This window comes from Bradyrhizobium sp. T-12 (assembly GCF_058314695.1).
In genome coordinates this window covers 56,162-171,504 of the sequence record NZ_JBZFQJ010000002.1, presented here as the reverse complement: position 1 = coordinate 171,504, position 115,343 = coordinate 56,162, and the positions used below count along the sequence as shown (strand labels likewise).

93 protein-coding genes and 14 pseudogenes (1 of these 107 cut by a window edge) are annotated in these 115,343 nt (G+C 58.1%); 40 read left to right on the top strand and 67 right to left on the bottom strand.

The genetic code is table 11. The features are described 5' to 3' along the window. Positions 1 to 840 precede the first annotated feature (840 nt). From AC0WRY_RS35065 to AC0WRY_RS35040, 6 genes and pseudogenes are all read right to left on the bottom strand, one after another. Positions 841 to 1,281 carry a VirK family protein gene (locus AC0WRY_RS35065; RefSeq protein WP_128929705.1) on the bottom strand — a complete coding sequence of 147 codons (441 nt, stop codon included), beginning with the start codon at positions 1,279 to 1,281 and terminating at the stop codon, positions 841 to 843. Positions 1,282 to 1,478: 197 nt separating this feature from the next. Next, complete coding sequence (locus AC0WRY_RS35060) at positions 1,479 to 2,453, bottom strand: IS4 family transposase (protein ID WP_232995590.1); 975 nt, start codon at positions 2,451 to 2,453, stop codon at positions 1,479 to 1,481. Beyond that, on the bottom strand, positions 2,450 to 2,965 hold the full coding sequence (locus AC0WRY_RS35055) for an IS4/Tn5 family transposase DNA-binding protein (RefSeq protein ID WP_232995591.1): 516 nt from the start codon (positions 2,963 to 2,965) through the stop codon (positions 2,450 to 2,452). Before AC0WRY_RS35055 ends, AC0WRY_RS35060 begins: the two co-directional genes overlap by 4 nt. Positions 2,966 to 3,155: 190 nt before the next feature. Beyond that, positions 3,156 to 3,582 (bottom strand): annotated as a pseudogene (locus tag AC0WRY_RS35050) (IS66 family transposase); the annotation flags it as partial. Between the two features lie 428 nt (positions 3,583 to 4,010). Continuing rightward, positions 4,011 to 4,175: pseudogene (tnpB, locus tag AC0WRY_RS35045) on the bottom strand (IS66 family insertion sequence element accessory protein TnpB); the annotation flags it as partial. 110 nt (positions 4,176 to 4,285) lie between these two features. Continuing rightward, entirely contained in the window at positions 4,286 to 4,600 is a 315-nt protein-coding gene (locus AC0WRY_RS35040) for a transposase (RefSeq protein WP_128929707.1), read from the bottom strand. Positions 4,601 to 6,643: 2,043 nt separating this feature from the next. On the opposite strand from AC0WRY_RS35040, the gene AC0WRY_RS35035 reads away from it, so the two are divergent. The 4 genes and pseudogenes from AC0WRY_RS35035 to AC0WRY_RS35020 all read left to right on the top strand — a co-directional run bounded on the left by AC0WRY_RS35035 (position 6,644) and on the right by AC0WRY_RS35020 (position 13,362). After that, positions 6,644 to 9,289: a PAS domain-containing protein gene (locus AC0WRY_RS35035; protein ID WP_128929708.1), complete on the top strand. Its 2,646-nt coding sequence runs from the start codon at positions 6,644 to 6,646 to the stop codon at positions 9,287 to 9,289. A gap of 1,271 nt (positions 9,290 to 10,560) precedes the next feature. Beyond that, on the top strand, positions 10,561 to 11,259 hold the full coding sequence (locus AC0WRY_RS35030; RefSeq protein WP_128929709.1) for a response regulator: 699 nt from the start codon (positions 10,561 to 10,563) through the stop codon (positions 11,257 to 11,259). Positions 11,260 to 11,329: 70 nt separating this feature from the next. Continuing rightward, a pseudogene (locus AC0WRY_RS35025) lies at positions 11,330 to 12,720 on the top strand (type II and III secretion system protein family protein). A gap of 9 nt (positions 12,721 to 12,729) precedes the next feature. Beyond that, positions 12,730 to 13,362, top strand: coding sequence for a CpaD family pilus assembly lipoprotein (locus tag AC0WRY_RS35020; RefSeq protein ID WP_128929710.1), 633 nt, complete (start codon positions 12,730 to 12,732; stop codon positions 13,360 to 13,362). A 166-nt stretch (positions 13,363 to 13,528) separates the two neighbouring features. Here the strand turns inward: AC0WRY_RS35020 and AC0WRY_RS35015 are convergent, their stop codons facing one another. The 11 genes from AC0WRY_RS35015 to AC0WRY_RS34965 all read right to left on the bottom strand — a co-directional run bounded on the left by AC0WRY_RS35015 (position 13,529) and on the right by AC0WRY_RS34965 (position 22,214). Beyond that, positions 13,529 to 14,566: an EscU/YscU/HrcU family type III secretion system export apparatus switch protein gene (locus tag AC0WRY_RS35015; protein WP_128929711.1), complete on the bottom strand. Its 1,038-nt coding sequence runs from the start codon at positions 14,564 to 14,566 to the stop codon at positions 13,529 to 13,531. After that, complete coding sequence (sctT, locus tag AC0WRY_RS35010) at positions 14,563 to 15,378, bottom strand: type III secretion system export apparatus subunit SctT (protein ID WP_128929712.1); 816 nt, start codon at positions 15,376 to 15,378, stop codon at positions 14,563 to 14,565. The genes AC0WRY_RS35015 and sctT overlap by 4 nt, the downstream gene beginning before the upstream one ends. A 263-nt stretch (positions 15,379 to 15,641) precedes the next feature. Continuing rightward, the gene (locus AC0WRY_RS35005) at positions 15,642 to 15,917 is read right to left on the bottom strand and encodes an EscS/YscS/HrcS family type III secretion system export apparatus protein (RefSeq protein ID WP_128929713.1); all 276 of its coding nucleotides are present in this window, start codon (positions 15,915 to 15,917) and stop codon (positions 15,642 to 15,644) included. Position 15,918: 1 nt separating this feature from the next. Then, positions 15,919 to 16,584: a type III secretion system export apparatus subunit SctR gene (sctR, locus tag AC0WRY_RS35000; RefSeq protein ID WP_128929714.1), complete on the bottom strand. Its 666-nt coding sequence runs from the start codon at positions 16,582 to 16,584 to the stop codon at positions 15,919 to 15,921. Beyond that, positions 16,577 to 17,650, bottom strand: a complete 1,074-nt coding sequence (gene sctQ / locus AC0WRY_RS34995) for a type III secretion system cytoplasmic ring protein SctQ (protein ID WP_128929715.1) — start codon at positions 17,648 to 17,650, stop codon at positions 16,577 to 16,579. The genes sctR and sctQ overlap by 8 nt, the downstream gene beginning before the upstream one ends. 44 nt (positions 17,651 to 17,694) lie before the next feature. Beyond that, positions 17,695 to 18,231 (bottom strand): hypothetical protein, encoded by a 537-nt coding sequence (locus AC0WRY_RS34990; RefSeq protein ID WP_128955093.1) that lies wholly within the window; start codon positions 18,229 to 18,231, stop codon positions 17,695 to 17,697. Further along, positions 18,207 to 19,562 (bottom strand): type III secretion system ATPase SctN, encoded by a 1,356-nt coding sequence (gene sctN, locus AC0WRY_RS34985; protein WP_128929717.1) that lies wholly within the window; start codon positions 19,560 to 19,562, stop codon positions 18,207 to 18,209. The genes AC0WRY_RS34990 and sctN overlap by 25 nt, the downstream gene beginning before the upstream one ends. Then, on the bottom strand, positions 19,559 to 20,182 hold the full coding sequence (gene sctL / locus AC0WRY_RS34980; RefSeq protein WP_128929718.1) for a type III secretion system stator protein SctL: 624 nt from the start codon (positions 20,180 to 20,182) through the stop codon (positions 19,559 to 19,561). The genes sctN and sctL overlap by 4 nt, the downstream gene beginning before the upstream one ends. Further along, positions 20,179 to 20,811, bottom strand: a complete 633-nt coding sequence (locus AC0WRY_RS34975; RefSeq protein WP_232995592.1) for a nodulation protein NolU — start codon at positions 20,809 to 20,811, stop codon at positions 20,179 to 20,181. The genes sctL and AC0WRY_RS34975 overlap by 4 nt, the downstream gene beginning before the upstream one ends. A gap of 10 nt (positions 20,812 to 20,821) precedes the next feature. Then, positions 20,822 to 21,688 (bottom strand): type III secretion system inner membrane ring lipoprotein SctJ, encoded by an 867-nt coding sequence (gene sctJ, locus AC0WRY_RS34970; protein ID WP_128929719.1) that lies wholly within the window; start codon positions 21,686 to 21,688, stop codon positions 20,822 to 20,824. 10 nt (positions 21,689 to 21,698) lie between these two features. Then, positions 21,699 to 22,214 carry a nodulation protein NolB gene (locus AC0WRY_RS34965; protein ID WP_232995593.1) on the bottom strand — a complete coding sequence of 172 codons (516 nt, stop codon included), beginning with the start codon at positions 22,212 to 22,214 and terminating at the stop codon, positions 21,699 to 21,701. Between the two features lie 207 nt (positions 22,215 to 22,421). Between AC0WRY_RS34965 and AC0WRY_RS34960 the strand changes: the two genes are divergently transcribed. The 8 genes from AC0WRY_RS34960 to AC0WRY_RS34925 all read left to right on the top strand — a co-directional run bounded on the left by AC0WRY_RS34960 (position 22,422) and on the right by AC0WRY_RS34925 (position 31,605). Continuing rightward, positions 22,422 to 23,093 carry a nodulation protein NolW gene (locus AC0WRY_RS34960; RefSeq protein ID WP_128929720.1) on the top strand — a complete coding sequence of 224 codons (672 nt, stop codon included), beginning with the start codon at positions 22,422 to 22,424 and terminating at the stop codon, positions 23,091 to 23,093. Positions 23,094 to 23,808: 715 nt separating this feature from the next. Beyond that, a complete protein-coding gene (locus AC0WRY_RS34955) occupies positions 23,809 to 25,602 on the top strand; it encodes an HrpF/NolX family T3SS translocon protein (RefSeq protein ID WP_128929721.1) in 1,794 nt (597 codons plus the stop codon). Between the two features lie 1,209 nt (positions 25,603 to 26,811). Next, positions 26,812 to 27,045: a hypothetical protein gene (locus AC0WRY_RS34950; RefSeq protein ID WP_128929722.1), complete on the top strand. Its 234-nt coding sequence runs from the start codon at positions 26,812 to 26,814 to the stop codon at positions 27,043 to 27,045. Between the two features lie 106 nt (positions 27,046 to 27,151). Continuing rightward, positions 27,152 to 28,045, top strand: a complete 894-nt coding sequence (locus AC0WRY_RS34945) for a SctD/MshK family protein (RefSeq protein WP_128955094.1) — start codon at positions 27,152 to 27,154, stop codon at positions 28,043 to 28,045. 32 nt (positions 28,046 to 28,077) lie between these two features. Continuing rightward, the gene (locus tag AC0WRY_RS34940) at positions 28,078 to 28,614 is read left to right on the top strand and encodes a hypothetical protein (protein ID WP_128929724.1); all 537 of its coding nucleotides are present in this window, start codon (positions 28,078 to 28,080) and stop codon (positions 28,612 to 28,614) included. Positions 28,615 to 28,616: 2 nt separating this feature from the next. Then, complete coding sequence (locus AC0WRY_RS34935; protein WP_128929725.1) at positions 28,617 to 29,039, top strand: histidine kinase; 423 nt, start codon at positions 28,617 to 28,619, stop codon at positions 29,037 to 29,039. Between the two features lie 10 nt (positions 29,040 to 29,049). Further along, positions 29,050 to 31,167, top strand: a complete 2,118-nt coding sequence (gene sctV, locus AC0WRY_RS34930) for a type III secretion system export apparatus subunit SctV (RefSeq protein ID WP_128929726.1) — start codon at positions 29,050 to 29,052, stop codon at positions 31,165 to 31,167. Positions 31,168 to 31,383: 216 nt separating this feature from the next. Further along, the gene (locus AC0WRY_RS34925) at positions 31,384 to 31,605 is read left to right on the top strand and encodes a tetratricopeptide repeat protein (RefSeq protein ID WP_232995594.1); all 222 of its coding nucleotides are present in this window, start codon (positions 31,384 to 31,386) and stop codon (positions 31,603 to 31,605) included. A gap of 910 nt (positions 31,606 to 32,515) precedes the next feature. On the opposite strand, the gene AC0WRY_RS34920 is transcribed toward AC0WRY_RS34925, so the two are convergent. The 3 genes from AC0WRY_RS34920 to AC0WRY_RS34910 all read right to left on the bottom strand — a co-directional run bounded on the left by AC0WRY_RS34920 (position 32,516) and on the right by AC0WRY_RS34910 (position 34,549). Next, on the bottom strand, positions 32,516 to 33,313 hold the full coding sequence (locus AC0WRY_RS34920; protein WP_276575808.1) for an effector protein NopP: 798 nt from the start codon (positions 33,311 to 33,313) through the stop codon (positions 32,516 to 32,518). A gap of 446 nt (positions 33,314 to 33,759) precedes the next feature. After that, complete coding sequence (locus tag AC0WRY_RS34915; protein ID WP_232995595.1) at positions 33,760 to 34,329, bottom strand: RNA-dependent RNA polymerase family protein; 570 nt, start codon at positions 34,327 to 34,329, stop codon at positions 33,760 to 33,762. Further along, a complete protein-coding gene (locus AC0WRY_RS34910) occupies positions 34,295 to 34,549 on the bottom strand; it encodes a hypothetical protein (RefSeq protein WP_232995652.1) in 255 nt (84 codons plus the stop codon). Before AC0WRY_RS34910 ends, AC0WRY_RS34915 begins: the two co-directional genes overlap by 35 nt. A 77-nt stretch (positions 34,550 to 34,626) precedes the next feature. Between AC0WRY_RS34910 and AC0WRY_RS34905 the strand changes: the two are divergent. From AC0WRY_RS34905 to AC0WRY_RS34885, 5 genes and pseudogenes are all read left to right on the top strand, one after another. Further along, positions 34,627 to 34,860, top strand: a pseudogene (locus AC0WRY_RS34905) (hypothetical protein); the annotation flags it as partial. A gap of 55 nt (positions 34,861 to 34,915) precedes the next feature. Continuing rightward, a complete protein-coding gene (locus AC0WRY_RS34900; RefSeq protein WP_164933827.1) occupies positions 34,916 to 35,083 on the top strand; it encodes a DUF2309 domain-containing protein in 168 nt (55 codons plus the stop codon). After that, the gene (locus AC0WRY_RS34895) at positions 35,076 to 35,819 is read left to right on the top strand and encodes a recombinase family protein (protein WP_232995596.1); all 744 of its coding nucleotides are present in this window, start codon (positions 35,076 to 35,078) and stop codon (positions 35,817 to 35,819) included. The genes AC0WRY_RS34900 and AC0WRY_RS34895 overlap by 8 nt, the downstream gene beginning before the upstream one ends. Then, positions 35,720 to 35,950, top strand: a pseudogene (locus AC0WRY_RS34890) (recombinase family protein); the annotation flags it as partial. The gene AC0WRY_RS34895 and the pseudogene AC0WRY_RS34890, both read left to right, overlap by 100 nt. Before the next feature lie 96 nt (positions 35,951 to 36,046). After that, positions 36,047 to 36,316 carry a recombinase zinc ribbon domain-containing protein gene (locus AC0WRY_RS34885; protein WP_232995653.1) on the top strand — a complete coding sequence of 90 codons (270 nt, stop codon included), beginning with the start codon at positions 36,047 to 36,049 and terminating at the stop codon, positions 36,314 to 36,316. Positions 36,317 to 36,402: 86 nt separating this feature from the next. Here the strand turns inward: AC0WRY_RS34885 and AC0WRY_RS34880 are convergent, their stop codons facing one another. The 4 genes and pseudogenes from AC0WRY_RS34880 to AC0WRY_RS34865 all read right to left on the bottom strand — a co-directional run bounded on the left by AC0WRY_RS34880 (position 36,403) and on the right by AC0WRY_RS34865 (position 39,344). Next, positions 36,403 to 37,035 (bottom strand): hypothetical protein, encoded by a 633-nt coding sequence (locus tag AC0WRY_RS34880; RefSeq protein ID WP_128929727.1) that lies wholly within the window; start codon positions 37,033 to 37,035, stop codon positions 36,403 to 36,405. Positions 37,036 to 37,474: 439 nt separating this feature from the next. After that, a complete protein-coding gene (locus tag AC0WRY_RS34875) occupies positions 37,475 to 37,624 on the bottom strand; it encodes a DUF2274 domain-containing protein (protein WP_232995654.1) in 150 nt (49 codons plus the stop codon). A 122-nt stretch (positions 37,625 to 37,746) separates the two neighbouring features. Further along, positions 37,747 to 38,865 (bottom strand): annotated as a pseudogene (locus AC0WRY_RS34870) (IS630 family transposase). 194 nt (positions 38,866 to 39,059) lie between these two features. Next, positions 39,060 to 39,344 carry a hypothetical protein gene (locus tag AC0WRY_RS34865; RefSeq protein ID WP_128929728.1) on the bottom strand — a complete coding sequence of 95 codons (285 nt, stop codon included), beginning with the start codon at positions 39,342 to 39,344 and terminating at the stop codon, positions 39,060 to 39,062. Between the two features lie 330 nt (positions 39,345 to 39,674). On the opposite strand from AC0WRY_RS34865, the gene AC0WRY_RS34860 reads away from it, so the two are divergent. From AC0WRY_RS34860 to istB, 3 genes are all read left to right on the top strand, one after another. Then, positions 39,675 to 40,700 (top strand): IS110 family RNA-guided transposase, encoded by a 1,026-nt coding sequence (locus AC0WRY_RS34860; RefSeq protein WP_164934317.1) that lies wholly within the window; start codon positions 39,675 to 39,677, stop codon positions 40,698 to 40,700. Positions 40,701 to 40,981: 281 nt separating this feature from the next. Next, positions 40,982 to 42,472, top strand: coding sequence for an IS21 family transposase (gene istA, locus AC0WRY_RS34855; protein WP_128929730.1), 1,491 nt, complete (start codon positions 40,982 to 40,984; stop codon positions 42,470 to 42,472). Beyond that, entirely contained in the window at positions 42,469 to 43,311 is an 843-nt protein-coding gene (istB, locus tag AC0WRY_RS34850; protein WP_128955095.1) for an IS21-like element helper ATPase IstB, read from the top strand. The genes istA and istB overlap by 4 nt, the downstream gene beginning before the upstream one ends. Positions 43,312 to 44,017: 706 nt before the next feature. Here istB and AC0WRY_RS34845 read toward each other — a convergent pair. From AC0WRY_RS34845 to AC0WRY_RS34735, 23 genes and pseudogenes are all read right to left on the bottom strand, one after another. Beyond that, a complete protein-coding gene (locus AC0WRY_RS34845) occupies positions 44,018 to 44,740 on the bottom strand; it encodes an LrgB family protein (protein WP_128929732.1) in 723 nt (240 codons plus the stop codon). Then, on the bottom strand, positions 44,737 to 45,114 hold the full coding sequence (locus AC0WRY_RS34840) for a CidA/LrgA family protein (RefSeq protein WP_128929733.1): 378 nt from the start codon (positions 45,112 to 45,114) through the stop codon (positions 44,737 to 44,739). The genes AC0WRY_RS34845 and AC0WRY_RS34840 overlap by 4 nt, the downstream gene beginning before the upstream one ends. Positions 45,115 to 45,387: 273 nt before the next feature. Beyond that, positions 45,388 to 45,753, bottom strand: a complete 366-nt coding sequence (locus AC0WRY_RS34835; protein ID WP_276575823.1) for an aldehyde dehydrogenase family protein — start codon at positions 45,751 to 45,753, stop codon at positions 45,388 to 45,390. Positions 45,754 to 45,937: 184 nt separating this feature from the next. After that, complete coding sequence (locus AC0WRY_RS34830; RefSeq protein ID WP_128929735.1) at positions 45,938 to 46,945, bottom strand: PAS domain-containing protein; 1,008 nt, start codon at positions 46,943 to 46,945, stop codon at positions 45,938 to 45,940. A gap of 132 nt (positions 46,946 to 47,077) precedes the next feature. Then, a complete protein-coding gene (gene pyk / locus AC0WRY_RS34825; RefSeq protein ID WP_128929736.1) occupies positions 47,078 to 48,490 on the bottom strand; it encodes a pyruvate kinase in 1,413 nt (470 codons plus the stop codon). 105 nt (positions 48,491 to 48,595) lie between these two features. Beyond that, positions 48,596 to 50,374 carry an FAD-dependent oxidoreductase gene (locus AC0WRY_RS34820; protein ID WP_128929737.1) on the bottom strand — a complete coding sequence of 593 codons (1,779 nt, stop codon included), beginning with the start codon at positions 50,372 to 50,374 and terminating at the stop codon, positions 48,596 to 48,598. A 36-nt stretch (positions 50,375 to 50,410) separates the two neighbouring features. After that, positions 50,411 to 51,298 carry a phosphoenolpyruvate hydrolase family protein gene (locus AC0WRY_RS34815; protein WP_232995597.1) on the bottom strand — a complete coding sequence of 296 codons (888 nt, stop codon included), beginning with the start codon at positions 51,296 to 51,298 and terminating at the stop codon, positions 50,411 to 50,413. After that, complete coding sequence (locus AC0WRY_RS34810) at positions 51,228 to 52,481, bottom strand: Tm-1-like ATP-binding domain-containing protein (protein WP_232995598.1); 1,254 nt, start codon at positions 52,479 to 52,481, stop codon at positions 51,228 to 51,230. Before AC0WRY_RS34810 ends, AC0WRY_RS34815 begins: the two co-directional genes overlap by 71 nt. A 218-nt stretch (positions 52,482 to 52,699) precedes the next feature. Continuing rightward, positions 52,700 to 53,557: pseudogene (gene tnpC / locus AC0WRY_RS34805) on the bottom strand (IS66 family transposase); the annotation flags it as partial. 79 nt (positions 53,558 to 53,636) lie between these two features. Further along, positions 53,637 to 54,890 carry a group II intron reverse transcriptase/maturase gene (gene ltrA / locus AC0WRY_RS34800; RefSeq protein ID WP_128955096.1) on the bottom strand — a complete coding sequence of 418 codons (1,254 nt, stop codon included), beginning with the start codon at positions 54,888 to 54,890 and terminating at the stop codon, positions 53,637 to 53,639. 551 nt (positions 54,891 to 55,441) lie between these two features. After that, positions 55,442 to 56,251, bottom strand: a pseudogene (locus tag AC0WRY_RS34795) (IS66 family transposase); the annotation flags it as partial. A 45-nt stretch (positions 56,252 to 56,296) separates the two neighbouring features. Next, positions 56,297 to 56,491 carry an IS66 family insertion sequence element accessory protein TnpB gene (tnpB, locus tag AC0WRY_RS34790; RefSeq protein WP_128929738.1) on the bottom strand — a complete coding sequence of 65 codons (195 nt, stop codon included), beginning with the start codon at positions 56,489 to 56,491 and terminating at the stop codon, positions 56,297 to 56,299. 33 nt (positions 56,492 to 56,524) lie between these two features. After that, entirely contained in the window at positions 56,525 to 57,751 is a 1,227-nt protein-coding gene (gene ltrA, locus AC0WRY_RS34785) for a group II intron reverse transcriptase/maturase (RefSeq protein WP_128929739.1), read from the bottom strand. Between the two features lie 606 nt (positions 57,752 to 58,357). Then, positions 58,358 to 58,531: pseudogene (tnpB, locus tag AC0WRY_RS34780) on the bottom strand (IS66 family insertion sequence element accessory protein TnpB); the annotation flags it as partial. Further along, entirely contained in the window at positions 58,528 to 58,929 is a 402-nt protein-coding gene (gene tnpA, locus AC0WRY_RS34775; protein WP_128929741.1) for an IS66-like element accessory protein TnpA, read from the bottom strand. The gene tnpA and the pseudogene tnpB (AC0WRY_RS34780), both read right to left, overlap by 4 nt. 296 nt (positions 58,930 to 59,225) lie before the next feature. After that, positions 59,226 to 59,927: a branched-chain amino acid ABC transporter ATP-binding protein gene (locus AC0WRY_RS34770; RefSeq protein WP_128929742.1), complete on the bottom strand. Its 702-nt coding sequence runs from the start codon at positions 59,925 to 59,927 to the stop codon at positions 59,226 to 59,228. Continuing rightward, complete coding sequence (locus AC0WRY_RS34765) at positions 59,920 to 60,654, bottom strand: ABC transporter ATP-binding protein (protein ID WP_128929743.1); 735 nt, start codon at positions 60,652 to 60,654, stop codon at positions 59,920 to 59,922. Before AC0WRY_RS34765 ends, AC0WRY_RS34770 begins: the two co-directional genes overlap by 8 nt. Then, on the bottom strand, positions 60,641 to 61,678 hold the full coding sequence (locus tag AC0WRY_RS34760; RefSeq protein WP_128929744.1) for a branched-chain amino acid ABC transporter permease: 1,038 nt from the start codon (positions 61,676 to 61,678) through the stop codon (positions 60,641 to 60,643). The genes AC0WRY_RS34765 and AC0WRY_RS34760 overlap by 14 nt, the downstream gene beginning before the upstream one ends. A 78-nt stretch (positions 61,679 to 61,756) precedes the next feature. Next, positions 61,757 to 62,977: a substrate-binding protein gene (locus tag AC0WRY_RS34755; protein ID WP_128929745.1), complete on the bottom strand. Its 1,221-nt coding sequence runs from the start codon at positions 62,975 to 62,977 to the stop codon at positions 61,757 to 61,759. A gap of 4 nt (positions 62,978 to 62,981) precedes the next feature. After that, on the bottom strand, positions 62,982 to 63,839 hold the full coding sequence (locus AC0WRY_RS34750; protein WP_128929746.1) for a branched-chain amino acid ABC transporter permease: 858 nt from the start codon (positions 63,837 to 63,839) through the stop codon (positions 62,982 to 62,984). Positions 63,840 to 63,872: 33 nt separating this feature from the next. Next, complete coding sequence (locus tag AC0WRY_RS34745; RefSeq protein ID WP_128929747.1) at positions 63,873 to 65,387, bottom strand: amidase; 1,515 nt, start codon at positions 65,385 to 65,387, stop codon at positions 63,873 to 63,875. A gap of 442 nt (positions 65,388 to 65,829) precedes the next feature. Then, positions 65,830 to 66,207, bottom strand: a complete 378-nt coding sequence (locus AC0WRY_RS34740) for a nuclear transport factor 2 family protein (protein ID WP_128929748.1) — start codon at positions 66,205 to 66,207, stop codon at positions 65,830 to 65,832. A gap of 428 nt (positions 66,208 to 66,635) precedes the next feature. Further along, a complete protein-coding gene (locus AC0WRY_RS34735) occupies positions 66,636 to 67,523 on the bottom strand; it encodes an AraC family transcriptional regulator (RefSeq protein ID WP_237891805.1) in 888 nt (295 codons plus the stop codon). Positions 67,524 to 67,759: 236 nt separating this feature from the next. Between AC0WRY_RS34735 and AC0WRY_RS34730 the strand changes: the two genes are divergently transcribed. From AC0WRY_RS34730 to AC0WRY_RS34700, 7 genes are all read left to right on the top strand, one after another. After that, positions 67,760 to 68,701, top strand: a complete 942-nt coding sequence (locus AC0WRY_RS34730) for a ribokinase (RefSeq protein ID WP_128929749.1) — start codon at positions 67,760 to 67,762, stop codon at positions 68,699 to 68,701. A 25-nt stretch (positions 68,702 to 68,726) separates the two neighbouring features. Then, on the top strand, positions 68,727 to 69,593 hold the full coding sequence (locus tag AC0WRY_RS34725; RefSeq protein ID WP_232995600.1) for a 3-methyl-2-oxobutanoate hydroxymethyltransferase: 867 nt from the start codon (positions 68,727 to 68,729) through the stop codon (positions 69,591 to 69,593). Between the two features lie 98 nt (positions 69,594 to 69,691). Continuing rightward, positions 69,692 to 70,687, top strand: coding sequence for a sterol desaturase family protein (locus AC0WRY_RS34720; protein WP_128929750.1), 996 nt, complete (start codon positions 69,692 to 69,694; stop codon positions 70,685 to 70,687). Positions 70,688 to 70,816: 129 nt separating this feature from the next. Then, on the top strand, positions 70,817 to 71,137 hold the full coding sequence (locus AC0WRY_RS34715) for a Rieske 2Fe-2S domain-containing protein (protein WP_128929751.1): 321 nt from the start codon (positions 70,817 to 70,819) through the stop codon (positions 71,135 to 71,137). A 17-nt stretch (positions 71,138 to 71,154) separates the two neighbouring features. After that, complete coding sequence (locus AC0WRY_RS34710) at positions 71,155 to 72,030, top strand: sugar phosphate isomerase/epimerase family protein (RefSeq protein WP_128955097.1); 876 nt, start codon at positions 71,155 to 71,157, stop codon at positions 72,028 to 72,030. Further along, entirely contained in the window at positions 72,027 to 73,259 is a 1,233-nt protein-coding gene (locus AC0WRY_RS34705; RefSeq protein ID WP_128929753.1) for an NAD(P)/FAD-dependent oxidoreductase, read from the top strand. Before AC0WRY_RS34710 ends, AC0WRY_RS34705 begins: the two co-directional genes overlap by 4 nt. A 454-nt stretch (positions 73,260 to 73,713) precedes the next feature. After that, entirely contained in the window at positions 73,714 to 74,865 is a 1,152-nt protein-coding gene (locus AC0WRY_RS34700) for a glycoside hydrolase family 88 protein (RefSeq protein ID WP_128929754.1), read from the top strand. A gap of 228 nt (positions 74,866 to 75,093) precedes the next feature. Here the strand turns inward: AC0WRY_RS34700 and AC0WRY_RS34695 are convergent, their stop codons facing one another. Then, positions 75,094 to 76,416, bottom strand: coding sequence for an MFS transporter (locus AC0WRY_RS34695; protein ID WP_164934143.1), 1,323 nt, complete (start codon positions 76,414 to 76,416; stop codon positions 75,094 to 75,096). An 873-nt stretch (positions 76,417 to 77,289) separates the two neighbouring features. On the opposite strand from AC0WRY_RS34695, the gene araD1 reads away from it, so the two are divergent. Together araD1 and AC0WRY_RS34685 are read left to right on the top strand one after the other, a co-directional pair. Continuing rightward, the gene (araD1, locus tag AC0WRY_RS34690; RefSeq protein WP_128930170.1) at positions 77,290 to 78,282 is read left to right on the top strand and encodes an AraD1 family protein; all 993 of its coding nucleotides are present in this window, start codon (positions 77,290 to 77,292) and stop codon (positions 78,280 to 78,282) included. Positions 78,283 to 78,346: 64 nt separating this feature from the next. Continuing rightward, entirely contained in the window at positions 78,347 to 79,702 is a 1,356-nt protein-coding gene (locus tag AC0WRY_RS34685; protein ID WP_128929756.1) for an aminotransferase-like domain-containing protein, read from the top strand. Positions 79,703 to 79,751: 49 nt separating this feature from the next. On the opposite strand, the pseudogene AC0WRY_RS34680 reads toward AC0WRY_RS34685, so the two are convergent. Further along, positions 79,752 to 81,188, bottom strand: a pseudogene (locus tag AC0WRY_RS34680) (aldehyde dehydrogenase family protein). 202 nt (positions 81,189 to 81,390) lie between these two features. Here AC0WRY_RS34680 and AC0WRY_RS34675 point away from each other — a divergent pair. The 4 genes from AC0WRY_RS34675 to nodU all read left to right on the top strand — a co-directional run bounded on the left by AC0WRY_RS34675 (position 81,391) and on the right by nodU (position 87,914). Next, the gene (locus AC0WRY_RS34675; protein ID WP_128929757.1) at positions 81,391 to 82,653 is read left to right on the top strand and encodes a CaiB/BaiF CoA transferase family protein; all 1,263 of its coding nucleotides are present in this window, start codon (positions 81,391 to 81,393) and stop codon (positions 82,651 to 82,653) included. A gap of 227 nt (positions 82,654 to 82,880) precedes the next feature. Beyond that, positions 82,881 to 83,663: an enoyl-CoA hydratase-related protein gene (locus AC0WRY_RS34670; protein WP_232995601.1), complete on the top strand. Its 783-nt coding sequence runs from the start codon at positions 82,881 to 82,883 to the stop codon at positions 83,661 to 83,663. A gap of 893 nt (positions 83,664 to 84,556) precedes the next feature. After that, positions 84,557 to 85,255: a hypothetical protein gene (locus tag AC0WRY_RS34665; protein ID WP_128929758.1), complete on the top strand. Its 699-nt coding sequence runs from the start codon at positions 84,557 to 84,559 to the stop codon at positions 85,253 to 85,255. A gap of 946 nt (positions 85,256 to 86,201) precedes the next feature. Next, positions 86,202 to 87,914 carry a nodulation protein NodU gene (nodU, locus tag AC0WRY_RS34660; protein ID WP_128955098.1) on the top strand — a complete coding sequence of 571 codons (1,713 nt, stop codon included), beginning with the start codon at positions 86,202 to 86,204 and terminating at the stop codon, positions 87,912 to 87,914. 1,228 nt (positions 87,915 to 89,142) lie between these two features. On the opposite strand, the gene AC0WRY_RS34655 is transcribed toward nodU, so the two are convergent. Beyond that, positions 89,143 to 90,348, bottom strand: a complete 1,206-nt coding sequence (locus AC0WRY_RS34655) for a pyridoxal phosphate-dependent aminotransferase (RefSeq protein ID WP_237866559.1) — start codon at positions 90,346 to 90,348, stop codon at positions 89,143 to 89,145. 1,002 nt (positions 90,349 to 91,350) lie between these two features. Between AC0WRY_RS34655 and AC0WRY_RS34650 the strand changes: the two genes are divergently transcribed. From AC0WRY_RS34650 to AC0WRY_RS34635, 4 genes are all read left to right on the top strand, one after another. Further along, positions 91,351 to 92,940 carry an amidophosphoribosyltransferase gene (locus AC0WRY_RS34650; RefSeq protein ID WP_232995602.1) on the top strand — a complete coding sequence of 530 codons (1,590 nt, stop codon included), beginning with the start codon at positions 91,351 to 91,353 and terminating at the stop codon, positions 92,938 to 92,940. 8 nt (positions 92,941 to 92,948) lie between these two features. After that, the gene (locus AC0WRY_RS34645) at positions 92,949 to 93,620 is read left to right on the top strand and encodes an HAD family hydrolase (protein ID WP_128929761.1); all 672 of its coding nucleotides are present in this window, start codon (positions 92,949 to 92,951) and stop codon (positions 93,618 to 93,620) included. Positions 93,621 to 93,632: 12 nt separating this feature from the next. Further along, positions 93,633 to 94,538: an NAD(P)-dependent oxidoreductase gene (locus tag AC0WRY_RS34640; protein WP_128929762.1), complete on the top strand. Its 906-nt coding sequence runs from the start codon at positions 93,633 to 93,635 to the stop codon at positions 94,536 to 94,538. Between the two features lie 839 nt (positions 94,539 to 95,377). Continuing rightward, on the top strand, positions 95,378 to 95,929 hold the full coding sequence (locus AC0WRY_RS34635; protein ID WP_232995603.1) for a hypothetical protein: 552 nt from the start codon (positions 95,378 to 95,380) through the stop codon (positions 95,927 to 95,929). Positions 95,930 to 95,936: 7 nt separating this feature from the next. Here AC0WRY_RS34635 and AC0WRY_RS34630 read toward each other — a convergent pair whose 3' ends face one another. The 16 genes and pseudogenes from AC0WRY_RS34630 to AC0WRY_RS34555 all read right to left on the bottom strand — a co-directional run. Continuing rightward, positions 95,937 to 97,712 (bottom strand): phosphoenolpyruvate hydrolase family protein, encoded by a 1,776-nt coding sequence (locus tag AC0WRY_RS34630; RefSeq protein WP_188637435.1) that lies wholly within the window; start codon positions 97,710 to 97,712, stop codon positions 95,937 to 95,939. Between the two features lie 34 nt (positions 97,713 to 97,746). Continuing rightward, on the bottom strand, positions 97,747 to 98,859 hold the full coding sequence (locus tag AC0WRY_RS34625) for an ABC transporter ATP-binding protein (protein WP_128929765.1): 1,113 nt from the start codon (positions 98,857 to 98,859) through the stop codon (positions 97,747 to 97,749). Then, positions 98,859 to 99,101, bottom strand: coding sequence for an HAD hydrolase-like protein (locus tag AC0WRY_RS34620; RefSeq protein WP_232995604.1), 243 nt, complete (start codon positions 99,099 to 99,101; stop codon positions 98,859 to 98,861). Before AC0WRY_RS34620 ends, AC0WRY_RS34625 begins: the two co-directional genes overlap by 1 nt. A 260-nt stretch (positions 99,102 to 99,361) precedes the next feature. After that, complete coding sequence (locus tag AC0WRY_RS34615) at positions 99,362 to 99,685, bottom strand: HAD family hydrolase (protein WP_430648592.1); 324 nt, start codon at positions 99,683 to 99,685, stop codon at positions 99,362 to 99,364. Beyond that, a pseudogene (locus AC0WRY_RS34610) lies at positions 99,678 to 100,310 on the bottom strand (SDR family NAD(P)-dependent oxidoreductase); the annotation flags it as partial. The gene AC0WRY_RS34615 and the pseudogene AC0WRY_RS34610, both read right to left, overlap by 8 nt. Before the next feature lie 136 nt (positions 100,311 to 100,446). Next, the gene (locus AC0WRY_RS34605) at positions 100,447 to 101,388 is read right to left on the bottom strand and encodes a ribokinase (RefSeq protein ID WP_128929766.1); all 942 of its coding nucleotides are present in this window, start codon (positions 101,386 to 101,388) and stop codon (positions 100,447 to 100,449) included. Next, on the bottom strand, positions 101,385 to 102,149 hold the full coding sequence (locus tag AC0WRY_RS34600) for a carbohydrate ABC transporter permease (protein ID WP_245470880.1): 765 nt from the start codon (positions 102,147 to 102,149) through the stop codon (positions 101,385 to 101,387). The genes AC0WRY_RS34605 and AC0WRY_RS34600 overlap by 4 nt, the downstream gene beginning before the upstream one ends. Positions 102,150 to 102,256: 107 nt before the next feature. After that, complete coding sequence (locus AC0WRY_RS34595) at positions 102,257 to 103,192, bottom strand: carbohydrate ABC transporter permease (RefSeq protein WP_232995606.1); 936 nt, start codon at positions 103,190 to 103,192, stop codon at positions 102,257 to 102,259. Positions 103,193 to 103,277: 85 nt separating this feature from the next. After that, a pseudogene (locus AC0WRY_RS34590) lies at positions 103,278 to 104,573 on the bottom strand (extracellular solute-binding protein). Positions 104,574 to 105,136: 563 nt separating this feature from the next. Continuing rightward, positions 105,137 to 105,378 (bottom strand): annotated as a pseudogene (locus AC0WRY_RS34585) (hypothetical protein); the annotation flags it as partial. A 13-nt stretch (positions 105,379 to 105,391) separates the two neighbouring features. Then, positions 105,392 to 106,426, bottom strand: a complete 1,035-nt coding sequence (locus AC0WRY_RS34580) for an ABC transporter permease (protein ID WP_128929769.1) — start codon at positions 106,424 to 106,426, stop codon at positions 105,392 to 105,394. After that, entirely contained in the window at positions 106,423 to 107,961 is a 1,539-nt protein-coding gene (locus AC0WRY_RS34575) for a sugar ABC transporter ATP-binding protein (protein WP_164934141.1), read from the bottom strand. The genes AC0WRY_RS34580 and AC0WRY_RS34575 overlap by 4 nt, the downstream gene beginning before the upstream one ends. A 38-nt stretch (positions 107,962 to 107,999) precedes the next feature. After that, on the bottom strand, positions 108,000 to 109,091 hold the full coding sequence (locus AC0WRY_RS34570; RefSeq protein ID WP_128929771.1) for a substrate-binding domain-containing protein: 1,092 nt from the start codon (positions 109,089 to 109,091) through the stop codon (positions 108,000 to 108,002). 94 nt (positions 109,092 to 109,185) lie between these two features. Next, complete coding sequence (locus AC0WRY_RS34565) at positions 109,186 to 110,199, bottom strand: sterol desaturase family protein (RefSeq protein WP_128955099.1); 1,014 nt, start codon at positions 110,197 to 110,199, stop codon at positions 109,186 to 109,188. Positions 110,200 to 110,375: 176 nt separating this feature from the next. Next, positions 110,376 to 110,741, bottom strand: coding sequence for a hypothetical protein (locus tag AC0WRY_RS34560; protein WP_128929773.1), 366 nt, complete (start codon positions 110,739 to 110,741; stop codon positions 110,376 to 110,378). A gap of 104 nt (positions 110,742 to 110,845) precedes the next feature. After that, positions 110,846 to 111,961: pseudogene (locus AC0WRY_RS34555) on the bottom strand (DDE-type integrase/transposase/recombinase); the annotation flags it as partial. Between the two features lie 247 nt (positions 111,962 to 112,208). On the opposite strand from AC0WRY_RS34555, the gene AC0WRY_RS34550 reads away from it, so the two are divergent. From AC0WRY_RS34550 to AC0WRY_RS34540, 3 genes are all read left to right on the top strand, one after another. Next, the gene (locus AC0WRY_RS34550) at positions 112,209 to 113,495 is read left to right on the top strand and encodes an NAD(P)/FAD-dependent oxidoreductase (RefSeq protein WP_128929774.1); all 1,287 of its coding nucleotides are present in this window, start codon (positions 112,209 to 112,211) and stop codon (positions 113,493 to 113,495) included. Between the two features lie 7 nt (positions 113,496 to 113,502). Further along, positions 113,503 to 114,354, top strand: coding sequence for a sugar phosphate isomerase/epimerase family protein (locus tag AC0WRY_RS34545; RefSeq protein ID WP_128955100.1), 852 nt, complete (start codon positions 113,503 to 113,505; stop codon positions 114,352 to 114,354). Positions 114,355 to 114,797: 443 nt separating this feature from the next. Continuing rightward, a complete protein-coding gene (locus AC0WRY_RS34540; protein WP_128930174.1) occupies positions 114,798 to 115,136 on the top strand; it encodes a MocE family 2Fe-2S type ferredoxin in 339 nt (112 codons plus the stop codon). On the opposite strand, the gene AC0WRY_RS34535 is transcribed toward AC0WRY_RS34540, so the two are convergent. After that, positions 115,133 to 115,343, bottom strand: partial view of an NAD(P)/FAD-dependent oxidoreductase gene (locus tag AC0WRY_RS34535; protein ID WP_232995607.1) — the 3' end only. 1,025 nt of this gene lie beyond the right edge of the window; only the last 211 of its 1,236 coding nucleotides appear in the window; its start codon lies beyond the right edge, outside the window; the stop codon is at positions 115,133 to 115,135. The two genes, AC0WRY_RS34540 and AC0WRY_RS34535, sit on opposite strands and share 4 nt — an antisense overlap.

Here is a 115,343-nt window from a genome sequence, read left to right as displayed (position 1 = left end):
ACGCAGTGTAGGGCGAACGACCCCACCGGCAGAGACGGACATGCGGTCTTACAATCAATTCCTGCCATGACGATGAGATCAATCTATTCCTTTACCGCTTGGAGCGATGAGGCCGGCTTCGACCAGCAGTTTTCCCCGAGAGAGTTCCATCACCCATGTCGTGAGCCTGACTACCATCTCGGGATATATACTCCTGCGAACGTTTAGCATGGCGCCTTGCGCCGCCTAGTGCAAGGCGCACTGGCCCGGCACTCGCGACGTTCTGACCACAACGTTCTGCGTAAGCGGCCCCCCTAGTGTCGGCACGCCCCCGGGTAACTGTTGCAAACATACTGGCCAAATGGATATGGAGCAAGATCTTCACATCCATTAGGGTCGCCGACGCAAGGACTTGATGGTCCGGCTCCGAGTGCATCGGCGTTGAGATGCTGTCTTGCGACGTAGACGAAAGACGTCGCCGCCAGCGCGAGGGCGAGGACGATCGCCGATATAATCCAAACGTTCTTCATTCCAGCCGTAACTTCCTTAGGTTGACTCGGTGACGCTTAGCCAAATGGTAACAACGCGGAGCTCAACTCGAGCGCAATTGAGCTTTCATTTCTTGGCTGCTCCACACCTCGGCCTTTGTGATGGCGAGGCTCTTCGCGTCTCCGGCTTGCGACCAGTCAGCGGCAGTCGACTCCGAACGGGTAAGTCGAGCTGCAAACCACGTTCTCATCTGCTCCGGTCAGCAAATCTCTTGAGATCGCGCCGATCACGATCTCTGTTGCGCTTCTTTGCTGACGCCCCGGGTGGCCGATGCCGAACGGCAGCTCGGCCCCTCGACGGCGGCTATTGCCCTTACCAAAGGAACTTCGCGCCGTCTGGCAGCTCGCAGACAAATTCACCCTGGATCACGGCTTCGGCCGCGCCAGCAACCAACTTTGAGGCCTTTACCTTGAGCTTGCCTTCGCGGTTAAGGCTGTGGCGGATGTATTCGGTAACAGGGTGTCCTGAGTCGTCCAAGGTTTGATGCACATTGGCGAAGCTGATTCCGTTCTGCGCGCTAACCCTGAAGGCGCTGATAATCAGACCACCTTGCATGGCTGGTCCGGGCTGACCGCCATCAACGGTTGTGCAACGATCGAGATCTAGTATTAGCGTTACTACCTTGCCGGCCCGCAGGGCACTTAGCACGTCTACATATTTTGCAGAAGGCTCGCCGGCCTTCGCTGTCGTGCTTACGCTTGCCACTAAAAGCAAGGAAGACAGTCTCGTTAGACATGTGATATTGAGCCGCATATGCTCTTCTCCAATACAAGACTCACATACGTAGCAGTACCCGTCTCGTCTCGTGCTCGGAGACTTTGGCGGGCACCGAACGTCAGGCGAACGTCGCCGTTGCGATAAACAGCATGCGCTACTACCGTACGCAAGTGGTTGCGAACGCAAACCTAACGTCACAATCTCGTATGTAAGGTACGCATACGACGAAGCTTTCAATTACCCACATTTCCAGCCGCTGCAATTTCGGCACCGAGTTTGATATCTGTGAGTCTCGAGAGACAGCGCCAGATGACAACATTTCCCGGTGGCGGATCGGCTGCCCGGGCCAAGTAGCCCCCTAATCGTGCAAGTTTGGTAAGATAAAATGCAAGGGTTCCAGGCCGACATCGTCGATGGCTGGCGCCGCTGATGAGTTGATCGAGCAATGCGATCTCGGTGTCTGTCAGTGCGAGCTTCGGTGACGCGTTTGGGGCGAGGCGATTGAGCATGGTGAGCCAGAGGACGCGCCAGCTGAGAATGCAGAAGACTGCCATTAGATTGGCAAGTCGCTCCGCGGTCCGGAGTTTTGAGTCTTCCGCCTTACAACCCGATTTCAGGATCTTGTGGAACGCCTCGATTTTCCACCGCATGGCGTACCAGTTGATCTTCTCGATTGCCTCCGAGCGCCTGCGGACGGCTAGGTCCGTGATGAGCTTCCACTCAATCGGTTTACGGCCCTTTGGCGTACCGCGCTCAGTGGCATGGATTATAGTAAGGTCGAGGGCTGGATAATGTTTCTGCTTCCCGATGGGAGGCAAGACCGCGATCCGCTTGAACTTGATTTCCAGCGCGGCCTTCGTCGTCTCGCCCTTGTCGTTGCGCACGTCGATGTAATGCAAGCCTTTGACGCTGGTCTCTTCCATCTCGGTTGCAATCGTATGACCGCCATCGCCTGCCAGCCGATCGACGCAGGCGCGGACAAGGAAGTGAGCGCCAAGCTCTTGCGTCAGGCAATACAATTCGTCGATGTCGCTTTCACGGTCACCGATATGAATGCAACGCTCCGGCTGTCGGAGCCGCTCGATCGATTGCCTGAGATTGTCGAGCCAGCGAACGCTCTCCTTCTTCTCGATCGGAACGCGGGTCGGGTTGATCTTCTTCTTGAGCTGCGCCCTGCCTTTGAACTTTTTTCGTGTCCAGAACTTCACCGCCGCCAATCCCAGCGGCAAGCCTCGACAGTCACAGCGAGACTGGAATGCATCAGCATTCCGCAGACCGTGTGATGGCGCCAACGACCGTCCTTGTTCCGACCGCTGTTGACGCTCTTGGTTAGGCCAATGGCGCTCGTGTTCGCGCGTTGATAGGAGAATTCCGTCGTGTCCTGAATGAGGAGAATTGGGCCTGTACAATCATCGTAACGTGCGCGTGTGGCGGCGAAGTGGCCGCTGAGGATGTCGGCTTCCTCCACGCGCTCGTTGGCGAAGAAGCGGTAGGCCGCCTTCGTGTTCGCCCAGTCCTGACGCGCGAACGGTATGCTCCCGCCCATACCGTCACCAATTTGCTTCAACAGCTCGCCAAATCGTTGACCAAGACGAGCATCCTTGAAAGCTGTCTTGTCGATCTCGCGCTCCGTCCAGTGTTCGACGGCGCTTTCATCACCATCATCCTGGCGACCATCCGGGCCGGCCGACCAACGAGATGTCGTTCCACTTGAACACATCAAGGCACCTCGCCGTCGCGATTCAGGTGCTCGACAATGAATCACAAGCGATTCATCCGATTCAAGATTTTTCGATCAGGGCTACCGCAATCGAATAAAGCATTCGTGGGTAATTGAAAGACGACGAAGGTCGCCTGATTGACGCATGCGCGCGGGGGCCGGGTAGCGCTATGATAGCGCTGCGTGAAGGTTAGGCAGCTTGCTGATCGGTAGGTTCGTCGGCTTGGCGCGGGAGCTTCCATTCCCAGGGCAGCAGTTCGTGCAGACGCGAAGCGGGAAGATCGACGATCCGGGCGAGGACGTCGGCAAGCCCGGCTTTGGGATCGACATCGTTAAGACGACAGGTAGTGATCATCGTCAGCATGATGGCGGCGCGTTCGGCGCCGCGCAGGCTGCCGGCGAAGGTTCAATTGCGCCTTCCCAAGGCGATGCCGCAGCGCTCTTTCGGCGGCATTGTTGCTGAGGCAGATCCTGCCATCGTCGAGGAAGCGCGCAAAGTCGGCCCAGCGCCTGAGCATGTAATTCATAGGCTTCAGGACCTCGGAAGAGCGCGAGAGGGTTTCTCGCTCGCGCAGCAGCCAGGCGTGCATGTCGTCGAGCAGCAGCTTGCTTCGCGGTGTGCGCCGCTTGAACTTCTCCCTTGGCATCACAACGACTGGTTCCTGCAGTTCTCTACAAGAGCCTGTATCCAGATCGCGTCCCCTAAACGCCGGTCGCCATCCGCGCAGTAATCCAGGCGTCTCACGGATTGATCTCAGGGATGGCACGCGCCCCTGATTTTGGCGACGCCTTAGTAATTTTCGACGCGTCATCGGAAGATTTGCTTTCGCTCGCCTTCTGGATACGTACCTGCCCCGTAAACCCGGGACTTTTGCAACACTTGCTGATGACCGCGCCTTTTAAACGAAGCCACAGTGTCGTGGTTTTGCACCTGCGCCTGGAACACCGATGCAGGAGGGCCGTCCTCCATCTCTCATAAAGCTGTACGCATCAAATTCGGATATTCACCTCCTTCATGCTCTGCAGCACACCGTGCCAGATCACCTTTCACAAGATCGCTTCGGCGACCACGGAAGACGAACAGGTGACCGCTGAGCGGGTCCTTGCGCAGCACCTCCTGCACTTGGCGCGCCAAGGACGGAAAGCCTCGGCGCATATCCGTGTGGCCGGTCGCCAGCCACACTCGCGCACCCGCCGGAACCGGAATCATCGGCGCACCAAAGCATCGAGAACACGACGCAGCGCGTCTCCATCACCATCCCTGGAATGCGCACTCCATCAACCTCGCCATCGATCCGGATGCGGGGTCCGGTACCAAGATCAATCTCGATGATGCCTTGGCTCTTCCGTCGACGCCCCGATGTCGTCGCCAAAGGGGCTTCGGCAACCTCCCGCGGCGGCACAGACGGCCGACTCTCGACCGGCACGAACGGCCGCTATACTCGCTTCACCGTGCTTACAAAGCTCTTTGCGCCACCGGAACAGCTGGCTCACATGAAGGCCGGCCGTGCGAGCCACCTCGGAAACATTGGCTCCGGGCTCGAGCGATGCTGCAACTAGCCGTTCCTTCTCATCCCGCGACCACCGGCGCCGCCGCTCGACCGATGTGATCACCTCCGCCCTCGAAATCGTCATAGCGCTTCTCCTAGGATTACCCCTAGGACCTGCAGCGTTCGCCTCCGTCAAACAAGGCGGCCCTCAACGGAGGAATACTATGTAAGTGTTACGAGCGGCACACACTTTGCAATATCGTTCGGCACTATCAATCCGGCGAAAGGCGAAGGGCAGCACGCGCACTAAACGACGAGGTCGATGATCTTCTATGTCAGCGCCAGGGGACTTACCTAATTCCGCATTGAAGATTAGCCTCTGCATCCGCGCTCGTGCTTGACGCGAGACGATTCATGATCCCGTAAGTCGAGTAACGATACGGAGGTCAGCCGTCGTGCTCTCTTGATCCCTAAATTGCATCCTCTCGACACGACGCCCCACTAGACGCGGCAAGCTCAGAAGCGTGACATTGAGGACACTTGGCGCCACATCGCTCACCTCGTCCACGACATCCAGCCTCGCGAATGCACCTGAATGCATTTCGACAACGCTTGCGAACACCCAAGTGGTCCGGACATAAAGCGCTATGTGACAAACAGAAAGCCGGCCTTAGCGGCTGGTTTCTTGAAGGCGACTAACCAATTTGCATCCAGATTGCTTGTTCTTAGGGTCGCCAGCCCCGATGCTATCCGTTTCCGTTCGGAAGTCTAAAGCCTGGCGCATCTTGACATGGGCACAGCGGACCTTGACGGCTTGATTAGACGAACGGCCACGGCGCTGGCCCCAAGCGCACTTGCGCGGGCCCACAAAAATGTTGGCCAAACCGTCTTCTCCCGCCTATTGCAAGGAGAATACAGCATATCAGTCCACTCGCCTGCTGCGCGCATTCAGCGTCATTAAAATCGGCCTTTGTGAACTTCAGCGCTTGGGCTCCGCCCCTTGCACGACGAACCCGCCCGGCTGCGACATGGCGACGAGGCGCGCCGCCGGCGGAGGAGCTGGCTAGTGACCTATTGTGGGTACCTTGGCTGATAGGCCTCGATCCGATCGAGGCAAGTTGAGAAAGCAGTGCCGCATCTGCGACTTCGCGACATCGCCAAGCCGCCAGCTTTCGCGGATAATGTCGAGGAGGTCTCCATCTTGACAGCGTCGGTCCATTTGCTGGCGCCCCCTTGCGCGAGGCCGTCGGCCGACCATTCTATGGCTCCCTTGGCGCCGACCGTTGGACGGACAATAGCGGCACGTGCCAAGTCAAGCGGCTGGCGTCCAACGCTCGGCTACCCCTCCTGTGCAACTCGAGCTGTCTGCACGCGTACACATCTTAGAAACGTTGCCAGCTACCTTCCCAAAGGCAGCTACCAATCCCGAGAAGCTCCGGGGTATCGCCGATATAGGAAACGTGAATCAAATTCTGGCCCGAATGAGCGAGCCAATTCAACAAAGGAATTGGACTTCAGTTGGTCGGAGGCATCTAGGCGGTTTGCCTTGAGCAGATCGACAAGACCGAATTAATCTCCATGGCGCTGCCTAAAATTACGGCGAGCGTCAAGGCTTGCAGGTAGACAGCGAGCTATACGGAGAGCAGAAGGGGCGCTGTGGACGAGAACGTTAGGACAGCCACCAGCCTTACAATCGGATGGCTCGAGCACATGACAAACCTGAGGAGAGCGATCCGGATCGAACCGCCGGCACGCTCTCGCGATTGGCTCACACTAGCCCGTCCACCCTCTTCCTCTCCATCAGAAGGAGCCGCTCAAAAGGCTTTCGCCCGGCCCTTTCCGGAACGACACACGGCCTCCTCAAAATCCCTGAGACTCAGCAATGCCCCGCGGCCATCCGTCCACCGTTTGGTTTTGCACTCCTCTGCCACTCGCCGCGGCAATCCAGATTGTAGCATTGCCGCCAACGAGGAGGACCGCTAAAAGCACGATACGCCATTGATTTACTATGTGAGCGTACGATTTCTACCATGTAAGAGAACTATACGAAGGTTTGTAATGCGCCTTTTTTTTTGGCTATGCTGATTTCGGCGGCCGACGTAGAAAGCGCTCAGGAGCGCTTGTCCGGCGGCTCGAACAAATTCCTGCATTTTAATCATCCCGCCAGAAGGGCCGGACGGATACAAGCATGTTTAATTGGCTCATCGCGTTTGGACGTTCATCGGCGCAATTTATTTTGGCTAGCATTACGCTCGCGGCATTGACGCTAGCTTCCTTGTATCTTCATAGCCCTTTCGCAGCCACAGCGCTTGTCTATTTGGTCGTGATTTTGGTGTTTTCGCTGATTGGCACTTTCGTCGCATCGTTGGCGCTTTCCATAGTCGCCGTCAGCGCTTTAATTTACGTCCTCACGTTCAATCCCCAGATCGACGCCCCTCACGAGCTTTTGGTGATTATCGCTTTCCTTACTGCGTCCATCATCGGAACGCGCCTGATCGCAAAACTCCGCTACGAAAAGGAAGCAGCGCGTGAGGTCGCCGCCGAGCTAAGGCACAGCGCGGACGATCTGCGCAACCGAGAGAAACTCTGGCGCGAGATCTTTGAGCATAACCCGGCCATGTACTTCATGGTCAATGAAACCGGAACCGTCCTGAACGTCAATAGTTTCGGCGCGATCCACCTCGGCTATACGCCCGCGGAACTGATCGGCCAATCGGTGTTCAGAGTCTTTCTGAAAGACGATCGCGAGGTCGTTCGCAAATCCATCGAGCGATGCCTTACATATATCGGCCAATCGCGTACATGGGAAATCCAGAAAGTCCGTAGGAACGGCTCGGTGCTGTGGGTGCGCGAGACTGCCAAGGCGATCTTGTGGGCCGACGATAAGCCCATCGTCCTCATTGCCTGCGAAGATATCACCGAACAGAAGCGGACGGTTCTTGCTCTTCAGCGGAGCGAAGCGCATTTGGCTCAGGCGCAAGAATTGAGCCACACAGGCAGCTTTGGCTGGAACGTGGCCACCGGCGAGGTCTTTTGGTCGAAGGAAAGCTTTCGGATATTCCAGTATGATCCAGAGACCAAAGTAACGGCGCAACACGTCATTGACCGCACTCACCCAGAAGACAAGACTTCTGTCCAAGACACTTTGAATCGGGCCCTTCGAGGCGAGCATTTCGAGCACGAATACCGATTGCTGATGCCCGACGGCTCGATAAAGTACATTCACGCGGTGGCACGTGCTACGAGAACCGCGTCCGGGAATATCGAGTTTGTCGGGGCGGCCACGGACGTCACGACAGCAAAGCAGACGGAACAACAACTGCGCCGTAGCGAGGCCTATCTGGTCGACGCGCAGCAGCTCAGTCGCACGAGCACCTGGTCGTGGGACTGCAACCGTCGCTGTTTTGCTTATCGCTCCGCCGAAGTCAGTCGTCTATTTGGCTTTGACCCGGATGAGCCGGTGACCATTGAGGCCATCCGATCGCGGATTCATCCAGACGACTTGCCGCGGCAACAGGAAATCCAACGTCAGGCCATTGAACAAAAAACAGGGAATTTTGAATACGATTTCCGAATCTGTCTTCCCGACGGCGCGATACGACACATACATGCTGTTGCGCACGCCGTGCTGGCAAGCGATGGCTCAACTGTCGAACTCGTCGGAACGCACATGGATGTCACTGAGCAGCACGCAGCCAAACAACAATTGGAAGACACTCTTGCTGCGCTACGCGAGAGCGAGCAGCGCTTTCGTGACTACGCCGCAACTGCTTCTGACTGGTTATGGGAGACCGGGCCGGATCACCGGTACACCTTGTCGGAGCACACCAACGCTACGGACCTCTTGGCAAGAGCGGTCATCGGCCTGCGTTGCTGGGAGATTGCGAGCGACGTTGAAGAAGAGCCCGAGAAGTGGCGGCAGCATGAAATAACGCTAAATGCCCATCTTCCATTTCGCGATCTGGTCTATCGTACCGTGGGGAGGACCAGGTCACCAATCTACTTCCAGAGCAGCGGCAGGCCCTTATTTGATGTAAGCGGCCATTTTCTCGGCTACCGAGGCGTGGCCACTGATATCACGGCGAAAGTTCGCGCCGATCAGGCTGAACAAGGACTGCGAAAGGCACAGGCGGATCTTGCGCATGTGACGCGCCTGACGGCGCTGGGGGAACTAACAGCCTCTATCGCCCACGAAGTGAACCAACCGCTCACGGCCATAATCAGCAACGCCGATGCGTGCCTTGGCTGGCTACGTCGCGAAGCTCCCGACATTTCCGCCGTGCACAGATCCGTAGAGTGGATCATTGATGACGCTATGCGCGCAAGCGAAGTGATTCGCAGGGTCCGCACACTCGCGAGGAACGGTGATATCGAGATGGTAGCGCTAGACATTAATGAGGTTGTGAACGACTCTATCGCGCTGGTAACGCGTGAGCTGATTAACCACCAAGTGACCTTGCGAACTGAGCTAGCACCATCACTTCCCAAAATTCTCGGTGACCGGGTTCAGCTGCAACAAGTAATCATCAATCTGGTGATGAACGGAGTAGAGGCCATGCAAGCTGTTGACGACAGAGCGCGCGAACTGATGATTCAGTCATCCAGAGACAATGAGAGCCGCGTGCAGCTCTCCGTGACTGATAGCGGCGTCGGCATCGCTGAGGGTGATAGGATCCGAGTCTTAGATCCGTTCTTCACCACCAAATCTACCGGCCTTGGAATGGGTCTGTCGATCTGCCGCTCGATCGTAGAAGCTCACGGAGGCCGCCTGTCGATCGTCCAGAAGCAAGAGCCGGGCGCATCCTTTCAATTTGTCCTGCCAGTCGTGTCATGATTGGAATTTGACTAGCCGTGTGAAATCGGGTCGACAAGTACGATCGTGCTTATTGTCGAAAGCTAAACGGCTCGATGCCTCGACGAAACTTTCGCTCGGCATATCTGGATATCGCCGCATTCGGATCGGCTCACGGAATGCTGCAGGGCACACCTTCGGGTCGCATGGCCATCGGGTTCTTGACACCGACTGCTGGGACCGTGAGTTTGTATCTAACCTGGCGAAGTTGAATGTTCACCCCGCATGAACCTCAAACTGAGGAAGGCGAAGCGTTCGATCGGATCGCAACAGAATCGAAGCTGAGCAGACGATCACGACGCCTCGCTGGCAAGCAGCTTTGGCACTGGGCACCACCGGCTCCGATTCAGGGCGCTTTCGCGTGCTTCCCGCTCGACGGCCCGAATGCCGCTTCCGTCCGCAGAAGGATGCACGAGCTGAGCAGCAGACCACTCGTTAGATAGCGAAGCGCTGGCGATTAGCCGCAGTCTCAAGAGCTAACGCTGCGGGTTCCCTAGTCACACCGCCGGCGCCTTCAGGGCCTTGAGTGACGGCCTTAACCGCTTTCCGGCCAGATTCGCCACAAATTCCATCGGTACTTTTTGAAGGGGTCGATCCCTTTCGGGGTGTCAGCCCTAAGAAGCTGAGTTCCTTCAGCAAGCGCGTCGTGCCGCTTCGGCTTGACCGTACAAGCTGATCAGCTTGGACTTGCACGCGTTGCTGTACGAAATCCCCGGCGCCGCGATACGATTATTACGGCTCCTCGATCTGGCCGAAGCGGAAAGAGGACGAGACGTTCGAGGCCCCCTCCTTCAAAGCGTTGAGCCGATGGGACGTCCTGGGCCATAGCGGAACACATTGACGCACAATCGAGCGCCGGCACCCAACCTGCGCGTCAACAGCGACGCCCGATGCTCGCGGTTCTGTTTTTCGACGCGGCAAGCCAACGCATAAGAGCGTTGCTGCTTCCGCTTATTCATCGGCTCGCGGCGAGCTAGGCGCTGACTCTCCGCGCCGCTACGTGCATTCCCTTTGCAACCTATTCGCGGCTTGGATGAACACTATCAAGAAAATTGATTTTTCGATCCTACCTGAAGCCTCGTAAGTCGTATCCGTTCTTTACAAGGAGGACGCAGCTACTCGTGCGGTTCGATTTTCTCTTCAGTCAAATGCTCGACAATTGCAGCTGCTCGACCAGGCGGGGGGATCATCGTAGCTCCGTGCCGACAGTGATGCGCTCAGGCCTCGACACAATCGCACTATAGGCGACCACAATGCGAATCCTACTGGTCGATCAGGACGCCGCCTTCGTGCGAGCCGCCAAGAAAACCCTGTTCGTTCGCGGTTTTGCCGTGGACCTCATCTCTACTCTTGACGAAGCGGAGACCGCGCTGAGTTGTGCCAGCTATCACATTCTCTTGCTCGAGTTGGCTCTGCCGGACGGAAATGGATTGGACTGGTTGAAACAGTTGAGACGTGAAGGATATTCAATGCCTGCCATGATGATGAGCAGCCTGAGCGATCTTGAGACCAGGATCGCGATATTCAATGGTGGCGCCGACGATTTTCTTCCTAAGCCGGTGTCTATCGATGAGCTTATTGCTCGAATGCGCGCCATTTTGCGACGATCGACGCAATTGACGGCACCCGTGATCACCTTCGGGAACTTACATTTCGATCCTATTGGCCGGCAAGTCTCAGTTGACGGTCGGCCACTCAGAATTGCGCGCCGCGAAGTCTGCATTCTCGAACATCTGCTCAGCCGAGCAGGCCGCACCGTGCCGCGAGCGTTGCTAGAGGAAAGCCTCTATGCGTTTGACGATGAAGTCTCGACCAATGCCTTAGAAGTCGGGATCTATCGATTGCGCACACATTTGAGCAAGTCCGGCACAACGCTACGAATCAAAACCGCGCGCGGCGTCGGCTACGCGCTTGAACTGAAGAACGATCCGCTGCCTTGCCGCCACACTTGAAAACGACGCTCAGTTGAAGTTCCCCCTTGATGTTCGCAGCTGCCGATGGCCGACGGCGGTCACCTCAGCTATTCGCTCGCGCCTTCTGTATGTCGTTTGCTCGCTTCCTCTCGTGCTGCCGCCCACTACCGCAGCTCAGATAAAGCGCGACCCTAATCAGGCGTCGCCACGGTCAACAACTGACAGCCTTAGCGGGGTCTTGAATCTTTCCTCCTCTCAGGGCCAGACGATTCATCTTCCGGCGCCGGCGGCCAGCATATTCGTTGCCGACCCAACGATAGCCGACTACCAGGCCCCATCGAATACAACCATCTTCGTCTTTGGAAAACAGTCGGGACGGACCAGCCTATTTGCTTTGAACGACAATGGAGAAGCGTTAGCCGAGTTACGTGTTGTCGTTACCCAGCCTATCGAGGATTTGCGTGCTGCACTAAAGGCTGAGCTCGGGGACCATCCGATCCAAGTCACCTATACGCCACGCGGCGCAATTCTGAGAGGGACAGCACCAAGTGTCGACGTCGTTGAGCGCGCCAAGAAGATTACCGAGCAATTTCTGGGCGCGGGCGCGCTGGTCGTCAACAACATCCAAGTGGCCGGCTCATTGCAAGTGACGCTTAGCGTGCGCGTGGCGGAAGTCTCGCGCAGCGCCGTGAAGGAGCTTGGCATCAACCTCTCTGCATCGGGCCAAAACGGAGCGGTCATTTTCGGGTTTAGCAGTGGCAAGCCTGGCGGTTCCGGTGCGAGCCGGGGTGGCGGCACGGCAAGTGTCGGAGTCGGCGTTGGCAGCACGAACATCAGTGCTGTACTTGACGCCCTCGCCAACGAGCATCTCGCGTCGGTATTGGCGGAGCCAACTCTTACCGCGATGTCCGGCGAATCAGCAAGCTTCCTGGCAGGCGGCGAATTTCCAATTCCGGTCATGCAGGACAATCGTCAACTCTCAGTTCAATTCCGTCAATTCGGAATCAGTCTGGAGTTCGTTCCGACCGTTCTCAGCAACAATCAGATCAATATCCACGTCAAGCCTGAAGTCAGTGAGTTATCCAAAGAAGGTGAAGTCAATATCAACGGAATGTCTCTGCCTGGCCTCTCCACGCGACGTGCCAGTACTGTTGTCGAGCTTGCCAGCGGTCAGAGCTTTGCAATCGGCGGGCTCATAAGACGCAATTTCAACACCGACATCAGCACGTTTCCCGGGTTAGGCGATGTCCCGATCCTTGGTGCACTGTTTCGGTCCTCCTCATTTCAGAAGCAGGAGACGGAGCTTGTCATCGTCGTTACCCCTTACATCGTGCGGCCAGCATCATCTGCCGCCAAGATAAGCGCGCCGACTGACCGCCTCCGGCCGCCATCAGACGGGGGGCGCATTTTAACGAATACGTTGGCGCGTCCCCCGCGAAGCCGCGAGGCTCCCGCACCGAACCAGACGCGACCGGCGGAGCCGGCTTTGTTATCGAATGAGGACCGCTAATGACCTTGCGAAACCTGGGCCACTTGATTGCCGTAGCGGCAACCGTAGGCGGATGCACACATAATGCTGCGATCTATTCTGAGCCGACTGATCAAGCGATTCAAGTGGAGCAGAAGACCAGTATCTTGCGACTACAGAGCCTTCGTCGCGCCGAGAGGTATGGTCTGCGTAATTTCATTGCGAACGCCAGCCGCGGTCGGCGGGATGCACTCCATCTGGACGTCAGTGGTTCGCCCCGGCTCATTACGCAGGTGGCTCATGAGGCCCGCGAGATGGGCGTTCCCGCCTATAATATTCGCCGGTCCGCTTCCCCCGTAGATCTGCCCAGCCATTTCGGTGTCCAAATCGAGGCGATCATTTACGAAGCACGTCCTCCGCTCTGTCCATCCCTTTCAATCATCGGCCCTTCAGTAGACGACAATTCTTTCAATCCAACGCTCGGCTGTTCGATCCGCAATAACCTCGCGGTCACGGTCAACGATCCCGGCGACTTGCTCGAGAACAGAGCTATCTTGCCAACCAGTGGTGACCGTGCGGTGCTTCCGCTTACCGCACGGGGAGGTCTCGCCGCAGGCAACAAGAGCCACTTGGAAAGTGACACTCATAATCGCATTGCGTCAGAAGCCCAATGAGCACTCTCAATGGCTGAGCGGCAAGAGCATTGGCGATACTCTGGCGGCCAACTTCCGCAGACGCCACGATCTGCTTCCGCCTTTCCAGACGACGTGACTTACAGATCAAGTAGCGACTGGACGTCTTTGACTAACACGCCCGAATGCATCGCATTGCCGCGCCAAGCTAGACCAGGCCAGCGGCAAAGACTGCCTTTGCAACCCCCTCGAAACAGTCCTTCGGAACGGCCTTGCCCATTATTCCCTTTCGGATCAGCTGACGCGCCAAAGCAGGTTCCTGAATAATGCTCAGATGCAGCGCCCTCGCCTGATCAAACAACTGTGAAGCAAGTTCGTCCTCACCGCGGCATACCAAAACCGGCACTCCGGTCTGTCCACGAACGTAGCGCAGTCCAACTAACATCGCGGGGCCCGTCAGTATCAATGTGGCCCGATTGACTCCGAGCGGCGGCTCACTCGCCGATTCCCGACGAAGCCGGCGGTGTTCGCCCTTTACATGTGGGTTGCCTTCCTGCTCCTTAGACTCGCGCTTCGCTTCACTCTCCGTCATGCGCATGTCACGCAAGAATAGCCAGCGCTGAATTAGCAGGTCGGTCAAGCCGCCGATCAGAAACGCCCCAGCAGCAATTTCAATTAAGAATTTGACCTCTTTGAATACAAAGCTGAAACAACCCAAACCGCAGACAGGCAGGTACACCAGCGCCTTCCAACTTGCGAGTGAGGTGAAAAACAGCGTTACGCCGAGAAGGAACACTTTGATCAACGACTTACCAAGCTCGACAAGCGACTTCTGAGAGACAATCCGTTTGAGCCCTTTGATTGGATCCAATTTCTTAAGGCTTGGTTTCAGCGGCTCCACGGAGAACGTCAGCCCACCAGCAGCCAAGACACTGGCTAGAATGCCTGCAGCCACGGCCGCTCCAATGATTGGGGCAACGCTCGTCAACGAAAGTTCGATCAATCCGACCAGTGCCTGCTGGACCGCACTGTTGAAGGGCTGCCCCTGCAGCTTGTCGACGAGCCGCACCCCCTCACGCCATACGCCCTCGATCGCGCCCGCTCGGAAACATAGACAGCCGAATGCGGCGCAAATGCTAAGCGCGCTCACAAAATCGGCGCTGCGCGGGATCTGTCCCTTCTTACGCGCCTGCCGTAGCTTCTTGGGAGTTGGCGGACGCTTCTTCTCTTCGCTCGAGTCGCTCATTTTAGGAACTTCCCGAGCCACTCCAGCACTCCGTAGGACTGGATAATCTCCGTTCCCATGTATTCCATGAGGAAGACGGTGTAACTCACCATGATGATGCCAAAGGCGGCGTTCTTGATGGTGGGGGAGAGGTCGTTCAGCTTAATTTGCGGCGCAAACCGCCCTAGCAACATGAGGGATATCTCAATCAGGAGCAGCAGAGCCAGCACGGGTCCGGAAAATAGCAGGGCCGTGTGCATGATATGATCGAGAAGCGCTACAACTTCCATTGCCCCTTGCATTGTCAGAGGAGGTAGTAGCCGGTACACGGGCCAGATCAGATAGCTGCCATACAGGCACCGAACCATCGTCTGTAGACCTCCAGACGCAACGAAAATAGTAACCCCAGCAGTTCCGAGAAAGAGACCCGTGGCGGAGGCCTGGCTGCGCGTCGCAGGATCGTCCAACTGGCTTGAAACGCTCCGTTGCGTGTCAATGATGTCGCCAACTGCCTGGATGCTCCATAGCGGTATACTTAGGAACATCCCGAACAGCAGGCCGACGAATATCTCTTTGAGACCGAGGAACGCGACCGCGGCCAGACGGGTGGCCGGATCTAGAGTCTGCAGACCGGCCTTGACATGCGCAAGGCATGGCAGTCCAATCACGATCGTCAAGCTTGTGCGGATCATCCCGCTAATCTGCGGCCGCGTGAATACGGGAAGCACCAACATAATGCCTAAGGCCCGCGCAGCGCTAAGGCCCGCTGCAACGACGAACTCGACAGCACTCTGAATTAGAGCTTGCGCCTCGGTGGGTGACAAAGCATGCATTCGCGGCGCTCGTTGTTCGCCTCAGCTAATCTAACCGGTTCCGCTCGCCGTGCCTTAATGTTTGACGCCAAGGCCGCAAATAGTCGGCGGTGTTCGTTCTAATAGCGCTCAACGAGAGCACCAGCCGCACTGCGAGCCCGCAGGGTAGGCCGTCGATCCCCATACTCTCATGCTCGCTCGACAAACTGGCCAGCCACTTTGGTAATTCACCGGTGATGTCGATGGGCGGTTTTGTCCTCACAAACTCGGCCTTCGGTTCCTCACTAATACCTCGATGTGAGAGAGGGGAACTCCGTGAAGATATGTTTGGCCTGTTCGATAAGCGGCGCACTCAGCACCCGAGAAAACAGAACGAGCACGGCGACGACGACGAGGAGCCTCACGGTTAGGGGCAAGGTTTGATCCTGGAGCTGCGTTGCCGCCTGTATTATGCCAACACCCAAGCCGGCCACGAGAGCTGCTAGGAGCGGTGGCAGAACCCACATCATGAAGAGGACGAGCGATCGGGTCAAATGCGTGAGGATGCTGGTCTCGTCCATATTAACCTCCGGCCGTGGCGTAACTTAACACCAACCCGTGCATGAGCCGCGACCATCCGTCGATCGTGACGAACAGAAAGAGCTTAAAAGGAACAGATATCATTGTGGGCGATACCATTGACATGCCCATGGCCATCAGAATCGTCGTTACAATCAGATCAATCGTGATGAATGGAAGATAGAGAAGGAAGCCGATTTCAAAGGCACGCTTTAATTCCGAGATCAGAAAGGACGGTACAAGAATCGCAAAATCATCCGCTGTAGCGTTTGCCCGCATCTCCTCTGACCAAACATGTTCTGTGGATGACAGGAAGAACGTGCGCTGCTCCTCACTGCTGAACTTTTTCAGGTGAGCGCGCAGCGGCTCGCTTCCCTCCTTAGCGGCTGTCGCCCAGTCATCGAGCGTTTGGTAGTGAAGTTGCGGGGCGGTAACGTGGTTGTAGATCTGCTCCAGCACTGGAGCACCAATGAAGACCGTAAGGATCAATGCAGCGCCATACAGAACGATGTTCGGGGGTATGGATTGGGTTCCGAGCGCGTTGCGCACGAGGAAGAGAACGACGGAAACTTTTATGAATGCCGTCGTCGTGACAACTGCGAACGCCAGCAGACCGAGACCGACCGTCGCTGCAAGAAGTGCAGGAATGCCTGGCTGAATGTCAGTCATTGACCGCCAACCCACCACGTAGCCTGATGGCCAGTTCCTCCCCGACACGCACGATGTCGCCGTGGCCGATCAATCGACCATTGGCAACAATGTCAACCGGACGGTCAACGGGACGGCCAAGTTCAAAGACATGCCCTTCGTTGACGCTCCTCAACGTACCCAGCGGGATAGGCCAACGGCCGCATTCGAACACGAGCGTAATCTCAATGCTGTCGATGTCGGTTTCCGAGGGCAGGGTCGATGGCTGGGTTTGGGGTCGTGTTGTCATATATGCACTCTTGAGAGGGTGGGGTTGCAGGCGGAAGGGTCCCCGCAAGATTAGTCTGTCGCCAGCAATCTCCGCCGGCGCCCACAATTTGTCCGCAGTCAGGATGACCTGACCGCTCGCAAAGGGAATGACGTCCGGCAACAGCGCATCGCCAGTTTGTGCTTGGCGAAGAAGCCCGACGGACACGCGCAGCGAGCTAATCTCGCTGGCAACCATGATGGGCAACTCCGGGGAAAGCTTGCGCATTTCTCGGGGCAATTGGCCAAGCATCTCGCCTAACTTACAGAAGGCAGCCGGAACCGGACCCTCAAGAGACGAGAATAGGAACAGCCGCGCCTTGCCCACGAGCGCCCCGTAGACGATGTCGAGTTCCAGATAAGGACCTTCCATCGTTGCTTCGTCGATGCGGATAATTTGCAAATCCTGCGCTAGCAGATGCTCTACTCGAGTGAACCATGGTTCAAGCGCAAGTTCGAGGACGAAAGAGCGGGCTGGGTCCGAAGGTAACGTAAGGCCATGCTGCACTGTCGAAATCAATGCCTCCGCCAACTGGCGCGGCACCGACAAGACGGCCATTTCGGCTCCGACGCGAAATACACAATCAAGCATCGGCGCGGTCGATTGCTGCGCCTGCCACACAAGCCGGTTAATACATATCGAGACCGGCGTATCGCCAAGGCGGCTCTTCAGAACCGTTCGCCGGGGGGCCATCAAATTGAGGCACGAGACCGCGCTATGCGACAATCTTAGCCGCGGCACGAATCGTGCCGGTTCACCGACCGCATTTTCCGCGCTCATGTTCACGGGGTCGGCAGTTCGCGCCGACATAAGAGAAGCAGCCATTAAATCAAAACGCCAATTGCCTGGCTTCGCGAGCCACTCTGATACCGGAGCAAGACCTCATCGTCCGTTTCGATTTGAGCTGCACACTCCGAGCAAGCGTTGGTCGAGCGCTGCACATCGCACTCAATCTGCTGCCATTTCTGGCTCGCCGCCGAACGCTTGGCCCACACGACCCGCGCCTCAACAACCGCCGCCTGGGCCTGCTGTTGAGCGATGCGCGCTTGCTCAAGCACCTGGCGTGCAGTTGCGATCTCAGCTGTGAGGCGTCCAATGACGAGATGAAGCCTACGGTCGAGTTCGGTGACGCACATCCTGTTAGACGATGCGAGTTCTAAATAAAGTTCAGCTTCGAGGCTTGCGCGGCGTTTCTCGGCGCTGGCGGCATTCTTGGAAGCTTTCTCCATCGCTTTAACCGCAATTTGGCGTTCGGCTTGCGTATTGGATAATTGACGAAGCGCACTTCGCTCCCTCATGTCCTTCACCAGCCGCAATTTCGACGCTTGGCTGGGATTCAGTCGGTAAGACGCGACATCCACGTGATGGCCTCCTCAAAGCTGGACGGTTCATCCTGCCCCTGGCGCAAGAAATTCCGCAAGTCCTCGATCGACGCGATTGCTCGGTCGGTCAGCGGATCGCCCCCTGGCTTGTACTCACCGACCTTGATCAAAAATTCGGCCTCATCATAGCGCGAAAGAAGATCTCGAAAGAAAGAGGCGGCCTTTCGATGTGACACAGAGACGACCGCATCCATCACGCGACTTCGGCTCGACAACACGTCGATGGCCGGAAAATGCTCTCGCGATGCGAGCGCGCGTGAGAGAATGATATGACCATCGAGAATACCGCGCGACTCTTCGGCGATTGGATCGCCTGTCCCGTCACCTTCGACAAGTACGGTATAGAAGGCCGTGATCGAGCCCTGCTCGCCCATACCGGCACGTTCCAACAGAGCCGGCAGCAGCGCAAAGACGGAGGGAGGAAAGCCTCGCCGCGTCGGAGGTTCTCCCGCGGCTAGGCCGATTTCACGCATCGCGCGGCTGAAGCGCGTCAACGAATCCATCATGAGAACGACCCGCTGTCCCTGATCACGAAAGTACTCGGCGAGTGCCGTCGCCGTATGAGCACATTGCGCGCGCTCCATTGCCGACCGGTCGGAGGTCTCAACGACAGCGATCGTCCGATCGATGGCATTGCCAATATGGCGCTCGATGAATTCACGCACCTCACGTCCGCGCTCTCCTATAAGCGCAACGACGGTGACCTCAGCGTCCGCGCCTTTAACAATCTGCGACATCAGCGTCGACTTGCCGCAACCAGCGTCTCCATAGATTCCGATCCGTTGGCCTTCGCCACACGTCAGAAGTCCGTCGAGCACGCGGACGCCGAGCGGAAAAGGCTGCTCGATCCCCCGCCGCCTCATTGGGTTGGGTGCCCTGCCGCGTAGGGGACGAGTGTGGGTCGTCTTTATTGGCCCCTTCCCGTCGAGCGGACGGCCGAAGCTATCGATGACGCGGCCCAGCAAATCGGCACCGACCGCAACTTCCTGCATTCGCCCGGTCGGAACCACTTCCGCACGGCTAGACATGCCTACCATGTCGCCGATTGGCGTGAGCAATACTCCATCCGGCAGCAGACCGACCACCTCCGCATCAAGTGACCATCCCGTACTGTGATCCTGCAATAGGCACAGCTCCCCAACGTGGGCCCCGGGCAGCACGGCATGGACCAAGGTGCCGACGGCTCGGGTGACTCGTCCGCGCACAGCACGCGTATCGACATGCTTTGCCGTAGATTTCAGAGATGATAATGCTGCGTGCACCGCGCCTTCAGCAGCCGCATTGCCATAGCTTGGCCTTTGGGAAGTCATTGTTCGTCCTCCTGAACAGGCGGAGCAAGGGCGAGGCGCAGTGTGCGGAGCTGCGCGGCAAGTCCTAGATCGACATTACCAAACTCACTCCACAAAACGCATTGGTCCGGCGTTAGAGCCGGGTCCGGATCAATTCTGACCTTCGGACGCCCATGCGTTCCATGGAATGACGCGAACTCGCATGTCATGGCATCGACGTTCACAGGAGACACATGAAGGCGCAATTCCGCACCGCCATATCTTTGCTCGATAGCGTGACGAACCGACCTCACTAACATCTCGCCCGGATCGAACGAGCCCACCAAGTCGTTCAGGACCTCAATGACAAGTTGTGGCAGCTCCTGTTCCAGCACGGCTTTTCGCCGCGCCAGCTCAGAAGCAGCTCGAGCAACCAGCCGCGCCATTTCGTCCGAGCCTGTCTTCAGGCCTTCGGAGTGCCCGCGCGCCTGCTCGCGATGATAAGCGTTCCTTGCCCAGTTGCGAACCTGCTGTAGATACCGCTGAGCTAGCGCGCGCGTCTGTACCACATCGCACCAGATCCCAAGTTCCGAGGCTGGTATGACTGGACCCACCGGACGTATCTGCGGGCGTTCTGGCAATGCTGGCTCACCCGCGGTCATGCCGGCCGTGTCTCTGCGGCCAAATGGGTCATCACCAAAGACATCAATTGGCCCGCGGCTTTGTGATGTTCGGCGGCTGGACTCTCCGCGGCAGTCCCGACAGGCAAGCAGAGAAGCACGCGCGTACGGTCGAGTTCTGAGGCTCGCTTGAGGAAAGCGCCAAGGCAGGCATATCCGTCATGTGCAATCCGCTGCGAAAGTTGCTCCGGATCGACAATCAATTGGGTTTCGACGGCGCTGGATACATGTCGGATAGCGAAAGCATGTGCTTCCGCACCAATATTTCCGATCAGTGGAGCAAGATCATGCTTTGACACCAGCTTCAGTACCGAACGGGCATGCCAAATGCCGCCAGCGAGCAATGCCGCACGATGCGGATCATGCCCAAGCAAAGCGCCCCTTCCCCAGCTACTTCCCTTCAAGACCAGTTCACTGCCTAGGAGCAGTTCGACTAGTCTTTCCTGTAGTCTGGGAGTTTTCTGCAGTTGCAGCACTGTAGACGCCGCCAGCGACGCATCAAGACGTTCAGCAAAACGGCTTGGATGGATTATCGCAGCAAGCTCCCGCGGCCGACCGGAATGTTGGTTGAGCAAATGATTTGGTTCGTTGGATGTCATCGTTGCGGACATTGCATTCGGCCTATCTCGCATCGGAGTTCCGCTTTTTGCCAGCGGCTAGGACGGCGGGCATACTCGCCGCTGTGTCAATATTCGGCACTTTCCGCCAGAATTGACCTAGCTGGCGCACACGTGTGCTCAGCAGCACGTAAGATAGAATGCCGACCGCGGCGCCGACACCCCCGACCACGATCGCAAGAAAGGTGGCTGACGTGAACTTGGTCGGGTGGATCGAAGCAGCTGCTGGTGCAGAGAACATCTCATGCTGCGCTCGCTCAACCGGCACGAAAACGACGGCCACCTTGTCGTATGATAGTCCTTCAATGCCATTGGCGACGAGCATCTTGATTTGGGGCAACAAGGCTGAGAGGTTCGCATTGGAACCATGTCGAATGAAGACCGACGCCGAGGACGGGGTCGCATCCTGTCGCAAAAGGTCGTTCTTCGGCAAGACAACATGAACCCGGGCGGAGAGAACCCCATCGATATCATTGATTGTGCGCGACAATTCTTCGCTTAGGGCATAAACGTAACGAGCGCGCTCCTCAACTGGGGACGCAACCAGGCCGGATCCCTTGAACACCTCCCCAAGATTCTTAAACACCTGGCGCGGCAAGCCCTGGCCATTCAGCAGTTCTATCGAAACGGCCAATTGCTTTTCTTCGACCTGAATCGTGCTGCTACCGTCCTTAGCGACAACACGGACTGCATCGACACCCTTACTAAGGAGAAGGGCAAGCATCTCGTTGGCTTCACGCTCCTGAACTTTCGTATAGAGATCGGCCTTGCAGCCGGCTAGCAACAGCACAAGCGGCAATAGGAGAACGGCATGCACCTGCCTTCCAGAAGTCGCGCCGCGACCGATCTTTCTTTGCGCGAAAAGAACCATCAACCGCCGCTCAGCCCGCTGATAGCAGCTTATTCAGAGATGAACCGACGGCGCCAGCACTCTTGGAGATGAGCGAAACCTGAATGACGCCGTTGTAAACATCCCGCAGATTCTGCAACGTCGACTCGAAATTGTCGGCACCTTCTGGTTTTCCGATAACATGGACATCGACTCCGTCCAAGCGCGAGATAGGCCGCGCGGCGGGCCCAAGCTGGACGCTCTTCGAAGGGCCCGGCTCGCCGATCGAAGGGAGTCCGGTCGAAGGATATGGTTTGCCTAAGTGCGCTCCAAAAAGATTCTGCAGAATGCGATCGCCCAGTGGACCTGTCTGCGCGACTGCACGCTGAACCTCCGGTACAGGTGGCGCCAACGCGCTGTCGGCCACCAAAGAGGCGGCGCCTTGTTTCGATGCCGCCTTTGCAAGATGCTCATGAAAGTTGCCCGGCGCCGATGAACACCCCTCGGTGAGACACTCGCCGAGGTTGGCAGAGATCGGCATCGCGCCAAACATCACGGAAGGAATCATTGCTCTCGCGTCTATTAGCTGTCGTTGCCGGGAACGGCTCGGCACCCTAGCGAGCCGAGCTGACCAAAACCTGACGTGGATCAAGAGCTACGTCATCCAAAAATCACGATTGGCTTCCAATTTGCGACGAAGTTCGTCTTCCAACTTTGGAAGAGTACCAGCGCATGACCGCCTGGAATACTCAACCACACCACGAGGCTGCACACGTTGAAGAACATTCTAATTGTTGGTGTTTTCATCTCCTTGAGCGCGGTTAGGGCGCTCGGCGCCACTCTAGAGCTGCCATCCACGCCTTATACTTACACAGTTCTGGATCAGGATCTCGCGGCCGCACTGCAGGAGTTCGGCAACAATTTGAATATTCGAATCAATGTCAGCACCCATGTAAAGGGGCGGATTCGCGGGCGCATGCCGGATCTCGCGCCGCGAGATTTCCTCGAACGCGTGACCACTCTTTATAATCTTCAGTGGTACTATGACGGGCTGGTGCTGTACGTATCCGACGCGCACGAGGCGGAAAGTCGCCTGCTTGTCTTAAACCCGGTCACTTTCGATGCATTCAAGGCGGCACTCGATGCACTCAAAATTTCCGATGAACGCTACGTCGTGAGAGCCGCACCGGAAGATGGACTGGTCTTCGCTTCTGGTCCGCCTCGCTTCATCGCGCTCGTCGACCAAATGCTCAACGGCCTAGTGGCGGAGGCCCAGGCGCGACGAACTCTTACGACAACCGCAAAGCCGGCGCCCGCGTCGGTCTTGATGTTGTTTCGGGGCTCCTCAAGTACGGTTATTCGTGATGGACGACCGGAGGGACCTGTTTTGCCCGAGGCGACGCATCAAGATAACGTGGCTCACGCGCCCGGCCCAAGCCAGAGATGAATTGGACAGCAAAAGTCGCTTACAACGGCGCTCAATGCGGTCGCGGCTTTCTTTGTGAGCATGTTGAAAGCTGATGCTGTCGGCATGAGAGCCCGAGACCTAGACGGTGATGCCTTCAACTGGAAAGGTGGGCAGCATCATTCTTGCGCTGGCTACGGCTTTAGCTCCACTCAACGATCGACGATCTCAACCGTTTGAGTACATTTGCCGGCAAACGGTGACTGATCCCATAATGCTTCATGGCGCTGACGGAGCAGACGCTAACCCTCTCGTAACGGGCCGTAAGCGCGCCCACTCGCCATCGCCAGACGACGCGGCAGTATCATTTAATTTTGTTGCACGAACCCGCGCCGATCTTCCGCGGATTGCAGGCCCGAGTTCCCATTTTTGCCATCTGCCGCGTGAGGACGCGACGGAGTGGCAGACACTTTTGGGGGGATGCGGGTATTGCGCAACACCGCATTCATGTCCGTTCGCGCATTCCGCTGAGCGCCGTCAGCTTCTCGAAAGCTAACTCCCGCTACTATAAAAGGGGGTGAATATCTAGCAGGCAATGAGCCTGTTGATCGGGACCTGAGCACTGGACGCTCACTCAGCCGCCGGGAGCAGCCGCCAGGAGTTGTTGGATCTGCCCATCAACACTTGGTGTTCGTCGCGAACTCGGGCTGCACGGTGTGACAGGACGGTGGCGCAATCTCACAGCACAGGATGTATAATGTCAGTCAACAACCTATCCCTCGCCGCCAACTCGAACGTGGCTTTGTCCGGGCTTGCCCCCGGGCTCACTCCGGCGCAAGAGCTGTCAAGTTTCGAGGCGGTGCTTGCGAGCTACGCCTTAAATGACACGACCGGCGATCATTCCGCACCACAGGATTCGGCCTCGGAGTCGACTAAGAACCTGACGGAGGAGCTCATACAGCTGACGGGGAATATCGTGCCACCCGACGTTAGGGCTGCATTGGACGCAGAAGCGTATAGCCAGCCCCCGCAGTCAACCTCTGCTGCGGCCTCCACTGCGATTGCAGCGGCGCCAGTACCCAGCTCACGGATTACATGGAACAGTGGCACTCTGACTGACACCGAGTTGCAGATTGTGTCGGTGCTGAACCGTCATAAAGATAAATGCCCCCTAGATTGGAAGTCGCTCGTAGATTTGGCGACGGACCCCTCCACACCGCCGGATCTGAAGACGGCGATCGAAGCATTGCAGCAGGATCCGGAGCTCTTCTATGCGATAGGCTCACAAGGCGATGGCCGCTGCGGGGGGACAATCAAGGCAGGAGATCTCTCCGGCTTCTCCGATCATCACTCACAAGTGGCTGCATTCCAGGAGCAGCAGGCGCGGCGCTACGAGCATAACTACGTTCCGTCGGACGGCACCGGAAACGGCCAGCCCTGCGTTATGACCCAGACCGACGCACTGCGTGAGCTCTATCGCTATTCTGATAATTTGCCCAAGAACCTGAGCCTCGCGGATTTCAGGCAGATCGTTGATGGCGAGGCTAAAACGGGTAAATGCCCACCTCAGGTTCTCGCAGCCGCGAGATACTTCCTCAATCATCCAGAGGAATGGAAACAGTTGTATGGCGGCTCGGTAGATAAGGTCCACAAAGAGGACTTCTTGCAGATGGCTTCGTCATCGATGAACCTCACGCATGCCGAGTTGGATACGCTAGGTACGATCAATAAGAACCAAGCGGCTTTTTTCGGGAAGGGTGACCTGACCCGGGAGACGCTCACTAGTATGGTCGATGACAAGAGTCTCGCCCCGGACGTGCGAAAGGCGGCCTCCCAGCTGTTGTCGGATCCTCTCTTGTTCGGATTGCTGAACAACTCGATCACAGGCTACAAGACCCACCACAAGTTCTTCGACTTCGGCGGCGGCCATACGGTCGATTCCGGCAACATCAGCAGTAACGATTTCACCCATTTCTTCAGCAACATGTCCGGCGCGAACCGCACCGCTCACCAATTGAAGCAGCACGCTGTTCAGCCGGCTGCCGACCAGGCGGCCGTCAAGGACATGATGACGGGCGTGGCGGACCAGCCGGACGTCAAGTCACCCAAGAAAAACGGAGGTGCCTTCATGCACGCCTTTGATGAAGTGCTCAAGGTGGGCTCCAACGTGCTTGACTGGGCTGCGACGGCAGTTGGTGTACTCGGCTTCATTCCAGGTTTGGGGGAATTGACCGATCTCGCGTCAATGATACTCGAGAGCGAGGCGCAAGCAGCAAATCTTCTGCACACAGCCATCACAGGCGGCAACATAAAGCAGGCGCTGGAAGAAGCGGGACTCAATCTTGCGGCACAGGCGGTGGGTTGTATCGGCGGCCCGGAGGTCAAACTAGCCATGCGCGAAGGCTTGACGAAGCAGGCAATTCAAGAAGCCGCGACGGCCGGCGTCAACCTTCCGGTCTCGATGGCACAATCTTACGCGGAGGACTATTTGAACTCCCTAAAGGAGCGGATTGAGTCCGCGGACATGCAAGCTGCAGGCGTTTACAGCTAGTCAGAGTGACTTGGGGCTCTCGGCTCACAACTGCGTGGCTAGACGAGCTTGCGCAGCCCTCGTGCGGTTGGGTCTCCACTCCAAACCGGTAGGGGCTCGCAAGCTTTGCCAGCATGTTCGAGCTCCTTACCCACATCCGACGACTTTGCTTCGCCGGTTTTCACCATGGCCCGCTTTATGTTTGGCTGGACTCGACCGGTGCTTCGAGAGCAGCCCCAAATGCGGCACGTCGTCGCAACAGTTCGATAGGCGGCCGTCCGGTTCCAACAGCCGACGCTGAACTTGTCGACTTTCTTAACACCGGGACAGAACGAGATGATGTCGACGAGAAGGCACACGCCGCACTGAGATGCGCAATAGGGCAGAACGAATGAGACCAAGGGCGACCGCTCGAGGCTTGCCCTTTGCCCGCTCAGCGGGAAAGTGCTCGATGACGCTGAGGGCTTAGCAGACTTGGCGGATTTGCCTTGACGCTCTAATCGCTTCAGCACGCTTAACATTCCAGGTCGTGTTTGATCCGATCTAGGCACATCGCCGCCTGCGCTTGGCAGGGAGAAATGTCTTAATGCCTTACCTGATGGAGATGCCGCCGGCGACGGCGAGCGGGACGTTATAGCATCTCGGCCTCAAAGCCTGATGATCAACGAGACCGCCCGATCAACCGGCTTCATAACATGATCGTCTTTCTTGGTGCCAACTGTCTGATCTCCACACGTGGCCGATGCACCAATCACGTCGAATTCGTTAATCCGCCAAAACCGGTTGAATTTCTGAGATCCGTCAGCTTGTCGAAAGCTAATGCTCGCACAGTGAGGAAAGCCACGACGGCATGACCACCTTGACATAGGAGACGCCTTTAATGCGCATTCCGAGTTCAAGCGCCACTGCGCGCGTTGCTCCTGACTTCCATGCTGCTCGTGGTGACAAGAACGGCTCCCGCACACCCGACGACAATGACAATCATGGTCAATCGCCTGGTACAAGCAGCGCTGGAAATGGCACGTCAACTCCGGACAGTAGCTCGCAAGAGGCCGCGTTGCGCCAAGCATTCAACGCCGCTCTCGGAGCCGCGGCTGTCCAAATGGCAAGTAATGCAATGGCTCGTTTCCATGAGGCCATTAGCGAGGAGGATTCCTGACGCCGGATGTTGCGGCGTCGGGAAATAGGAGCCGCCAGGAGCGGCGACACCCGAACACACAGGAGAACAATATGCCTTCTAAAATTGGTGCGACTACTGCCTCGGTCGCAGGGGGGGCCGCTGGCACCGCTACGGCCGCAGTTGGTGCTGCAGCTGCTGAAGTCACCGGAGACGCCGCTTGGCACGCCCAAATCGCCGCTCTGACTGCTGAAACCACCAAAGCGACTGAGAGGGATGTGCAACTTCGCATCGTTTCAACAGAGCTCACGACGATCAAGAAGGTCGCCGACGAGCGGGTGCAGTAACGGAGGAGGTGGGACGACGTCGTCGTTCCACCTTTCTTCGCCTGCGTAAGCTGCAAAGCTCGCAACGAGCCGTACGGCTCTCTCGCTGTTCAGGAGACCGTCGACCGTGAATGAACCACACTCCCTGCATTTCGAGGTGCTGTCGGGGCTTTACTCCGGGCTGACCGGCAAATTGGGCTTTGGATCGAGCCTGATTGGTAGCGACCTGGATGCTGACTTGGTTTTCATCGAACAAGGGCTCGAACGTCATCACTTTCGTATCACCCCCCATCACAATTCGATTGAAATCGAGCCTCTTGCGCCGCAAGTAAGGATAGAGGGACAACGGGCACTTCTCCCGAACGAGCGCGTTGCTGTTTCTCTTCCCGCCGTCATCCATGCGGGCGAGATGTCCATCCGTTGTTCCATAGAGGATTCCAAACAAGCTGGCTCCATCAGCCGCTGGCTCGGATCGACCGCGGTACTCGCCTCTGTCCTGATCAGTTCCGTCGCGGTCGGCGCCGTCTCAACGAGTTTCGTCGAGACGGACAGCGCTGTTGACGTGAACGCCGACTTGCACCGTAACGTCGACGTTGCACCTAAGCTGGCGCCCAACGCTCCTGATGCTCCGACCGCCGAAGCAGCTGCCACACGGCTGCAAGAGGAAGTTGATCGAGCGGGCCTTTTTGATATCAAAGTCCGATCTGAGCCGGGTGTTGTCGCTGCTGACGGTACCGTAACGCGCGCTTCTCTCCCAAAGTGGCGGGAAGTTCAAGAATGGTTCGATCGCGATCGAAAGGACGCATATGTTCTCGTCAATGCAGTCGCCATCAGGGAGGAGAAGACGCCGTCCTCGATTTCCGTCGAAGCCGTTTGGCGAGGAAGTGAGCCATATCTGGTCATCGCTGGTCAAAAGTATTTCGTGGGCGCGCTGTTGAATAACGGATGGACCGTCAATGGGATTGAGGAACGACGTCTGCTGCTGAGCAGGAACGGCCGGCTTGTTGCCCTCCCCTATTAGAGTTTCAGCCCGCGAATAAGGAGGAAAGACTCATGACTAGGCTGTCTGAGCATTCGCTTGAGCCCGGCGCCTCTTTTGAGGAGCTCAAGGTCGACGACAACCCACCTGCTATTACGCCGGCGACTGCTAGAGCCACGGAATCCGCAATCGAGAGAACTCATGCAAATGGTGGCAAGAGCTTCGCGATTTTCCAGGATGATCCCCCGCAAGATCTGCCTGTTGTCTCCGCGATCGTAACCGCACTGGACCTTACCTCTATTGATCCCGTTTCGCGCGTCAATGTCAACGAGGCGCGCGGCGAGATTGGTGAGATCAAGCCAGGCTCAGAACTTGCTTGGCTTAATGGTCCCAGTCTCGCGGACAACCTGCTCTCCTTTGTCACGCCGCGCCTATTTCATTCGCATGTTTTGCGCCCAGAGAAGCAGGGCATTCTTCTCGAGCGTTTGGCCGATACGCTCTCGGCCGCGCCAGAGAGTTCGGTGTCTCGTGAAGACCTCGCGATTGTGCAGTTGGAGCTGCGACGGTTAATTCTGCTCCGGCAGAATGACAACGGTTTAATCAAAGGCTAGCAATGGCCGCGCCTGACGGAGAGCAACACCTCACACCTGCTCCGCCGCCACACTTATCACGTGCCGGTGAGGTTTTGCACATCACAAGAAGGGAGCGTGATTTGCTCTGCGCGCTTTCGTATGTCCATCTTGCCTGCGGTCAGAGCGCACAGAGCCTGGCTCTGTTGCAAATCGTAGCTCACGAACATTCTTACGACGTCGAGCTGCTCCGCATTCTGGTCTACGCTCTGATCTCGGAGGGCCACGGTGACGACGCATTGGCGGCACTGGACAGGTTAGACAAGCTTGACGACGACCCGTCTTCGCGCCTGCCTTTGATGGTCTTGCGCAGTCATGCGCTTCGTCAGGCCGGCCGCATGGCCGAGGCACGCGCACTCTTCAAGAGCTATGTTTCATTGCGGAGCGCTGCTCCAATCAAACAATAACAGGCTTCTCATGGCCAATACCCTGCATAGTCTCATCGTGCGCGCACCAGCTAACCCAGATTTGATGGTCGCGTTGATGCTTCTTCTGGCGATCGGAATGATGATCATGCCGATCCCGATCGTATTGATCGACATGCTGATCGGCTTCAACCTCGGCTTTGCCATACTGCTGCTGATGGTGGCCCTGTATCTCAAGACGCCGCTTGACTTTTCGTCCTTGCCAGGCGTCATCCTGATCTCGACCGTCTTTCGCCTAGCGCTTACCGTCGCGACGACGCGGTTGATTCTTGCGGAGGGGGATGCCGGCAGCATCATACATACATTCGGCGATTTCGTTATATCCGGCAATATCGCTGTTGGCATCGTCATATTCCTCATTGTGACCATGGTGCAATTCATGGTTCTCGCCAAAGGCGCAGAACGGGTCGCAGAAGTGTCGGCGCGTTTCACGCTCGACGCGCTTCCGGGCAAGCAGATGGCAATCGACGCGGAACTGCGCAACGGGCACATCGATCAGAACGAATCTCGCCGTCGGCGAGCGGCGCTGGAGCAAGAGAGCCAACTTCACGGCGCTATGGATGGCGCTATGAAATTTGTGAAGGGCGACGCCATCGCCGGGCTCATAGTTATCTGCATTAACATGCTGGGCGGCATCACAATCGGCTTGCTCTCCAAGGGCATGCCCCTGGAGGAGACGCTGCATCAATATACGATCCTCACCATAGGTGATGCGCTAATTTCGCAGATCCCGGCTCTGCTGCTGTCAATTACGGCTGCAACCATTGTCACTCGTGTCAATGGTCCTTTGCAGCTCAATCTGGGTGGCGATATTGTCAGCCAACTGACGGCCAGCACGCAAGCGCTGCGGTTGGCCGCCGGCGTCCTGATTGTGATGGGGCTCGTACCGGGTTTCCCTTTGCCTCCGTTCATCATGCTGGCCGTACTCTTCGGCGCGGCGAGCTTTGTCAATGTTGGCGTGCAGCGCGCCAAGAACGCCGCCAAGACGGAGGTCAGTAGCGCCGGTACGCCTCAAGCTCCATCGCAGGGTCAGAAACAGACCTTGCCTGCAGAGGCCCTTCCAATCGCGCTGTTCCTCGCACCAAACCTTGCAGGTGCAATCGACAAAGAGGAACTCGAGCAGGCAATCGTGCGAATATCGACACTGGTCTCATCTGATCTTGGTATCACAATTCCGCGCATACCAACCAAGATAGACCAGCTTTTACCTGAATCGCAATTCAGGGTAGACGTTGAGGGAGTGCCCGTTGGGCGAGATTTTGTGGATCCGACGCAACTCATGCTCAACGACGACGTAGCGAATATTGAATTGAGCGGTATCCCCTTTCGGCAAGACGTAGAGACAAATCGGATTTGGATCGAACAACTTCATGCGCCGGCTCTCAAAGCAGCCGGGATAGGGTATCACCGTCCGAGCGAAGTCGTCGCCTTGCGCGTCCAGTCGACATTGATGCGCTATGCACAGCGCCTGGTGGGCATTCAGGAGACCCGACAATTGCTGGGCCGAATGGAGCAGGAATATGCCGATCTGGTGAAGGAGGTGCTGCGCACGATGCCGGTTCCCCGGATCGCCGATGTCCTGCGCCGCTTACTGGACGAGGGCATCCCAATTCGCAACACTCGCTTGGTCCTGGAGGTGTTGGCAGAATGGAGTGAGCGCGAACAAAATGTTGTGTTGCTTACCGAATATGTTCGCTCCGGTCTGAAACGGCAGATCTGTCATCGCTATGCCAACGCCCACCGTGTCGTGGCAGCCTTTATCGTAGAGCGCCACACCGAGGATATCGTGCGCGGTGCGGTGCGCGACACCGCCGTGGGTCCTTATCTCGTTTTGGACGATTGCGATAGCGAGATGCTGCTTTCGCAGTTTCGCAAGATCCATTCGAGCATCGCACGCGGTCAGAGCCAACCCGTCATTCTGGGTTCGATGGATATCCGGCGTTTCGTCCGGGGTTTTCTCACCCGCAACGGGATCGACCTTCCTGTTCTTTCGTATCAGGATCTCGCTGCGGATTTTACGGTTCAGCCGATTGGATCCGTCAAGCTAGAGGCTTCACAACATAAGACTTCCCCAGGAGAGCGTCGTGACCCGATCGCCGCAACCAGCTAACAAAGGCACAGCAGTGGTCGTGAGATAGCAGTTGAATTTATGTAAAATGAATGTCTGGCGGCGGTTGTTCTCACTTGATCCGAAGTTATACTCAGCCATCCTCGCTCCGCTTGCCATTCTGCTACTCGGAGGCTGCGCGAGCTCGCCTAAGCCCAGTCCTTCATCGCAGCAAGAGACCGCTCCAGAACGCTAGGCGACAAGGATATCGATCCTGCTATGCGCGACCGCATTGCCTACGCTCTCCAAGCGGACGCTGACGAGGAGACTTTTCGCGAAACGTTGAAACAACAACCGGGCAAGGTCAATGCGGCGATTCCTCTGGCGCGTGCCCTGCTGGTGCGCAAGCGCCCGGATGAGGCGCTTGATGTCCTCGACAAGGTCTTGCTCGCGGTCCCTGCAGACCTGCGCGCCCTGAATTGCGAAGGGAGTTGTGCTTGACAGTGAAGGACGTCACCGTGAAGCACAAGCGCTATATCGGCAAGCTCTCGCAACGACCCTCGATAATCCGATGCTGCGCAACAACTTAAAGCTGTCGCTCGTACTTAATGAGAAGGCCAAAACAGGAAGCGCGAGCCTACAGCAGTTTTAGCCGCCCATCAGGGGGCGCAATCTCGCTAGCGCCGTTGCTCGCTAACGATACATTTCCTGCAGGGTTTGGTAGGTTGAGCACGGCTCAGCCTGCATCCGCTGGGGTCCTTTTTCGGCTAACGGGTTAGTCGCGAGTCAATGTGCAGATGCTCTCTTATCCCCGAGGCTTGGGATTGCGTGTGCTGGTTCTGACACTCATGTCTGTCTTCCAGCGACCTAGTGTATGCGATGGAGAGAGCATTTGCTGGTTTTTCTCTACAGCAACGCCGAAGAAACATTACGCACGACGCAAGCAATTCGCATTGCTTGTCGCACCGGCCGCCGACGAACAACTTGATGGTATGCTCAGCACGAGGTGGCTCGACATCTCTCCAGATTTGGCGTCTTCGATCGAAACGGCCGAAGACACACCATCAGATTCGCTCCTCAAACGGAAATCACTTTGGACCGTTCTGATGGTGGACATTGGCGCACACCGCGACTGGGCTGGAAACCGGCACGATGACGCGTGGCCCCCATGGCGTCAATCCGCGAATGATTCCTCCTCTCCGGATGCAAATGGAAAGCCCCGGCTCGAAGCCGGGGCTTTTGTTGAGCTATCATCGCCGCGCAACTCTCATAGACCACGGTGCGGTTGTTACCAGGGATCTCATCCGGTCAAAGCGGTCGGCTTCGACCCGCCGAGGACTCAACGTAAGCCGACAATGTCGACTTACGTTGCTCCACCGCCCGCCGCGACACGAACGCTTGCAGATCCGCGCTACATAAAGTCACCGTCCTCGTCGGAATCTGCTGCAGCTTCAGTATCACTGTCCGCTTTGGAGAGATAGCGCCGAGAACTAGTTGCACGTTGCCATTCACCATCGCTGTTTAGCTCCCACTTTCCGGACTGGGTGGGATCGAGCACCATGTCGTCCTCATCCACTTCAACGAACCCCATTGCTTGCGCGCGGGCTTTCGCTTCTGGATTAGCAGGACGCCAATTCACCAACGGTCGTTCGCCGTCTTGCCGAAGTTGGTGCTCGAGCAGAATATCGCCAGCATTCGTGACAAGCGGATGAGCCACCTGAAAGTCGACAACTGAGGTGACTTCACTTCTTCCGGGGAACTGGTCTCGCCACCTACCGCTTTCGAACTCAGTCATGCTGAATCCGCGTTCAGTCCTTTGCAGGCCGACGCTCATATTTCCTAACTGGTAGCTGTAGTATCGGGCGTCCTCGGAATCTCTTCTGACGGCGTACTTCTCGGCAACCTCTACCGTGCGCCTTGCTCTTTCAGATACAAGCTCAGAGTATTCGTGAGGATTGTTGGCGATTCGATTGATAGCTTCCCCATGATAGTTCCGCGCCTCTCTCCTGAATGTCGCTTGATCGATCTCAACCACGGGTGGCCTTGCAAGGAGGGCATATTGCGGATGCGAAGATGAGCTGCCGGCCGAATCTTGCAACTGCATTCTAGCGAACGCGTCCGCGAAGTCTTGGCTTTCGCAATTCGAATGCTCCGCATCTTGCCGATAATAAGTTTCGTTCTCGGAAAAATTGTTGATTCGACCGTACATGATGAGCACTCTCCTATGGTTCACATGTCTTGCATTGTGTCGGGCCGCTGACCAACCCACTCGTAGACCCCTAAGCTGTCCATACTCTGACACCAGCCTATAAATGGAAGGGACCTGCTGCTGCGCGGTGCTGGTCAGCGAGTACAGTTTCGGCGCCATGCCTCGGAACCGGTTGATGAGCGCCGTAACGAACAGGCCTCGCCTCCGCTAGGGCGAGGACCTTCCGAATAGAGTTGCATCATCCAAGCTCGCTCCTCCTCAGCATAGGATTAAATCAGACAATTCCCCTCTGACGATGTCGATTCGGGAGAAACAACAGGCTCTAGATCGAGATCTTACTTGGCCTGTTTGGATCGTGGTCGAGTAGCTCAGCCATTTGGCTTTCGCCCTCACAGATCCGGGCAGGCGGCTTTCCCGCACCCGGCTCTTCCCGAGAGTAACCCGCGTCATATCCGCGCCTGCGCCCAAGTGCGAGTGATGCCCGGACCGGGCAGACGGAAGTGTGTCGTCAGGGTCTCGAACTCCGACCAGCCCATGCGCCGACTTTTCTGGCTACGCCGTCTCAGACAGCGCATCCACGTCCGACGCACTTCGCGGTAGAAGCCGTTGAGCGCTGGATAATTGTGCGGCCTGCCGTAGTAGCCGTAGTGTCCACGCAGAACAGCGGCGAACCACTGGTGCTGCGTGGCCAGTGACTCGTGCATGAGCCGCCAGGCGTCCTGGCGCAACGCCGTCAGCTTGCGCGTCAGGCGTTTCCCGTCCGTCTTGTGCTTCACCATGAACCGGCCGTCCCGGGTCCGCCCGCAGTAGTGGGTGAAGCCGAGGAAGGCGAAGGTCTCGGGCCGCCGCTCGCCGCGCCGCTGACGCGAGAGGGCCTCAAACCGGCCAAACTCGATCAGCCGCGTCTTGCCCTCATGAAGCATCAGGCCAAAGCTGGCCAGCCGCACCTTGAGGGCCAAGAGCATCTCCTGCGCATCCGCCTTACTCTCGAAGCCCATGACGAAGTCGTCGGGCATAGCGCACGGTGCGACCGCGTGCATGGCGACGGCGCCATTGGTGGGCCCAGAGATCGAGGACGTAGTGCAGGAAGACGTTGGCGAGGAGCGGGCTGATGCCCGCCCCTTGCGGAGTACCCCTGTCCGTTTCTTGCTTCTCGCTGCTCTCCAGAACACCGGCCCGCAGCCACAGCCCAATGAGCCGTAGAATGCGAGGATCGGCGATCCTGTGCGCCAGCATCCGCAACAGCCACTCGTGGTCGACCGAGTCGAAGGAAGCGGCCACACACTACCCATCGCCATGATATCCCAGCTTCGGTGACGATCACGCGCAAGCGTCACGCATTCGAAGGTCAGGCGTTGGCCGTGATCGGCACCATTAGGCGGCGCGGCGTCCGCTATCTCCTCACAGTTCTGCCAGATGGCAGTCGGTCGTTGATTCCGGCGAGTTGGACCGATTGGAAGGTTGAGCCGCTTGGAGGCACGCCGCCGACCGATGACGCTGTCCACGATCTCGGCAGGCTCGGTGATTTGCTCCACTTGCGCAAGCTCGTCGACGCTCTTTGCATCGGGGGTGCCGAGTCGGCGCCGTGCAAGGAGAGTCGCCATGCAATTGAACCTGGAGTTTTTCGATCAGCCCGATGTTCCACCAAGCGCGCCAGCAGCGTGGGACCAAATCGACGAAGCCGCCCGCATGGCGGCAATCGAGATTCTGGCGCGCCTCATTGCACGCCTGCTCCCGGACGACCTGGCGATGGAGGCAAGCGATGAGTGAGCGCGTCAAGATTACGTCAAGTCATCTCTCTCGACAGGCTTTCGTCTATCTGCGCCAATCCAGCGCCGCACAGGTCGAGCACAACCGCGAATCAACCGACCGGCAATATGCGCTTGCCGGCAAAGCGCGTGACCTCGGCTGGCCCGATGAACGCATCATCGTTATCGACGAGGATCTTGGCCTCTCCGGTTTGGGCTCGGTGGCGCGTTCGGGCTTTGCCCGCCTCACCGCCGAAGTGGCGCTCGCGCGCGTGGGCCTGGTGCTCGGTCTCGAAGTCTCGCGGCTCGCGCGCAATAACGCCGAATGGTACCGCCTGATTGATCTGGCCGGATTTACCGACACGCTGATCGGCGATGCCGACGGCATCTATCATTCGGCCGTCTTCAACGATCGCCTCTTGTTGAGGCTCAAAGGCACGATGAGCGAAGCCGAACTGCACGTGCTGCGGGCTCGCCTCAACGGCGAATCCGCAACAAGGCGGCGCGGGGTGAACTGCGCCGCGGGCTGCCGGTCGGCTTCGTCTGGGGCGAGGCTGATGGCGAGGTCCGCTTCCATCCTGACGAAGCTGTCGTCATCGCCATTCGCAGTGTTTTTGCACGCTTTGCCGAGATGGGATCGGCGCGTCGCGTTTGGCTCTGGTTTCGTTCCGAGGGGCTCACGTTCCCGCTGCAGCTGCACGCCCGTGCCCAGATCCGTTGGGTCGAGGCAAGCTACACCGCCATCCACCAGGTCTTGACCAATCCCGTCTATGTCGGCGCCTATATCTATGGCAAAACGCGTCAAGAGACGATTCTCTTTAGCACTGGTGCCCGCAAGAGGCGGATTCGATTCTTGCCGCGTTCCCAATGGCAGGTTCTCATCCCCGAGCATCATCCAGGGTTCATCGACTGGCAGACCTATGAAGCAAATCAGCAACGTCTCGCCGCGAACACGCGACCCCAGCCGCACAAGGGCGGCGGCGCCGTGAGAGAGGGCAACGCCCTCCTGCAAGGTCTTGTCAGTTGCGGCCATTGCGGCCGCCGCCTGCACACCCACTATCGCGGACGCAATTCTTCGCCAGGTTATCACTGTGCTGGCAAAGTGCTGGTCGAGAACCGAGGCGTTTACTGCCTCAATATCGGCGGCGTTCAGGTCGATGACGCCATCACCCGGGCGTTCATTGCCGCGTTGGAGCCCGCCAAACTGACCGCGACACTCACCGCCGAGAGGGAGGCGACGGGAAGTCTAGTGTAGTGAACACCTAACTTTCGTGCGCTAGTGTCGGGGGCCGCGTGAGCTGTCGTTGTGTGAGTGAGCAAACTGCTCGTAGATCGAGCTAATCAGCTCAACGGGGATGATATCGAAGCGGTATGGAAATAGCGAATGCTGCCCAGTCTCCGGGTCAATGGCTTCGAGAAAGTCCGCAACCGAACAAAGTGCTTATGGCGCAAGCGGCTCATTGGCATGGAGGCTGGAAACATGTCTCCGTTGAACGTGGCGCGAAGCCATGCAAATAACGCGTGCGAAGACGTCGTATTGCGTAAGGCGTCAGGCAACGTGTCTTCGCCGCAATGTTTTTTGAGCTTGCGCTTATCTACGATACCGCGGTCGACGAGATACTGGGTAAATATTACTCGGCCGATTAGACCTTGAGCGATGCCTCGCTCTAGGTCATCAGCGACGAGGTCCCGCTCGAGAGCGCTTAGATCGGACAGAAGCCTTTGATCGACGGTATTCTTCCGATTGATGGAATCGTTTCGAAGCCAGAATTGGCCGCTCTCCATTGCGAGGCGCCCGGCGAGTTCGTCCAGCGCGGTTAGCTCGCTAGCGATGATCTTGAACGTGTGGAGTCGGTTAGCTTCCGCATCGCCTTGTGCAAGCGGCCGGCCAAAGCCGTTGTAAAGCTCGATTGTGCTCGGGCTGACGATCCACAGGAGGGGCGTGTCGTGCCCATGGCGTCGCCAGCCTCTCAAGCTCGCTCGTCGATCACGCGAAGTCAAAGGAACTTGCCGTTCGCACCAGGGACGTCGCGTTACCAACGGCCCCGAGTAGAGCAGTTGTTCAATCGGTTTCCTCTTAAGCACGCAAGATGCGCTGAAAGCGCCCTGGCGTTCACCACAAGTCGGCAGCCGACATTTATCGGAAATTGAACGGTGATGGGTTGCGCCGGCTCGCCGCGAACAGAAGCCCTGCGTCCATTCCGAAGCCGAGCTTTTGAGTGTCTGCCTTTCGCAAGAACCGTTAGTTGCGGGGATACGCAACACCCGATTGTTGCGTTTGGTAGAACAGGAAATTCCGAGAGCCTCTGCATAACTGATCAGAAATGGCGACTCTGCGCCCCAACGCCTTCTAAGCTGTTGATTTAAAAGGTAGTTCATCGCTGCGCAGGTTGCTCGACCTGCTTCGCGAGCGCTAACCGGATCTCTCGGCCGCTCGAGGGACGGAATGAGTGTCACTTCGCTGGGGACATCGCAAGGCGCGGTCGGTCGCCACAAAGCGCTCGATCATGGGAGGAATCAATTTAGGGGGCTCTGTTGGCGTCGCGCTGCGGTTCCGTGTCAGAATTTCCGCGTTGTCCGGCCTCTAACGGGGCTATTTCATGCCTGTGATGTCTGGTTGCTAAGACGGTCGCCGGACATCCACACGATGACGAGGTTGGCCGAAGCGTTGAAGGAGGTCTTATCCTAGTGTCTTGAACCAGAAGTTCGCAACATCGGGTCTTGTTTTTCCGGGGCGCTGTAACGACAGAAGCGCTCGATGGAAGCAAGGATGTCGTCGGCGGATTTGGTCCATCGGAACGGTTTCGGATCGGCGTTGTGTCGTTCGATGAATGAGGCGATGTCTGCCCTGAGGGCGGCTACGCTGCGATAGACGCCGCGCCTGATCTTCTTATCGGTAAGAAGCGCGAAGAAGCGCTCGACCTGATTGAGCCATGACGAACTGGTCGGGGTCAGGTGCACATGCCAGCGCGGCCGTTTAGCCAGCCATTTCCGGATCAGCGGAGTCTTGTGGGTGGCATAGTTATCCATGACGAGATGGACGTCGAGTTGGCGGGGCACAGCGGCCTCGATCTCGTCCAAGAACTTGCGGAACTCGGCGGCACGGTGCCGTCCGTAGCACTTGCCGATAACCCGTCCGGTCGCAATGTCGAGGGCGGCGAACAGCGATGTGGTGCCGTGTCTTTTGTAATCGTGGCTCCTTCGGGCCGGCTGGCCGGGACGCATTGGCAACATCGGCTGACTGCGGTCCAACGCCTGGATTTGCGACTTTTCGTCTACACACAGAACGATGGCGTGTGCCGGCGGCGAGACGTAAAGGCCTACGACATCGCGCACCTTGGCCACGAAGTTCGGATCGGTCGAGAGCTTGAACGTCTCCATCCGGTGCGGCTGGAGGCCGAAGGCCCGTCAGATGCGTTGTACCGTCGATACGGATAGGCCGCTCGCCTTCGCCATGTCCCGGGAGCTCCAATGAGTGGCGTTCTCAGGGCAACTCTCCAACGTTCTCACGATCACGGCTTCGATGCGGGCGTCGTCAATCGTGCGAGGCGCGCCGGAGCGCGGCTCATCATGCAGCCCGGCCACGCGCTGCTCCACAAAACGTCGTCGCCACTTGCCTACTGTGCCCCGCTCCAGGCCTAGCTTGGCCGCCACGTCCTTGTTCTGACCACCTTCCGCGCAGGTCAGCACGATCCGGGCTCTCAAAGCCAGCGCCTGCGCCGTCTTCCGCCGCTTCGTCAGCGACGTCAGTTCGGCGCGCTCGTCATCGCTCAATATCAGGGGGGCAAGTTGCTGGACCGCCATCGGAGACTCCGTCGCTGTTTGCCGCCATCTTTGGCACAGCGACGCGAATCTAATGCGAATCTACGATTGCGAACTTGTGACTCAGGACACTAGAGTTTTACTTCACCGATCTGGCGAACAGTCGTTGCAACGCGACTGCAAAAAAAGGGAGGCTGCCAACTGCGCGGGTGTGAATTGGCCGGATAGCTCTCGACTTAAGCAATGGTTTCCACGATTTCATAGCGCCGGATCAGCGGTCCGATCCCCTCGTTGAGCAGGGTCAGGACGTTCTGCGTTGTCGGAGCGAGGAGTTCAATCCGCTCGATGCGAACTGGACTCCATGAAGGCTGCTTGTCCTCATCCGAGGCGATTTCCTCGCGGAGTTCGAGAACGATCTGTCGCACCTCTTCCAGCTCTGCAAAAAAGAAACTCTGGATTCCTGTGTCTTTCCAGCGATCTTCGTTCGGCTCAATCTCGCGTGAGTAGGTATATAAGATCATGGTTCCTCGCCTGCATGGGCGGCGGCGATCAAGGTGAGACCTTAGCGACAATCAGGATGAGACTGCGCGGATGGGGACGGACCGAAGGGAGGGCGTAGCCCGACCGGAGGACCGTTCCCATCGGCGTCGCGTTTTTCGGACCGGTCTGGCGGCTGGGTGCGGCTGGTGCAAGCTGTTGATTCGTCTCGACAAGAGGGAATCGATGCCTTGCCTGGCCTTCACATCACCGACCACCAGATGAGATGGGATGGTTGCCGCCCTCCCCAGACGGCATCGTAATGTGCCAAGAACGCAGTGTTTGAACCCCGAAGCGAAGAGGACGGCAAATTGATGGATACGGTGATCGGAGTGGATCTAGCCAAGAATGTGTTTCAGCTCCACGGGGCGTCAATGGCGGGACACTTGAAATTTCGAAAGAAACTGTCGCGGCTTCAGTTTCGGAAGTTCATGGCGGGCCACCCATCGGCAGTGGTGGTGATGGAAGCCTGTGGCAGCGCCCACTATTGGGCACGGGAGATGGTCAAGCTCGGCCATGAAGTGAAACTGATCGCTCCGCAATATGTGAAGCCTTTTGTGAAACGCCAAAAGAACGACGCGGCTGATGCCGAAGCAATCGTGATCGCGGCACAGCGCCCCGAGATGCGCTTCGTCGAGCCGAAATCGGAAGAACAGCAGGCCAGGGCAGTGCTCTTTCGGGCTCGGAAGCGCCTTGTTCATCAGCGCACCGATCTGGTGAATGCGCTGCGTTCTGTTCTCTACGAATTCGGCCATATCATCCCGCAAGGAATCGAACAACTTAAACGCATTGACGCAATCCTCGAAGATCCGAACAGCGATCTACCAGAACTGGTCCGCGAGGAATGTCGGAGTCTCATTGATCAGATCGCCTACAAGACGGAGCGGATCGATGCCAAGGCAGAGCAGCTCAAGAAGTTGGCGACGCGGACGGTCACGGCGCAGCGGCTGCAGACAATGCCGGGGGTCGGCCCGCTGACCGCACTCGCGATCGAGGCTTTCGCGCCCGACATGGCGGCCTTTCGACGTGGCCGAGACTTCGCGGCTTGGCTCGGCTTGGTCCCACGGCAACATTCCTCAGGGGGAAAGGAAAGGCTCGGACGCGTTTCGAAGGAAGGACAGGCGGACATTCGCCAGTTGCTCATCGTTGGGGCGATGTCGCGGCTGAACTGGCTCGGGCGCAAGTCGATCCCTAGCGGATCCTGGCTGGCGCAGATGCTGGCGAGGAAGCCGCGCATGCTTGTGGCGATCGCCTTGGCGAACAAGATGGCTCGGACGATTTGGGCCATGCTCACCCGGAAGGAGGATTATCGGAACCCAGCGCAGGCAGTGACGGCATGACTGCATGCAGCACGAAATAGCCTGACGTTGGCGAAGGGGGTGTGAGAAGGCGACGACCCGAATGGGCGCAACGATCGAACAGATCTGGATCAGGAAACCAGCTAGAGCCAAAGAGCCGACGTGCTCGGAGATGAGAATTGGACCTGGTCCGCGGATCACCATACCGGCCAGCGGCTTCTGAAAATGCCGTAAAGGAAGGCCTGACAGAAGACCGCACTCGATCACACGCCAAAGGGTCAGAAACTTCTTGCATTGCGGGCGGCAACCACAGAAGGCTGTACATGACCTACCGACTGACATTGTCTCCCGAGGCCGCGGCGGCCAAGGCGGGGTTCTCGAAAGCGAGCGCGTATCGGATCGAGGACGATTTGCGCCTGCCATCGCAGAAGAAGGTGCCGAGAGGCCGGCGACGGTCCGATCCGCTCGTGCCCTATTGGGACGCCGAGATCGTTCCGATCCTGAAGGCTGCGCCCGGCATCCGCGTGATCGGCGTGCTGGACGAGCTGCGCCGTCGGCATCCCGACCTCAACCCCAACATCCGACGCACGCTGGAGCGGCGCATCAATGCCTGGCGGGCGCTCAATGGCCCTGAACAGGACGTGATCTTCCGCCAGGAGCACGAGCCCGGTCGTCTGGGTCTGTCCGACTTTACCGATACAAGCCCGCTCGGCATTGCCATTGCTGGTGAGACGCTCGATCACCGGCTCTACCACTTCCGGCTGGCGTTCTCCGGCTTTGAGCATGCCCATGTCGTGCTCGGCGGCGAAAGCTTCGTCGCCCTGGCCGAGGGCTTGCAGAACGCCCTGTGGGCGCTCGGCGGCGTTCCGCGGGAGCATCGCAGCGACAGCCTGTCGGCAGCATTCCGCAATCTGGCGGCCGACGCGCGGGAGGATCTGACACAGCGCTACGCCGCGCTGATGGGCCACTACGGCATGGCGCCAACGCGCAACAATGCGGGCATTGCACACGAGAACGGCTCGATCGAGAGCGCGCACGGTCATCTCAAACGAGCGCTGGAGGATGCGCTGTTGCTGCGGGGCACGCGCGACTTCATCAGTCTCGATGCCTACCGGGCTTTTGTCGACGAGATTGTCGGCCGGCGCAACGCCAACCTCGCTAAGCGGATCGCGCTCGAAAAGGAAGCACTGGCGCCACTGCCGAAAGGCCGCACGACCGACTTCGAGGAGAAGGTGATCCCGGTGACGTCGTCAGGCGGCTTCATCCTGCGGCGCGTGTTCTACACTGTGCCTTCAAGACTGATTGGCCATCGCCTGCGTGTGCGCATCTTCGACGACCGGCTCGAATGCTTCCTCGGCGTCACGCCGGTCGGGACGCTGCGGCGCGGGCGGCCTGTGTCGGAGAACCACGGCGGGCATGTCGTTGATTATCGGCACGTCATCCATGCCCTGCGGCGCAAGCCGATGGCGCTCGTCAATCTCGTCTATCGCGATCAGCTCTTCCCGCGCGCGGCTTACAAGCGCCTCTTCGAGACCTTGCGGGAGCATGGCGACGACCGGCGCGCCTGCAAGGTGACGGTCGAGCTTCTGGCTCTGGCCCATGAGCGAGCCTGCGAAGCCGAGCTCGCCGAGGCGATCGCGACCGCTCTCGATGCCGGACGGTTACCCGATCTTGCGGCATTGCGCGATCGCTTCCGACCCGAGGCGGCCTCGATCCCGAGTGTCGCCGTCAAGCTGGCGTCGCTCGACGTCTACGATGAGCTGGCCTCCGTCAGCGTCGTGTCGGCCCACTCGAACCTGGGAGGAGCAGCATGACCAGCGGAGCTACCTCCATCGATGCCGCCCGCGTCGAGCTGCTGCTCAATGAGTTGCGCCTGCCCGGCGTCAAGGCGATCTGGCCGAAGCTCGCCGCGCAGTCGGACAAGGAAGGCTGGCCCGCCGCCCGCTTCCTTGCGGCCCTTGCCGAGCACGAGGCAGCCGATCGCACCCGCCGCCGCATCGAACGACACATGGTGGAAGCGCGTTTGCCCGCCGGCAAGACGCTCGCCACGTTCGAGTTCGAGAGCGTGCCTATGCTGTCAAAGGCACAGGCGATGGCGCTCGCCGCCGGTGACGTCTGGTTGAAGACCGGCGCCAATCTGCTGCTGTTCGGTCCACCCGGCGGCGGCAAGACCCATCTCGGCGCAGCGATCGGCCTGGCTCTCGTCGAGGACGGTTGGCGCGTTCTCTTTGCACGTACCACTGATCTGGTGCAGCGGCTGCAGGTGGCCCGGCGCGAGCTGGCGCTGGAGTCCGCAATCGCCAAGCTTGACCGCTACGACCTCCTGATCCTCGACGACATCACATATGTGAGCAAGGACCAGGCGGAAACCAGCGTATTGTTCGAGCTGATCGCCTCCCGCTACGAGCGACGCTCGCTGCTGATCACGGCCAATCAGCCATTTGGCGAATGGGGGCGTATCTTCCCCGATCAGGCGATGACACTGGCGGCGATCGATCGCCTGGTGCACCACGCCACGATCCTCGAGATGAACGTCGAGAGCTACCGTCGAAAAGTTGCTCTCGATCGCAGGCGCGGTCCAGGCCGGCCGCCGGTTCACGCCACTCCAAATGAACTCGAGAAGGCGGTGACTGACGCTGGCAATGCCGCTTGATTGTCGCGCAGCGTCAATCAAGCCTTGCCAAGCCCGCAGCCAGCGTCAATTATCTTCTGACTCGGCCGCCTCGTCTCATCTTGATTGACGCGCCGCTCTCATCCTGATTGTCGCGCCATACCTGCATACCTGCGATATCCCCGCCGGTCTTATACTTTCCAATTCTGCCATGGAAGATCAAATCCCTTGTTGAGGACGATGTAGTTGTCACTCTCCGGCTCGTGCGAGTCCGATGAAGTGCGTGCACTCCGGGCGGCAAACGGGCAATGGCGCGACACCTCCAGGCCTTCAGCCATCTCGTGAGGACTTGTCGACAAGATCGGACAGCTTCAGTTGGAACTGTCGCCGTCGGAATCCCTGCAAACCGTCCCTGACGGCGAGTAAATGCGTCCAGCACTATGGCCGTATGGGCGGGGGCGATAGCCAACGACAGCTTCCGTGGCGTCGGGCGCTGCATGGTACCAATCGTTGCCCACGAGTAGTAAATTCAAATTGCAGGCTTGTGTGGCAAATATCCGGTTCAGGAGGCAGCCGCACTTGCGCTCACAGCGCCGGGGCGTCCATTCCTACGCGATTGGGTTCAAGGAACCTATTCTGTGAGTGCGTAGGGTGGACTGCCCCGGCCCAGTGAAGATCGGGCCAGTGACGCTATCAACCATCAAGATCGATAGCGAGCTAGTGCGGAGCCGATACAAAAACCCGACGCTCATCTCATTAGCACTGTGAGCGCTAGCGGTACGAGGAAAGATGTGATTAGTGCGTTTAGGCTCATAGCAATTCCAGAAAACACGCCAGCCACCTCGTCCACCTGAAATGCTCGCGCGGTGCCGATCCCGTGCGCGGCGATTCCTGCCGCAAAGCCACGAGCCCGAAAATCGGTGATGCCGGTACGGTTCATCAATCGCGTGACAACGGTCGCTCCCATGATCCCGGTGAGGATGACCGCGACTGCCGTCAGAGACGGATCCGCCTGCAGCGTTTCGCTGATGCCCATTGCGACCGCGGCCGTTACCGACTTCGGGGCAAGGGACAGGATCACCTCGCGAGGCAGGCCGGCAGCCTCCGCAAGCAGCACAATCGAGAAGACGGCCGTGACCGAGCCCGCAACGAGCGCTGCCAGCATCGGCACGATCGAGGCAAGGACAATCTTGCGATTTTCGTATAGCGGGACCGCGAGCGCGACGGTTGCCGGGCCGAGCAGGAAATGCACGAACTGCGCTCCGCCGAAATAGATCGCATACGGCGTGCCAGTTGCGAATAGAAACGCGCCGATGATCCAGACCGCGTGCAGCACGGGATTGGCAAGGGCATGACGGCGAAGCGCAAGCGACACGGCATCCGCGATTGCATAGACCAGCAAGGTGACCGTCAACCAAAGCAACGGGGATTGCGAGAGATAGACCCAGAGGGAGAACGGATTGTCCTTCACGGTGCCTCGCTGAACAGCCGACTGATAAGGCGGAACGTCAGAACCGTCGCAAGCAAAGTCACCATGACCGAGACAGCAAGGATCAATATTATAGCGAGCCCGTGCGTCGCGAGGAGATCGAGCTTTTCCACGACGCCAATGCCGGCTGGGACGAACAGGAGCGACAGATGCTTGAGCAGCCCCTTGCTTGCTGTTTCCACGCCGCTATTTCGTAGTGGGCCTCGAGCGATGCTTGAAAATCTGTCACGGGCAAGCAGCAGAATCAGCAAGAGCAGGAGCCCGAGCACGGGACCTGGCAGCGGTAGGCCGAGGCCCCGGGTGATGACTTCGCCGGCGAGTTGGCAGAGCAAGATAAGACTGAGACTTGCAAGCATGAAACACCCTGAGCGGCACATTCATATCAGGAGGAGCTACCGAAAAATTGTCCATGGCCGCGTGGTCGAGAACCGACCGCCCCTTCTTCGATTTGCTCAAGTCCGAGACGGCTTCTGACCACATCAGGTGCTCGCCCGGATCACGAACTTAGTACTGAGATATCCCTCGATTGCTTCCACCCCGCCTTACGAACCGTAGCTGGAATCCCTGATGTTTCCGAACGGGACTTCTGAAAGCGCCAAGCTAGGTATTTGATGGACACCATACCGCTTTCAAGCGGTCGGCCCCGAAGGCACAAGCCGTCGATTGGCCTCCTCGGCGACCTCGTCGTAGCTCTTGAATGCAATGATCTGGCGCGAGCGGCCAAACGACTCTTCATTCATGATACACGCCTCGGGCGAGGTCCCCGTCAGGACCGTTGACTCGACGAAGAACCCTTCGTTGCCAATGCGCTTGCCATCGGTCTGCAAGAATGCGCCGCGCTGGACTGACAGCGCCGGCAACGAAGCTCTCCATCGCATCGGCCAGCCGCGAATTGGCGAGTTGTCCCCCATTCGCGTATCCTTCTCGAACACATTTCCGACCTTGATGCGCCAAGCTTCTATCGTAGTTCGCCAAGTCGGCCCTTCTCGCCACATTTCAGACCTTTCTTGATAGGGCATTGAATTCGAGCAGCAGGCAATCCGCTATGCCTTCACCATGGCTGCGACCACCAGGAAGGAATGAACGCGTTCTCTGAGAAGCGTTCGCCGAAGTTTCGGGGTAGCTAGACGAGAAAGAGAGCTGGGGAGTAGTCATCAGAGGCCGTTGGGTCTGCACCGGCTATCGCGGCCGGACACCGGGCTTGCCAACCACAGGGAACGTAAATTCGATTCCCGCTTCAGAAAACGTCTTCCGCAACGTTTCCATCAGCTCATCAGACATCTGGGGAGTGTCATTGTACTCCTCCAGCCGCCGAATGACCGCGGAAGACACGCCCGCTCGCTCCGCTAGCTCCTTTACCGACCAGTTTAACATTCCACGCGCTGCACGCAGTTGCCTCCCCGTGACCTTTGAGGCCCCTCTTCGCTCCCGCGCGAGTATATCATGGTGTGCGTCGCTCCACGTGCCGAGCCATTCTCGAACGCCACCCTCGCTGTTCTTGAGGGGCACCGCCGCGCCCTGGTGCCAGCGATAGATGCCGTCCGGCCGGCGCAAGCGACATTCGACGTTATAAGGCTGCGCTGTCTCGACCGAGACCGCCCACTCTCTTAGAGCTGCCTCGCGGTCATCCTCATGGATGAGACCGATCCAGTCCTTGAAACGTGATCCATGATCTTCGGCAGTCTCTAGCGCATTGGAAACTGCAGTGAGGCGACCATCGCTACTGCTTGTCCATGGGAAACCCCGACAGATCTCAGCCAATGCCCTGTAGCGCTCCGCTTCTACTTTGAGCGCGTCCAAGAGATTGCGCTGTTCAGTGATATCGCGCGCGAGCCCAAGAATGCACTCTGGTTTGCCGGCCTCATCGAGCAGCGGTTCGGCCCGGCCGTGGATCCAGCGCAAAGTTCCGTTCGGACGGATGACACGAAATTCACCCTCGAGCAACGATCGATTGAGCTCCCGTGCGCCGAAACAGCGCATGCTGCTGCGGTCATCGGGATGAATCCTTTTCTCGATTTCCGCGTATGCTGGCGTAGTTCGACGCGGATCCAGCCCAAATAGCTCATAAAGGCCACGGGACCATTGCATCTGGCCGTTGCCGTCGCTGCGCCACAGTCCGACAGAGAGCTTCTCTTCCAAGAATGGAAGGACATTTGCAAGGCTGAGGCCGCTCTCGAAGTCAGGCAATGTGAGCTCCTGGCCGGACCTGGGGCCGAGTTCGGTGCATCTCGCGCGCGATCATCTTTGACGCCTCGCCCTCCTCCCGACCGCAACCAAGACGCCTCGCCCGACGGTTCACGGCAAATGACCTTGTCCTTCTTAGCAGGCAGCCACGCGGAGATTGTTTGTCGCGCCTCTATGTCCGAATGGCAGGCCAAAAACCACCACCGCCAGGTCGCCCGACCGCGCATAACCTTCCCGCTGGGCCGCCACGGCGGCGATCTGGGTTATTTCCTCATAGCCAGAGGGATCGCTGGCCACCACACTGTGTACGCCCCACAACAGGCACATGCGCCGCGCCACGTTTTCATCCTGCGTCAGAGCAAGGATCGGAACCGGCGGCCGCTTGCGCGAGATGCGGGCCGCGGTCGTCCCGCTGGCTGTGAAGCCGACGATGGCTTTGGCCTCGATGGTGGCTGCAAGATCTGCACCCGCGGCAGCGACCGCATGCGGAGGCGTATTCTCCTCGTCAACTCGTGAGGCCTCAATCAGGGACCGGTAGAGACGATGCTGCTCTGTACTCCTGATGATGCGATCCATCATGGCGACGGCCTCGATGGGATAGGCGCCGCTTGCCGATTCGGCTGACAGCATCACGGCATCGGCGCCATCATAGATGGCGGTCGCAACATCTGAGGCTTCCGCGCGCGTTGGCGTCGGCGCCGCCACCATAGAGTCGAGCATTTGGGTTGCGACGATCACGGGCTTTGCGGCCAGCCGGCAGGCGCGGACGAGTTCTTTTTGCCGGCCAGGCACGTCTTCTGGGGGGATTTCGACCCCGAGATCACCGCGCCCGACCATGAGAGCGTCTGACAACTGAATGATATCGTCGATGCGATCAAGCGCCATGGGCGTCTCGATTTTGGCGACGAGGCCCGCTGCTTCACCAATGAGGGCCCGCGCCTCGATCAGGTCTGAAGGCTTCTGAACAAATGACAGCGCAACCCAGTCGACACCGAGCTCCAGGCCGAAGGCGAGATCGGCGCGATCTTTCTTGGTGAGGGGCGAGATATCGAGCGACGCCCCCGGCAGGTTTACGCCCTTATGATCGCGGATCGGGCCGCCGACAATGACGCGCGCGACCATTTCGCGATCGCCCGGTCTTTCGACGCTCAGGCGCACACGGCCGTCGTCGATGAGCAGCTTTTGGCCTGGATGCGCAGCTGCAAATATTTCCGGATGCGGCAGAGGGATTGCCTGCTTTCCACCTCTTGCTCCGTCGAGGACAAAGCGGACGCTCTCTCCAGCATGCAGGCATAGCTTGCCCTCTTCAAGCAAGCCGATCCGGATTTTCGGGCCTTGCAGATCCTGTAGCACTCCGATGGGACGGCCGAACTCTTGCTCGAGCGCGCGGATCGCCGAAAACGCGCGCGCGTGGTCGTCTTGGCTGCCATGGCTGAAGTTCAGGCGAAAGGTATCTGTGCCTGCAAGATAGAGATCACGGATTTTGTTAGCCTCGGTTGTGGCCGGACCGAGGGTTGCGACGATCTTGGCGTGGCGCGAACGACGCATCAAAATTGAATCCTGTGCAATGGGCTACGTTAGGGATCGGCGCTCATAGCTGTTGCCAATACCGGGTTTATCACGCGCCTCGCCCGCGCCATTCCCAAGTCGACATCACGCTCCCGAAGCGGCAGCAGCTTTCTCTTGCTGCGTCGAGGAAACGATACTGTTGACGGCCCGGTACGCGAACACAATGGCTGGCCCAATGGTGATGCCTGCTCCGGGATAGATCCCACGCATCGGGGAGGTCATGTCATTGCCGCAAGCATAGAGTCCTGGAATTGGCCTTTCCTGACCGTCCAATACCTGCCCGCAAGTGTCGGTTGCCAATCCGGTTGCAGTGCCGAGCGTTGCCGGAACGATTGGGAGTGCGACGAACGGGCCGGTTTTGATTGGCCCAAGGTTTGGGTTCTTCTTGCCCACGGCCGAATCGCCGAGCGTGCGATTGAAAGCCGATTCACCGCGATTGAACAGCGGATCGCGCCCCTCAGACGCATGCGCGTTGTGTTCTTCGACAGTCTTTTGAAGCGCGGCGGACTCCAATCCCAGCTGCTTCGCAAGCTCTGGAATCGTCCGGGCGACCTTGATGTAGCCAAGGCGCGCATATTTCCCGATGCTCAAGGTCCATGGCCATGGCAGCAAATGCCCCATCCCTCTCAGCCGTACGAAGTCGTGGTCGCAGATGAAATAGAACCGCTTGTCTGCCGGATACCCACCGTTGAACATCGCCAAGCAGATGTCGTGATAGGAATTGGATTCGTTGACAAAACGCTTTCCATCTGGCCCCACGGCAATGACGCCGGGACGGCCGCGGTCGAGCCAGCCGTAGGGAACGACTTGCGAGGAACTGCCGCTCTTCAGAATCGATACGGGCGTCCAGAAGCCGGCAGAGGCAACATTGTTGTCGATTGCCGCTCCGAGCCTTGTCGCAAGAGAGATGCCGTCGCCTGTCGCATCGGGATGGGCGAGCGTGTCGTCGTGCTGGTGGGGGCCACTGAGCTCGGCTCTCAATTGCGCGTTACGCGCAAACCCGCCCGTTGCGAGGATCACCCCATGGGAAGCGCGCACGCGAATCTCGGAATCGGCCGACTTAACGACCGCGCCGGTGACGCGGCCTTCTTCCTTGATCAACTCTACGAGCGGGGATTCCGGCCATATCTCGACGCCGTACTTGCGCAGGCTCACAAGCAAGCGCGCGATCAGGGCGTTGCCTCCGCTGAGCTCGGTGCCGCGCCTGTGGCCAAGCCGGTCACGCGCGTAGCGGCTGACGCGGCGCAAGACGTGCCTGAGCGAGGCAAAGGATTGAAACGGATTGAGGAAGCTTCTCACCTCGCTCGATGAGATCATCATTCCGCCGAGCACAACGCGGATGGGATTGCCTATCAGATCGAAGTCGCTGCCAAGAAGCCGTCCGTCATAAGGCGCGGGGCTCAGTGCCCGGCCCTTATCGACTCCGCCGACCTGGCTTGAATGGTAGTCGGGGGCCGAGGCCAGCGTGAACTTGACTTCAGTCCCGTTCTCAAGGGCGGCGAGCGCAGCCGGGCCGTCCTCGAGATAGGCATCAACAAAGCCTGACCGGTAATATGTGCCAAGTTCATGTTGCAGGTAGGTCTTCGACTTCGCAAGCGAGTCGTCGATCTTCGCCGAGCGCGCTTGGTTCGAGCAAGGAACCCAGATCATTCCATTGGAGAGAGCTGTCGTGCCGCCAAGCCGCGCCGACTTTTCGCAGACAGTGACGCGCAGTCCTGCCTTTGCTGCATAGAGCGCAGCCGAAAGCCCGGCCGCACCACTACCGACCACGAGAACGTCGGTTGCCCAATTGTGCTCCGGCCTCCCCTCTCGGGCGAGTGCGACGGTCTTTCCCTTGCCTGATTGGCCCATCGGGTTATTCATTCGAGCCTCGCTGCGAGTGTTCTCTTGGAGCTGACGTCAGTGATGCCGCGGAAGCGGGACGGCTTTGAACTCCTCAGCCGCCGCCTTCACTGCCCGTTCGATCGGGATTCTTTCGATGGACGAGGCGCCAACGAAACCCACGCATTGCGTTGATCGGTACACCACGATCGTATCCTCCGGCTCCGCGATTGCACCGCCATGGCAAAGCAGGATCACATCGGAGCGCACGCTCCTTGCGGCGTCGCTGATGTCGTTGATGCGCCTGATCGCCTCTTGGATGGGCTGTCCTTCCTCATGGCCGACGAGCCCGCCTCGGGTGGCTCCTACGTGAGGGACGATGCAGTCCGCACCTGCGCCCGCCATCGCTTTGGCGTCGTCAGGGCTCGCGACATAGGCAAGCGAGAAGATGTCCTTCTTGCGCGCAGCCGCGATCATCTCGACTTCGCGTTCGAAGCCTAGTCCGACGCGCCCGCGGCGATAGCGCCATTTGTCGCCCATCGTGGAGATGGTCGGATAGTTGATTACGCCGGAGAAACCGGCCGACCAGAATTTGTCGAGCAGGGCATCAAGATCGAGCCGGAGGGGATCCCATGCCTCAATGCCGCCGATCACGGGCACCGAAGAAACGACGTTGCGGACTTCCGAGGCAAGTTCGAGCGTGCGCGCATTGGAATCGCCGATCCGGCTGGTCGGAAGTCCCATTAGGCGCGACAGCCCGGTGCTGTAGACGACCAGCATGTCCGCGCCCCCGAGCACTGCACATTTCGCAACCAGACCACAGCTGCTGCCCGCGGCAAGAATGGCTTTTCGCTCCGCCACCTGGTTTGCGATCTTGGCCAGGATTTCGGTTCGCTCAAACATTCGCATCGCCATCAGCCTTCTTGCCCAATTGCTTGAGGATCCATCTCGCAGCCGCCTCCGCAAATTCGGGATCGTTGATGTGACAGTTCAATTCGCGGACCGTAACCTTGGGCGGCAGATTGTCCTTAAGCGCATCGAGCCACGCGCGGTCCGCATCAGGATCTCGAAAGATGCCGCCGTCGCGGTCATAGTCGGAGACGCCTTTTGCCGGCCAAAGGACCATGACAGGCCCTTCTGCCAACGACAGCCGCTGGGCCGTAAGCCGGCCGATGCTCGTATTCTCGGCGAGGGTTGTGCGCATCAGCGTCGTGTACGGTGTATGGGAGTAGAATAGCCGGCCGCGAAATTGATCAGGAACGCTGGATGGCGCACCAAAATTGACCATGTCCACCGCGCCAGGCGCGATAACATGCGGTATTGATTGCTCTGCCGCTCCCTTGAGCCGATCCGGCCCGGCGCTCGCGGTGCCACCCACGATTTCGTCGGCGAGTTCGGTTGTGGTCAGATCAATCACAGCATCGAATTCGCCGGCCGCGATCAGCTGCTCCATCTTGCGGCCGCCCGCCCCGTTTGCAGGAAAGACGATCGCGTCGACCCCGGCCTTGCCGAGGCGCCCAACGCACTGAGTTGCCGCCGGCGTCGTCACTCCGAAGGCCGTGATCGCAACGATCTTCGTCTTTCGCGCAGCTTTGGCGGGCGCATAGCGCATGGCGGCGATGGCCTGTCCTGCATTCTGCAAGACCCGCTCGGTAAACGCATTGATCCCGAAGAGATCGACCAATGTCGGATAGAGCATGATGTCGTTGTGGACCGCCAATTCGGCGAGAAGTGCTGGCCTTGCGCTGCTCACGAGCAGCTTGGGAAAGCCATAAGGCAAATCAGATACGACTTCGCCGAACACCGCACTCCCCTTCCCACCGGCGACCCCGACGATCGCGCCGATGGCCCCTGATGCCAGCAGATCGCGAACTTTCCCGCGTGTTGTTGCGGCGATTTCTTTCAAGAGCTCGGCGGGCGAGGCGACGCGAACGCTATGACCGCCTGCTTGATTCGTCCGGGGCGCAATCTTCGAGGTGCCGACGTCAATCAGGACGGTCTTGCGGCCACACTTACAGATGATATCGGCCAAGTAGGAGACTTCGCGGCCCTTGGTATCGAGCGTAGCCACAATCGCGACTGCGTTCGAAAGCTCGGACAGGCTACCATCCCGGACCGCCCCCTGGCCGTCCGTGCAATGGTGAGACACGATTTTTCTCCTAGATCATTCTGACCAACGCGAGGTCTAGACCGAGCGGGATCGGCGTATAAGACCGCAAAGCGTCTAAGTGGGTAAGATTGGGTAGCCTCCTCCCGAAGTTCGAGCTACGTGCGCGCGGGCTTTTCAAGTGTACGCATACGACGAAGGCCGCCTGATTGACGCATGCGCGCGAGCACGGCGAGTTCTACGATGGCGTTGCGTGAAGGTCAGGCGGCTTGCTGATCGGCGGACTTGCCGGCTTGGTGCAGGAGCTTCCATTCCCAGGGCAGCAGTTCGCGCAGACGCGAGGTGGGAAGATCGGCGATCCGGGCGAGGACGTCGGCGAGCCAAGCCTTGGGATCGACGTCGTTGAGGCGACAGGTCGTGATCATCGTCAGCATGATAGCGGCACGGTCGGCGCCACGTTGGCTGCCAGCGAAGGTCCAGTTGCGCCTTCCCAAGGCAATGCCTCTCAATGCACGCTCAGCGCAATTGTTGGTCAAGCAGATCCTGCCATCGTCGAGGAAGCGGACGAAGTCGTCCCAGCGCTTGAGCATGTAGTTCATGGGCTTCAGGACCTCGGCGGAGCGGGAGAGGCTTTCTCGCTCGCGGAGCAGCCAGGCGTGCATGTCGTCGAGCAGCGGCTTGCTCCGCTCCTGGCGCACAGCACGCCGCTCGTCGGCACCACGGCCGTTGATGGCGCGCTCGATCTCGAACAGGGCGTCAAGACGCCTGACCGCCTCCAGCGCGATCGGGGAGACCGGTTTGCCCTTGCCTTCCCGGGCGGCTTTCTCGATGTCAGCCAGCTCGAAGAATCCCCGCCGCGCATGGGCCAGGCAAAATGCCGGCGTGATCGGCATTGCTTTCCTTTTTGGATCGAACAACGGCTCGAAGCCGCCATAGCAATCCGCCTGCAGAATGCCGGCGAAGGCGGCCAGATGCCTCTGAGGATGTTCGCCCCGTCGGTTGCCCGAGGCATAATAGACCGCCGCCGGCGGCGCAGGCCCGGCGAACGGCCGGTCATCCCGCACATACGTCCAGATCCGGCCGGTCGTGCATTTGCCCTTCGCCAGGATCCGGATGGTGGGGTGAGTAGGCCGGAGGGATTTCACCTCCAGCCTCTCGCAGAACCGGGCGTGAGACTCTCGCCTCACCCGGCTCCCATCAGGCAATCTTGCCGCCATCGCCGAGTTGCCAATGCACAAAGAGCCTGCGGTTCTCACGCGCGATCTTCTCCAGGAAGAGACGCGCGCGTCCTAAACGGTGATGGAAGCGCTTGTACTTTCGCTTCAACCAAATACCTAACGTCTGGTTGATGTAGCGCGCCAGCGGATAAAGCGCTGAGCGGGTGTATTGCCCATAATAAGCGATCCACCCCCTAACCATCGGGTTTAGCTCGCGAGCAATATCGTCCAGCGTCACCTCGGCTCGCCTGCGAAGTTTCAAGCCTCGGACCTTCGCCCGCATGGCGTTCAGCGCTGGTTTGCTGACCGCCGGGGTGAACCCACAGAACATCTTCTGCGAATGCGGCCCCAGGACCGATCGTGGCCGGAAGCAATAACCGAGAAAGTCAAACATGACCGTCTCGCTTTTACCTCGGCGTCGATCATCCTTGCAGTAGACGATCCTCGTCTTCGTAGGATGCAATTCCAGATGGCACTCCGCCAGCCGAGCCTGGAGCGCTTCGCGAACGCTTTGCGCCTCCATCTCATTCCGATAATGTACCAACCCGTCATCCGCATACCGACACCACCTGAGATCGGGGAACGTCCGCGCCATCCAGAGATCAAATGCATAGTGCATGAAGAGGTTGGCGAGGATCGGGCTCACCACGCCCCCTTGTGGGGTGCCGCGGCTTCGCTCGATTATCGTTCCATCCTCTTGCACCATCGGCGCTGTCAGCCATCGTTCGATGTAGAGCAGCGCCCATGCGCACGTCACATGTTTCCGGACGGCCCGTAGCAACAACTCGTGGTCGATATTGTCGAACAATCCTTTGATGTCGAACTCTAGAAACCAATCATACTTCCAGCACCGCTGTCGCGTGACGCCTACGGCATCGAGAGCCGATTTTCCGGGTCTGTAGCCATAGGAATCCGCCAGAAAGATTGCGTCAAGAGCCGGCTCAATCAGTTGTTTAACAACTGTCTGTGCCACGCGGTCCGCCACGGTGGGCACCCCGAGGATCCTCTGGCCTCCACTCTTCTTTGGAATGGAGACAGCCCGAACAGGCGGCGGGAAGTAAGCGCCTGAACTCATTCGATTCCAAATCTTGTAGAGATTTCCCTTCAAGTCGGACTCGAACTGCTCAATCGTCACTCCGTCGACACCGGCTGCGCCACCATTGGATCGCACCTGCAGATATGCTTCGTACACCTCTCTCTTGTCGATGTTGAACGGCTTGCTCGGCTGGTTCATCGACGTCCTCCTGTTGCCAGTTGCGACGATGGCCAGCCCACCTGATCCGATCCCTTCGCTCCGGCCCCATTACGAGCCTTCGTCGCTAATACGGATCGGTCCGTCCCAGTGCTCCGCGTCGGTAATCTCGCCTCGCGGTCTTCTCCGCTTGTGCTTCTCCCTTTCCATCGGAGCGACTGGTTCCTGCAGTTCCGCGGCAGCGCCTGCATCCGATTCACGCCCCCTCAACGCCGGTCGCCGCCCGCCCGGTCATCAGGCTCCCGGCGGGCTCATCCCAGAGGGACGACACACCTCTGGTTTTGACGACGATTTCCACGTTACGACGGTTCATCGGCGGGTTCATTTTCATTCGTCTCTCGGACGCGTATCCGTTCGGGTCTCCCCCGACCGTTAGCTTCAACGCTCACGACCGCGCCTCTTAAGCGAAGCCGCTTGAAGTGATTTGAGACCTACTCCTGAAAGTCGATCCCGAGGGGCCTACCCTCATCGCTGCCACAGCTTGCGCGCACAGATTTTCAGATCATTTTGATCATCCTTTCTGTGTGCTTCTGCAGAACACTGTCATCGCCGTGCAGCCGCTCGGCGGCGAGGACATGGCGCTCAATCAGCTGGAACAACGGCATGACGGCGAAGGTTCCGTGGCCGACCTGGTCGGCCAGCGTCGACAGCGGCAGGTCGATCCGCTCAGCCTTGAAGCGCACGCTCTGGCGATTGAGCGGGATATGCATGCCGAACTTGTCGAACAGCATTGTCGCCAGCAATTGCGGACCGATGAAGCCGCGCGGCGTGGCATGGAACGGTGCCGGCGGCTGGCTTATCTTCTCGCAATCACGGCAGGTGAACTTCTCGCGTACCGTCTCGATGACCTTAAAGCGACGCGGAATCTCCTCCAGCGTCTTGGTCACATCCTCGCCTAGCTTCGCAAGGCGCGATCCACCGCAGCAGGCGCAGGTCGTTGGAGCCTCGATAACGACGCGCTCACGTTCGATGTCGTCCGGCCACGGCTTGCGCACCGGCCGCTTACGCGTGAAGGCGCTTACGCTCTGGGTTTTTGCGGCGGCAGCCTGCGCAGCCAGCTCATTCTCGGTCGCCGTGGTGGCGAGTTCTTCGAGCTCCAATTCCAACTGCTCGAGTAGCCGCGCCGTGCGCTCGGAGCGCAGCCCGTGCAGTTCGCGTTTGAGCTTCTCGATCCGTAGCTCAAGATGAGCGATCAGCACCTCGCTGTCCGACAGCTCCGCCCGCGCGTTGGCGGCATCCGCGACTGCCACATCGCGTTCAGCCTGCAACGCCTCGCGCTCGGCCAGCAGCGCAAGGTAGGCGCTCGCGAGATCCGACGGAAGATCGTCCGGCTTCGATGTCATGAAGCCATTGAATCAGATCAAGCCGCAGATTCAAACCAAAAACGGCTATCCGACACGCGTCGGACGATGAGTTTCTTGAGGGTTGCGCCAATCGATTCCGGACAACAGGTAGCTCATCTGAGCCGATGAGATCGTCACCGCTTCGCCCGCAACCGATGGCCAGACGAACCTTCCTCTCTCAAGTCTCTTAGTGAACAGGCATGCTCCCTGGCCATGGTGAGTCGGCCCCGGGAGTTGCACCCGGAGCCGCTCTCCGAACCGTACGTGACGCTCTCACGTCATACGGCTCTCAACAAGTAACGAAGCAGAACCTAACATCGTCCAATGAGCGAACAGCTTCGGCCTACGGCAGCGGATCAGCCTGAGCCTGGTGGAGGCCCTGACTTTTCCATTCTTCAGCCCTTTGTATTTGCGTCGCGCCCAGCGGTTTAGAGATTCGTCGACGTATCGATACAGGTTATGCATTTCTGACCGCCCATATCTGCCGTAGTACTGCATCCATCCACGAAGGACGGGGTTCAGTTCCAAGGCGATTGCGTCGATTTCCGTCTGCGAGCGAAGCCTGAGCCGGAGCTGCCGGATCGTCATCCGCATAGACTTCATTGCCGCCCTGCTGACCGCTGGCGAGAACGTACAGAAGTTTTCTTTCTTCTGATGGTTTCTTGCCCTGCGCGGTCGAAAGGTAAATCCCAGAAAGTCAAATGACTGACTGGCATGGCTACCCGGGCGATTGCTATCTTTGCAGTAGACGATCTTGGTCTTGTCGGGATGCATTTCGAGTTCGCATTCCCTGAACCTCGCCTGCAGCGCCGCCTTGATGGCTTCCGCTTCAGCCTTGGTTCGGCAATGTACGAGCCCGTCGTCCGCGTATCGACACCACGGTGACTGCGGGAAGTTTCGCGCCATCCATATATCGAACGCATAATGCAAGAACAAATTGGCAAGGACGGGACTGATCACGCCGCCTTGGGGTGTACCCCGGTCGCGAGCGGTGATCGCTCCGTCTTTGCCTTGCATCGGCGCTGTTAGCCAGCGTTCGATGTAGAGCAGAGCCCATTCGTCTTGCACATGCTTCCTGACGGCTTTCATAAGCAACTGGTGGCTGATATTGTCGAACAGGCCTTTGATGTCGAACTCCAGCACCCAGTCCATCTTCCAGCACCGTTGCCGGGTGATGCCGACGGCGTCCAGCGCGGCTTTTCCGGGCCGGTAGCCGTAGGAATCGGGAAGGAAGATTTTCTCGAGTACTTGTTCAATCTGAAGCTTGACGACCGTCTGCGCCACGCGATCTGCTACTGTCGGCACGCCTAGAATGCGTTGTCCGCCGTTCTTCTTGGGAATGGGGACAGCCCGAACGGCAGGTGGAAAGTAGCTGCCAGAAGACATTCGATTCCAGACCTTGTAAAGGTTGCCCTTGAAGTCCTTCTCAAAAGCTTCGAGCGATACCTTATCCACGCCGGCCGCGCCCGCATTGGCTTTGACCAGTTTGTAGGCCTTCATCACTGTCTGCTTGTCGATATCGTACTGCTTACGTCCGGTTACACTCACATGTCCTCCTGCTCATCACAGTTGCATATGGGCGCAACCCACTTGTTTCGGCCCCTTCGCTCCAGTTCCATTACAGCACCTTCATCACTACTACGAGCCGATCCGCCCCAGTGTTGTGCTTCGGTACTCTCGTCTCGCGGTGTGTGCCGCTTGAACTTCTCCCTTGGCATCACAACGACTGGTTCCTGCAGTTCTCTACAAGAGCCTGTATCCAGATCGCGTCCCCTAAACGCCGGTCGCCATCCGCGCAGTAATCCAGGCGTCTCACGGATTGATCTCAGGGATGGCACGCGCCCCTGATTTTGGCGACGCCTTAGTAATTTTCGACGCGTCATCGGAAGATTTGCTTTCGCTCGCCTTCTGGATACTTACCTGCCCCGTAAACCCGGGACTTTTGCAACACTTGCTGATGACCGCGCCTTTTAAACGAAGCCACAGTGTCGTGGTTTTGCACCTGCGCCTGGAACGCCGATGCAGGAGGGCCGTCCTCCATCTCTCATAAAGCTGTACGCATCAAATTCGGTTATTCACCTCCTTCATGCTCTGCAGCACACCGTGCCAGATCACCTTCACAAGATCGCTGCGGCGACCGCGGAAGACGAACAAATGACCGCTGAGCGGTTCTTTGCGCAGCACCTCCTGAACTTGGAGGGCCAGCGACAGGAAGCCTCTGCGCATATCCGTGTAGCCTGTCGCCAGCCACACTCGCACATTCCCTGGTACAGCAATCATCGGCGTCCAAGCACATCGAGGACCCGCGCCAGCGCCTCCGGATCGACGTGCGCATCCACCCGGATGCACCGTCGGTTGCCGAGATCGATCTCTATCAATCCAGTACGTGCGGCTGCCGCCGAGCGAACTCGGCCATCAACCGTAGGCAAAAGCTTCGCAGTTTCTTCAGCCGAGGCCGCTACGGCGGCGATCTGCACCGGCGTAAAAGATGGTGCAACTTGTTCCGATGTCCGTGCTTGTCGACGCCAGGTAAACACCAGGCTGGCCGCTACTCCGTTGCGCCGCGCGACTTCAGTTACCTTCGCGCCCGGTACTAGCGTCTCCTCGACAATCCGTGCCTTGTCGTCCTGCGACCAACGCCGCCGCCGCTCAAGCCCGCCCAAAACTTCGACCCGCATCGCCTGATGACCTTAAAGCTAGACTTAAGGTCACACGCTTCGCGAATTACCACCCGTCACGCAAGACGGTCCTCGTCGGAGGCGTACTTTCAAGTGGACGAGAATGTCGGCTCGCTTCGAACGCAGAATGGGGCCCAGCGCGCCTGTGAGCCCGTAGCGGGCGCGTCAAGTTGCTGAGGTCAAGTCAGCAAACTCCGCTGCTGGAGTTTTCCAAACAGCCGCTCAAATCTAGGGAGAAGTCAGCCGAACCGGTCTACGATTAGCGTCGGCCGTCAAAGCAATCTGGAACGCGCCACTTAAGGCGCGAGGTAGCGCAGAAGTTCCGGATTCGTGCGGATATCGGCTGCAGCGCCTTGTAGTGCGATACGGCCGCGATCAAGGACATAGGCCTTGCTCGCCACGCGCAACGCGAGATCGAGGTGCTGTTCGACGATGATGACCGCGATTTCCTTGGCGAGTTCAATGAGACGTTCGGTAATCTCTTCGATGACGCCGATCCAGACGCCCTCGGTCGGCTCATCCAGCAGCAGCAGCTTTGGGTTCCCCAGGAGGGCGCGCCCGATCGCTAACATCTTACGCTCGCCACCAGAAAGCGTACCAGCCGCCTGGTCCAGGCGGTGGCCGAGCTTGGGAAAGATCGCCAGGACCCGATCGATCGCCGAAGCGTCGGTGTTGAAGAGGGAGCCCATTGCAAGATTATCCCGCACTGAAAGGCGTGAGAACACTGAGTGCTCTTGCGGCACATAGCCGATGCCGGCGCGCACGCGTTGCTCGGTCTGGAGCCGATTGAAATCGTGGCCATCGAAGACTACCTCGCCTCTCCAGCTTGGTAGCTCGCCAACGATAGCTTTCATAAGCGTGGTCTTGCCTGCACCGTTGCGCCCAAGCACGGCGGTACCACCACGCCACGGAATGTCGAGGCTCAGGTCAAACAGCACCTGGCTGCGACCATAACCGGCGTCGAGATGTCTTATGTCGAGAAAGCGTTGTTCAAGCACGGCGCAAATAGATCTCCTGGACACTTTTGTCAGCCTGGATCTCAGCGACGCTTCCTGTCGCCAGCACACGGCCCTGGTCGAGGACGGTGAGGCGGTCGCAAATGTCGCGGATGAAATCGAGATCGTGCTCGACGATAACGAGGGAGCAGTGCTCCTTTATTGGTCGCAACAGTTCGCCAGTGACGCGACGCTCCTCCAGGCTCATGCCTCCGGTAGGCTCGTCCAGCAGCAGGAGCCGGGGTTTTCCCGCGAGCGCCATCGCAATCTCCAGCCATTGCTGCTGGCCATGGGATAGCGCTGCTGCTGCATCGAACGCACGATCGGCAAGACGAAACTGGGTGAGCATCATCATGACCTGGTCGTGCAGCTGTCTGCGGCTGCGCGAGAACACAAGATCAAAAAGAGAGCAGTGCCCCTGCAGGGCAAGGAGGATGTTGTCGTAGAGGGTGAGGGATGGCAGAACCGATGTGATTTGGAACTTCAGGCTCATGCCAGCGCGCGCGCGCTCGGTGGGGGTGAATGTGGTAATATCAGTGTTGATGAATCGGACTTTGCCTTGCGTCGGTACCTCCGCCCCCGCGATGCACTTCATCAGCGTGCTTTTCCCCGAGCCGTTCGGCCCGATCAACCCGTGGAACTCGTTCTCGCGGACGGTGAGCGCCGCACCGTCGACTGCCGTGAGCTTGCCGAAGATCTTTCGAATGCCTGCAGCTTCAAGAAGCGGCATGATGCTGCGCCCTCTTCTTGTCTTGCGCTTTGGCGGCGAAACTGCCTACCCGCTCGCGCTCCGTCAACACCAGGCTGATAAGCCCAAGCGGCCGAAAAAGGATTACCAGGAGCAGGAGCACGCCCAGGATGATCGGCCAGATATCGCGGTAATTGTCCGACAGCCAGAAGGAGAGACCTTCGACAATCGCCGTACCGATCACCGCACCGATCAGCGTGCCGGAACCGCCGAACAGAACGTAGAGCACGACTTGCGTGGAGACGACAACGCCAATCATATTGGGCCACACAAAACCCTCGTGGAAGGCATAGAGGCTGCCGCTCAGGCCTGCGATGGCGCCACCGATCGCGAACACTATGGCTTTTAGATGCTGTGTCCGGTAGCCGAAAAAGGCAATGCGTTGCTCGTTCTCGCGGAGGCCTGCGAGTGCAAGACCGAACTGCGAGCGCACCAGGAAACGGCATGCAACGTAGACGATGACAAGAAGCCCTAGTGCCAGATAGTAAAAGTTCGACCCTTCCGATAATTCGTAGGAGCCGAGCGTCATCGGCGGAATCGAGGGAATGCCGTTCTGGCCGCCGAGATAGTACCAGCCACGCGCGAGGCGATCCGCCGCATAGGCACCGGTGAGCGTACCGAGCGAAACGAAGATCATGCTGGCCGGATGCCGTCCGAGTAGGAGGAACCCACCAAGTAGCAGCGCGAATACGAGGCCAATCAGCGTGCCCGCCGGCAGTACCAAAAGGATTGAGGTGATATCGAGGTCGCGCGCAAGCAGCGCAACGCCGTAGCCTGCGGAGCCGAAGAAGAGGGCCTGCCCAAAGCTCATGATTCCGGCATAGCCCCAGACCAGATCGAACGAGAGAGCGAAGAGCGCCAGGATCACAACGCGAGTGGCAAACACCGTAAGATAGTCGTGAAGCATCACCGGAAGGACTAGTGCTCCAATCAGCACTAGTCCTTCGATGATGAGCAGGACACGTCGTGCACGACTGACCTGTCCTGCAAAGGCGATTTCAGCCATGTCAGCCGTCGCACAATTCACTTCTAGCGTGGGCACCGATGGCCTCTCTACCGCGCTTGTCGCTTTCACAGTGATTCGTCAACATTGCCCGGGATCGACAAGCCCATTGCTGCGTTGCACGACTTGAAAAACCCCGCTCTTGCACACGGCCGTGTACATGTTCATCTTACAGTGCCGCTTGCCCGGCACCATCTCGGCGGGGCCGCCCGGACCCTCCGCGATCTTTGCGTGATCGAGCGTCGCAGCAACCGACTCGCGATCGACCTTTCCGGCCTCTTTGACGGCAGCTTCCCAAAGTTTCAGCCCGCGATATGTACTGGGAGCGGCACTGCTCGCGGCAAATAGAGAATCGCCTGGATAGTCCTTATCATAGGCAGCCTGAATTCTGGCGGAGACCGGGTCATCTTTGGCGACGGCTTTGTAATAATCGAGACAACTCGCAAGCCCTTCCATCTCATTGACCGGATGGAGGCTGAGATAATTCTCGTCCTCGTTGACGGCAGCAAGCCGTCCGCCGTTCTTCAGATAGCCCGCTTCATAGAGCTGTTTGAACAAAGGACCGACGCCGGGTGGAATAACGGTGTTAAAGACGGTGTCGGCCTTGTTGGACATGATCGCGTGGACAGTGGCGGAGAAATCCACTTGGTCTAAAGGATAATACTCCTCGAACACGACCTCGCCGCCATTGGCTTCGATTAACTTGCGAGCATATGCATTCAGGTTACGCGGCCAAATGTAGTTGGAACCTGGAAGGGCAAATCTCTTGCCGCCGTTCTTGATCAGCCACGGGATAAATGTGTCGCATTGCTGCGCCGGTGTGGCGCCGCTGCAGAACAGGTATGGCGTGCATTCCCCCCCTTCATAAAATTGCGGATAGATATAGAGCGTCTTGCCCCGAGAAACGATCACATCCTTGATCGCATTGCGCATTGAGCTCGCGAGGCCGCCTAGGACCATGTCCACCTTGTCCCGCTGGATCAGCTTGCGCACGTTGCCTACAGCGACCGATTCATTGGAGGCGGTGTCTTCGATGTACAGCTCGATCGGCCGGCCCAAAAGACCACCTGAATTGTTGATCTCCTTGATGACCATTTTGGCGACGTTGGCATCCGCCTTTCCGGCAAAGCCGATCGGGCCGGTCAGATCGATCGCGATGCCGACCTTGATGGGACCTTCGGCCGCATTGGCCCAGTCGGGACGGATCACCCAGCTACTCGCTCCTGTGGCGATTGCACCGGCCGTGAAGGCAAAGTTCGAAAGGAAACGACGGCGTGTGAAATTGAGTCGATCAACAGCCATATGACTACACTCCCCCTTGCGCGATGAGGCCTTGCGGCCGACACTTGATGAAAACAATGGCAAGCAAGAAGACGAGCACATCGGCGAGGACCGGAGGGATAACCCAGGGCAGCGCCGCGCTGAGAGCGCCGATGATACCGGCTCCTGCCACTGGGCCCATAAAGGAGCCGACACCGCCAAGCATGACGGCGACAAATCCCTGGATCAGAAAGCGAATTCCGAGATCTGCAAACAGATCGAACACCGGCACGATAAGCGCCCCGGCGAGCCCGGCCAAAGCTGCGCCGAAGGCAAAGGTGGTGCCATAGATGAAATTCGTCGAAACCCCGGAGGCGCGCGCTAGCGCCGGATTTTCCAGGGTCGCCCGAACGCGCAAGCCGAAGCTTGTGCGGGACAGGAGCAGAAAGCAGCCCCCCATCACCAAAGCCGTGATCACGAGAATCGTAAAGCGCCAAGCTGAGATGTGTATCGTGGCGATATCTATGGATCCACCGATAGGCTCCGGAACCGTCAGATAAAACCCGCCAATTAGGCCCCGCACAGACTCCCGGATGATAAGACCGAGCGCATAGGTGCCGAGCATTGCAACGATCGGTGCGGCATAGAAGCGGCGGATGATGAGCGCTTCGAGTACGAAACCCAGCAATCCGACTAAGATCGGTGCCGCCGCCATACCGAGCCAAACCGGGAGACCATGACTATAGGCGAGATAAGTAATATAAGCGCCGAGCAGGACGAACTCACCCTGGGCAAAGTTGAAGATGCCCATCATGCTCGCGATGATTCCTAGCCCAAGCACGATCAACACGATAATCGCACCGAAGCTCAGGATCTCGAATGCCGCCATGAATGCACTAGTCATATGCCGCGATCCAGTCGCACTATCGTCTCGGCCTCACATCTTCTTCCAGTCGCCTATCTGTTCGAAGGCATGGGCGGCGCGGTAGATGGTGGATTCCTCGAAGTGGCGACCGACCAGCATTAGGCCCACTGGCAGGCCGTCGACCATTCCGCAGGGCAGCGACATAGCTGGATGATGCGTAATGTCGAATGGCGCGGTGTTGGTGAACATCTCAATCGCGCGCGTGAAGTAGTCCTCGCGACTGGCATTGGATGGCGGCAGCGGGGTTGCCTTCATCGGCGTCGTCGGCATGAGGAGGAGATCATAGCTCTCGAGAGCTTTGTCATATGCCGTAGCGAGGCGGCGGGAGATGTTGAGCGCCTTGCCGTAAAACCTGGACCCGAAGGTGTTGTTGATATAGGTCCCCCACAACATAAACAGCTTGTTAGTCTCGGACAATGAGTCCGCCTTCTGCCGCCACCCGCGATGGAAATCCATCAGGGAGGTTGGATAAAGATCGCCTCGGCTGAGACCATAGCCGTCACCGAACATCATGGTCTGGACAGCCCCCTCAGTTCCGATGGGGGTCCAGATCGCCGCGCCTAGAAGGTGCATCGGAATCGAGACGATCTCTACGGTCGCGCCGAGATCTTTGAAGCGCTTTGCGGCCTCACGCACGCTTTCGTTCACGGCAGCTTCTGCGGACGGCTGCTCGAAGCCCTCCTTGAGGATACCAATCTTCATCCCTTTGATGCCCGCACCCAAGGCCTTGGTGTATTCATCCACCTTCGGAGCCTTGATGCGCGAATCGTAGCCGTCGTCGCCGGCGATCACCTCGAGTAGCAGGGCGTTGTCGGCCACCGTTGCCGTAATCGGCCCGGTGTGGTCGATAAAGATCTCAATCGGCATTATTCCTGTATAGGGAACGAGACCCCAAGTCGGCTTCATACCGTACGTGCCGCAGAATGAGGATGGCATTCGGATCGAACCGCCCTGATCGCCGCCGATCGCAATGTCGACCTCGCGTAGTGCGACCACAACCCCGCTTCCGGAGGAAGAACCGCCGGCCGAATAGCCCATCTTGTGTGGATTGTGGACCGGGCCAGTCGCGTTGGTGTGGCTGCCGCCAGAGAGACAGAAGGCTTCGCAGTGAACCTTGCCCACAATTTCGGCGCCAGCATCAAGCATGCGTGTAACGATGGTGGCGTCAAAATCGGGTACGTAGCCTTCGAGGGTGGCCGAGCCATTCATCATAGGCACTCCGGCCAACATAATGTTGTCCTTCAAGGCAACGGTCTTGCCTTTCAGTTTTCCGCTGCCGGCGCCTTTGATGTTGGTTTTGCGGTACCAAGCATTGCGAGTGTTTTCGTCTGGCGATGGCCGATAGCCGGGCGTCCGCGGATATTTGACCACGGGCAACTCGTCGGGCATCGCGGCAACGAGATTGTATGCGTCCAGCGAGCCCCGCATCAAACCGCGGAACGAGGCGACATCTTCGTCGGTCAACGAAAGACCACACTGCTTGGCAACTTCGAGAAGCTGGGTGGGAGTCGGAAGGGAAACTGACACGCGGCTCTCCTGAAAGGTTGATCCCGTCATTGGGACACGCGGCGTTCTTCTGTCGTGGCCGCTTATCAGATTAGCCGTAGGTAAAGCGCAGCAGGGCGCTCGGCCCCAGAAGGTGCGCAACGCAAGTTGGGTAATATTGGGTAAAACGACGCTGAATGCGTCTGCCAGTGCAGGCGTTTCGCCGATCTGTCCTGCCTCGCCGGCTTGTCTTTGAGCCCTTAGGTCTTTTTGACGGGCTGGTAAGGCGACAAGTGAACCGGTCTCGTCACCTTAGAGTTGAAATATGGCACGGATCTGACAATGCAGCGGATTACATCAGAGGCCTAAGCATTTCAAAGTAACAACCAGCCAATTTCGGCGATCACGCGCTTCCCCTAACTGGCGCGAACTGCCGCGCGCCAAGCTCACGATCGTACGCGCATTCGCCACCACCTTAATCCACCTAAAGGGGGGTGGTAGATGAATGATGGTGTAAAATCTTCCAGGAGGCATCATGACGGCGCAGCACAAACGTAAATCGGGCGGGTGTCGCCACTTGCAGATCATGCCGCGTTTCAGAAAAGACATAATTTCCGACGGCCATAACAATGTCAGCCGCCAAGCTGACGCAATGACATACGTCAAATTTTACCCTTGCGGTGCCATGGAAGTAGGTGCGTATTTCTGCGACACCGATGTAGAGCGTGGAACTAGACGTACCGTGAAGCAAGGCATCATCTGCGTATAACGCAACAAGATACTCCGGCTTGCCAGAGTTGAACGCTCGCGCCCAAGCTTCCAAGAAGGCACGCACATCCAGCACAACTTTGTCGTTGTTCACGATGAACGCCTCTTCAGCGGAGAAATGGCGACCGGAAGCGATAAGAGTGGGTTGGCCTTACCATCTGATATAAGGAAACCTCTTGCATATGCACTGCATTTTTGATCCGTTCGTTCATGCTTCCGACTGCGCGCTCATCCACGATCTTGTTGAGGTCGCTGCTTGTCAGCGGAGCGCAACGTTTTTTGCAAGCTCGCCTCCTCTATGCAGCTTGTCGGTCATTATGTTCTCATTGCGAGCCAGCAGTACCTTCGCCACCCCGTCCGGGTCCACACCAAATTGGTGATGGGGCCGCAAAAGAATTGGCGCGAACTCAACAAGTACGGACCGAGTTCAGAAGTGTTCGCAGAGGATCAGGGGCAGCGACGTGAAGTCGCTGCTTCGAGCCCTTGATCGCCGCGTATACGACGCAGCCCTGATACACCGGCTTATCTTCCCTCAGCTCGCCGCCAGGTGCTGGGACTGGTGCCAGTGCTGCGCTTAAATTCACGGCTGAAGTGATAGACGTCACAAAAACCGCAGCGTTCGGCGATTGCGCCGAGCCCAGCGTCACTTTCCAAGAGCAGCTTTTGCGCCATCATGATCCGCTCTCGAATCAACAAGCGCCTTGGGCTGATCTGCAGATGCCCTTGAAATAGCCGCCGCGTCTGTGCGGCGCTGAGGCCAGTGACCGAGGCGAGTTCATCGGCGTGCCAGGATCGCTCCGGGGACTGCCGCATCTTTAAAATGATGGCTCGCAATGGGGCCGGGAGACGGGATTCACCGTGCTTCGAGGAAGGTGCTGCGATGAGGTGAAGCAGTTCCGCCACGAGGCAGTTAAGTGCCAAATCGACGTTATCATCCCTGGCGCGCAAGACATCAAATAGTCTTGCGAACCACCGTTCGATCTCGTTCGGCACTGATATCGTTGCTAGCGTTGCTCCGGTGCCGAACACCTTTCGCCGAATGGCCGCACAGTCGGGCCCGTCGATCCGCACCCACAGAACAGTCCAGGGATCATTTTCATCCGGCCAGTGCGCATGCGACGTTTCGTTGGCAATCCAGATCAACTGACCGCGCTCAACAGTCGATGTCCTGCCTTCGCTGACTACAAAGCCGCGCCCAGCGGAGCAGTATAGAATGTCCTGGCCCGGATAATTGTCTCGAGCGATGTGATGATCACGTGCGGTGATGGCCTTGCCCGCCCTAAGTACCGTAAAGGCGCATCGGGTCCAGGCAGCATCAGGGAGGACGTACTGATGGCTCTCAGGAAAAAGTGTGCGCTGCGGCAAGCCGGCCATGCGCGTTTTATATAAATTGAAGCGTGCTTTGTCCATTCCCGCTGGGGCTTTCTGCATCTAGGCTCGATGTCAATGACTAACAAATGAGCTCGTGATCAGGCTCCCGGATGCACGTTTTGTATCCATAGAGATCGCTGAGGGAGCTCAGGGAGGACCGGTGCCGATGCTCACGGCCCACGAAACTGCGCCACCGCGCGCAGGGCCCTTGTGGCGACGTGGTGGAGGCATTCCACGCCACGCCTTGATCTCAGGCACTTTCAGGGGAGGAATTGATGAGTAAACCGAGAATTACCGTCGTCGGCAGCTTCGCCGTAGGACTGACCATTCGCGCTCCGAACATCCCGGTCTTCGGGGTCACGATGTTAGGCAGCAGTTTCGATATGGGCCCGGGCGGAAAAGGTTCGAATCAGGCTGTTGCCACTGCGCGGCTCGGGGCGGACTCGTCGCTGGTTGCGATCATCGGCAAAGACCAATTCGCAGATATTGGCATTGATCTGTACAAGGCCGAGGGCGTCGATACGGCGCATGTCAAGCAGATCACCGAGAAGCCGACGGCGGTTGGCTTCATCATCCTCAATGAGCGAGGCGAGAACTTCATTATCATGGATTATGGCGCCACAAACGCCATGGATCCGGCTTTTGTCGATCGCGCCGAGAGCCGCATTCGCGAGAGCGACCTCGTCATGGCGGTCCTGGAGCCGCCGGTCGAGGTGGCTATGCGGGCGATGGAGCTCGGTCGCAAATACGGTAAGAAAACCATTCTCAATCCGGCGCCGGCCGCACCGCTGCCGGATGAAATCTTCCCGTTGGTCGATTTCCTGACGCCGAATGAAAGCGAACTTCGCATCCTGCTCGGTCTGCGCCCGGATGATCCGCGGCCCTCGCGCGAGCTGGTCGATCTGTTGCGCAAGCGCGGGGCCGCCAACGTGATCGTGACGCTTGGCGACCGTGGTGTACTGATCGTCACCGACAAGGTCGATACCACCATTCCGGCTGCAGTGGTCGACGTAGTGGACACGACGGGTGCTGGCGACGCGTTCAATTCCGGCTTCGCCGTGGCTCTGGCGGAAGGGCGGGATGTGATCGAGGCCGCGCGCTTCGGGGTGTGCTGCGGTGCCCTGGTCTGCACAAAGCTAGGGGTCATTCCCGGCATGGCGAGGCGCGCCGCAGCAGACGAGATGTATCGCACAATGCGCGCCTCGGCTGCAGAATGAGAGAGCAACAAGAAATCAATGCGCCTTGGGCGCGAACAGTGAGAACTGGAACGATATGCCGCGGATTTACGATTGGGCGGCGCGCGAGGCCGAGCGCACGGTGACGGTGGCCGACCTGCGCGCTTCCCGAAAGTCGGGCAAGCGCTACACTCAGGTCACTGCCGAGACCGCCGAGGAGGCAGCGGCCGCGGAGCAGGCCGGCATTGAAATGCTGGTGACCCGCGCCCGCAACGTGGAAGCCGTACGGAGGGGCTCAAAGCACCTCTTCGTCACCGCCGCGTTGGGCTTTGCCGATGCTGTAACACAGGACGACATCCTTCGTACCGCCTTGAAGGCGCTAAGCGACGGGGCCGATGCGGTGATCACCGCACGCGGCATGGCGACCGTCTCAATGCTCGCGGCCGAGGATATTCCGGTTGTCGGTCACTTGGGCCTCGTTCCCAGAAAATCGACCTGGCTCGGAAGGCTTCGCGCCTTCGGCAAATATGCGGAGGAAGCCTTGGCACTCTTCCAGCGCTTCCGACGTCTAGAAGAAGCCGGCGCTTTTGCGGTGGAATGCGAGGTCATCCCAGCCCGGGTCATGTCGGAAATTCGCCGGCGGATCGGACTGGTGACCGTCTCGCTCGGCTCCGGACCGGATGCTGACGTGATCTTTCTATTCACCGAGGACATATGCGGTGGCGAAGGCCGGCGGCCCCGGCACGCTCGGGTCTATGGAGATCTTCAGGCCCTGCAGGAGCGCATCAAACAGGAGCGCGTGAAAGCTCTCAGCGCATTCCGTGCTGACGTCACCGCAAATGGCTTTCCAGGCCCGCAGGAAATATCGGACATCGCCGACGATGAATATGCGGCCTTCGTGTCGAGACTAAAAGACTCGGGCTTTGGCGATTGATCTAAAGCTCTTGCGACGGCGACGAGAGCTGATCTCAATCAGCCGGCGAAGGATCTAACACACGAGCTGTCTGCCTTGAAGCGGCAATGGAGTGCAATATGGACGAAGCATTGTACGGCACGCGCGATAAGCGGGGCAATTGGGTACCAAAGAAGAAGCCCGAACGTGCGCCGATTTTTGTCTGGCCGGTGCAACCGCTGAAAATACTGCGCTGGTTACCGGGCTATCTCCTGCCCTGGAATACGGTCTATTTCCTGATCTCTCTTGTATCGTGGACTTATCTCACTCCATCGCTCGATACGATGCGAGAACTCCACGCCGACTGGATACTGCTCATTCTGCTTCGTAACACCGCTTTGACTCTCCTCCTCTACGGCACCTTCCATTTCATTCTTTATATCGAGCGGCGTCAGCAGACGGCGTTTAAATACAATGCAAAGTGGCCGGATGCGCACAACCCGACCTTCATGTTCGGAAGTCAGACGGCCGAGAACATATTCTGGACCATGTGCAGCGCCGTGCCTGTATGGAGTGCATATGAGGCGCTCACCTGGTGGATGTACGCGAACGACCGCTTGCCTTACGTCGATTTCGCAGCGCATCCGCTATATTGTGCTGCACTCGTGCTGGTGATGCCGGCGTGGCGCGAACTGCACTTTTACCTCATTCACCGCCTCATCCATATTGGGCCGCTGTACCATCTCATCCACAAGGTCCACCACAAGAACGTCAATCCGGGGCCGTGGTCCGGCCTCTCGGCGTCGACACTGGAACACATCGCTTACTTCTCAGGGGTATTGATTCATTTCGTTCTTCCGTCCCATCCGCTGCACGCAATGTTTCAGCTGATGCACGCGGGACTGTCCCCCGCAAAGTCACATACCGGTTTCGACCGCGTGGTCGTGGATGATGCGAAGGCGATCAGCACCGACAACTTCTACCATTACCTGCACCACAAGTATTTCGAGGTGAACTACGGTGAACGCCGCATCCCGCTCGACGAGTGGTTCGGCACGGCTCACGACGGCTCTCCAGAGGCCGACGAGAGAATGTATAAGCGCATAAAGGCCAAGAAGTGGGTGCGCGGCGGTTAGCGCCGAAGCGGGGAGGCTCCGAAGGCCTGTCACGTTGAGGCAGCCCTTGCGCCGCAACGGTACTGGCGCACGCTGCGCGACTGAGCCACAGCCGATTGATCGCCGCCAGTTGAAGATTGAGGACTAGATATGACTAAACAAGCTGAATGGGTGGCGGCCTGCGCTGCGGACGCTTTGAGGCCTGAAGAGGTTCGCCGCCTCGATCACGGCGGCCGCACGTTTGTGATTGTTCGCTCGCCCGAGGGCGATTACTTCGCGATGGACGGCCACTGCTCACACGAGAAGGTCCATCTTGCGGATGGCATTGTCGATGGCGGAATTATCGAATGCCCGAAACACTTCGGCACCTTCGACTATCGAACGGGCGAGTCGCGTGCGCTGCCCGCATGCGTCGACTTGCAGAGTTACGAGGTAAAAATCGAGAATGGCATTGTTATGGTCAAGGTCTGAGCGGGTGAGAGCTGCGGATGACCTCACAGCGTTTACTTGTCTTGCAGTCCCTCTGGGCCATGGAGCGGCGGCAGCCTGACGGTTTCGAACGTTCTCTCGATGAAAACCTGGCGATGATACAGCAAGCGGGGTTCGACGGGATCTCTACGTCCTGCAATGATCCAGGACGCGTCAACCTGATCGCACGCGCTTTGAACGGTTCCGGGCTTGCAGTCGAGGGCATGTGCTTCCCGCAGACGATCGATCACTTGAAGTCTGCCATCGACCTCGCCAAGCAGATCAACGTTCTGCATCTCAACGTCCAGCCAGACATCCGTCCGCGCAGGGTCAGCGATTGTATCCCGCTGCTGGATGGCTGGATCAGGGTGGCGGAAGAGGCAGGCATGCCGATCTACTTCGAAACGCATCGCAACAGGATGACCACGGATCTCCTCTTTACTCTCGATCTGATGGACGAGGTGCCCGGGATGCGGATCCTTGCCGATTTGTCGCACATCCTGCTGGGTCGGGAGTTCTGGTATCCCATCTCGGACGAGGATGAAGCGCTGGTGCGGCAGGTGCTCGATCGCGCTTGGGCGTTTCATGGACGGGTTGCATCTCGCGAGCAAATTCAGGTTGAGATCACGTTTCCTCAGCACAGGATATGGCTGGATCTGTTCCTGGGGTGGTGGAAATACGGGTTCCGAAGCTGGCGAAAGCGCGCAGGCACGGGTGCCTGCCTTAGTTTTACCTGCGAACTTGGCCCGCAGCCCTATGCGATCACCGATCGGCAAGGCAAGGACACGACGGATCGTTGGGAGGAAGCTCTTCTTCTTAGGTCCCTAGTCCGTGACCTCTTCGATAGCGTGGCCAGTGAGGAGCAGGCTCTGCCTGCAAGAGGGGTGGCCATTTGAGTACTCATTCGACGATTGCCATTGTTGGCGCCGGCGAAGCTGGCACGGCAGCCGCCCTGGCGCTGCGCGAGCGCGGCTGGGAAGAGAGCGTGGTGTTGATCGGCAACGAAAGCAGTCTCCCGTATGAGCGCCCTCCTCTCTCCAAAGCAGTTCTGGTCGATGAGACGAGGCCTGGGCCGAAGACGATTGTGACGTCAGAGCGGCTTTCCGAATTGAAGATCGATTATCGCCACGGCTGTGAGGTGGTCTCGATTGATCGCACGGCCAGCATGGTGATTCTCTCGAATGGGGCCAAGATAGGCTATCATCGCCTCCTCTTGGCCACTGGCGCTCGTCCGCGTGACCTGAACGTGCCAATTGCTGAGGGATCAAGGGTCGCAACGCTTAGGTCGTATGAGGATGCCACACGCCTTCGCGAGTTAATCGGCCAAGGCTGCGAGATGGCTGTGATCGGCGGCGGCTTTATCGGGCTCGAGGTTGCTGCGAGCTCGATCTTGCGAGGCGCTTCGGTCATCGTCTTCGAAGCAGGATCGCGCATACTTTCCCGGGCAGTGCCAGTTGGCATAGCTGAACTGATCAGGGCCAAGCACGAGCGTTCTGGGGTACGGATCGAGACAACGGCAGTCGTTGAACGTATCGAGCTTTGTGAAGGACGCTCCTGCGTGGTACTGGCCGGGGGCCAAAGACATCTTGCCGATCTCGTGATCGTGGGGGTCGGTGCAACCCCCAACGTCGAACTGGCGCAAGCGGCGGGGCTCGCTGTCGACAACGGCATCGCGCTTGACGAAATGCTGGCCACATCGGATCCGCGCGTATTCGCAGCGGGGGACTGCTGTTCCTTTCCACATCGCCTTTACGGAAAGCGGATCAGGCTGGAAGCTTGGCGCAACGCGCAGCGGCAAGGGGTGATTGCGGCGGCGAATATGGTGGGCGAGGATCGTCCGTATGACGATCTCCCCTGGTTCTGGTCGGACCAATACGATGAGACTTTGCAAATGGTCGGCCTCTGCTGCGGCGGAGAAATCCCGGTCGTCAGAAGCCTAGGCCCGAGGGGCCAACTTCTATTCTCCCTTGTCGACGGCGGGCGCCTCGTGGCTGCTTGTGGGTTTGGAAGCCTCGGCGCCGTTGCGAAGGAAATCCGAGTTGCAGAGACGATCATTAGGCGGGAACTGAAGGTCGAGGCAGAGGCGCTCGCTAATCCGGCGCTGAACTTGAAGCAGCTTCTTTAGTGACTACTGCCGCGGCGCAGGTCACCCGGCAAGCAAGTCACCTGGCAAAAGGACATGCGCCACGCGGGCTACCGAATGCTCGCCCATTGGGCGTAGCGGCAATCCCTCGTCAGAGGCTGGATGCGGCGTTTGTCGAGCCAGGACGACCGTTGAGAAGGCTCGATCGATAGATCAACTTCGGGCCGGCGCGCCAGCGCTCCACTGTGCGCCAATATCCCTGCAAGCAAACGCAGACTACTTTGATACCGCGCTGAACATCATGCGCTGCTTTTCGGGACCTGGCGGCATCACGCTGGGAGCCCGATTGAATGTAGCAAGACCTACCTCGTTGAGCAAATACACTATCCCAATTTCAGATTGATATAATGCAATAATCATGAGAAGCTCTCAAGTGAAGCAATGGTGAGAACCCGCTTTCAGGTGGAACCATCCTGCATTTTCACGAGGAGCTTTGATGAGCATAGACTGGGAAGAAGCGATCGCACGTATGATGCGGCGGATCGAGAATACAGCTCAACAAGTTGGCGACGCCTATCCACATTGGGCAGATCCGGAGAGCGGCACCTGGACGACAACTTCAAACGGAGACTGGACCGGCGGCTATTGGCTGGGGATGCTTTGGCTTGCCTCGCGGAGTAACGGCGGCGAGCGCTTCAGAGATCTTGCAGAACGAGGTTGCGAGCGTCTTGAACCGCGCGTCTCGGCCGATACCGCGTTCAAGGCTGCGACCTTCTATTACGGGGCCGGACTGGGTTCGCTGCTCACCGGAAGTCACCGCGCGCGGACGCTCGGCCTTGCGGCGGCACGAGATCTGAAGCAACGCTACAACCATCACCTTGGTCTTGTGCCCCTTGGCGCGAATGCCGAGGAGGGCGCTGACGTGGGAGCCACTGCAAGCAGCGTCGACAGTTTGGTCGTCTCATTGCTGCTGTTTTGGGCCGCTCGAACTCTAGACGACCGCGCGATGCGCGAAGTGGCTGCCAATCATACGGATAAAGTTCTGACCGTCCATCAGCGTGAGGACGGATCCTTCATCCAGTCCTCCTCCCTCGATCCCGAGACCGGCAAGGTTCTCCGACGCTACACACACAAGGGCTTCAGCGAGAACAGCGTTTGGGCAAGAGCACAGGCGTGGGGCGTGGTGTGCTCGACGATCAGCTACTTTTCCGGCGGCGGAGAGGAGCGATGGCGTCAAGCCGCCATGAACGGGGCCGACTGGTGGCTCGCCCATGTGCCAGATGATTGCGTGTCGTACTGGGATTTTGACGCTCCTAAAGCGCCCAACGTCGAGCGGGACACTGCGGCGACCGCTTTTATGGCATCGGCTCTTCTAAAATTGAGCTCGATTGCGCCGACTGACAGTAAGCGGCGGCAATACCGTAGCGCCGGAGAACGCACCGCTTTGGCGCTGGTCGAACGATATCTCACTCCGGTTCATAAGAACGATAGCCGTCCAGCCGGCATGCTGGTGGAAGGATGCTTCAACAAGCGCGGGGATTCGAGAGCCGAGGACTACGTCAGTAATGCCGAATTGATCTTTGGTAGCTACTACTTGTTCGAGGCGCTTCATTTGCTAACCGGCAGGTTGCGGCCTGAAGAAATCTAAAATGGCACTCGCTGCTGGCGAAGGCCAGCGGCGAGCGCTCTCTGTGTCACTCTCGCGTTACCCCGGCCGAAATCCTTAAAGCGGCTTGGAACGGACCTAGGGGCGCATTTGACGGCTGGAGAGATCAAGGGTTTCTTGTTCAGCCGCTGTTCCACTGAGACCATTGCCTTTCCAGAGGGGAGCCGCCGATCGGCCGGACCTCTCTGGAGTGCCCTAACAAGACTGTTATCACTCGCCTACATAGATGCAGCCGCGCTTTTTAGCGATCTGATATACGACCACGCTGAGCAAAGCGACGAGCGACCCGTAGATTGGGAACATCCATGCCATGTCCTCGCGTTGCAACCATACCAGCAGGTAGGGCGTGGTACCGCCGAAAATTGTCACACCGATTGCGTAACCAAGGGCGACGCCTGTCGTTCTCACTGTGCGCGGCATCAAGGTTGTGGCTATGAAGTTGTAGAGAGCCATATTGCAGCCCACCATGGCCCCGCCAACCAGCATCACCATGGCGTAGGTCAGAAGGCTTTGGTGTGAATAGAGCAGCGTCAGGAAGAATGCTGGGATGAGCAGAAGGCGCATCAAGATGAACGCGCGCGAGGGCTTTATCTTGTCTGCAAACGCACCGATGGCAGGTGAAAAGACCATCCAGCAAAATCCCATGAGGGTCAGGATGCCGTACACCCACGTGCTGTTTTCCTTGAAAACACCATTGGCGATGTTGGGCAGGCCCACGTTGTACGTGTAGTTGGCGAGCTGCACCGAGCCGATCACCAAAATCACGGCCAGAAGCGACAGTCGCACATTCCAGAGCGCCTTCCAAACGCCGCCGGTGGTTTTCTGAACGCGCGACATCTCGTCATGATGCATAGCGCGGGCGATCAATGTTTCCGGGATTGCTTGGCGCAGGAAGAAGATGAGGACGCCAAGCAGGCCTCCGACCGCAAACGGCACTCGCCAAGCCCACTCGCGCATGACCTCGGGGGCGACGGCCGCGCTCACCAGAAAAGCGACGAGGCTTGCTCCGATCGAACCCAACATGATGAATGTACCGTTGATCAAGCCGAGATACCGCCCCTCCTCACCTGGTGGTGCCAACTCGATGGCGATTGCATTGGCGACGCCCGCCTCTGCGCCAGTGGCAAGCCCTTGCATCAGTCGAAGAATGACCAGCGCTGCAGTGGCAAGGGTCCCGATGTCCTTATGAGCCGGCAAGATCGCAATCAGGAACGAAGATAGCGCCATGACCGTAACAGCGATCATCATGACGCGTTTATGGCTGATGCGATCTGCGATAGGACCAAGCAAAGCCGCTCCCAGAGGCCGCGCAATGAATCCGGCTCCAAATACGGCAAATGCTCCCAGCAGCGAAACGACCGGGTCATTTGAAGGGAAGAAGTGGGGAGATAGAAAAGCCGCCATGAAGCCGTAGACTTGCCAGTCATACCACTCCAGCGCGACGCCTCCGCCCAGACCAATAGTCATTGATCTCGTTGCAACTTGCTTCTCGGGCTGAATGAAATCGATAGAAGGTTGGGCCATTGTTTGCATGGGTCTGCTTCCGCTCATTGGGTAAGACTGCTTAAGCCTTGCGCGGCAAGCGCGAATGCGCGCCGGCCTGTCGCTTGTTGGCCTGCTCAAGGCGCTGAGATTTCTGGCGGCACGCCCGTAAATGGACGCTGGCGCGATCGAAGGCAGCTGATCGGGCTTCCTTCATTCCAATCGTCTGTGTAACAGCCCGCGGGCGGGCTTATGTCCCAACTCCATGGTCCCTCCTGTAGCAATGCGCCCTTCTGCGGGACGCTTAAGTTTTTCGATTCAAGGCAGGCGGACAAACTCCTCCGCGCTGAGACGTCCGCTCGGCTTGGCGAGGCGAACGTTTCCTACTTTTCCGCGCAAACGATGCGAGCTGATCGAGTATCTGCTTACGTAAGCCGAACTGACCTGGAAAAGGTGAATGATGAGATCGTCTCGGGGCCGCCGCTTGGATCACAAGGACTTGCGCGGAAAGACAAAGGGGCTCGCGCGAGCGCGAGAGGGATGGTTGTAAAGGGCGCGGGCTGGCGAGAAGCTTGGCATGGACTGCAATATCGCCAGCCCAGCCGCTCCTCCCATGAAACCAGTAAATCGCCTCCACCGCTTCGTCTCCCATGACGGCCGGCATCTCTGTGCACTAGCCCAATATCGAGCGAGACCATCACAATGACGGGCCAATGTCAAGCAATAGACTATCTCAAATACAATTAGGATATATCAATCTGGTAGCCATCATTCTAGCTGAAGGATTGATACATCTATACGACTGAAATCGCTCATGAAATATTGGCACCCCCGATTAGCCAAGCACATTGACCTATCTCAATTTGAATGTCAGTCTGGCTTTGCCGCAATCAGCGCGGCTGGCTCTCACCTGGAATGGATCTCGTGCGCCTCATCCAATTTGTATCTCTGAACGGTTCTCGTCATGTCGCTGCGCTCCAGGCGGGCGACGGGGTCCCTGTGCTCGTGAACAATCGGACAAGTGTACGCGAATTAGCCTTGGAGGCAGCCCGCTCCCGGCTATCGCTTGCCGAATGCGTCCAAAGGTGCGGCTTCGGAGAGAAGGTCGATTACGATGCGATCATCCGCGAGAAGCGGCTGTTGCCGCCTCTCGACCACGCTGATCCTTCGCGTTGCATGATCGCGGTGACTGGACTTACGCACCTCGGTAGCGCCGAGTCGCGCGACGCCATGCACGCGAAATTGGCCGCAGGCGAACTTTCCGATTCAATGCGGATGTTCAAGCTTGGCCTGGACGGTGGAAAGCCTCCGCCGGGATCCATCGGGGTCCAGCCAGAGTGGGCCTATAAGGGTGATGGCTCCTGGGCAGTCGCACCTGAGCAACCCCTCACGTTGCCGTCCTATGCTGAAGACGGGGGCGAGGAGGCCGAAATTGTAGGGCTTTACGTCATTGGCGAGGGAGGCGACGTACTGCGTGTCGGCTTCTGCCTCGGCAACGAATACTCCGATCATGTGATGGAGCAGCGAAACTACCTCTACCTTGCTCATTCAAAGCTGCGCCAGTGCTCCTATGGTCCCGAACTCCTCGTGGGCGATCTTCCGGACGAGGTATCCGGAACGGTCCGCGTCTTGCGAGCTGGCGAAGCGATCTGGTCCGGAAGCTTTATCTCGGGCGAGAACAACATGTCTCATTCCATTGAGAATCTTGAGCACCATCACTTCAAATACCGCGCGTTTCGTCGGCCCGGCGACGTCCACGTCTATTTCTTCGGCGCGAGCGCCTTAAGCTTTTCGGCCGGCGTCAAGCTGCGCGGCGGTGACGCTTTCGAGATCGAATCTCCGGCTTTCGGGCGGCCATTGCGCAACTCGCTCATCGAGGAAAAGCAAACAGAGATCGTGAGGGTGCGGCCGCTATGAGCTTGATCTGGTGGACCAAAAATTGGGATAGCGAAAGCGCGGTATTCTGAGATAAGCAATCAAAATGCAGAAATGGCACCCTCACCTGCGGGCTGGCACCGCTCCCCTGTTCGTCCGGCTCGTCGAGGCCATCGAACACGACATCGCGGCAGGAACTCTTGCGGCAGGAACAAGGCTGCCTACCCAGCGTGATTTGGCAGAGGAGATCGGCCTCAGCGTCGGAACGGTCATCAAGGCCTATGCAGAAGGTCAACGGCGCGGCCTGCTTCTGGGGCACGTCGGCCGCGGGACGTTTGTCGCGTCACAGAGGCCGACCCCTGCGTCCGGTGGCAAGGTTGTCGATCTCAGCCTCAACATCCCAGGGCCGGCGTTACTGCCCAAGGTGCTAGCTGAGAGCCCATCTACGTTTCCAACGGCTGACATCTCCGACTACGTGGGATACCTCTCCCACTCTGGTGTTGCCGAACACCGGGCCCAGCTCGCCGGCCTATTTCGTCAATCGGGCTTCGAAGCCAATCCGGACAACCTCGTTATTACGAATGGAGCACAGCACGGGATAGCGCTGACCTTCAGCTCGATCTGCCAGCCTGGTGACAAAGTCTTCGTCGAGGCCGGCACTTATCACGGCATGAAGTCCTATGCTCATTTCGCAAAGCTCGACCTTATCGGGCTGCCGATGGATGGCGAAGGATTGCTGCCGGGCGCTTTCGACAAAGCGGCGGCAAGCGGGGCAGCGCGGGTGCTTTTTGCTATTCCCACCATCCAGAGCCCAACCGCGAGAATCATGAGCGCGGCACGCCGGCGAGAGATCGTGCGGATCGCGCGTAAGCGGGACATCCTGATCATCGAAGATGACGCATACGGCTTCCTGGACGAGACCAGCGAGCCGCTCGCCTCATTGGCGCCGGAGCGGACCTTCTATGTCAATACGCTGTCGAAGTGCCTGGCGCCGGGTCTGCGCATCGGAATGCTCGTCGCGCCCGAGCCTTATCTTTCGCAGATTCATCAATCTATGCGCGCGACCTGCTGGATGGCCTCGCCGATTTCAACCTTCATCGTATCCGAATGGATCCGCACGGGAACAGCCGCGCGCGTGAAGCAGTCTCTGGTCCAGGAGGCGAAGAAGCGCGTGAAGCTTGCCTCCCAAATCCTCCGGCCGCATATACGTGCAGATCATCCGGCCAGCTTTCACATCTGGATGGACCTGCCAAGCGACATTGCTCAACAGGTGGCAGCCCGTTCATTGCAACGGGGCGTCATCACAACGCCGCCCTCGGCGCTCGTGGTTGATCCCTCCTTGATCTCGGGGCTGAGGATATCGATCGGCGTTCCCGAAAACATCGAAGATCTCGAATGGGCGCTCCGCCAGGTCGCAGCTTCGCTCGAAGTCGGCAACGAAGCCAGCATGTCAATCATCTGAACGTGCAGAACTGTTCAACTCGGGCGCTTTCAGGCGGCCGCCATCACGCTCATGGTGGACCTCCATCAAACGCATAGGCTGTCTTCACAGTCGCATAGAACTCTGCAGCGTAGCGCCCTTGCTCACGTGATCCATAGGACGAACCTTTGCGGCCGCCGAAGGGCACGTGATAGTCGACGCCCGCCGTCGGCAGGTTGACCATCACCATGCCAGCCTCCGCGTTGCGCTTGAAATGGCTGGCATAGTTCAGACTTGTGGTGCAGATTCCGGAAGATAGTCCGAATGGGGTGTCGTTGGCGATCTCAAGGGCCTCGTCATAATTTCGCGCCCGGATCAGTGCTGCCACGGGCCGAAAATTTCTTCGCGCGCGACCCGCATCCGATTGTCGACTTCTGCAAACAGCGCGGGCGACAAGTAGAAACCGGGCGCATCGCGTTTCAATAGCTCGCCCCCAGCGACGAGCTTGGCCCCCTCGTCCTGGCCGAGGCGGATGTACATCAAGTCTTGCTCCAGCTGCTTCTGATCAACCACCGGCCCAATCTGCGTTCCTGGCTTGCAGGCGTCATCCACGACCAGCGCATCCATCCTTTCCGTGATAGCTGCCAGGAAGGCGTCGTAAATGCCATCTGTCACGATGAGGCGAGATGAGGCCGTGCAGCGCTGGCCGGTCGAAAAGAAGGCGCTGTTGATCGCGCATTCGACGGCCACCTTTAGGTCGGCGTCGTCGAGCACCACCATTGGATTCTTGCCCCCCATCTCCAACTGCATCTTCTTCATGGGATCGGCAGAAATGCAGGTTTGGGCAATGCGCCGGCCGGTCGACAACGAGCCGGTGAAGGAGATCGCGGCCACCTTCGTACTGGCGAGCATTGTTTCGCCCACGACCGAGCCGCTCCCCATGACGAGGTTGAAGACGCCGGGGGGAACGCCGGCGCGCGCAATGATGTCGCAAAGGGCGTTTGCCGAGGCGGGGACCAGTTCTGCAGGCTTGAACACGACGGAGTTGCCATAGGCCAGTGCCGGGGCGATCTTCCAGGCCGGAATGGCCATAGGAAAATTCCATGGCGTGATCGCCGAGCGGCTCGCGGGACATCTCAACGTCTATGCCGGCTCGCACGGAGAGCAGCTTCTCGCCGCTCAGCCTCAGGCACTCACCCGCGAAGAAATGGAAGATCTGGCCGGCGCGAGCGACCTCGCCGATCCCCTCCGGCAAGGTCTTTCCTTCCTCACGTGAGAGCAGGCGTCCGAGTTCGTCCTTGCGGGCCAATATCTCGTCACCCACGGCTTTCAGAACGTCGTGGCGGCTCTGGATCGTCGAACGCGCCCAAGCCGGAAAGGCGCCATGGGCCGCATCGATCGCACGCTTCGCCTCTTCTACAGAGGCTTGGGCGTACTCGCCTACGATGTCGCGAGTATCAGACGGGTTGATGTTCGCGACTGCCTTGGCTGCCGCAATCCATTCACCGGCGATGTAGTTCTTCGTCATCAGGCCCCCCGTCACCAAGCCTTGCAGAACGTCTCAGGACGTCCAACTGCGTCGGCACCTGCTTTTCGGCGGCAGGGAGTGATCCCCTTTCCGGCAGGTGCTGGCCCAAACGCCTGTTCGGCGCCTCGATTCGGCAATCGCATTCAAAGCCGGTTTCGCAGCGCATTGCAATATATCAATTTTATAATGGGATATAGTAATCTTGACGGCGACGATCGCGCGGCATAGTATCGAGCGTTCCAATCTGAGGGAAAGGCCTGTCGTGAGCGATAAAGCAACTGCCTCCGTAGCGCGTGGCGCCCTTGACGGCTTGATCGTTCTGGAAGTCGGCATGGTGATGCAGGTGCCGCTTGCAGGACAGGTGTTGGGGGATTTTGGCGCGGACGTCATCAAGATCGAACGTCCCCAAGGTGACATCACGCGCGGGCTTGATTTTGAGGCCACCCGCGTCGGCGGGATGAGCGCGTATTACGCTGCGATGGGCAGAAACAAGCGGACACTCGCCTTGGATTTGAAGAACCCGGCCGCCTTTGAGATCTTGCTGACCCTGGTCGACCGCGCTGACGTGTTGATGCACAACTTCCGCCCCGGCGTGATGGAGCGGCTGGGCCTCGGCTATAAGGATCTTAGCACACGCAATCCCCGTCTCATCTATGCTGCGGGGTTTGGTTTCGGGGAAACAGGTCCGCTTGCAGATCGTCCGGGCCAGGACATGCTGGCGCAGGCATTTAGCGGGTTGGCACGGGGAGGACTGCAGGAGCACCAGCCTCCGCAGCTGACGAACTCTCCTATTGTCGACTATGGCGCGGCGATGTCGCTCGTCCAGGGCATTCTTGCCGCCGTCATCGAACGCCAGACCTCGGGCCGGGGACAACTGGTGTCGACGTCGCTGTTCGATGTTTCGCTCGCTATGCAGCTGTGCGAAATCGCCAGCGAGAGCATCTATGGTGTGAAAACCGACTGGACGCGTCAGGCGATGCTCGTCAGGACCGCGGACGGTTGGGTAGCCGTTGTAATGCTCTTTCGCGACAACCCGCTTGGCCTGCTTTGCCAGGCGCTCGATCTACCGGACATAAGCACGCGGCCTGAACTCGCTACACGCGAAAAGCAGATCGAAAATCTGACCGCCATTCAGGAATATTGTGCGCCGGCTTTGATGACCTTGAACACTTCGGAGGTACTCGATCGTCTGGCTTCCGTGGATCTGCTCTGCTCACCTGTGAATGAAATTCCAGAAGCGATCAGCCACCCTCAGGCAAGCCAAAACGGCATCATGTGGCAGGTTGAGGTACCCGGGCGAGGAGTCGTTTCGCTCGCCGGACTGCCAGTCCGGCTCTCACGCACACCTCCAGCCGTCCGGATTCACCCCGCGCCGATCGGTGCCGCTACCGAGGAGGTCCTGACTTCCTTTGGCTTCTCGGAGCAGGCGATTCAGGAGGCTCGAAGCAGAAAGGCTTTCGGATAGCCCGCCCAAACCACAATGTGGTGTCTGTTTTTCCTGGCCTTGCTCGCACGATAGCAACCATATCAACCTCGGGTCCTCGGCAGCTTGCCCGGATGAATGGCAGCGAATTGTGTGCAACGCAATGATCTCTCCGAAGCTCGCTGCAAGCCAGCTTACGCAAGGTGCATCCCGATCCAAGTCGAGAAGAAGTTCTGGTTCTTCTCCCATTCTCCAGGAAGAATTCTCTCGTGATCCAAAAATCCGAACTCGTGCTATCCACTTCCCCTCTCCCGCACGTCCGCCTGCTGAGCATGAACAGGCCGGCGAAGCGAAATGCCCTGAGCAATGAGCTTATCGCGGCACTTGCATCGGCCTGCCGAGACGCAATTTTGGATGAGGACGTCCGCTGCATCGTGCTTTGCGGCACCGACACGTTCTTTTGCGCGGGCGCGGATATCAAGGAGATGCAACAACGCGGCTTCGAGGCCATTAACAATCTCGCCCGACGCAATGATTGGCGCGACCTCACCAACTGTCTCAAGCCGATCATAGCTGCCGTAGAGGGCGTTTGTCTTGGGGGCGGTCACGAACTTGCAATGCTGGCCGATATCATTATCGCAGGCGAAGGCGCGCTCTTCGGTCAACCTGAAATCAACATCGGCGTTTTGCCGGGTGACGGCGGAACCCAGCGGTTGACACGCGTGGCGGGCAAATCGCTTGCCATGCTGATGATCCTCACTGGCCAATCAATTTCGGCCCGTGCCGCAATGCAGGCAGGAATGGTCTCCGAGGTTACAGAAACGGGCCAGGCGCGGGCACGCGCGCTCGAGATTGCGGAAATAATCGCACAGAAGCCGCCTCGATCGACGGAGCTTGCGAAGGCTGCCGTTCTGGCCGCCTATCAAACGAACCTCGATGCCGGTGTGGAATTTGAACGGCAAGCGATCCGGGTTGCTTTCACCACTTCTGATCAGCAGGAAGGGATGGACGCTTTCTTCGAGAAGCGGCCCCCAAATTACCAGGGGAAATAGAACCCCTTTGCAGAATTCTGCTCTTAGGAACACAATACAAAGCGAGCAGATTTGCGAGCGCCGCACGAGAGCCGTCGGGCTGCTTGTGGTGCTGAGGCATTGGAAGCTACGATGGCCTAGCCGGATCATCGTTGATCGTCTCGATCACCCTGTCATCTTCGCTCCCGGCGAGAGCCACGAGTTCAATCGGCGGCGCAACCGCGTCGCTCTGAGCTAAAGCTGGCCGCCGGTTTGCTTCTGGTCGCAATGGTCGAATTGCATCGGTACTTAGATATTCTGGGTACGATTGTCCCGGCTGAGAATATCGGGACTGCTAGGAAGGAGAAATACAGACCGCCGCGCCGTATATGCTTCAGACAAGAGGGTGCCCAGTTGGATCTAGTCGATTGAGGCGAGCCAGTCGAAGCTCAGTCGTAAGGCGACTAAGACGATGCGGCATTTGCGACCGTCGACCTTACTCGTTCGCGCGGATCTGTGCGGTTGCAGTAATACATCTCAAAGCGGCTACCGGTTTCTTGGAATAACTTGTGACCTTCCAGCGCCCGTCGGTCACTCAGCGCAAACGCCAGTACGTGACTCGTGATCCCCCGAGATCCCATCGCGCTGTTGGAGCCGTAGCGAGGGGTGCAGATGCCGGGAGAGGCTACCACACTGCCGCTGTCGGGGCGGTGGGCGGAGTCACCATCAGCCGCCGCATTTGCACGTGGGGGACGCGTTAAAGAACCGAGAAGGAGCATGCGGCGCACTGTCGGAGTCACGACACACCCGTTCTACCTGAGACACGTGCCAGATGAGAATAAGAAGGAAACTCAGACTGACGGTTTTGGTATGCTTCTTGAACTCAGAAGCTGACCCGCCGTGTAATGCTCCATCCGAGAATAGGAAATGCTGCAATGAGCGCACCGAATTTGACCAAGCGAGCTAATGCCCTCGGAACCGACAAGGGGAATGAGGTAGGCGACGCCCACGGCTACACCAGCTTCTACTCTTTTCTGTTCGAAGAATTCCGCCAGCAACCTTTCACGATGGTCGAGATTGGATTACAACACGGAAACGGCTCTCTCGATCCCGATGTAGTGGTCGGTCGCAAGGTTGACGACATTCCGTCTATTAAGATGTGGCTGGAGTTCTTTCCCAAAGCCGAGATCATCGGATGCGACGTTGCCGATTTCAGCGCCTTTAAGATGGACCGGTTCCGTTTCGAGCGCCTTGACATGGGCGATACGGTAGCCCTGGAACGCCTAGCGAACTCGCTCCCGCCCGTAAGGATCATCATTGATGACGCTTCGCACGCAGCTTATCACCAGCAGCTTGCTCTAGCGAAGCTGTTTCCCATCGTCGAGCCTGGCGGTTTCTACTTTATCGAGGATCTACATACCACGCACGGGATTGCCGCACGATTGCCTTCCTGCAATTCAACTGAGACCGTAGTTGAGAAATTCGCTCAGACACGTCGGCTCGACATTCCGTTCCTGCCCGCGATCGAGCGTAGAAACCTCGAGACTACAATCAGGAAGATGTTCATTCATCGCGACGACAAGGGGGGTGTCAGCCGCTGGACCATGAAAATGGTGGGATTTGAAAAGTACTAAAGAGTCAACCGAACTTTCCCGCGACCAACATGCCTATCTAGTCGGCGGTCTTCGCTCGCGCACGTGAGACCACTAAAATGTTGATCTCAGAAATATGAATGGGTTCACAATGGTGGAAAAATGGCGATAGAGGTGATTTGCTGGCTGGAGCGGCTTGGCAATTCCCGTGCCTCGCTGCCGCGCGATACGGCGGCTCGAAGTCTTTGTGTTGGAGTTACAAGCTGCGGGCCGTCTAGCTACTTGATCGACGATCGCCAAGCTTTCTCGACAACAACGTTAGATTGAGGCCCTGGCTCTTTACGGACTTCAAGGCCAGGCTGTACAACGAATTCGCTGGCCATGAGCGACACGTCACGCAAGGCCTCGACAGGTGCGCCGACGACGACAATAAATTTGGAGAGGCTGCGCACCTCGAGCCGCCCGTCGACGTCAACATCGCGCCGAGTCGGCCAAATTCCTTCGTCCGCTTGGCCTGCACGCGGTAGCTCTCGATGATCGATGCATCAATGATCTGCGTGTTGCGGTACTTCCGCTGTTGACCGGAGAAGCCAAACCGACCGCCGAGTCCAGTTCGCGGCGGTAGGTCGGATAGCACCTCCCAATTGGCGTAGCGCATGCTTCTGTCCGAAAACACACTCGTCTGATGTCAGGAACCCGCCAAGCAGTTTGCGAACGCGAGAGTCGGCCGAGAAACCGCGAGGGATTCCTGCGATTTGCATTGGTCTAGATCGTGCACTGCGCTACGTGCGGCATCTAGTAATCGGATCGCCGCGCTGGGGTCACGCTGCTAGTGCCGAGACGGTCGTGGGTATGTGGAATGCAACCTTAGACCGACGTCGAGCGCGAGCGGTGCCAGAATCGATCCACGACGATTTCCTATTCGCATCTTTCTAAGTTCGATTCGGTCTTTGTCAATCGAATTGCCGGCATCAGACAAGGAGGCACTATGCGCATCTGCGGTATCAAGCTGACACATGACGGCGGGATTGCTCTTGTTGAGGACGGACGGCTTATCTTTTGTATCGAGCAGGAGAAACGGAGCAACAATCCGCGGTATCAAACAATCGACAACCTCGATGCAATCGTCGTCGCTTTGACCGAACACGGTCTGGATCCGCAAGAAGTTGATCAGTTCGTCATCGATGGCTGGGCGGGGGTGGCGGAGTCGCAGTTCCAGGTTCTCAGCGGGACGACACCGATCACTCTCAAAGGGGCGCCCTATGTTGAACGCCATGCCGACGGCCTTCTCACCTCGTGCGATGGCTCTGGTCTTAGGCTCGATGGCAGCGATTTCCCTTATAGAAGCTATCCGCACGTCACAGGCCATGTAGCCTCCGCATACTGCACCAGCCCCTTTGCCAAAGCTGGACAGCCCGCCTTCTGCCTCGTGTGGGACGGCGGCACCTTTCCACGTCTTTATCACGTAGAACATCGAGGCGCTCAGTTCATCGAATGCCTGTTCCCGGTGATTGGGCATGTCTATGCCGCCGCGGGACTTCATTTTGGACCGTATAAGCAGGCGAACCGCGCTAACTGGGACCTGGGTGGCCCCGGCAAGGTGGACCCGGGCGGTGCCGGCAAGCTTAACCTGGGTGTAGCCGGCAAGCTGATGGCGTATATCGCGCTCGGGTCTGTCATTGAAAACATTGTCACGGTCTTTGAGGAACTCTACCAGGAGCGCTTTGCGGCCGACACGAAACTTGCCAGTTTCCGTACAGACATTGAGAGCATGGAGTCCGCGCTTGCGGCTGTGCATGACTTCTTCGACGCCAGCGCGCGCCACCTAAAGGCCAGGGCCCCCGAAGATGTGCTGGCATCGTTTCATTGCTTCCTCGAGCGTCTCCTCGTCCGCAAAATGGCGCTTGCTTTGCAGCGGCATTCATATCTTGGGGCGCGCAATCTGTGCGTAGCAGGTGGCTGCGGTCTCAATATCAAATGGAACAGCGCACTACGTGCGACAGGCCTGTTCGATGCCGTCTGGGTGCCCCCGTTTCCGAATGACAGTGGCTCGGCAATCGGTGCCGCTTGCTGCGCAATGGTGGTGGAAAAAGGCTTCTCGCCGTTGGAATGGTCGGTATATAGTGGTCCAGCCTTGCAACGTCGAGATGTACCCCCCGAATGGAAGGCCGCGCCGTGTAGTCTGCATGAACTTGCGACCATTCTTGCCGGCAACAAGCCCGTGATTTTTCTTACCGGCCGCGCCGAGCTTGGGCCTCGGGCGTTGGGTAGCAGAAGCATTCTCGCCCCCGCGACCTCGCCGCGAATGAAGGATTATCTCAACGACATCAAACTTCGCGAACACTTCCGGCCAGTGGCTCCGATATGCCTAGAGGATCGTGCGCCGGATATATTTAGTCCCGGAACACCGGACCCTTACATGCTTTTCGATCACCAGACACGACCAGAATGGCGGGACAAAATCCCCGCTGTTGTACATCTCGATGGATCGGCGCGATTGCAGACGATTTGCAGGACCTCTCAGCACAAAGTCGCCGAGCTTCTCGTCGAATACGAAAAGCTCACAGGCATTCCGCTGCTTTGCAATACGAGTGCAAACCACCATGGACGTGGGTTCTTCCCGCATGTCGCAGCAGCCTGCGAGTGGGGACGCGTCGAGCACGTATGGGGCGACGGCATACTGTGGACCAAAGCTCGATAACCGTGCGGCGCGACAATCAGTGACAGTGCTTCCCAACCAGATTGTCGCGCTATAATAGCCTGTTCTAGAGGGCGCACAACGCAATTTGAGTAATACTCGGTAGAGCGGCTCCGGCGACGAATGCAGCCTCCCTGAGCGTCGCCCTCATCCAGCCGCCAGGATTTGACTTGTGTCGCAGTTGGCGCGAGCGATTAGTTTTTGTAAGGCGGCACGAGTACACCAACGTGATCACTTAGAGTTGCGGCATGGCCGCAATCTGACAGTGCAACGCAATACGCACGTGGCCTCGCTTGCCAAGGGAAACGCCAACTGTTTTGGCCGGGATCAGCACAATCCACGCGCTGTAGTAAGCGGATGTGTTCGGAATGGCTTGACGCATATCCGAGTCCGAAAAGAGTACGGCTGCTTTTCGGGTGCAGCAGTCGCAGGACCAACGGCCTATGAGCTTAGCAGGGTGCGAGTGGGCATCCTGGATCCCCGACCTCAGAGGATGACACCTGATACGAATGAAGTTCGCATAGCGCGCTCGGCGATGGTGTTGAGGTGGCGGGTTCGCGCGCTTCGGTGCTTCGGTAGTACCATCGATCGGATCGAGAACGAACGCGGCGCCTCGGTGACCGACAACGTCCCTTGGTCAGCATCCCTCCTGCCGATGAACGAAAGCACGTCTGGGCCGCGCTGGCAGTGACAGTTCAAATTGACGGCAGACCTGATTCACGATTAACCCCCGCCAGCGACCGACCATGTACGGATCGTAAGCGAACAAGCTCACTTGCCGTCCGCACTCGAAGATCCTGTCGTCGCCGATTGTCCTGCTGCACCTGTCTGTGGCCGCAGCAAACCAGAGGACCGCTTAACCCTACATTGCCATCCATGTTGAACGAGCGTGGCTTATGCCGCACCAGAGCTTCCTCTGCGCTCCCCGTTGGAACAAGCCGCCGCCGCTAGTAAGGACTCTTATGGTTCGGATCGAGTTCGATTTTGCAGTTTATGACTGGCCCACGTTAGACGTTTTGAGCTCGACTCTTGAGTGAGACTCACAGCGATGCCCTTATCACGGACCAGATCAGGAGATTGATCGCCAGAAGTGGCGGCATCGCTAGGGCTTAATTTTGAAATAGAGCAATCTCGCCGTTAACAAGATATCGAAAGCCCTATCCGCCGCTTAGCGGCAATGGATGAGGTGAACGACGGACACTCAGCTCAAATTCCTTCATTTCTGATGCGGTTAGGTCCCTGGCTGCCCGCGCCTTAGACCGTTGAGCGCCTCGACGATGCGTTTGAGCCCCATCTCCAATAGCTCCGGTGGAGCACCGAAGGAGAGACGTAGGCCGTTCGCGTCGCCGAAAGCGTCGCCTGGAACACATCCTACATTAGCTTCTTCGAGGAGCACTCGTGCGATGTCATCGGCAGATCGCACTGAGCCTTCAGTCCGCAAAGCAGACAAAAGCCGACTCAGATTGAGATAAAAACAGAACGAACCATCGGCGCGGGATGGAGTTACATCGCGTAGATCAGAAAGGATGTGAAGACCTATGTTGCGAGCGTCGACAAGACGCTGATAGATCTGCTCCTCAAAGCTGCCATCGCTGGCTTGAAGGTGGTGCAGGATCGCCTGCTGCGCGATTACATTCGGAGTTGCGATTGCATGGCTCTGAAGCTTTCTTACCGCGGAAACGAGCTGCGCGGGCGCGGCGAAATAGCCCAAGCGCCAGCCGGTTATCATCAACTCCCTTGAAAACGACTTGACTATGATCGTCCGCGAACGTACCCGGGGGTGCGCCATGACGATCGACTCGTGGTGACGAAAACCAGTGAATACCAGTCCCGAGTAGCACTCATCGGAAATGATCCATATCTGGCGTTCGATAGCGAGTTCGCCGATATCTTGTAGTATCGTTCGATTGTAGACTGCGCCGGTCGGGTTATTTGGCGAATTGATTATTATAGCTTTCGTCTGCGGTGTGACAGCAACTCGGATTGCACTGATATCGGGAATATATCTCGGGCAGCGAGCATCAACGAACACTGGTGCTGCACCAGCGAGAACGACCTGGGACAGCAATATCGGCCGCCAGGGGCGAATAATGATAACCTCGTCGCCCGGCGCTAGGACAGTCACGGCCGCATAGAGCAGCGCTTGCTGCGCGCCCGTAGTGATTACGATCTCTTCCGCACTCCAACCAACGCGCGTTTCGACCGAGAGCTTTTCGGCGACGGCCCTGCGAAGGGACGTAAGCCCAATGAGATCGACATAGCGGTTCGCTTCGGCGTTGACCGCAGCCATCGCTCCTTCGCACACTGATGAGGACGGCTCGACGACGATTTCGTCGGTTGCCAGATCAATGAACCGGCGCCCAATCACAGCTACCGTGGCTAAGTCGTGGCCGGCTTTTCGGGATCTAGAAAGGAAGGACATCGGGCGCGACGGCATAGGCGCTCTCCTGCAAAGTTGTCGCGCTTGTGAAGTGATCCCAGCCGCGTGACCGGACGTTCCTTGATCTGTTTCGGAGATATCGCTCTTCGGGTTGAACAAGCTCTTCCCAACCGCCGAGAGTTCACCGAAACCACCAAGCCCTTTCTCAATATGCACAACACGTGGTTGCGACTACTCCGGAATTGAAGCCGAACACGCACAAGACGCGGACCAGAGCCAACCGCAGCCGACCTTCAGTAGTATTGGCACGGCGATAATGCTGGGAACAAACAGATCGACTTTTGGACCCCGATGTCGCTCGGCAGGACGCCACCATGCAATGCGGGCTGGTGAGCGCGCCACGAGTCGTGCCATCTGCCAACTTGCCGAAGCTCCTGTCTTCATCAACGAGCGCATGGCAGCGTTCAGCCTCAACACGCCACAACCTCCATGTGATCGTTCTGCGACCCGCCTTGCCGCCTCGACTAGCCCGTTGACGATAGTCGATTGTGGTTGATCTTAATTGCCGACCTCCTCCCATCTGCCTTGCGATCAGCGCGTGATCCGCAGCAGTTACCCACCGTTCATTGCCAAGAAACCATCTCTTGATCAATCACTATTGTTGGTAGTTCATCCGGGCAATACTTCCTTCTGCTGGATGCCAGCAAAGCCCCGCGGCCGGCTTGGCGCGACTCGCATTGGTCATGCTCGCTAATGTGAGGACACTGCCTCGTACCCACGCGCGAGCGTGAGAGTCTCAGACCAACGGTCGGCGCCTGACACTTTTCGGACGAGCTCGTCGCACCTTAGACAGAATGTCGGGATTCGGACACGGAGCTCATCGCGGGTCGCCAAACTGTTTGCGTATCTCGACCTTCGTTGTTGCATCAGCGCGAGCCAGCTCGTCTGAGGAGTGGTACGGCGCTTGCTTAAAGAGAGCAGAGCCACGTCGTCACGCCGTGGTGCATTCGCCAATGATGCGAGCCGGGACATCGGTTCTTCGACAAGAGGGGTAAAGGCATGTCCGGCGTTGCTGCTGCGTTTTTTTGTCCTTCAAGCAATTCGCAGGCGGATGTTTATGATCGACTCGAGCACATGATCCCGAAACTTGCGCTTCGTGGCCAGGCGGCGGTCGGCGTTGCGGCTTTCATGCACAAACAAGGTATTCGATATGGGAGAGCGTTTCAGTCATCGAGCGCTTCAGTGCGCATTGATCCCAACGAACAAGATCGGCGTTTTCGGCCTCATGTTGCAATCGCTCAAGTCCGTAGCCGATGCCGCGAACTCAGTGATGGCGTCGACCTTCAGTCAATTCATAACAATGCAGGCACCAGCCGCCATCTGGCCATTTCTCTGGATGAGGCCTTGGTCAATGCTCGTGAACTCAGGGGAGCCTTTCTTGCCCAGGAGCAACGATCAACCGTCAACACAGATGCTGAGCTCTTGCTCAAGTGTATTGAACGCTGTTGTGAACGACACTACTGGCGCCACGGTCTAGCGGCCAATTACGAAACCGTTTTTCGAGAGATTGACGATCGTATTGACGGCGCTATTAGCGCGCTTTTCCTGGACGGAGACGGAAATCTCATTGCTTACCGCAATCGAAGCGGCTTGCGACCGTTGGAGACCATGCAAACAGATGACGGGTTCTTGCTCTTCGCCTCTGAAAATTGTGCCTTTGCCGCTCTCGAGGGTAAGACGCGGCAGATCTCGCCGGGCCACATAACGTATGTGGACGGAACGACGGGGGGCAGCGTTAGTCGTGCCGTGCACAACGGGCGACATAAAGCCAGGCTCTGCGCGTACGAAGCTCTCTATTTAGGAAGTCCGAATACGTCGGTCGAAGGCCATTCACATTTCGAAACCCGGTACAATATCGGTGCTGCCTTGGGTGGGATTGTTGCGCAGCGACTGCAAGCTGAAGCAGATCCTACCTGCACACTCGTTTCCTCCAAGCCGCGTACAGGTGGTCCGTTCGCCGATGGCCTGTACGCATCTCTCGCGGAATACGGGCTGCTCGCCGAGCGTCGTGAAGTGGTCGCCACGACGTTTCTTCAGCGAACGCTCATCGGCACGACCGACGAGCGAAAGTCCCGCATTTCTCAAAAGTACCGAGTACTGGAAACTGACCTGACTAAAACCAGCGTAGTAATTGTCGACGAAGCACTCATTCGCGGCGATACCAGTCGAGCTGTCACGAGCATGCTCCTTACCGCCGGAGCCAAAGCCGTGCATTGGGCGATCGGTTCGCCGCCTATAGTGGCTCCGAACTACTACGGCATGGGTATCAACACACTCGATGAGCTCGCATTCTGGCAGATTTGGAAACGACTGCCGTCCGAGCAGCGAACGCAAAGCCTTCGCTTTCACAAGATGGAACCCCACGTTTTGAGACTCATCGAAAGCAACATCGCGACATCCATCAACGCAGCCTCGATAACGTATCTGCCCTTCCCACTGCTAGAATCGTTGCTGCCCCTGAGACCGGAGAGCTTCGATCTGTCACCCTTTACATTCGAGATGCCAACTCGGGCGGGACAGGAGCGGGCGGACAGGAATCTGCGCGAATTGGTGGCTGATCTTCCCCGCATGCAATCAGTTCACGCTTGAGGTCATTAATGAAACCCGTTCTCGTCTTTGATTGGAATGGAACGTTGCTCGATGATGCGCACGCACTGCTTCAAACGACTAATGCTATTCTGAACCGCTTTGGTTACGCGCCGATCAATATGGAGACGTTTCGGGAACATTGCGACCTCCCGCTATCTCTTCTTTATCGCAATCTCGGAATGTCGCAGGACGAGGTTGCGGCCGTGGATCGCGATGGCAGCGCTGTCTTTCACAACACCTATGAACCACTTGCGGATCGCGCCGATCTGCGCGAGGGCGCGCGTAGAGTGCTGGAGCTAGCGCACCGAGAAGCAGCTTTGTCCGTCATCGTGAGCAACCATATCGTTGCCCCCCTTCGGTCCCAATTGAGAAGACTTGGAATCCATGACTACATCAACGAAGCTCTCGCCTTTGAAAGCCGCGCCACTCAATACAAATCGATGAGCAAAGGAGAGCGGCTTCGCCTCTACATGCAGAAGTACAGCCTCGACCCGGCGTCGACGTTTATCATCGGCGATATGCCGATCGAAATGGACATCGCACGCAATCTCGCACTCATAAGCATATCGATCACCGGAGGTTTTGTTTCGGACTCGCGCTTGCGGGCGGCAAATCCTGACTATTCGATTAACAACCATCATGAGCTGTTGCCTATCTTACAAAGGCACGGCTTTTTCTAGAGTGCATGAACCATGTTCAGCGAGGCATCATCACCAAACGCAGGTCCTAGCACTGCGAAACAGAGAATAGGTCTTGTCGGCGTCGGGCGAATGGGAACTGGAATGGGTATTAGCCTGATGCGTCATCAAATTGAACTGCATATCAAAGCCAACAAGAATCGTTTCGGTGCGAATCGATTTGCTTCAGCCGGTGCCCGTGAACATCCTTCGATCGCTGAGTTGGCGCAACATGTAAGCGCTGTGGTGTTGTCCCTACCGTCAAGCCGCGAGGTTGAGGCAGTGTGCCTTGGGCAGGATGGGCTTTTTGTCCATATGTCCCGTGGCGGTTTGATAATTGACTGCACGACATCTTATCCTGCTTCGACAGTTACACTGGCGGAGCAGGCTCAAGAACATGGCCTAGGTTTTGTAGATGCCCCAGTAACACGTAGCCCCGAACAAGCTGAGTTCGGCCTTCTCAATGCGATCGTTGGATCGAACGAGACGCTCTTTCCTGTGGCGGAAGGCATTCTTGCTGCATTTTGTGAGACCGTTCTTCATGTCGGAGAAGTCGGACAGGGTCATAAGCTCAAGCTTGTTTACAACAGCATGACTATGGGCATAGCGGCCGTCGCAGCAGAGGTCTGCCAATTCGCAAAGGCTCTTGACATTGATCTTGTAACACTCCGCTCTCTGGTCAGCCGCGGTTCCACTAACAGCGGAATATTCCAAGCCTTCGCTGCCTTTTTGTTGGGCGAAAAACCCGATGTTCTGGCCGTCTCAATTGCCAATTCCGCAAAGGATATTAATTGCGCTGTGCGCCTAGCGGGCGAGAACGTAGTTTCGGTGCCGATCCTAGCTGCGGCTGCGAACAAGTTAAACGCCTCGGTTGCCTCGGGCAAAGGCGAACTGACTCTACCTCATTTGTCTCACTCATAAAGTCTTCGGTCTAATCGAATTTTACTATCTCACTGCCTTTGGAGGTACGGGCGTGTTCCTTCAATGCCGAGAGCGTGGAAGGGTCCCGCCCTTGAGGATTGGCGCGCTCGTTAGCGACACTCGCGCTTCAATGAATGAGATGCCTAGTGTCCTTTAAGAAAAAGCCGCTGTCAGATTTCTCCAACAGCGGCTTAAGTTGAGGGAGGAAGGCAGACGAACCGGTCTGCCAGCGGAGCCGAAGGCTATCGTTAGCAGGCGACAAATCGGATAGTTGGTCGCCCAACGCATCGACATAGGACGCCGGAGACCACCGCGACCAAATTACCGATTGAATTAGATTTTCCTGGTGCCCCCCAGTTCGGAGAGATTCCGGACGAGACGCTGGACCAGGCTGGAGACTTGCGCCGCCACTCTCGCATTCGGAGAGCGAGGGTCGGCACGGGCTTTGGCGCTTGCGCGTGATCCAGACCATTGAAGGTTGCGGTGAAGCGGAACACCTCTTTCCCATCACTGGCGGCCGCGAGATTTCCCCTTAGTGGCCGCGAAAGGATCCAGCGGGTGATTTTTGCTTCAGCTTCAACCAACCACCGACAAGGGTGACGCCGGCTTTCACACGCACGGATTGAAACATTTACAGGCGAGGCTCCATCCGGGACCGACGCTTGGCCGTCCGCCAAATAATGAGACACGAATTTCCTCCCGGAGCATTCTCAACAATAGGAGGTCTAGACCGGGCTGAAGCATTGTATAACATCGGCGATACTTCCGGGTGGGTAAGAATGGGTATAGTCAGCTGCAAGCTTGCCACGCGCTTAACGGCCGCATCTAGAGGCGCGCCCTTGGAAATCTACGCGCCGTCCCTGCGGAGCTTTCCAGCAGACTCGATGCTCGTAATGGCGACTTTACCTGTCGTCGACTGGAATGACTGTCTTTTGCGAGATTTGCGCAGCCTCGACAAGCAAGCGTCCATTCGCGCCTACGCGGCGATGGTCATGATCGATCCCTTTGCCTGTTGGGAGGATTTTGCCGACTTGCTGAAAGAGGCGAGAATCTCCGGCGTCACAAATTTCCCACCTGCATCTATCATTGAGCAGGCTACGGATGGCATGCCAATTAACTCCGGACTGGAGCTCGAACTTCGACGTATGGAATGGTTCGCCAGCCTGGGATTCAAAATCCTGTTTGTTGCTGCCAAGGATTCTGAGATCACGATGGCAGAGACGAGACTTGGAGCGCATCTCGAAGGTATTGTGTATTTGCCCGAAGAGGCTCTTGCGCGTAGGATTTGCGACGAAATGGGGTTGATCAGCCTTGGCCAACAGGCATCGTCGATGCCAAGGTTCTCGTTTTTGCATGCGACTACGTCGCAGCAAACCCGACGCAAGAAATGAGGGTAGGCTATTCTAGGATCCGCAGTTTCTTTATCTTGTTGTAAAGCGTCTTCCTTGAAAGCCCAAGAGATTGTGCGGTCTTGCCACGGTGGAGCCTGTTTCGTTTTAGGCCTTCGATGAACCACTCGCGCTCGGAGAATGCTCCTTTGGGCCGAGCGGGCGACGTCGAGTTCAGAAGCGGCTTGAGGACGTCAGCAGTTATATGCGCGTCTTTCACCATCACCAGTTGATTGACGATCTGGCGCAATTCTCTCAAATTTCCGGGCCAATGGTGGCCCGCTAACGCCAAGAACGCGGACTTCTCTATTGCCAGCGTTTGTGCATTCGAATCCCCCTTGGCTTCGACGGCAAAATGCTGAATGAGCTGTGGAAGGTCCTCCAGACGGTTTGGCAAAGCGGGTTGTTCTATGTCAAGCCCGGCAAAGAAGGCAAGAAGGCGGGGACATAGAACACTTTCCAAGCTTGCTCCGCGGGTCACTGTCGCGGTTGCGATGATCCGGGCGTTTGACCTTACAACGGATACGCCGTTCAGCGGCGTGAAAGTACCCGTCTCGAGATAGTCCGCGAGACGCTCTTGCCCATCTCGCGACAGCTGATCGACATGCGTCAGCAGGAGCGCGGAATCACTTGCGGCTTCGAGGAGCGACAGTTGGCGCCTCCTATTCTCAGCGCTCTCGGCACCGAACAGCGCACCGACCGTGTCGATTGCCGGCCCTCGGCGGCAATGAAACAGCGCGGCCTTCGTGTGTCTCCGATCGCTAAAGGCATGGACGAGGTTCGCTATCCTTCGCTTTCCCGATCCCGCCTCGCCCCACACCAGCACAGAATTGGGATTACTTGCCAAGCGCCTTGCAGTCTCAAGCACGTGCTTCATGATCGAGGACTGCGCGATGACGCCATGCCGGAATCCGCTCAACTGGAGCTGGCGCTCGAGGAGATCGACCTTCTCTCGCAATAAGTGGATGGTCTTAAAGCCCGAGGTTACCTCGAGAACTGACATTTCGAGCGGGATGCGGTCGAGCGACGAACCGCCAATGAAACCCTGCACACCCGTTTCTCGGCAGATGTCCAGGAGTTCGTCAGGCTTCGTGATTGGCCCGCCACCAAGCAGGCAAATTGCGTTCACGTCGACGGATTGAGCGACACGCGCAACAGCGCTCGTTCGCGCGGCAAGCTCCGACAGGCTGATCGACAAGTCGCATCCGCTTTCGACAGCGCGGTTGAGATTGAAGTTGATACAGATGGCTTCAGCTCCAGCTTCAACCATGCGCCTTGCTTCGGACTGGGTGCGAGTATAAGCGATGGTCATTAGGCCGCGTTTTGCGGCTTTGACCAGGAGTTCGATTTCCCGCTCGTAGCCGAGCCCGCAACTTTCAAGCAGTGATCTCCTGTAGTCATCAATGTGGATGACGGACGGGAAATTGGTGACGCCTGAAAAACCCCATCGCATGATGCGGTCGAGAAAGCGGTCGATATCCAGCTGCGGATCGAAGGTACAAGCGCCAAAAAATACCGGCAATTTCGTTGAGGGCAGGATCTCGGTCCGGCCGAAGCCCGCCACGAATTCGTTTGTATTGCGGATTGGAAGAATTGAGGCTGGCGAAGAGCCCCCCATCGCGCGAAATCGGCCGGCGTTAAGGGCGAGAACGAAATCCGCGCCCGCCCGTTCGGCCGCTCGCGCGGTCATGCCCGATCCTATTCCAGCCCCAAGCATAAAGGAGCGGGAGTTGCGGAAGAACCGCCTGATGCCGCCGCCCTTTGCCTGGTCTGTCCGCGTGTGCATGACTTGCCCGCCTCCTGCACGGCGGTTGCGAAAACTAGCTCCAATTTGCGGGCGCGTGCAACCGGCGCAGCGCCTTTCCGTTCGTCACGAACAGGTGGCAGTCCGCCGGCGACGCCGCAAGACGAACCTTGCCAGACCTCTTCTGTGACTCCGGCTTTGGCGCCTTTGCGACCACCGATTCCTTGCCAGCGTTTCCGTAGATGTAGGTGACGCTGCCAAGATGCTCGACGAAATCGACGTCGAGTTCGATCGCGATCTCTTTCCTCTCCGCCGCAGATGGAGAGAAGTCATCGGGGCGAATTCCGAGTGTGATCGGCTTGCCGACGAGCAATTGATCCGGCTGCACGGGGACGGAGACTGTCGCCCCGGCGTCGAGCCTGACGTCCATGCCCGCCTCGTGCGCCGCCTCGATGTGGCCGCCCAGGAAATTCATCTTGGGTGAGCCGATGAATCCGGCCACAAACCGGGATGCCGGATTGTGATAGAGATCATGCGGGCTTCCCACCTGCTCGATGTTGCCGTCCTTGAGTACGACGATCTTGTCGGCCATTGTCATGGCTTCCACCTGGTCGTGTGTCACGTAGATCATGGTATTCCCAAGCTGCTTGTGGAGCTTGGCAATCTGAACCCGCATCTGCACCCGCAATTCGGTATCAAGGTTCGACAGGGGTTCGTCGAATAGGAACACCTTGGGTTCGCGAACAATTGCGCGGCCAATCGCAACGCGCTGACGCTGGCCGCCCGAGAGTTGTCGGGGTTTTCGGTCCAGAAGATGATCGATCTGTAGCAGCGACGCAGTCTCGGCGACCCTGGTCTCGATCCCGGTCTTCGCAACCTTTGCCATTCGCAGAGGAAAGGCAAGGTTCTCGCGCACAGTCATGTGCGGATAGAGCGCGTAGCTCTGAAACACCATCCCGAGGTTTCGATCCGCCGCATCGACATCATTGACGAGCTCGTTGTCAATCAGAAGCCGGCCGCCGCTGATTCGTTCTAGTCCTCCAATCATTCGCAACAGCGTCGACTTGCCCGATCCCGAAGGTCCGACGAACACGACGAACTCGCCGTGATCGATGGTGAGATCAATGTTCCGCAGGATCTGGATTGTCCCATAGGCCTTGTTGACGCCTTCCAAACGAACATCGGCCATCACGAACTCCTCTGTCGAATCCGTTCGACCAGCGCCGCCGGGACCTCAATCTCTGCCAGGCTGGAGACGATAAAATCAGGTGGCACCAGGGATGGGTCTTCGCGGGGCGGCACGCCGGTCGTGACCAGCACCGTCGGTAGCTTCGCTCGCTTTCCGGCCTGGATATCCGTCTGGATCTGGTCGCCAATCATCAATGTGGCGTTGCGCGCCGTCCCGAGACGGGAAAGTGCCGTCTCGATCATGTGCGGCTCAGGTTTCCCGACAATCAAGGGCTTCACGCCTGTGGCAGCAGCTACAGCTGTGATCGTTGCTCCTGCTCCAGGTTCGAAACCGCCTGCGGTCGGCAGGAGGAGATCGGGGTTGGTGCCGACGAATGCGGCACCGTTCAGGATCGCTTCGACCGCAATCCGCAGCTTCTCATGCGTTATCTAGCGATCGAGGCCCATGACCACGGCATCGGGTTCGCGATCGGTCACATCGAGCCCCGCTTCGGTGATGGCCTTCACCAGCGATGGCGCGCCCACGACGAATACGCGCGTTGCATCCTTGTATGTCGCGCGAATGAGCTCGGCGGCAGTGATGGCGCTCGTGACAACGTCTTTCGGCGTGACGACAAGCCCGAAACTCGCAAGTTTGCGGAGACATCTTCGGGGGTATGGGTGGAATTGTTAGTCACGAAGCAGAACGGCAATCCTGCCGTCTGCCAAGCTCCAAATGTCTGGATAGCATCTGGTATCGCCGCGTTGCCGCGATAAACCACGCCATCGAGATCCGAAATGATACCTTTGACTTGCGGCCAGTTATGGGCCGGGGCGGTATTAGCCATTCATCAGCATCCCGCCGTTCACGTGAAGAATCTGCCCGGTCATATATGAGGCCGCGGGGCTTGCGAGAAAGACAGCAAGACCCGCGATATTCTCCGGTAGACCCACGCGTCCCAGCGGGATCCGGCCACTATGGCGGGCTTCGGTCTCCTCCCGGGGACGCCCGTGCATGGGCGTGTCGATAATGCCAGGGGCGATTGCGTTGACATTGATCTTGAGCGGCGCGCATTCGTAGGCGAGCAGCTTGGTGAGATCGTGGACGATCGCCTTGGACAAGCAGTAGTCGGCGCCGCCAGCCTGATAGTTGAAGACTGCACCTTGCGAGGACAGCGAGGAGCCGACGTTGACGATACGGCCACCTTTCGCCTTCATGAACCGGTCGACCACCAGTTTGGAGGAGCGCAGGACAGCGACTGAGTTGATCTGGATCGTGCGCTCGATCTTTTCCGAATTGCCGTTCAGGAGCGGCTCGGCAGACTTGATGCCGGCGTTATTCACCAGCACATCGAGCCGGCCGAAACGTCTGGCAATCTCATCTAGCACCCTTGCGACATCGTCCTCCCGCGCGACATCCATCGCCATTGGCAGTACGCCGTTGCCATGGGGCAGGCCAGCCAAGGTCTCCCTGAGGTTTGCGAGATTAGCATCGGTGGCAAGGACATTCGCCCCTCCCGCCCGGAATGCATTGAAACAATGGCCGACCCGATGCCTCCACCGGCTCCGGTTACGAGCACCGTTCTATCCGAAACTGAGAACTGTTCAGTCATTCCAACTCCAGGATCGTTTGTGATTGCAGAAATTCGCCAACCGCCTCGCGGCTCGGCATCGAGCTTTGAGCACCGCGGCGCGTCACGCACAGGGCTGCCACCGCGAGCGCCCTTCGTACGGCTTCCCTCAAGGGCAGGCTCTCAGCCAATGAAGCGGCGAAGGCGCCATTGAAAGCATCCCCTGCGGCCGTGGTATCCACGACCTTCACCGGGAAGGCGCGCAGAGAAAAAGATTGCTTCTTGTCGGCATAGTAAGCGCCCTGCGCGCCCAAGGTGATTAGGGCGGCAGCTGGACCGAGATCGAGAAGCTTTAAGGCCGCGCCCGCGGCTGTGTGGAAGTCGAGGACTTCGATCCCTGTGAGCTCAAAGGCTTCCGTCTGGTTCGGCGTGACGAAGTCAACGCTTGCCCACGCGGCCGGTGAAAGCCCGGGCCTGACCGGCGCCGGCTTGAAGATGAGTTCAAAACCCTTGTCCGCCTTCATCTCGAAGAGCCGATTAAGGGCCGAGATCGGCATCCCCATTTCCGCAACAACGATTGCATCGCGCGCGATGAACTCGGCCGCGCGCTCGATCATCTCGGGTGTCACGTTCAAATTCGTGCCAGGGTCTATGACGATCATGTTCGAGCCGTCGTCGCCGACCATGACCAGGGCTGAACCGGAGACCTCGCCCGCAGAGATCTGAATGGCATCTGCGCGAACGCCGGCCTGCATCAGGGACTGCAACAGCCAGTGGCCGGCATCGTCATCGCCGAGACGCGTGTAGAAATGTGGCTTGAGGCCAAGCCGGGCGGCAGCAACGGCCTGATTGGCGCCCTTGCCTCCGGGGTAACGGGTCAAGCCGCCCATCAGGCTTTCACCTGGAGTCGGCAGTCGCTCGACGTTGAAGCAGAGATCGAGATTCGTCGTTCCGAAGAACATCAATGGCCGGGTGTTCATTTTACGGCACCGAAGGTGAGGCCGCGTTCGAGGTGACGCTGGCCAATGACGATCAGGATGACGGGAATGATCATCGTCACGACGAGCCCGGCCGCCATGACGGGATAGAACTGCACGCCCGGATTGAGAAGCTTGAGCAGAGCGACCGTCACCGGCGCCTTGGTCGAGCTCAGCATTAGACCGAGGGCAAAATTGTGCCAGGCGAGCAGGAAGATGAGCAATGAGGCTCCGATCAGTCCTGGCTTCAACAGTGGCAGCACGATGTGCAGCACGACGCGAACGGGTTTGGCGCCGTCCATGGCAGCCGCCTCCTCGATGTCCTTGGGGATGTCCTCGATGTAGGAGCGGCTCAGCCAGACGATCATCGGCAGTGTGACCACCTGGTAGACCCAGATCATGCCGAGATAGGTGTCATATAGCCCGATGGTCTGGAATACGCTGAAGAGCGGGATGACGACCAGGAGAACCGGGGCAAAGCGGAATCCAAGAATGAAGAACGCAATGTCCTCTTTGAGAGGTATGTCGCGCCGCGCCAGCACGTAGCCGGCCGGCACGCCCACGAGCAGAGACACGATGACCGAGCCCAGCGCTATGACGACGCTGTTGGTGATCGGCGTCAAGAAATCGACTTTGATGGTGCCATAGCTGGTCGCCCCCGCCTGGGCGACATCAAACAGCACGCGAAAATTCTCCAGGGTCGGCGAGAACAGAAAGGTCGGTGGCCAGGTCATGACTTCGGCCTGCTGCTTCAGCGACATCATCAATATCCAGATAAGCGGAAAAGCTAGGATAAATGCGCAAACGCCCACGAGCAGGTTGAGGATCAGATTGGCGGGAGTCGAACGATTGACGCGCATGCGCGGCCTCTTCAGCTGACGCGCTGGCGAACAAAGCGCCAGAGCTTGACCATGGCGAACGTCCCGACTAGCACGATCAGCCAATTGACCACCATCAGTGCGGCGCCACGCCCAAAAGCGAGATTCTGGAACGCGGTGATGTAGGCACGTACCGAAAGAACCGAAGTGCTGTTGCCGGGCCCGCCTTGGGTTGTCCCGAAGATGATGTCGAACTGGTTGAGAGACTCGATCAGCCGAAACACCGCCGCGATCAGAATGTAGGGAGCAATCAGAGGCTGCTCGATGTGCAGAAAGGTCGCCAAGCCCTTCGCACCGTTAACGCGCGCGGCTTCTCTCACCTCTTCATTGATGCCCTGAAGGCCGGCGAAGATGATGAGTGCGAAGAAGGGCGTGTAGGTCCATACGTCGATCAGGACCAGGGAGAACATTGCGGTCACGGGATCTGAGATCCAGGCAAATCGGCCGATCCCGACAAGCGACAACAGATAATTCATGATCCCGTTTTGTGGGTCCATCATGGTCGTCCACATGAGCGCTACGCTCATCGGGGGTAGGACGAGGGGCAGGAGAATGACCGGCCGCATCACGCGGGCCAGGAAGACTTCGGTCGCGAACAGCTTGGCAAGCGCGAGACCGAAGGCTGCCTCGGCAAGGACGGCGGATCCAGAGTAGACCAGCGTCGCGCGAATGCTATTCCAGAAATCCTCTGTCTTAATCAGCGCCGCGTAATTGTTGAGGCCGATGAAGTGGACCAAGGGGCGACCGAACCTGAGGTCAGTCAACGACTGATAGACGCCGTAGAAGAACAGAAGCAGAAATCCTACAAGTATGACGATGGCTGGCGCAATTGCTGCAATGCTCCACCAGTCAAGACGCGGCTCCTCAGCGCTCTTGATCCGCCGATCCTGTGAGGAGGCAAGTTGGCTGGCCGAAGACTGCAGCGTCACGATTGCGTCGTATCCTCGAAGTTCCATATGACTACATCTCTAATTGCAAGAAGGGGCAGCGGGTCGCCGCCGCCCCCTCGGCACTTCACATGGTCGATCGGATTTCGGCCGCGAGGTCTGTCAATGTCGCCTTCACGTCAGCTCCGTTGACCATTTTCTGCATGGCAACGGCCCAGGCATTCATTGCTTCGGCAAAGCCGACGCGAGCTGTAAAGGCCAGCTTTGCCCGGTCCTGCACGCTCTTGAACGTGTCGACAAAGTTGTTGAATTCAGGCTTTGCCGCGTATTCGAGCCATGCCTTGTCAGTCCAGGTCGAGGTGCGCGGAGAGTTGACGAGCTTGCCGGCCACGGCACCGTTGAGCTTCACTTGCTTCGAAGTCGCCCATTGGATGAAGAGCCACGCAGCTCCCTTCTTTTGCGATGCCGCATTCATCGCCAAAGACCAGATCCAGATGTTGGATTCGAAGTTTTTGGCATTCGGAGCACGCAAGGGCGGCGCAAATGCTATTTTGCCTGAGGCTGGCTTGCCGGCAACGTCGTTCCAAAAGCCAAACATGTTGGAATCGATCGCCATGGCTGTGCGGCCGGAATTGATGCCTTCGACCACCTGGTACCAATTGTCGTTAGCAAAGGAGGGCGCCGCGCACTTCTTGATCATGTCCACATAGTCCTTGTGGAAAGCGATCGACTCGGGTGAGTCGAGGCCGGTGTCGAGCTTACCGTCCTTGACGGTGAAATCGTGCACCCCGTAGGACCTGGCGATCGAGATTGCGGCCGTGTGGATGCTGCTCCAGAACCGCACACCGCGGACGCCAAGGGGCGTAATCGTCGGATCGGCAGCCTTCAGCTTTTCGCATGCCGCGGACATCTCCGGCGGGGTCGTAGGGACCTTGATGCCATACTTGTCGAGGATGTCCTTCCGTTAGAACAGTTGGATATTCTCGAAGCCATGCGGAATGGCCCACACCTGCCCGCTTCCCGGCTCGATCTGGCCTTCCTTGACCTTCCAAGTCAGCGCATCTCGTAGTGCTGGGAAGAAATCCTTGTAATCGTAGCCGGCCGCCGTAAGTTTCGGATCGTTCAGATAGCGGTCGAGGGGCTCAAGCAATTGACCGGGCGCAAGATCCCAAGCCGGTTGAATGCCCGTACCGACAACGTCCCAGCTTGGTGATTTGGTGCTGAGCTGGATCGTCAACTTATTCCAATACGCATCGTCCGGATAAAGCTCCGGCGTCACCTTGATGCCGGTAAGCTTCTCGAATTCCGGCAGCTGGGCTGCAACCGCATCGGCATATGGATGAATATCGGAGGCCCAGACGATCGACTCGCCTTCGAACTGGCGCCAATTGATGTCGTCTGCCTTGGCGTGGGTAAGCGCCATGGCCGTTCCGGCCAAAAGCGTGGAGCAGATAAGGGTAGCTTTCCTAGCAAAATTTGCTGAACGGTCCGGACAAGCAGCGTACTTCCTTGGCATGATTCCCCTCCGGTGAGCTCTTTGGCCCGTAAACCTCGTGCCCCCTCCTCTTCGAGAGGCCGCAGTGTCGGCAAGGCTAGCGCCCGCTGTTCCGTCGTAAGCGGTTTTCCGAACTCTCTTTGGGTAAGATTGGGTAACGTCGAACAATCGGTAGTTCAGAAAGTGATCCGCGGATCGCGTCAGGCGTACTCAAGCCACGTTGTCTACCAATTTGCTGGACTGGCAGCAGTCATCCTCAAGGATCAATTAGCAAACTTATGACGCTGACGCCTCGTAGCTTCGGCAGTCAAACGACAGTCGATTGTCCTGGGATGTGGCGGCTCCGAAATCTCTTGTGCACGCGCCGGTTAGCGAGGTTCACAATGACCGTTCTCGAGTGCGCGATAGGGCAAAGGTTTCAATCCTCCACTGCAGTACTTCACACGGTTTTCCGTCTTCCGTACCGTTCCTCCGAATGCGCCGAGACGGCTTTAAGCTGCAAGAACCGTCATCAGGAATCTCCGGACCTCTGTCTTCAGCCGCGCGCTGTCGTTGGACAGCATCTGCGCGTAGGTGAGCAGTTAACTCGAAGCCGAGCCGGTCTCCGTTGCGCGGCGCTTCACGTCGGCTATGCTCGAAGCCACTCGGCGGGCCCCGTGTGTGCCTCCTGGATATTGGAGGAGATCTCTTGCGTAACAGCTCCTTGTTCGTCAACCGCGCACAAGATCGCCGACCAAGAACTAAGTTCAACGGCGGCGTGGGCCAAGCGTGTAACTCATCAGCAACGCGACCACGAGCAGCACTCCCTGAACGAAGCTTTGCGCGTAGTACGGGAAATTGAACATTGTCAGTCCGTTGATTAGTGTGGCGACGAAGACCGCGCCAACCAGCGTACCGACGGCATTCGCTTTGTTGGCGCCAAGCACGGCATATCCCACGAGCGCGGCGGACACGGCCTGCAGCAAGTACGCGTCGCCCACATTGACGTCGCCCCGGTTGGAGCGGGCCGCTAACATGACTCCGGCGATTGCTGCCAACGCGCCGGAGATCAGGTATGCCGCCATGCGATAACGCGCCACGCGGATGCCGGCCGCCGCGGCTGCGATCGGATTGCCCCCAACGGCGTAGAAGGCCCGCCCCCACCGCGTGTAATTGAGCAGCACAATGACGACGATGAATATCAGACCTGCGACCACGACTGACGCTGGGATACCGAACAGCCGCCCACCACCTAGCCAGCCGAATAGCGGCGAGAACTTGCCCGGAGCGACATTGCCGTTGAACGACATACCCTCCGCGATCGACTGGCCCGAGACGCCGAGCAAGGTCAACCCGTTGATGAGGAACAAGCCGGAGAGCGTTGCCACCAGATCGGGGATGCGGGCGTAGACAATGAGAAAAGTGTTGAATAGGCCGACCGCGACGCCCGCCGCCACGGCGATCAGAATCGCTGGGGCGCCACCGAGGTCGCCGATCACCATCGCCGCGGTTGCTGCCATCACCGCAAGCGACATCGACGCTCCTACGGACAGGTCGAATCCGCCGACCGTCATCGAAACCGTGGCGCCAAGCCCGATCACCGCGACCACCGAGGCCGCTTGCAGGATAAACATTGCATTGGCGAACGTGCGGAAGAACGGCTGCTGCCAGGAGAAGAACAGAATCATCAGCACCAGAACGGCCAAAAGCCCGTAGCGGTAGATGAAGACTTTCAGCTTTTCCGCGCTGCCGCGGGTGGATCCAGGCTCGGCCGGCTGCGCGAGCGAGTTTTGGATTGTCATTGAAGGGTGCCCCCACTTACGCCTTGCCGAGCTGCACCGGTCCGGCTCATGATTTCAGAAAGCTCTTCGGAGCTGAGCGCATCCGCCATAACTTCGCCCGCGATCGCTCCTTCGACCATAATGAGTACGCGGTCGGCGACCTCCACCACTTCCTCAGGGTCCGACGACGAGACTACGACCGAGTTGTACTCCGAGAAAGCCCGCAGCGCGTCCGAGATGATGCCGCGCGCTCCGATGTCGATTCCCCGGAACGGTTCGTCAAGAATTAGAAGTGACCAGCCGTGCTTGAGCCAGCGGCCGACTAACAGCTTCTGCTGATTGCCTCCCGACAGCGCCTCGATGGGGGCATCCCAGCCGGGACACTTGACGTTGTAGTCACGGATGATATCCTGGGTGAATGCCACTTCTTTATGTAGGTCGATGAAGCCATAGCGGCTGAAGAATCCCATTGCGCCGATCGAGCAATGCTTCGCCAGGCCCTCGCCAGGGAAGATCGATTGCTTCGCGCGCTCCTCCGGCACCATCGCCACGCCCCTCGTCAGCGCATCGGCTGCGTCGCGCGGCTTGAAGGGCCGATCGTTGAGCAGCATCTTGCCCGAAACCAGCGGCATAGCACCGTAAATCTGTTCCAGAAGCTCGGTCTTCCCGGCGCCAACGAGCCCGGTGATACCGATCACCTCGCCCTTGCGGAACGTCAGGTCGACGGGCACCGCATCGGGCCGCACACGCAAGCCGCGTCCGACAAACACCGGCACCTGGTCCGAGCGGCGGATGACATGTTTCGCCGACAAGATCAGATCGCCGAGAATTGATGTCGCTATCGCATTCGTATCGAGCGGTGACTGGTGCTCGGAAACGATCTGACCATTGCGCAAAACGACTGCGCGGTTGCATAGTTGCTGGCTCTCGCTCATGCGGTGCGAGACGTAAAGCACCGCGATACCGCGCCGCTTGAGGTCCGCCACCGCCTCGAACAATTTTTCCGCTTCACGCGCCGACAGCGTCGAAGTCGGCTCGTCGAGGATCAACAGCTTAGGGTTCTTCACTAGGGCGCGCGCGATCGCCACCTCCTGCCGACCGCTCGCTGACAGTTCCTCCACCGGAGCTTCCAGCGGTAGCTTGAGGCCCAACTTCTGCTGCACCTGCTGCGCGCGGTCCATGACGCTGCGGCGGTTGAGAAAGAAGGGCGAGTCGGCGGTCGAGAGATCGTCGAGCAGCAAATTTTCTGCCACTGTCATGCCGAACACCACGGCATCGTCGATGTTCTGGTGAACGGTCGCGATGCCGCAGTCACGCGCTTCGGTCGGCGAGCGGATTTCGGTCCGCTCGCCCTCGATCAGGATTTCGCCGGACGTGCGCAGGAAATTGCCGGAGAGCACTTTGATGAGCGTGGACTTGCCGGCGCCGTTGGCACCGAGCAGACCCAGCGTCTCGCCCGGCATAATCGAGAAGCTCACACCCTTTAGCGCTTGCGTGGCACCGAAGCGCTTGGTGATGTTGCGGAACTCGACGAGGGCTCTCGTTCGCTCGGACATAGGGCAACCTCCAGCGAGGCTTTCCTGCGTGGACCGATTCATTTCATCTTATCCATCCAAGGGGCCTTCGCCACGTCCGGCGTCTTCAGATCCGGAAAGACCGCACCAAGCTGTTCGATGTTCTCGACTTTGTTCGTGCGCAGCTCTTCCTGAGTGATAACCAGCGGCGGCACGCTCAGCGTGTTGCCGATGAGGTCGCCGGCAATCCTGGCCGCGGCCACCCGCAGTACGACCGAGCCGACATTGGACTGGTTGGTGGTAGCCGTGACCACCCAAGGACTGTGTGGCTTCGTCATTACCGCGATGTCGGCAGTTGAGATGTCCATGCCATAGGTCTTAACCTTGTCCGCCAGACCGAGTTCGCTGATCGCTAGCGATGCGCCTTTGGTGAACTCATCATACGGCGCGACAATCGCCTTGACGTTTGGATGGGCAGTCAGCGCTGCCTTGGCCTGATCGGCCGTCTGGGCGGCAGTGTTGGCGTTGACGACGCCGATCGTCGCTACCGTATTGACGCCAGGGTTGGCCCTCAAGAATTCCTTCCAGACTTCGTTGCGCAGATCGAGCGCCTGATAGCCTGGCACATAGACATAGATGACGTCAGCCTTTGCACCGTCGCCGCCGATATGGGCCTTCAGAGCACCAAGGATGCCGGTCATCATCAGCTTGTCGCCCTGATCAACGGTGATGACCTTGTCCGACGGCTCGACCGAAACGTAGTAGGTCACGACAGGAATATTGGCGTCAGCGGCCGCCTTGATGCCGTCGCGCAGACTATCACCAAATCCCCAACCAATGACGATGGCATCCGGCTGAGTGGCTACGGCCTGCTGCAGCATCAGCGCCTGCTTCGCATTGTCGCCGTCGGCGTTGTAGACCGTCAGCTTGACGCCGAGCTTCTTCGCTTCAGCCTCAACGCCGGCAATCCACTCCTGATACACGTCGCCAGTGTTGAGCTGGCGGACAACCGCGATCTTAACCGCGTGATTCTTAAACTTTTGCGGTACCTCGGCGTGCGCGTCCGACTTAACTCGAATCGGAGTGGGCCCGTCTGCGAACGCTACACTTGTAAGGGCGATCCCCGCGACGCCTGCGAGAAATGCGCGACGAACAATCCTTGCCACAATCATAACGTTTCCCCTTTGCTGACGTGGTGCTTGGCCGCGGAGTTCTCCGTGCGGCTTGAGTTCTTCAATAGGATTCTAGGGTACGTTGAGCACCCAGTCAGGCTCGAGCGTCCTTCTTGGCATAAGCTTCAGCACGCCGTTCCATACGAAGCTTTAGACGCTCATCGGCTTCAGGGCTGCCGTCGTGAAAGCTGCCAAACCACTTGTCTAGTGGGACCGCCCCATCAGCGTAATTCACCTCGAAAAGCTTGTGGTGAAGATAATGAGCGTAGACTCCAGATGGGACGGTGCGCTCGCCCCCCAGCTCGGTTCGATCGAAACCGGTATGGGCAATTGCTGGAGCGAGGCCCGCGCGCATCACCATGGCAAGCATATGTATTGGATGTGAATTGAAGACAGCGATCAACACGATGACAGAAAAATACAGGATGTGTTCGACCGGGTGCATCGCTAATCCCGACCAGGGAAGCACGTTCGTATTATTGTGGTGCAATGAATGAACGTACTTGTAGAGGAGACGAGTATGAAGCAGGCGGTGAACCGCGTAAAAGTGGACCTCATGAATGAATGGGACGAGTAACAGCAGGACGATGAACCATATTGGGTTGTCTGACAAGGTGATGAGAGGCACGTAGCCGTTGGCATAAAGATAAAACGCCGCGACCTGATATGCTGTAAAGACCGGAACGCCGCTCGTTATCGTCCAGAAAATATTGTCCAAAGCCTGTTTGCCGAAGACGAAAACAGTAGCTCTGGCCGTGGGCCAACGCGGGTTGTACTTAAAGCGCGTCTCCTGCCGTCGCAAAACGTAGAGCCAAGAGTGCCAGGCGCCATACCAAAGGACGACGATGGCATAGTTGAGGAGAACGAGATAAAGTACCCAGCCGATCTCGAGTGTCTTCATTTGTTCAAGAGACGGCGCAAGAAAGAGCCAATAACCGATCCCGAACACGATAAGCAGCAGGTTCCAAGGCAAAAAGTACCCTGGCAACCACTTTATCACCGCCATAGGTTTCGGAGGCAACGTGAACAACGGCCCATAACTGATGAGCTCCTTAGGCGCGTAGTGACCAAACTCGTCGCGACGGCCGAATTTAGTTTCCTCCATCATCGCTTCCTCCTGGCGCGCAATCCACCCCTATATTTTCTTCAGTATATGGCAGAGCGTTGGATGGCTCGATGGTTAGGTTGATTGAAATCCATCAAAATGTCGAGCTACGGCTTACTGCATTGTCGCCACGGCCGCTAAACGCTCGTCATTGTACGGCTCGTTTGCTCCCCTGCACGCTACGTATAGCGGTCGAGAGTATAGATTGCAGATCGGCAACTGATGCAACTTAGCGTGCTCGCTATCGAAACACCGGTACACCAGACATCACTGCCTTTCGAACCGCGATGCAGCATCTGAGCGGCCACAACGGATTGCGCCGGGCGCCACTTCGAGGTGAACGACTTCGCCGCGAACCGGTCGCTCGCGTTATTAGCAGCGAACCGTTGTACGCTGAGGGCTGCGCCACCGGCGACGAACTTTGGCGTCTTGCTCACAACGGACCACACGACCTTCACCGCCGCGGCCGAACTCTTCGCCAACTTCGACCACGGCGCCGCAATGTTCGCGTTGTGTCCGTCGTCAGATAATTTGAGACCGCTCATGCATTTCGAGAAGGGAGGCTCCGGATCATCTTGGGCTAGAGGTTAAGCTGCCTGCAGTCGATGCCGCAAGCGACGGATTGCGATGGTCTCGCGCTTGATGCGCTCAGCAAGATGCGGTTCTTCAAGGTCTGATGCCAGTGCCCTGGGTCTGGCGATGATTGGCGCACCGCGCACAGGCCGTATGTCCTTGCCCTTGAGCCAGGTGGCCAGATCATCCGCGACGTAACTTGATCCGTTGTCGCTGAGAAGCCGTGACCGCTGCTTTATATTGATGTACTCCAGGCCTGAGGCGACAAGCGCCCGGTCGAGCGTGGCCGTAACGTCGGAGGCGCACATGGTTGGGCTCATCCTCAACGCCACGATATAACGCGAGAAGTCAGCGAGCACAGTGAACAGATAATACCAGCCCCAGCCGGTGATCTTGAGGTAGGCGAAGTCAGTCTGACAGAGCTGGTTGATCGCCGTGGTCTTGTCCTTGAACTCGTTGGCCGTCTTGATCACCTCATAGGCGGGGCTGGTGATCAGGTCGTGCGCCTTCAGCAGCCGATAGACCCAGCGCCTCGGAGACTAAGTACTTTCTGTCATCGGTGAAGCGCACCGCCAGCTCGCGCGGCGACAGCTCGGGAATCTCCAGCGCCAGATCGATGATCTGACCGCGGACTTCGTCAGGAACCCGATTCCAGACCATGTCCGACTTCGAGCGATACTCAGCCAGTACCTCAACGCCAACCGCACGGTAGCGATCGTACCACCGATAAAATGCGGCTCGCGGGATGCCGAGCTTCTCGAGCGTGCGTCTGGCACGCAGATGGTGATTGCTCGACCAGCGCGATGATCTCGGCCTTCGCGAACGCAGGATACCTCATGCCTCGTCCTCCCCAGCCGCGCTCAACTCTTTTTTGTAAGCGGTTCTCCAGGGTACGATCGGCGACCACCTCCTTCAATTCGGAGGCTTCACGACGAAGATCCTTGACCTCGCCGGACGTGGCTGAGCGGGCAGTGTCGCCCCCCAAGGCGGCGTTTGCCAGCCTCAAGGAACTCCTTGGACCGGCCATAATACATCGAGGCCACACAGCTCGGAGATATTCTCCTCGTCGCGCAAATCCTTCCAACACGATACGGATATTCTTTTCCGCTGAATACTGCCGAGGTGCCTGGCGTCGGTTGTCCTTCAGCACTTGTTCTGCCGGGGCTTTGTCCGGCCCGGATTTCTGCTTCAACTTCGCTCCGTACGGCAACGATGAACCAGAAATCCTCCTTCGTGAAGTCCTGGTCTCAGAGGCGCTGACGGCGAACACGCCACACTACATGGCGTTGATCCTACGCCGGCAGGCCGCCGACTCGGGGCGCCCCGCACACGAGCGAGTCTACGAATCGTAAACATGATGGAAAAACATCAGGTTCAGAATAGCCTAAATCAGATGTCGGCGACTAACCTCCAAGCTCGCACAGTTCGGACTTGATGTGATGGCTCGAAGAATTGTCATAGTTGGTGCTGGACATGCTGGGACGAGTGCAGCTCGCGCACTACGGGAGCATGGGTGGTCCGACGAGATTGTACTCCTAACGGAGGAACGGTCCGCCCCTTATGAGCGTCCGCCTCTGTCCAAGTCAGTCCTTACTCAAGAGGAGAGCTTCAGCGGCGTAGCGGCTCTTGCCCCAGGTTGGCTTGACCAGAACGGAATCCTTTTCCGCTCTGGGGTCAGAGCGGAAGCAATCGACCGGGACGCACAGAGCGTTACACTCGCTGGAGGAGATCGTTTTCGGTATGACTACCTCCTGCTCGCGACAGGAGCAAAACCGCGTTTTCCGCAGTTGCCTGGCGTCGGCTCGAAGGGAGTGATCGCGCTGCGGTCGTTGGATCAATCCGCCGTTCTCCGAGAGAGATTGATGCCGGCACGAAGGCTTGTCGTTATCGGCGGAGGACTGATCGGATTGGAAGTCGCGGCGTCTGCCCGGGCAAGAGGTGTTGACACAACAGTTTTGGAAAAGGCACCCGCTCTGCTGTCTCGCGTGATGCCGATCTCGACGTCCGATAGAATCTTAGAACTGCATCGTTCCAACGGCACCAAGGTTTTCCTCGGAGCGGACGTGGAGGCGATCATTGGTTGCGACATGGTCGAGGGCGTGCGACTCAGATCAGGACAGGAATTCGTAGCCGACACAGTTCTGGTTGCTGTTGGCGCGGATCCCGACGTTGAATTGGCGCAGAAGGCTGGCCTTGCCACTGACGACGGCATTCTCGTCAATGAATACCTCCAAACTGCAGACTCTCGGATCTTCGCCGCCGGAGACGCAGCAAGATATCCGGCGTCGACGGGTAAAGACACGATACGATTGGAGGCATGGAAGAATGCGCTGGACCAGGGGGGCACTGCCGCGTTGAACATTTTGGGACGAAAGGTTTCCTATAGGGCAGTTCCATGGATGTGGTCTGATCAATTCGACAAAGTATTCCAAGTTGCTGGCATTCCGAACAAATCGCAGGTCGAGGTAAATCGTAGTTTAGACGATGGGGGTATAGTAACGTTTCTCCTAGACAGATTTGGCGTTCTAGAGGCCACGGCGGCGTTCGGTAGCCTATCGCAAGTAGCAAAGATCGTCCGAGTCGCGACCTCGATAATTGAGAGGCGCCTTCGCCCGTCGCCTTCCGTCCTGCAGGACCCAAGCTACGATTTGAGAAAGCTCTTGCAGTCAGATGCCGTCAACGCCCACTCAACGCATGAAGCCGCTCTCTCAGCAGTTCGAAGGTAGACACTACATGAACACCATCCTGTTCTTTCAGTCGCTTTGGGCCATGGAATTGCGAAGCGCGACGGAGCCAGAACGCGGGCTTGAGGAAAACATCCGAATGATCAAAGATGCCGGCTATGACGGCGTTAGCGCAGATTGGCGGAGCCGGGAGTACGTACGCGAGCTGCATGGCCTGTTGAAGGCGAACGGGTTGACAGCCGAAGGCCAGTGTTTTCCGAAGACCATCGATGAGCTCAAGCCAGTGCTCGAAAATGCAACGGAATTCGGTCTTCATCATCTTGAGATTCAACCAGATGTACGGCCACGTCGCTTGGATGATTGCATCCCGCTTTTAGAAGGATGGCTGCGGCTTGCCGAGGAGGTCGATTTTCCCGTCTATATAGAGACACATCGCGACCGGATGACGACCGACCTGTTCTTTACACTCGATCTACTTGAACGAATCCCCGATCTCAAGCTGCTGGGGGATATTTCGCACTTCGTTGTTGGGCGCGAGTTCTCATGGCCAATTACCGAGGAGAATAACAGCCACATCCATCAAGTTTTGGATAGGTGTTGGGCGTTCCACGGTAGGGTAGCAAGCCGCGAGCAAATACAAATCGAGATTAGCTTCCCGCAGCACCAAATGTGGCTCGACCAGTTCTTAGAGTGGTGGGGCTACGGCTTTCGGAGTTGGCGCCGGCGCGCGGCGGACGGAGAGGCATTGGCGTTTACTTGCGAGTTGGGGCCGCGGCCGTACGCGATAACCGGTCGAGATGGTGAAGATACAACGGATCGCTGGAGCGAAGCCCTGATGCTTCGAGAATGCGTCAGGAAGGCTTGGGACAAGTCTGGAGCCCACCTGGAAGACAACGCGTAGAGCACAACGACAGCGCTTGAACTCAGGAAACGTTACAGCCCACTACTGCTCCGCTGCTGAAGACTGCAAACTGTAGACTGCAGATGTAGGTGTCCAGATCAAGGCGATCGCGATTTGTTGTATCGTCGATACACGCTTCGTGTGCTGATCCAGATGGCCTCTTTCTGTTGATTTGAGCTATGAGAGCGCTGGGATCTTGGTCGACATCGGTTTGGGGGGCCCGGCCGGAAGCGGCGCATGCATACATGGTCTATTGAGAAGATCCAAAGGTGCAATGAGGTCGACGGGTACGCGGGAGAACTAGAAGTCGACCTAATGATAGCCCGACTTTGCCGCCGGATCGATCGACGAAGGGTTCGATGTCAGGTGCAAAAGTGATGGCGCCAGACGTTCAGCATATTCTAAAGAGGGAAGAGAAGTTCAACATGAGCCTAGATTTGAAGATGGTTGACGACACCGCTCGTACATGGGTGTTTGCGTGCAAGGTAGAGGATATTCGGCTTCAAGACGTTCGTCGCTGGGAGTTTGACGGGCATTCATACGCAATATTTCGCTCCCCGAAGGGCGAAATCTTCGTAACAGACGATATTTGCACTCATGAACACGCCCACCTGTCCGATGGTTATGTTGAGGGCCACACGGTGGAGTGCCCCCGTCACTCTGGACGGTTCAGCTATATGACGGGAAAGGCACTTGGCGCTCCGGTATGCATAAACCTGCGCACGTACGAGGTGAGAATCGAGGATGGAGCGGTCACCGTTTTGGTACCTCGACGGGCTTAACCCGCAACGACCTCTAACTCGGCTCCGTCAAGCGTGACAGAGTTGCAGATAGCGCGTGAAGCAATCAGCTGACGCATTTTTCTCAGCTCTCGCCCGATGAGCGCCGTGGGTCCGATGGCGGTCGCGCCGACGAGTCGTTCAAGTGCGTCGCAGTGAAGCAAGATCGCGCTTCCAGACGCTGTCGGTTTTCGCCTTGTCGACGTACCG

Bases quoted from the DNA above. Each gene is read 5' to 3' on its own strand.
- AC0WRY_RS35065 (WP_128929705.1), bottom strand. From the start codon at position 1,281: ATGCGGCTCAATATCACATGTCTAACGAGACTGTCTTCCTTGCTTTTA.
- AC0WRY_RS35055 (WP_232995591.1), bottom strand. From the start codon at position 2,965: ATGTGTTCAAGTGGAACGACATCTCGTTGGTCGGCCGGCCCGGATGGT.
- AC0WRY_RS35040 (WP_128929707.1), bottom strand. From the start codon at position 4,600: ATGACGATTTCGAGGGCGGAGGTGATCACATCGGTCGAGCGGCGGCGC.
- AC0WRY_RS35035 (WP_128929708.1), top strand. From the start codon at position 6,644: ATGTTTAATTGGCTCATCGCGTTTGGACGTTCATCGGCGCAATTTATT.
- AC0WRY_RS35030 (WP_128929709.1), top strand. From the start codon at position 10,561: ATGCGAATCCTACTGGTCGATCAGGACGCCGCCTTCGTGCGAGCCGCC.
- AC0WRY_RS35020 (WP_128929710.1), top strand. From the start codon at position 12,730: ATGACCTTGCGAAACCTGGGCCACTTGATTGCCGTAGCGGCAACCGTA.
- AC0WRY_RS35015 (WP_128929711.1), bottom strand. From the start codon at position 14,566: ATGAGCGACTCGAGCGAAGAGAAGAAGCGTCCGCCAACTCCCAAGAAG.
- sctT (WP_128929712.1), bottom strand. From the start codon at position 15,378: ATGCATGCTTTGTCACCCACCGAGGCGCAAGCTCTAATTCAGAGTGCT.
- AC0WRY_RS35005 (WP_128929713.1), bottom strand. From the start codon at position 15,917: ATGGACGAGACCAGCATCCTCACGCATTTGACCCGATCGCTCGTCCTC.
- sctR (WP_128929714.1), bottom strand. From the start codon at position 16,584: ATGACTGACATTCAGCCAGGCATTCCTGCACTTCTTGCAGCGACGGTC.
- sctQ (WP_128929715.1), bottom strand. From the start codon at position 17,650: ATGAGCGCGGAAAATGCGGTCGGTGAACCGGCACGATTCGTGCCGCGG.
- sctN (WP_128929717.1), bottom strand. From the start codon at position 19,562: ATGACTTCCCAAAGGCCAAGCTATGGCAATGCGGCTGCTGAAGGCGCG.
- sctL (WP_128929718.1), bottom strand. From the start codon at position 20,182: ATGACCGCGGGTGAGCCAGCATTGCCAGAACGCCCGCAGATACGTCCG.
- AC0WRY_RS34975 (WP_232995592.1), bottom strand. From the start codon at position 20,811: ATGTCCGCAACGATGACATCCAACGAACCAAATCATTTGCTCAACCAA.
- sctJ (WP_128929719.1), bottom strand. From the start codon at position 21,688: ATGGTTCTTTTCGCGCAAAGAAAGATCGGTCGCGGCGCGACTTCTGGA.
- AC0WRY_RS34965 (WP_232995593.1), bottom strand. From the start codon at position 22,214: ATGATTCCTTCCGTGATGTTTGGCGCGATGCCGATCTCTGCCAACCTC.
- AC0WRY_RS34955 (WP_128929721.1), top strand. From the start codon at position 23,809: ATGTCAGTCAACAACCTATCCCTCGCCGCCAACTCGAACGTGGCTTTG.
- AC0WRY_RS34950 (WP_128929722.1), top strand. From the start codon at position 26,812: ATGCCTTCTAAAATTGGTGCGACTACTGCCTCGGTCGCAGGGGGGGCC.
- AC0WRY_RS34940 (WP_128929724.1), top strand. From the start codon at position 28,078: ATGACTAGGCTGTCTGAGCATTCGCTTGAGCCCGGCGCCTCTTTTGAG.
- AC0WRY_RS34935 (WP_128929725.1), top strand. From the start codon at position 28,617: ATGGCCGCGCCTGACGGAGAGCAACACCTCACACCTGCTCCGCCGCCA.
- sctV (WP_128929726.1), top strand. From the start codon at position 29,050: ATGGCCAATACCCTGCATAGTCTCATCGTGCGCGCACCAGCTAACCCA.
- AC0WRY_RS34925 (WP_232995594.1), top strand. From the start codon at position 31,384: ATGCGCGACCGCATTGCCTACGCTCTCCAAGCGGACGCTGACGAGGAG.
- AC0WRY_RS34920 (WP_276575808.1), bottom strand. From the start codon at position 33,313: ATGTACGGTCGAATCAACAATTTTTCCGAGAACGAAACTTATTATCGG.
- AC0WRY_RS34915 (WP_232995595.1), bottom strand. From the start codon at position 34,329: ATGCCCGACGACTTCGTCATGGGCTTCGAGAGTAAGGCGGATGCGCAG.
- AC0WRY_RS34910 (WP_232995652.1), bottom strand. From the start codon at position 34,549: ATGCTGGCGCACAGGATCGCCGATCCTCGCATTCTACGGCTCATTGGG.
- AC0WRY_RS34900 (WP_164933827.1), top strand. From the start codon at position 34,916: ATGCAATTGAACCTGGAGTTTTTCGATCAGCCCGATGTTCCACCAAGC.
- AC0WRY_RS34895 (WP_232995596.1), top strand. From the start codon at position 35,076: ATGAGTGAGCGCGTCAAGATTACGTCAAGTCATCTCTCTCGACAGGCT.
- AC0WRY_RS34865 (WP_128929728.1), bottom strand. From the start codon at position 39,344: ATGATCTTATATACCTACTCACGCGAGATTGAGCCGAACGAAGATCGC.
- AC0WRY_RS34860 (WP_164934317.1), top strand. From the start codon at position 39,675: ATGGATACGGTGATCGGAGTGGATCTAGCCAAGAATGTGTTTCAGCTC.
- istA (WP_128929730.1), top strand. From the start codon at position 40,982: ATGACCTACCGACTGACATTGTCTCCCGAGGCCGCGGCGGCCAAGGCG.
- istB (WP_128955095.1), top strand. From the start codon at position 42,469: ATGACCAGCGGAGCTACCTCCATCGATGCCGCCCGCGTCGAGCTGCTG.
- AC0WRY_RS34840 (WP_128929733.1), bottom strand. From the start codon at position 45,114: ATGCTTGCAAGTCTCAGTCTTATCTTGCTCTGCCAACTCGCCGGCGAA.
- AC0WRY_RS34835 (WP_276575823.1), bottom strand. From the start codon at position 45,753: ATGTGGCGAGAAGGGCCGACTTGGCGAACTACGATAGAAGCTTGGCGC.
- pyk (WP_128929736.1), bottom strand. From the start codon at position 48,490: ATGCGTCGTTCGCGCCACGCCAAGATCGTCGCAACCCTCGGTCCGGCC.
- AC0WRY_RS34820 (WP_128929737.1), bottom strand. From the start codon at position 50,374: ATGAATAACCCGATGGGCCAATCAGGCAAGGGAAAGACCGTCGCACTC.
- ltrA (WP_128955096.1), bottom strand. From the start codon at position 54,890: ATGAACCAGCCGAGCAAGCCGTTCAACATCGACAAGAGAGAGGTGTAC.
- ltrA (WP_128929739.1), bottom strand. From the start codon at position 57,751: ATGAAGGCCTACAAACTGGTCAAAGCCAATGCGGGCGCGGCCGGCGTG.
- tnpA (WP_128929741.1), bottom strand. From the start codon at position 58,929: ATGCGGGTCGAAGTTTTGGGCGGGCTTGAGCGGCGGCGGCGTTGGTCG.
- AC0WRY_RS34765 (WP_128929743.1), bottom strand. From the start codon at position 60,654: ATGCCGCTTCTTGAAGCTGCAGGCATTCGAAAGATCTTCGGCAAGCTC.
- AC0WRY_RS34760 (WP_128929744.1), bottom strand. From the start codon at position 61,678: ATGGCTGAAATCGCCTTTGCAGGACAGGTCAGTCGTGCACGACGTGTC.
- AC0WRY_RS34755 (WP_128929745.1), bottom strand. From the start codon at position 62,977: ATGGCTGTTGATCGACTCAATTTCACACGCCGTCGTTTCCTTTCGAAC.
- AC0WRY_RS34750 (WP_128929746.1), bottom strand. From the start codon at position 63,839: ATGACTAGTGCATTCATGGCGGCATTCGAGATCCTGAGCTTCGGTGCG.
- AC0WRY_RS34735 (WP_237891805.1), bottom strand. From the start codon at position 67,523: ATGGACAAAGCACGCTTCAATTTATATAAAACGCGCATGGCCGGCTTG.
- AC0WRY_RS34730 (WP_128929749.1), top strand. From the start codon at position 67,760: ATGAGTAAACCGAGAATTACCGTCGTCGGCAGCTTCGCCGTAGGACTG.
- AC0WRY_RS34720 (WP_128929750.1), top strand. From the start codon at position 69,692: ATGGACGAAGCATTGTACGGCACGCGCGATAAGCGGGGCAATTGGGTA.
- AC0WRY_RS34715 (WP_128929751.1), top strand. From the start codon at position 70,817: ATGACTAAACAAGCTGAATGGGTGGCGGCCTGCGCTGCGGACGCTTTG.
- AC0WRY_RS34710 (WP_128955097.1), top strand. From the start codon at position 71,155: ATGACCTCACAGCGTTTACTTGTCTTGCAGTCCCTCTGGGCCATGGAG.
- AC0WRY_RS34700 (WP_128929754.1), top strand. From the start codon at position 73,714: ATGAGCATAGACTGGGAAGAAGCGATCGCACGTATGATGCGGCGGATC.
- AC0WRY_RS34695 (WP_164934143.1), bottom strand. From the start codon at position 76,416: ATGCAAACAATGGCCCAACCTTCTATCGATTTCATTCAGCCCGAGAAG.
- AC0WRY_RS34685 (WP_128929756.1), top strand. From the start codon at position 78,347: ATGCAGAAATGGCACCCTCACCTGCGGGCTGGCACCGCTCCCCTGTTC.
- AC0WRY_RS34665 (WP_128929758.1), top strand. From the start codon at position 84,557: ATGAGCGCACCGAATTTGACCAAGCGAGCTAATGCCCTCGGAACCGAC.
- nodU (WP_128955098.1), top strand. From the start codon at position 86,202: ATGCGCATCTGCGGTATCAAGCTGACACATGACGGCGGGATTGCTCTT.
- AC0WRY_RS34655 (WP_237866559.1), bottom strand. From the start codon at position 90,348: ATGCCGTCGCGCCCGATGTCCTTCCTTTCTAGATCCCGAAAAGCCGGC.
- AC0WRY_RS34650 (WP_232995602.1), top strand. From the start codon at position 91,351: ATGTCCGGCGTTGCTGCTGCGTTTTTTTGTCCTTCAAGCAATTCGCAG.
- AC0WRY_RS34645 (WP_128929761.1), top strand. From the start codon at position 92,949: ATGAAACCCGTTCTCGTCTTTGATTGGAATGGAACGTTGCTCGATGAT.
- AC0WRY_RS34640 (WP_128929762.1), top strand. From the start codon at position 93,633: ATGTTCAGCGAGGCATCATCACCAAACGCAGGTCCTAGCACTGCGAAA.
- AC0WRY_RS34630 (WP_188637435.1), bottom strand. From the start codon at position 97,712: ATGCACACGCGGACAGACCAGGCAAAGGGCGGCGGCATCAGGCGGTTC.
- AC0WRY_RS34625 (WP_128929765.1), bottom strand. From the start codon at position 98,859: ATGGCCGATGTTCGTTTGGAAGGCGTCAACAAGGCCTATGGGACAATC.
- AC0WRY_RS34620 (WP_232995604.1), bottom strand. From the start codon at position 99,101: ATGATCGAGACGGCACTTTCCCGTCTCGGGACGGCGCGCAACGCCACA.
- AC0WRY_RS34615 (WP_430648592.1), bottom strand. From the start codon at position 99,685: ATGGCTAATACCGCCCCGGCCCATAACTGGCCGCAAGTCAAAGGTATC.
- AC0WRY_RS34605 (WP_128929766.1), bottom strand. From the start codon at position 101,388: ATGAACACCCGGCCATTGATGTTCTTCGGAACGACGAATCTCGATCTC.
- AC0WRY_RS34600 (WP_245470880.1), bottom strand. From the start codon at position 102,149: ATGATGTCGCTGAAGCAGCAGGCCGAAGTCATGACCTGGCCACCGACC.
- AC0WRY_RS34580 (WP_128929769.1), bottom strand. From the start codon at position 106,426: ATGACAATCCAAAACTCGCTCGCGCAGCCGGCCGAGCCTGGATCCACC.
- AC0WRY_RS34575 (WP_164934141.1), bottom strand. From the start codon at position 107,961: ATGTCCGAGCGAACGAGAGCCCTCGTCGAGTTCCGCAACATCACCAAG.
- AC0WRY_RS34570 (WP_128929771.1), bottom strand. From the start codon at position 109,091: ATGATTGTGGCAAGGATTGTTCGTCGCGCATTTCTCGCAGGCGTCGCG.
- AC0WRY_RS34565 (WP_128955099.1), bottom strand. From the start codon at position 110,199: ATGATGGAGGAAACTAAATTCGGCCGTCGCGACGAGTTTGGTCACTAC.
- AC0WRY_RS34560 (WP_128929773.1), bottom strand. From the start codon at position 110,741: ATGAGCGGTCTCAAATTATCTGACGACGGACACAACGCGAACATTGCG.
- AC0WRY_RS34550 (WP_128929774.1), top strand. From the start codon at position 112,209: ATGGCTCGAAGAATTGTCATAGTTGGTGCTGGACATGCTGGGACGAGT.
- AC0WRY_RS34545 (WP_128955100.1), top strand. From the start codon at position 113,503: ATGAACACCATCCTGTTCTTTCAGTCGCTTTGGGCCATGGAATTGCGA.
- AC0WRY_RS34540 (WP_128930174.1), top strand. From the start codon at position 114,798: ATGGTTGACGACACCGCTCGTACATGGGTGTTTGCGTGCAAGGTAGAG.